Genomic DNA, 115,343 nt, shown 5'->3' with positions numbered 1-115,343 from the left:
TCACCAACATTGAAGAAGAATTTAGGCCTAGCTTTGCTCGAAAAAGACTTTACAGAGCTCGGTACTGAAGTGGAAGTACAAATTCGCCAAAAACGTTTAAAAGCAAAAGTTGTTGCTTCACCATTTTATAAACGAGGAAAATAAAGTTCTTAAGGAGGAGAAACCATGACGTTCCGCTATTTGCCAATGACAGACCAAGATAAAAAGGAAATGCTTGAAACGATTGGAATTGAAACGACAGAAGATCTTTTTCAAGATATACCAGAAGAAGTTCGCTTTAAAGGACGCTTACAAATTGAGGAAGCTTTGTCAGAGCCTGAGCTCGTGAAAGAAATGGGCCGGTTGGCAGCGTTAAACAAAAATACAAAAGAATATGCCTCATTCCTAGGGGCTGGTGTTTATGATCATTACACTCCATCGATCGTAAATCACATGCTTCTTCGCTCTGAGTTTTATACTGCATATACTCCATACCAGCCAGAGATCTCTCAAGGTGAACTACAAGCGATCTTTGAATTCCAAACCATGATCTGTGAATTAACAGGCATGGATGTAGCCAACTCTTCCATGTATGATGGCGGAACTTCACTTGCTGAAGCAGGACTTCTTTCTGCAGCTCAGACTCGCAGAAAGAAAATCGTTGTTTCGAAGTCTGTTCATCCAGAATCACGTGATGTACTAAAGACATATGCAAAAGGACAGCATCTACAAGTCGTTGAAGTTGAAATGGAAGATGGAATGACTTCAATCAACGCTTTACGTGCAGAAGTGGATGAAGAAACGGCATGTGTAATCGTACAATATCCAAACTTTTTCGGGCAGATTGAACCATTAAAAGAGATTGAAGAGATCGTTCATGAAGCGAAGGGAATGTTTGTTGTTTCATCGAATCCATTAGCATTAGGCGCCCTTACTCCTCCTGGGAAATTTGGTGCAGATATCGTTGTAGGTGACGCACAGCCATTTGGAATCGCTCAAGGCTTTGGCGGACCTCACTGCGGGTATTTTGCAGTAACAACTAAGCTTATGCGTAAAGTCCCTGGTCGACTAGTAGGTCAAACATTAGATGAAGATGGAAAGCGCGGTTTTGTATTAACGCTTCAAGCGAGAGAGCAGCATATCAGACGTGATAAAGCGACAAGTAACATCTGTTCAAACCAAGCGCTAAATGCTCTTGCTGCATCCATTGCCATGACAGCACTCGGAAAGCAAGGGGTTAAAGAAGTGGCACACCAAAATATCCAAAAAGCACACTATGCAAAAAAAGTGCTTGAAGAGAAAGGCTTTAAAACTGCTTTTACAGGACCGTTCTTTAACGAATTCGTAATTGAACTTAAGTGTTCTGCAAAAGAAGTGAATCAAAAGTTATTAGAGTCAGGAATAATTGGTGGCTATGATTTAGGTCTGTCTTATTCAGAACTAAAAAACCATATGCTTTTAGCAGTTACTGAAATGAGAACAAAAGAAGAAATCGATCAGCTTGCAAATGTATTGGAGGGATTAGCATGCGTACAGAACATCAGTCATTAATTTTCGAATTGTCAAAGCCAGGTCGAGTGGGATACAGCATTCCTGAACTTGACGTTCCAGAAGTAAATGTGGAGTCAATTATTCCATCTGATTATTTGCGTACAGAAGAAGCTGATCTTCCTGAAGTTTCTGAGCTTCAAATCGTCCGCCACTATACAGCATTATCTAATCGTAACCATGGAGTCGATTCAGGGTTTTATCCTCTTGGCTCATGTACGATGAAATACAATCCAAAGATCAATGAAGATGTTGCACGTTTCCCTGGATTCGCACATATTCATCCTCTCCAAGATGAAGAGACCGTTCAAGGTGCAATGGAAATGATGTACCGCTTGCAAACATCACTAGCTGAAATTACAGGAATGGATGAAGTAACGCTACAGCCAGCAGCTGGCGCACATGGTGAATGGACAGGTCTCATGATGATCCGTGCCTATCACGAAGCAAACGGAGACTTTAATCGAACAAAAGTTATCGTGCCAGATTCAGCACACGGTACGAATCCAGCTTCTGCTACAGTGGCAGGTTTTGAATCGATCACAGTTAAATCTGACGAACGTGGTCTTGTAGATTTAGAAGACTTAAAACGAGTAGTCGATCAAGATGTTGCTGCTCTTATGCTTACAAATCCGAATACGCTTGGTCTTTTTGAAGAACATATTTTAGAGATGGCAAAAATTGTCCATGAAGCTGGCGGAAAGCTTTACTATGACGGGGCGAATGCAAACGCGATATTAGGTTTTGCTAGACCTGGTGATATGGGCTTTGACGTTGTTCACTTGAACCTTCATAAAACGTTCACAGGACCACATGGTGGTGGCGGACCTGGATCAGGACCAGTCGGAGTGAAGGCGGATCTCATTCCTTACTTGCCAAAACCAGTACTTGTTAAAGAAAACGATGTGTACAAGTTTGAATACAATCGTCCACAATCAATCGGACGTGTAAAACCATTCTATGGAAACTTCGGGATCAACGTTCGTGCGTTTACGTACATCATGACGATGGGTCCTGACGGGTTGCACCAAGTTTCAGAAAATGCCGTGTTAAACGCAAACTATATGATGCGCCGTTTGGAGCCTCATTTTGATCTGCCGTTTACACAGCATTGTAAGCACGAATTCGTACTATCTGGACGCCGTCAGAAGAAGTTAGGTGTAAGAACACTTGATATTGCAAAACGTCTTTTAGACTTTGGCTATCACCCGCCAACGATCTACTTCCCATTAAGTGTGGAAGAAGCAATTATGATCGAGCCTACTGAAACGGAGTCAAAAGAAACGCTTGATGAATTTATTGAAAAGATGATTCAAATTTCAAAAGAAGCAGAAGAAACACCTGAAATTGTTCAAGAAGCGCCACACACAACAGTAGTCAAAAGATTGGATGAAGCGACAGCAGCTAGAAAACCAATCTTGAAGTACAGCAAACAAGTATAAAAAGTACAAAAAAAGCAGCTCATTTTTGTAAATGGGCTGCTTTTCTATGTGCTAGTTTGATTTTACACGGCCTGTCCATTTTCGAAAGCCGCCTTGTAAATGATGCAGTTGGCCATACTTCTTCTTTTTAAGGAAGTTGGCTGCACGAGCGCTTCTAAATCCGCTCTCGCAATATAAGTATACAGGCTGATCGTTGCGGACTTCCTTTAATCTTTGTCTCATCTGAGATAAGGGAATGTTGCGGGCTCCTAAGATATGTCCTTTTTTAAATTCTTCAGGTTCACGAACATCAATCAGTTGAGCCTTTCGATAGCCTGCCTTAAACTCTTCTTCGTTTAATGTCTTAAGAAATCTCTTCTGGTATAGACCCATACCAATCACATACGCTAATATTGCTACCACAATACCTGCTAAAACTATCCATCCCATAAACACTTGCACTCCTTTAAACAATCTACCACAATTATAGCGGTGCATCGCTATATAGGCAAAAGAAAAATCTGACTTTAAGCGATTGTTTTGACACATACTCCGAATTTGGTAAACTAGTTACGAAAGAGACGCAGGGAGACGAAAAACGTGGAAAAAGAAAACTGGTATTACATTGATTCAGGAAATTGCGAGCCGGCAATAAATATGGCAATGGATGAAGCGCTGCTTACATGGCACAGTGAAGGGAAGATCCCTCCTGTTATCCGCTTTTACGGATGGAATCCAGCGACACTATCCATCGGTTACTTTCAAAAAGTAGAAAAAGAGATTAACCTTGATGCGGTTAAAAAATATGATCTAGGATTTGTTAGACGCCCAACTGGAGGGCGCGGGGTTCTGCATGATCAGGAGCTGACATATAGCGTAATCGTATCTGAATCGCATAAGGATATGCCTCAAAGTGTAACAGAAGCGTACCGGGTAATCTCGGAAGGAATAAAAGAAGGGTTTCAAGGATTAGGTTTGGATGCCTATTTCGCTGTTCCCAAAACAGAAGAAGAGCGAGAAGGGTTGAAAAATCCTCGATCTGCAGTATGCTTTGATGCCCCTTCTTGGTATGAATTAGTTGTTGAAGGCAGAAAAGTAGCAGGAAGTGCTCAAACGAGGCAAAAAGGCGTGATCTTGCAGCATGGATCCATCTTGTTGGATTTAGATGAAGACAAGCTCTTTGATCTATTTAAATACTCAACCGATAGATTGCGTGAGAGAATGCAGTCTGCTTTTAAAAAGAAAGCAGTTGCCATCAATTCATTGCTTTCCGAACACGTAACGATTGAAGATGCAAAAATCGCCTTCAAAAAGGGTTTTGAAGACGGCTTGAATATTAATCTTGTTCCTTATACACTATCAAATGAACAGTGGGCAGAAGTAGAACACATTGCAAAAACGCGCTATCGAAATGATGAATGGACGTTTAGACGTTAATAACAGAAAAATCGAAACCTCCACAGAGGTCTCGATTTTTTCTTTTGGTAAACGGTGTAAAAACAATAGAAGTCAAGATATTAATTTTTTTTGCGATAAAGCAGGATTTCAAGAAAAACACGTGTTTTAAAGCTTTATGTAAATTCCAATAAATACAAATCTAAAATTCGGCCAAATTTTTAATAAAATCATAGAAAATAGTGTTCAATCTTTAGTTTTCTGTAAAATCCTCATGATTTTAAGTTTGACAATTTTTTTTCTTTGACATGAGGTTTACGTATATATAGTATAAGGGTAGAGTTTATACATACAAGATATAGATATGCATCGTATGTGAATTTAATAGAGGAGGAAAAAAATGGACACAGTCGCAACTGTTAAAAAGGGTATTGATATTGACGCTCTCAACAGTGATATAGCTCAATTTCCACAAGTGCACCCCATTACTTCTACAATGAAAACCACTCATAAAGGTGTTTCCCGATTGGTAATGCTCGATCGCTACAGCTTTAAAGACACAGAAAAGAAAACATTAAAACCGGGTGATTTTGTTGTTCTGACCGTAAAGGAAGATCCGAAATTTCCAGCACGAGGTCTAGGTTATATTCAATCTGTTAACTGGGATGACAAGAACGCAGTCGTATTGGTTGAAGATGAGTTTAAAGCCGTTCTCGAAAAACCGGAAGAAGTCGAAACCGGACTGATCACACGCTCACTTGATGTGATGGACAAGCCATTAGAAGTTTATTACGAACAGATCGCGTTAAGAAATGCAACGGGGCTGGCGTCAGTTGAAACTACTGAAGAGAAGCGCCAAGAATCATTCGAGAAGTTTTATAAAGAACTCTCTGAAATGAACTTTGTTCCTGCAGGACGCGTTTTATACGGAGCAGGTGCTGAAACAGATGTAACGTATTTCAACTGCTATGTGATGCCTTATGTAAAAGATTCACGTGAAGGCATCTCAGATCACCGTAAGCAAGTGATGGAGATCATGAGCCGAGGCGGTGGTGTTGGAACGAACGGATCGACACTCCGACCGAAAAATGCACTTGCTAGAGGCGTAAACGGAAAATCATCAGGTTCGGTATCCTGGCTGGATGATATCGCGAAGCTGACGCACTTGGTTGAGCAGGGCGGAAGTCGTTAACACCATGGCGACTTAATCTCGTGAATTGCTGGAACACCCTAAAGCTTTAGGAGCTACAACGTGGCTGGTAACAGCGGGCGTGAACGCTTGAAAATTCTAAAGATAGTACAATGGGCAATCAGCAGCGAAGCGTCTTTGGAAACAAAGATGAACGTTCAACGACTATTGAAAGTTCCTAAGGTTAATATCTATAAAAGTGGAGGTTAACGATGGAACGAGTAAACCATAATCATCGGCAACGAGGTTACGGGGCACGAGACAAAGAAGAACTTATGAACCAGATTATATCGTTACATGAAAATGGGAATAGCCAAGTTGAAATAGCCCGCAAACTAAATATTAGTAGAGGAACAATCTTGAGATGGAACAAAGAAAATAAATTCTTTATTCCAAGAAAACCTGGAGAAGCAGGGAAGTTAAAAAATAAAAAGTATTCCTACATCGAGGATTACTTCGAAATTATTAATACACCTAATAGGGCTTATGTTCTCGGTTTTATACTAGGCGATGGAACAATTGTCGATCGTGTAAAATCAAAGAGATTGGTCATAACTGTTGCAGAGCAAGATAAGGATTTGCTTAGTGATATTGCAATAGAACTTAATGCATCTCAACTTGTTAAATTTCGTTCTAATAAAAATATCAATGAACAAAATAAATGCTCGCTTACTATTAATTCAACTAAAATGTGTAATGACTTAATCAAATTAGGTGTACTTCCTAAGAAAACAGGTATTGAAAGATGGATTGTACTCGACAATTTAGATTTACAATGGGCATTTCTAAGAGGTTTTTTTGATGCTGATGGTCATATAAGAGTCTATTTCAGGAAAGGTTATCGTAAAGTAAGGGTTGGATTTACCGGTTCTTATTTTATGTTAGACGCAATATTGACTTTCCTCAAAAATCAGCATATAGGCCTCGGGGTAAATTCTTTACAAGGTAAACAAGGTTGTTTTGATTTGTATCTATCAAGTGTTTTAGATGCAAAGGAAATATATAAGCACCTATATTCCAATGGCGATATAAAATTGATTCGAAAGTATAAGAAATTCTCTTCTTTGATGATATAGTCTGATCTTACATGAAAGTGTAAGAGGGTGGCAGAAATGTCCATCCCCTCATTATGTATGAGAGTAACAATAAAGCGTGGCGCACAAATGATAATGTTGGCGGATTAATTAAATGTATAGTCCGCGTCGTTCAGAAAATGAACGACTAGAAAATCGGGTGAATTGCTGGAAACCCCTTAGAGCCAATCTGCTAAATCGGGACCGGAAACGGTGAACGTAAATGCTGGAAAAGTGATTGGATTGGGAAATCAGCAGCCAAGCCTCTAAGTCCTAAAGGATATGAGGAAGGTTCAACGACTATCGAAAGTTTGCTAAAGCGAATGAGTAGAGTAGGGAGAGATTCTTCCGAAGTGCCCGACTCCTAACAGGTTACGCTGAGGATGATGATATAGTCTAGTCCCGATAGGCTTATTGCCTTGAGAAATATCTCTAACGAGAGGGTATTAACGTGGCATCCTGACATTATTGATTTCATTATTTCAAAGATGCAAAATCCTCGTATTTTGCGTTACTTGATTGAAAATACAAACGACGAGAAGATTAAGCAAGTCGCACAAGATAAATTAAAATTCACACCGCTGACACCAGCTCAAAAAGCGATGTACGAAGGAATTCTTCGTTATAAGGATATCCCAGGTACAGGTGGATTTGACTCTGACGTATTACGAGATGCTGAAACAATGCTTCGTGATGGAGGAACTTACAGCGTTCATAATTCTGAGTTCTTAACTGGTGCAAATATCTCAGTTACAATCACGAAAGAATTTATGGAAGCAGTAGAAAATGACACTGAGTATCTATTGCGCTTTCCAAGTGTTGAAGCTTACACACCTGAAGAGATGGAAGCATACAACAACGAGTGGCATGAGGTCGGAGATGTTCGGGTTTGGGAAGAGAAAGGCTATGGTATCCGAGTATACAAACGCATTCAAGCTCGTGAACTTTGGAACCTGATCAACATTTGCGCAACATACTCAGCTGAACCAGGAATTTTCTTTATTGATAACGCAAATGACATGACAAATGCTACAGCATATGGACAAAAGGTTGTGGCAACTAACCCATGTGGGGAACAACCACTTGCACCATACAGTGTCTGCAACCTTGCAGCTGTAAATCTTGGTAACATGGCAGACAAAGAAAACAAAACGGTCGATTTTGAAAAGCTGAAACAAACGGTTGAAGTTGGCGTTCGCATGCAAGACAACGTTATTGATGCAACACCATATTTCTTGGAACCAAACCGTGTTCAAGCATTAGGTGAGCGTCGAGTAGGGCTTGGAGTAATGGGCCTTCACGACCTCCTGATCTATTGTGAAACAGTGTACGGATCAGAAGAAGGAAACAAGCTAGTTGACCAAATCTTTGAAACGATTGCTGTTACGGCTTACCGCACTTCAATCGAACTTGCAAAAGAGAAGGGTAGCTTCCCATTCTTAGAAGGTGCATCAGAAACAGAAACGGAAACCCTAAGAAACCGGTTCATTGAAACAGGCTACATGAAAAAGCTTCCTGAAGATGTACGTGAAGACATCTTAAAATATGGAATTCGAAACTCTCACTTGTTAACAGTGGCGCCAACTGGATCCACAGGAACCATGGTTGGAGTTTCAACTGGCCTTGAACCATACTTCTCATTCTCCTACTTCCGCAGCGGTCGTCTTGGGAAATTTATTGAAGTAAAAGCAGATATCGTAAAAGAATATTTGGACCGCAATCCTGAAGCAAACGAGAACGAGCTTCCTGAATGGTTTGTAGCAGCGATGGAACTTACGCCAGAAGCGCATGCAGATACACAATGTGTTATTCAGCGATGGGTAGACAGTTCGATCTCTAAAACGGTTAACGCACCAAAAGGATACACGGTTGATCAGGTTCAAAAGGTATACGAACGTCTTTATAAGGGTGGAGCAAAGGGCGGAACGGTTTACGTTGACGGAAGCCGTGATTCACAAGTTCTTACACTAAAAGCTGAAGAGACATTTGAACAGACTGAGATCGATCTTGGTATGGAAGAAGAAAAGAGCAAAGTTGTCATTTTAGACACCATTACAGATCTTCGTTCAACAGATGTAACCATCGGGAACGAAGTGGGTAATACATGTCCGGTTTGCCGAAAAGGAAAAGTAAAAGAAATCGGCGGATGTAACACATGTACAAACTGTAACGCACAATTAAAATGCGGGCTTTAATATAAGAGGGGAAGGAACTGGAAATGTTCCTTCCCTTTTCTTTTTTTCTAATTAGCACATACTAACACCATCATTTGTGTAAAAAAATTGTGGGGTGTAGTGAAATGGCAGGTGCTAATAAACCGTTTATGCCGCAGTTGATCTATTTTGAACCGCGTGCACTTGAATATCCGTTAGGAAAAGAATTGTTCGACCGATTCAGCAAGTTGGAAGTGGAGATCAGAGAAACGACTTCACATAATCAGATACGTGATCTTCCGGGGGACAATGATTTTCAAAAGTATAGAACTGCAAAATCAACACTTGTGGTTGGGATCAGAAAGACATTGAAGTTCGATTCGTCTAAGCCTTCTGCTGAATACGCGATTCCTTTAGCAACTGGATGTATGGGGCATTGCCATTATTGTTACTTACAAACAACCCTTGGCAGCAAACCTTATTTACGAACGTATGTAAATACCGACGAAATCTTTGCTCAAGCTGAAAAGTATATGAAAGAGCGAGCACCCGAAGTTACTCGATTTGAAGCATCATGTACATCAGACATCGTTGGAATTGATCATTTAACTCATAACTTAAAAAGAGCGATTGAGTTTTTTGGTGCAACTGATTTAGGAAGATTGCGTTTTACAACAAAGTACCACCATGTGGATCACTTGCTTGATGCTAATCACCAAGGAAGAACACGTTTTCGTTTTAGTGTGAATTCGCAATATGTGATCAAAAATTTTGAGCTTGGCACGAGTCCTTTGGAAGAGCGTATTAATGCAGCTATTCGAGTTGCAGAGGCAGGGTACCCGTTAGGATTTATTGTTGCTCCACTTTATCTTCATAAAGATTGGGAAGAAGGGTACAAAGAGCTTTTTGACACGTTAGAAGCAAAAATCCCTAAGCACTTAACAAAGGATCTAACATTTGAACTCATTCAGCATCGCTTTACGAAACCTGCAAAACGAGTTATTGAAAAAAACTATCCAAAGTCTAAGCTTGAAATGAATGAAGAAGAACGCAAATACAAATGGGGAAGATACGGAATCGGTAAATATGTGTATCAAGACGATCAAGCGACAAGGTTGAGGGAAACCGTTGAAAACTACATCCATACGATGTTTCCTTCAGCAAAGATCGAGTATTTTACGTGATGAAGTGGTAGATAGGTTCCCTTGTCACGCTTACCATTCTATAGTATCCTTTTTATAGAGACCAAGCTGGTTTAGTATATAGGGAGGGAACATTTTGCCGCCAACCCCAAGTATGGAAGACTATATAGAACGCATTTACGCCTTAATTGAAGAGAAAGGCTATGCCAGGGTATCAGATCTTGCTGAAAACCTAGAAGTGCATCCCTCTTCTGTGACCAAGATGATTCAGAAGCTCGACAAAGGCAAATATGTCGTTTATGAAAAATACAGAGGATTCGTTTTAACACCTAACGGCAAAAAGTTAGGTAAGCGTCTCGTTTACAGACATGAATTACTTGAAGAATTTTTAAAGGTGATCGGTGTAGACCCAGAGAATATCTATCAAGATGTTGAGGGAATTGAGCATCACTTAAGCTGGAACGCAATTGACCGAATTGGTGACCTCGTCCAGTTCTTTGAGGAAGATGAAAGCCGATTAAAGCAATTACGACAAGTACAAGCCAAGAATGAAGAACAAGAACAATCATAATTTTATATGGTTGTTTTTTTGTTTGACTTCATTGTTTAGGTGCATGTGGACAGTAAAAACTGAAAAGTGGACAGTAAATGTACAAAACTCGACAGTATTTAATAAGAGGTGGACAGTAAGTTATTTCTTCATCATTTCAAATAACAAACAAGGTATTAAAAAGCACTTTATTTGATACACAGGTTATAAAGGACATCTTCTGCTGATTAAGATAGTAGTGGAGGAGATGTTTATGAGGATTGATGGTGTTTTTTCTGGTGGTGGTATCAAGGCACTTTCTTTGATCGGAGCTGTTGAAGCAGCGGAAAATCGGGGGCTTACTTTTGAGAGGGTAGCGGGAACGAGTGCGGGTGCGTTGATGGCCGCTTTAATTAAGGCGGGTTATACGGCAGGAGAAATGAAAGAGATCATTGATCAATTAGACTTTCGAAAATTTCTTGATACGAGTAAAACCATTGTGCCGATTCCATTTATGAACTGGATAAAGTTGTATTGGAAACTTGGGTTGTTTAAAGGAGATTATTTGGAAAACTGGGTTGCATCTCTTTTAGCTGCTAGAGGAATTGTTACGTTTGCAGATATTCCTTATGGCAGCCTGAAGATTATTGCCTCTGATATTACAAGAGGCAGATTGATTGTATTGCCAGATGATCTTGAAGAATATGGGCTGCTTCCAGAACGTTTTCCCATTGCTCGTGCTGTAAGAATGAGCTGCAGTTTGCCTTATTTTTTTTATCCGATCAAGTTATTTAATCGAGTTGGACAGAAGAGCTATATTGTTGATGGAGGGGTGTTAAGCAACTTTCCAATGTGGCTGTACCAAAGAAAAGATCGTGTTCCAATCCGGCCTGTATTAGGTTTTCAGTTAAGTTCGTATATTAATGATCACATACCAACACATAATGTAAAGAATGCCGTGCAGTTGTTTAAAGCCTTATTTGAAACGATGATGCAGGCACATGATAATAGATATATTGATTCACATGATGCAAGAGATATTATTTTTATGCCTGTTAAACATGTTTCGGTCATTGATTTTCAGCTTTCATCAGATGCAAAGAATGAACTATATACGTTTGGTCATGATCGAGCAGAGAACTTTTTGCAAAACTGGATTACAGGTAAGAGATATCCTCATTTAGCGCATCCCACATACAAAAATCGAGCCTGATCCTAAAAGGAGGCTCGATTTTTTTTCTTGTTCTTTTTACCTTCGATCACGGTTAAATGATGTTCACGTGTTCTCTTTTTCTGAGCGGAACTTTTTGCAGTCTTTTTGTTTGGAAACAGCGGTGATGCTTTAGGTGGCTTTTGATTGGAGCCATACCGCTTTTGCGACTGTTTGACTGCTTTTCTGTATTTGCCGTTTACACCGGATGAGGTTCTCCGAAAGATAAAGTAAAACACGGCGACCACTGCTGCTCCGATCAGAATGGTTGTAAAGAAATCGCGAGGTGAAGTAGTGAGCTGATAAAGAATTCCTACAACAGCAAGTGAAATAACAAACCAAATGATAGGATGCAATCTTCTGCTATTCTGTTGCAACAGGTTCACCTCCTTATGATTAAACAATTTGACTAGCGTTTTTTTCACTTTCATAGGATGCGTCACGACGTAACATTTCATTAAAAGAAAGGATAGAAACTTCTATTTGTTTTTCATCAGGTTCTTTAGTTGTTAAAAGTTGTAGCCATAGTCCCGGATATCCAAGGTACCTTAGAACGGGAACATCTCTTAATTTATTCGTAAGTTGTAATACTTCAAAAGATACCCCTAAAACGACAGGTATAAGCGCAAGTCTGCATAAAATTCTTAGCCAAAGCGGATCGGATGGGAAGAAGTAATAGATAAACATACCAACGATTACGGTAAATAAGATAAAACTGCTGCCGCACCGGTAATGAAGTCTAGAATGTCTTTTCACGTTTTCAACCGTAAGTTCATCGCCGGCTTCGTAAGTATTGATGACCTTGTGTTCTGCGCCATGATACATGAATACCCTTTTGATTGCCGGTGTTAAGGAAACAAAATAAATGTAGCTTAATAAAAAGATAAACTTGAACAAACCTTCTAAAAGATTTTGACCTAAATGCCCTGGTACGATAAAGCGAAAGGCTTCTGCTAAAAATACAGGAACAAGTGTAAACACAAACTTTCCAAATAGAAAAGAGAGTACACCGATAATCGCTAGTGAAAAGAAAAAGGTGAATTTAGATGGTTTTTCTTCTTCTATTTTGTCTTCCTCACCAGGCTCTACACCAAATCGTTCAGCTGAAAAGTTAAGGTGTTGTGTTCCGTTCATGCTTGCTTCTATTATGGCTATAAATCCTCGTAAAAAAGGAATCTTCTTTAATTTAGATAAAACAGGAGAAGGTTTCTTTTTTAGCTCAAAGTACTCGATGGAATCGTCATTTCTTCGTATTGCCGTAACGTATGTGTGTTTACCGGCAAACATAACCCCTTCAAGTACGGCCTGACCGCCGTAAGCGGGCTTTTTCTCTTTTGTCATGTTGAACCCCCAGCCTAAAGTATTGTAGGTACTTTCTATTCTACAGTAAAGCTGGATATTCCTCCACAAGGGATGATTGTATTTTTCCCATTTTATACATGTTTTACACGGATTATGATTGATCAAGGTTAAGAAGTTTGGACGTGAATTTTGTGGACATACTAGAAATGTTGGAGGTGGTCGTCTATGAGCGATTCAAAATTAGAACAAGACAAACAAGAGTCTCAATCCTCGTTCATGAGCAGAGTGATAGGGGTTGGTTTTTTTGGCGGTCTGATCTGGGCTTCATTTGGTTTTATTGCCTACTACTTAAATTTTTCAAAAGTAGGTCCTGCTCTTGTTTTAGCACCATGGGCACTCGGGAAATGGAAGTCTCAGTGGCTTGGACAATTAATTAGTATTCTGATCATAGCCTTGCTATCTATTCTTGTAGCCATCGCATATCGATATGCTTTTGCAAAAATCAAGTCCATGTTAGCAGGCATTATATATGGAGTTGCGTTGTGGGCGATTGTATTCTATCTGCTTCATCCCATCTTTCCTGGATTAGAACCTATGAATACAATAGGTAAAAACACGATTACAACAACGCTTTGTATCTATATCTTATACGGCGTTTTTGTGGGATACTCGATTTCATTTGAATACAGTGAGCGGTATGGACAGGCTCAAGGGAATAAGGAATCTGCACAAAGTTCGTAACTATTCAAATGTTCAGCCCCTATGATAGAATGTTTTATGAACATTCTATTTTTTTATGCAAAGGCTAGGTGTTTCCGATGAATAACAGAAATTTTCTTATTATTAATGGACCAAATTTAAACCGATTGGGAAAACGGGAACCTGGCATTTATGGTGCTAAAACATTAGACGATCTACAGAACGAACTTGAAGCGTTATCTGCAACACTTTTAATGGGAGTTTCATTCAAGCAGAGCAATAGTGAAGGGGAAATCATTGACCTCATTCATGAAGCTGATGGTCAATTCCAGGGTATTGTCTTAAACGCAGGGGCTTATACTCATTATAGTTATGCGATAAGAGACGCGATTGCCAGTGTAGATGTCCCGGTAATCGAAGTCCATTTGTCTAATGTTCATGCTCGGGAGGAATTTCGACGTGAGTCAGTTATTGCCCCGGTGACAATCGGACAGATTTCAGGTTTTGGTTTTGATAGTTATACATTAGCGCTTTATGCTTTTAACAATCATTTTAAGGGGGATGCAATATGAGACGTGTTGAAAAAGCGAGAGAGTTATTTGAAACGTTTGATATTGATGCGTTGCTAGTCACTTCTTCTTCAAACCGGTTTTATTTAAGCGGATTTAAAGGGAGTTCAGGTGTGCTTTTAATTACAAAGGAAGAAGCGATATTGGTAACAGACTTCCGATATAAGACACAGGCTGCTGAACAGGCTAAGGGGTATCGGGTCGTTATGCATACTGCTCCGATTCCAGAAGAGGTGGCAAAGTTAACGAAAGAACTCTCGATCCAGAAGCTCGGTTTCGAACAGGATCATGTTACATATTCTTCTTATCGTACATATGAAGGCCAACTGCATTCACAGGAGACAGAATTAGTACCTGTAACGGGGCTTGTGGAAAAGTTGCGCTTGATAAAGGATGAATCAGAGATTAAGATAGTAAAGGATGCTGCAAGCATTGCCGATGCCGCTTTTTCACATATCATAGAGTATATTCGCCCAGGGCTTACTGAACGTGAAGTATCAAACGAGCTAGAATTTTTCATGAGAAAAAATGGAGCCGTTTCTTCATCATTCGATATCATTGTGGCTTCAGGCTATCGTTCCGCCCTTCCACACGGTGTTGCCTCAGATAAAAAGATTGAGACTGGTGAATTAGTAACCTTGGATTTTGGTGCATACTACAAAGGTTATTGTTCTGATATTACTCGTACGGTTGCAATCGGTAATGTTTCGGATGAGCTTAAAGAGATCTATCAAGTTGTTTATGAAGCACAAATGCTAGGCATGAAAGGCATCAAACCAGGAATGACGGGCAAGGAAGCAGATGCGTTAACACGGGATTATATTGCTTCTAAAGGGTTTGGTGACTATTTTGGGCATTCAACTGGCCACGGAATAGGCTTAGATGTTCATGAAGGACCTGCTCTATCCATGAAGTCTGATACAATTCTTGAGCCGGGGATGCTTGTTACTGTAGAACCAGGAATTTATGTTTCAGGATTAGGCGGGGTTCGCATTGAAGACGATACGCTTATCACAAAAGACGGTAACGAATCACTAACTCATTCAACAAAAACGCTTTTAACAATTAGTTAAACGATTCAGGAGGATAATAACATGATTTCAGTAAACGATTTTAAAACAGGATTAACGATTGAAGTAGATGGAGGGATTTGGCAAGTTCTTGAATTCCAACATGTAAAACCAGGAAAAGGAGCGGCATTTGTTCGTTCTAAACTTCGTAACCTTCGTACAGGCGGGATCCAGGAAAAAACGTTCCGTGGCGGAGAAAAAGTTGCAAAAGCTCATATCGAAAATCGTCGTATGCAATATCTTTATGCATCAGGGGATACTCATACGTTCATGGATAATGAATCTTATGAGCAAATCGAACTTCAAGCTTCTCAAATTGAGTACGAGCTAAAGTACTTGCTTGAGAACATGACAGTACACATCATGACGTATCAAGGTGAAACAATCGGTGTTGAACTTCCGAACACAGTAGAATTAGTAGTTGCTGAGACTGAGCCAGGAATTAAAGGTGACACAGCATCAGGCGGAACAAAACCGGCTACTCTTGAAACAGGATTGATCGTTCAAGTTCCTTTCTTTGTTAACCAAGGAGACAAGCTAGTTATTGATACAAGAAATGCAGCTTACGTTTCACGTGCATAATATTAAATCGTGAGTAAAGCCTCATCCTGATTTTTAATCGGGATGAGGCTTTTTTGTAGGAGCTGGTTTCGTAAACCCGTTCCCGATGCTCGCTTTTTGAGGGGGGCAAGTGGTGAGCCTCTTTTATTCGTTTTACTTATAAGAGTTAGGGTTATTTACGGTACGTGTTTCTTTATTTATTACACTTTTGCTCATACAGGCTGCTGTTTCGCTCAGAACCCCTTCCCTTTCGCCCAGTGTACCCTCATTTTCGCTCAAACTGTCCCTCGTTTCGCTCAGTCAGTTGAAGATGCTTACTATATCCAACTTCAAACATTCAAGAACATGCATACTATTCTAAAAAATGAAAGATCATTCCCATTTATTAATACGATTTCTGCTTTTTTAGAAGATATCAAGACATTATAGTTAGTGACTTAAGTGTGCACTGAAAAAAACGGCACCAAATGTAACTAGTAATTCATTTGATTTTGCTTTCTTCTTTAATGAACTTCTCCCTGAAACTTAACTTCAGTATTTCTAATCGTTTTACTAAACCTTCCTTTATTGGCATAAAGCATAGGGATAAGCCATACGTTTATAGTAATAGCCTTTTAAAGGAGAAACGGTTATGGAAACTATTTTCAAACTTTTTCCAGATGGAATTCAGCAGACTTTAAGAAACTTGCCGGCTCCTATCCTTCAATCTGTTGAGGAGATCAGGGTCAGAATTGGACAGCCAATAGAAATCCTATGTTCGGGTAAGCCGATCTACCCGTCAGAAAAGCCGTTTCTTGCAGAAGAATCTCAAGTATTGCTCAACCGTCTAAGTCAGCATTCCCTATACGCGTTAGAAGAAGAGCTTAAAAGGGGATACATCACGATCTCTGGAGGCCATCGTGTAGGACTAGCAGGTAAGGTGATCACGGAGCAAGGAACTGTTAAAGCGATAAAAGATATCAGTTCTTTTAATGTAAGGATAGCACGAGAAAAAATAGGAATTGCAGAACCGCTTCTTCCCTATCTATTTGAAAAAAATTGGCTCAATACGTTGCTGATCGGCCCGCCGCAGACCGGTAAAACGACTCTTTTGAGAGATATTGCAAGGTTAGTCAGTTGTGGCGCACTCAATAGAAATATTCCTTCTTATAAAGTGGGAATCGTTGATGAGCGTTCAGAAATAGCGGGTTCCATTAAAGGCATCCCTCAACATTCACTCGGAAAAAGAGTGGATGTATTAGATGCTTGTCCGAAAGCGGAAGGTATGATGATGCTAATTCGTTCAATGAGTCCGCAGGTTTTGATCGTTGATGAAATTGGAAGAAAAGAAGATGGTGAGGCTATATTAGAGGCTATGTACGCGGGGGTGCAGATGATTTTCACTGCACATGGAAGCAGTTTAGAAGATGCTCTTAAAAGACCTGTTATGAAACCTTTGGCTGGTCTTTCGTTGTTTCAAAGATATGTACTATTAAGCCGTAACAATGGACCAGGAACGATACAAAGGATATACGACGGGGCTTTTAAAGAGATCTACCGATCGACGGGTGGTGCAGCATGATGAGTTGGATTGGTGCAATCGCTATTCTTTCTGCAACAACAATATTCGGTTTTGAGTGGGCGAAGCGTGTAAGAGAGAGACCAAAAAAATTAAGAGAATTAAAAGTAACGCTTCAAGCATTAGAGGCCGAGATCATGTACGGGTCTACACCTCTTCACGAAGCTTTTCAACATATAGGAAAACCTTTAAAAGAGCCTCTATCTTCTTTTTTTCTAACAATTTCTGACTCTTTAATACAAGGTGAACAAACCGTTCAAGAAGCATGGAACAGTCAACTGGCTGTATTGGCAAAAGAAACATCCTTTAAGGTCGGAGAGATAGAAGTGCTTCGCCAGTTCGGATCAACACTAGGCAGACATGACAAAGAACATCAGCAAAAGCAGATACAGTTAACACTCGCACACCTTACACGTGAGGAAAAGGAAGCAAGAGACATACAAGAACGCTATGAAAAAATGTGCAAAAGTCTGGGCGTGTTAATGGGGCTTTTGATCGTTATTCTTTTAATGTAACAGGAGGTCTCACTGATGGGATTGGATGTAAACGCAGTATTTCAGATTGCAGGACTAGGAATAATTGTCGCAATGCTTCATACCGTTTTAAAGATGATTGGTAAAGAGGATTATGCACATTGGGTAACATTATTAGGATTTGTGGTTGCCCTTTTTATGGTCATCACACTTTTAGATGATTTGTTTCAAAAGGTAAAAGGAGTCTTTTTGTTTCAGAGTTAAGGAGGGGACCAGGTTGGAAATTATCCAAATTGTTGGTTTTGGACTGGTCGCTGCTTTCTTAGCCTTAGTCCTTAAAGAACAAAAAGCGAATTTCGCCTTTTTGGTTACACTTATGGTCGGAGCAGGAATCTTCTTGTTCTTAATCGATAAGATTGGACAGGTATTAACGATGCTTCAACGGCTCGCTATCAATGCAAACGTCAATATGGTTTATGTAGAAACGTTACTTAAGATTATTGGCATCGCTTATATTGCAGAATTTGGAGCACAGATAACACGTGATGCAGGTCAGGGAGCTATCGCTTCTAAGATCGAACTTGGTGGTAAGATCCTGATTCTTGTGATGGCTATCCCTATTTTGACGGTTATTATTGAAACCGTGCTGACGCTTATTCCCAAATAAGAAAGCAGGTTGTAAAGATGCAGACAATGTTGATGCGGACAAGTCTAATTATGCTAGTATTCTTCTCTTTTATACTATTTTGTGACTCAAAATCTGCATCTGCGAGCTCCATTACTTCAAAAATGGTAGAACATCAAGTCTCATCTATGAAGCTTGATGAAATTAAACAATATTGGGATAGCATCTCTAGTGAATATGGTGGTTTTTTGCCAGAAAGTCAAAAAGGTACGTTTCTTGAATTTGTAAAAGGAGAAAAGGATTTCTCGCTAAAAGGATATTTGCTTGGCCTTTTGAAATTTATGTTTCATGAGCTGGCCGTTCACGGGAAATTGTTAGGAACCTTAATATTGTTAACCGTTTTCAGTATGCTCTTGCAATCGATACAAAATGCATTTGATCGTTCTGCGATCTCAAAAGTGGCCTATGGCATTGTCTATATGGTTTTGATCATTTTAGCACTGAATAGTTTTCACGTTGCGATTTCTTACGCAACAGATGCAATCGATAATATGCTTAGTTTTATGATTGCGCTCATTCCGCTGCTTCTTGCTTTGATGGCAACAGTAGGAAGTCTCGCTTCAGTCGCATTCTTTCATCCAGTCATTTTATTTTTAGTCAACACAAGCGGGCTCTTGATTAAAAACTTTGTGCTCCCCCTTCTATTTTTATCGGCCTTATTAAGTATTGTTTCTACCATGTCTGAACATCACAAAGTAACCCAGCTGGCAAAATTATTAAGAAATATTAGCATGGGTGCACTTGCTTTTTTTTTCACAGTCTTCCTCGGTGTGATGAGTGTACAAGGAGCTACAGCAGCAGTAGCTGATGGAATTACGATTAAGACGGCAAAGTTTATTACAGGAAATTTCATACCGGTCGTAGGACGTATGTTTACAGATGCAACGGACACAGTGATGAGTGCATCAATCTTGCTCAAAAATTCTGTTGGTATAATTGGAGCTCTTTTATTGCTTTTATTAGCTATCTTCCCAGCCATCAAAGTACTTATTCTCGCTTTCATATACAGCATGGCAGCTGCCCTATTACAGCCTTTAGGGGGTGGGCCTATCGTAGAATCGCTTGGTATTATCGGCAAAAGTGTCATGTTTATCTTTGCAGCACTTATGACGGTCTCGATCATGTTCTTTCTAGCAATTACGATTATTATTGCAGCCGGCAATGTAACGCTGATGGTTCGATAGGAGGTGAATGATGGCATTTTTAACAGAGTGGGTCACTAATATTATTATTCTTGTCTTATTAGCGGGCGTCATTGAACTCTTATTGCCTGGCAACCAGTTTCAGAGCTACATCAAAATGGTCGTAGGACTTCTCATACTACTTGCTATGCTTTCACCCTTATTCAAACTGATAAACTCTGATTTAGATCAAGTCTTCCTTGCTATGGATGTACCGGCCGCTGCAAAAGAAAATGAAATAAAAAATTCAATAGAAGAGAATAAAAGTGAAATACAATCCGCACAACGTGCATATATATTAGAGCAAATGGCTGTCCCAATGAAAAAACAAGTTCAGGAGGAGCTGAAAAAGACGTATGAATTAGAAATTGTCGATCTTCAAATCCAAACGGAAATGGGTACAGAGCCGTTAAAACCTGAAGATATTACGGGTGCAAAAGTGGTACTGGCCAAACATCATGAACAAGCGAAAATCTCAGATGTTTCAGAAGTAGAAGTTAGTATCGCTCATTCACAAAAACAAGAAGAGCGTGAACTTAAAGTTCCTAATGAGATCGTGTATTTCTTGGCCAGCCAGTGGCAGCTAGATTCACAGCAAGTTGAGGTGCAAATGGAAGGGGGAGAGGAGTTATCCCAATGAAACATTCATTTTGGGAACAGATAAAAAAACGGCTGCAGCTTAGTGATAAAGCAGGGAATAAACAAAAGTACTTACTTGTATTACTTCTATTGGGAATTTCTCTTATGTTTATAAGTAAAATGATAGACTCCCCTGCTCAAAAAAGCGCATTAAATGGAATAGGTATGGAAACAGAACCGAAATCTCAAGCAGTTTTTAAACAAGCCAAAGAAGTGACAGATAAGAATATTAAGACATACGAAGATCGGTATTCCAACGAGCTAAAAGATTTATTAGAACAGATGCAAGGTGTAGGAAAAGTTTCTGTCTGGGTTGAGCTTTCCACAACAGAGAAAAAAGAGTTTGTAACAGATGACAGCACACAAAGTCAAACTACCTTAGAGAACGATAAAAATGGAGGCACCAGAACAATAGAAGATCAAAAGATAGATGAAAAAGTCGTTATCATTTCAAACGATGGAAGAGAAGAGCCGATAATCGTGACAACAGAAAAACCTAAGATAAAAGGAGTGGCTGTTTTAGCACAAGGTGCCGAGAGCATCCAGACAAAGGCGATGATTATCGAGCTTGTTAAAAAAATCTTTGATATTGGAAGTGACCAGATTTTTGTAGGACCAAAAAATCCTGAGGGGGAATAAACAAATGTTATTGAAAAAACAAACGGTTTGGCTTTTAACCATGCTTAGCTTGATTATTGTTTTATCTGTCTATTATATTACAGCTCCTGGTGGAACAGATGACCTAGCTTATCTAGAAGCAGGCAAGAAATCAGGTAAAGATGCGACAGTTTCAGGTGTAGCGAATGATGATTTGTTTACAGCACTTCGTCTAGAACGAGATGAAGTTCGCGATGAGATGAGTGCAGATTATGTAGCAGTTGCAGGGTCTGAGGATGCATCAGCAGAAGTCCAAGCAGATGCTTGGGCGAAAATGACAGAGCTTCAGTCACTCACTATGCAAGAATCAACAGTAGAGACTTTAATCAAGTCGATGGGCTTTGATGATGCACTTGTCAGCACGATGAACAATCAGATTAAAGTAATCGTTAAAGCTGATAAACTATCCAAAAAAGAAGTTGTAGAGATTATGAACGTAGCTAATGAACATTTAGGCAGCAGCAAGACTGTAGCCGTTGAATACCACGCATCTAAATAAACGATGAAAACGAAAAGAGAAAAAAGCCGAGAAAATCTCCGGCTTTTTTTATTTTTACTGATTTTCATGATATATTTTATAAAAACCTAAAAGTTTAACTGGTTTGCACTTGATTGTGACAGGTAATGATAGGAATAATGAACAACACATGTCGCAAACGCTTACATTATGAATAAGAATCGTGTACTATAAACTTGTACTTGATTCAAAGGTATCCATGTAATAAGAAATATGGTATATTACTTGTGTTAAGACCTAGTCACAATAGAAGGTGCTAACTAAAAATCTAAACTGGATAGGATTGTTAAAAGGAGTAGAGATCTCATGCTAAAAATACAAGAAATCCGTGAACTGATTAAGCTAATTGACAAATCAAGCATTAACGAATTTAAATACGAAAATGACGGATCTAAAATCGTCCTTAAAAAGAACGATGGAGCAGCAGTTTCTTATCAAGCAGAGGAAGTACAAGCTCAGCCTGTAGTAACTCAAGCACCACCTGTGAGAGAACAAGTTCCGGCAGCAGAACCGGTTAAACAAAATACGGAAGTAAAGCAAGAAACAAAGGCTGCTGACGATGATGCTAATCTACATAAAGTCGTTTCACCTATGGTTGGTACGTTTTATGCTGCGTCTTCACCAGATGAGGAAGCTTTTGTTAAACCAGGAGATCAAGTCTCAAAAGACAGCATTGTTTGTATTATCGAAGCGATGAAACTTTTTAACGAAATCGAATCTGAAGTGAATGGTGAGATTGTTAAAGTATTAGTTGAAAACGGACAATTAGTAGAATACGGACAACCTCTGTTCCTTGTGAAAGCAGAATAGGAGGGTATGTCTATGATTAAAAAGCTATTAGTAGCAAACCGTGGTGAAATTGCAGTACGGATTATTCGAGCGTGCAAAGAACTTGGTGTTGAAACAGTAGCCGTTTATTCAGAAGCTGACAAAGATGCCTTGCATGTCCGATTGGCAGATGAGGCTTATTGTATCGGACCGACTGCTTCAAAAGACAGCTACTTAAACTTCACAAACATTATGAGTGTTGCGACACTAACCGGTTCAGAGGCCATCCATCCTGGGTACGGATTTTTGGCTGAGAATGCTGACTTTGCAGAACTTTGCAGAGAATGCAATGTGACTTTTGTAGGTCCAAGTTCTGAAGCGATCAACAAAATGGGTATCAAAGATGTTGCCAGGGCAACAATGGCCGATGCAGGAGTTCCTATCGTACCGGGTTCTAACGGGATCATCAAGGACAAGGAAGAAGCAATTGAACTCAGCAATGAAATTGGATATCCTGTAATTATTAAAGCAACAGCAGGCGGTGGAGGCAAAGGAATCCGTGTAGCAAAAAATGAAACAGAGCTTCTAAAGGGCATCGCTATTACTCAGCAAGAAGCAGCAACTGCCTTCGGGAACCCTGGTGTTTATATTGAAAAATACATTGAAGACTTCCGTCATGTAGAAATACAGGTTCTTGCAGATAATTATGGGAATGTTATTCACTTAGGAGAAAGAGATTGCAGTATCCAAAGACGTCTTCAAAAGCTCCTTGAGGAGACGCCTTCTCCAGCCATTTCCCCATCCAAACGCCAAGAAATGGGAGATGCAGCAGTCAAAGCTGCTGAAGCTGTTCAATACTCTGGCGCAGGTACGGTTGAATTTATATTTGACCACAATACAGGTGAGTTTTATTTTATGGAGATGAATACACGCATCCAAGTAGAACACCCTGTAACAGAGATGGTTACAGGTATCGATCTTATTAAAGAGCAGATTAAAGTAGCTTCTGGTGAAAGATTAAGATACAAACAGGAAGACATCGAGTTTAATGGATGGTCGATTGAGTGCAGAATAAATGCTGAGAATCCTGAAAAGAACTTTATGCCTTCAGCCGGAAAGATCGAAATGTATCTTCCTCCAGGCGGCCTGGGTGTTAGGGTTGATTCCGCTGTATATCCTGGCTATACAATTCCACCGTTTTACGATTCTATGATCGCTAAAGTAATCACATATGGAAATACAAGACAAGAAGCGGTAGACCGCATGAAACGTGCATTAAGTGAATTTGTTATTGAAGGAGTTCATACGACCATTCCATTCCACCTGCGTCTGTTAAACCATGAGACTTTTGTGAATGGTGACTTTAATACAAAGTTTTTGGAAAATCATGATTTAACTTCAAAAAGCGAATAAGTACGGAGGTGTTAAAAGATGAATGAACTATCATTTGAAATGGAAAGTTACTCATCAGAATTAGGGAAAGTAGAGATCTCACCTGAAGTCATCGAAGTCATTGCGAGTATTGCAGCTTCAGATGTTGAAGGTGTGGCCTCCATGAGAGGAAGCTTTGCAAGCGGAGTTGTAGAGCGCCTTGGAAAGAAAACACACGGAAAAGGTGTGAAAGTTGAACTTTCTGAAACAGGTATTTCAATTGATGTCTATGTATCTATGAAATACGGCGTTGCCATTCCAGACGTTGCTCAAAAAATTCAAGACTACATCAGACAAGCTTTATTAGATATGACAGCTTTAGAAGCTACTGATATTAATGTATTTGTAGTGGGCGTTCAGTTTGATTCAAAAGAAAAACAGAATGAAGCACCAGAAGTAGATTATTAAAAAGATCAAAGGGTGAGGTGAGTAACCTTCCCTTTGATCTTTTTAATTTGGTTTTTTTCTAGGGATCGTCGTTTATTTTTTTATTCTCTTCCCATGCAAGTTGATTGGAGCGGAAGGTAGGAGACTCTCGGCTAGGACAGGCGGGCAGGTGAGACACTTAAGAGTGAAACGTACAAATGTGGCTCACCGCCTGCCCCGCGGAAAGCGAGTACCTGTAACGGAGATCAACTACTCAAGGGTTTACAAAGGGTTACTAAAAAAAAGTCTTAAGCTTCTAATCTCAATTTATTTAAAAGTCGAGTGGTGAAAAAACTGAATGTTCGGAAGGGTTTGTAAGTCCATTGTTCGGATTGTAACCACTCCTCACAATATGGTATTATGCTAGATAGAAATTGTTCGCAAATAGAAAGGAAGTCGGATTATGAAACGCAGACTTGCCAGAGAAAAGGCATTTCAATCGCTTTTTCAAATTGAAGTGAGTGACATATCAGTTAATGAAGCTATGGAGCATGTATTAGATGGAGAGCCATCTGATGAATTCTTAACAAAAATGGTTCATGGTACGGTAGAAAATAAAGAGGAAATCGAGCGTTTTCTAACGCCTTACCTTGAAAAATGGAGTTTTTCAAGAATAGCAAATGTAGAGCGTGTTGTTCTGCAAATGGCAGCGTACGAATGGCTCTATATGAAGGAAGTCCCTAAGAACGTAACGTTGAATGAAGCGATTGAAACAGCTAAGATCTTTGGCGGTGAAGAAGCTGGACGTTTCGTAAACGGTGTCCTAGGAAAAATAGTTAAAGATCTTAATAATAATTAATAACTACTTTTGAGGGGGATTTAGAATGGCTGTGTTAGACGGAAAACAAATTGCGAGAGAGATTAGAGAACAACTTGCAAAAGAGATCCAAGACCTAAAACAAGAAGGAACTACTCCAGGTTTAGCTGTTATTCTAGTAGGCGATCACCCAGCGTCTCGTTCATATGTACTTGCAAAAGAAAGAACGTGTAAAGAGCTCGGAATGCACTCTGTATTATCTGAACTTCCTGAATCTATTTCTGAAGAAGAATTATTGGAATACATTCAAACGTTTAACAATGATGAGCAAATTGACGGGATCCTTGTACAGCTCCCCCTGCCTTCACATATTAATGAATCAAAAGTAATTGAAACCATCTTGCCTGAAAAAGATGTAGACGGTTTTCATCCGATTAATATCGGCCGAATGCATGCCGGTGACGATCACGCGTTTATTCCATGTACACCACTAGGTATTTTAGAGATGGTAAAACAAACAGGAGAAGAAATTTCTGGCAAGCATGTAGTCGTTGTAGGAAGAAGCAACCTTGTTGGAAAACCTGCAGGACAACTGTTTTTACAAGAAAATGCGACTGTAACGTTTTGTCACTCAAGAACAAAAAACCTTCGTGAACAAACATTGCAAGCAGATATTTTAATCGCTGCAGTAGGAAAACCAAACCTAATTACAGAAGATATGGTAAAAGCAGGTGCGGTTGTTATTGATGTAGGCGTGAATCGCAAGGAAAATGGGAAATTGTGTGGAGATGTTGACTATGAAGCCGTTAAACCAAAAGCAAAACATATCACACCAGTTCCAGGAGGCGTCGGTCCTATGACGATCACGATGCTGATGAATAATACGGTCCTTGCTTCAAAATGGAGAAAGAAGTTAAAGGAAGTTCTTTAATGCAAAACAACAATCGGTATGTCCCAATATCGGCTGTAACCCGGTATATAAAGCGATTATTTGAAAATGACGGTAATCTGCAAGACGTTTGGGTAAAAGGTGAATTATCAAATGTTAAACTGCATAGCAGAGGGCATTTGTATTTTACGTTAAAAGATGCAAACAGCAGAGTTTCAGCGGTTATGTTTGCTGGCAATAACAGATATTTGAACTTTAGACCTGAGGAAGGCATGAGTGTTTTGATTCAAGGATCTTTCTCGGTGTATGAACCACAGGGGCAATATCAGCTTTATGTGAAAACGATGCAGCAAGACGGAGTTGGCAACTTGTTTCAAGCTTATGAGAATTTAAAATTCAAGCTCGAACAAGAAGGACTGTTTGATTCATCACAAAAAAAGCCGCTTCCTAAGTTTCCATCAGGAGTTGGTGTAATCACTTCTCCGACAGGTGCTGCTGTTAGGGATATTGCTACAACGATCAAACGCCGTTTTCCTTTAGCTGCTATTACCTTATATCCTGTTCTTGTTCAGGGTCCAGGTGCCGCTTCAGCTATTTCGCGTGCGATCGAACAAGCTAATGAGGAAAAGAAAGCGGATCTCCTCATTGTCGGACGCGGCGGCGGATCAATCGAAGAATTATGGGCTTTTAACGAAGAGATCGTTGCTCGAGCCATTTTTTCTTCTAAGTTGCCTGTCATTTCTGCAGTTGGACATGAAACGGATTTTACAATATCTGATTTCGTTGCAGATCTAAGAGCGCCTACTCCAACAGCGGCAGCTGAGATGGCCGTACCTCACTTAGATGAACTTAGTGACAGGCTTTTTCAAAGAAACGTGAGGCTTAAAAGAGTGATGAACGAATATTTGGCAGGGCATCAACAGCATTTGTCCCGCCTGCAAAAATCGTATGCATTCAAATACCCAACTCAGCTTGTAAAACAAAATGAGCAGGAACTTGATAGAAACTTGGATAAATTAAAAAGAACAGTTGAAAGTTTCGTTGATCAGCACCAAAACCAGCTGATACAAATGAAGCGTCAACTATCATTGTTTTCACCTGCAGGACAGCTTCAAAAAGCGAACGAACGAGTTGTTTCTTTACATAAGTTATTGATAAAAGAGACGAACCGCCATATTAGGCAGCACCAAAAAGAATTCACTACTAAGATATCAAGGCTATCATCTCTAAATCCACTTGCTATTATGGAGAGGGGATATAGCTTGACGTATAAACAAGGAAAGAAAGAGCTCGTTAAGTCTGTTAAACAAGTAAAAGCAGGGGATGCGTTAACGATAAAGTTAAAAGATGGGCAAATCGATTGTCACATCACGGGAACGGAGGCGTCTTTAACGAATGAGTGAAAAAGCGGGCAAACTTACATTTGAAGAAGCGATGGTACAGCTTGAAGAAATCGTTGAAAAGCTTGAACAGGGTGATGTACCGTTAGAAGAAAGCATTAATTTGTATCAGCAAGGCATGAAGCTTTCAAAGTTATGTCATACAAAGCTGAAAAATGTTGAGAAGAAAATGGATACGATCATGCATGAAGATGGAAGAGAAGAACCTTTTGTGATTCAGGAGGAAGGTCATTGATAGCGTTCGAACAATATCTTCGTGATAAAAAGAAATTGGTTGAGAACCAGATGGCCGACTATTTAAATCAGCTTCATGCTCCTGCAACCCTCAAGAAATCCATGTTATATTCTATCTCAGCTGGAGGCAAAAGGATCAGACCTATTCTGGCGCTGGCAGTCATGGAATCTTTTGAAAAAGATCCTCTTCAATTTTTAGATGCTGTATGTGCCATAGAATTTGTGCACACATATTCATTGATACACGATGATCTCCCCTCGATGGATAATGATGATTACAGAAGAGGGAAGCTCACTAGCCATAAAGTGTTTGGAGAAGCTCAAGCGATTCTTGCGGGAGATGCTCTTTTAACGGAAAGCTTCAACTTGATTACAAATAACACGGTACTGACTCCAGAACAAAAGGTGAAGATGATTTCGGTTCTTTCAAAGGCTGCAGGAGCAACTGGAATGGTTGGCGGTCAAGTTGAGGATCTCGAGGGAGAAAATAAAGATCTTACTTTACAAGAGCTGGAAAGCATCCATGAGAAAAAGACGGGTAAAATGCTAGAGTGCTCAGTTTTATTCGGCGGGATTGCGTCGGAAACTTCAGATGTTGATCTTATACACTTGCAAAGTTATGCGCGTCATATCGGAATCGCATTTCAGATTCAGGATGACATACTCGATGTAACGGGGAATCAAGATGATTTAGGTAAACCCGTCGGAAGTGATGAAGCCAATTTAAAAACAACATATCCTAAAATTCTAGGTCTTGATGGAGCCAAGAAAGAAATGGAAAAACATATACATATTTCTTTGGAACATTTAGACAAAACCAACGGAAATACAGGCATATTAGCGTCCATTGCTAACTACATTATAAAAAGAAACCACTAATAGATTGTTGAGCAATTGGAAGTGTGATATGATATTATTTGCTTTGGAGTGGTGCAGTATTCTAGTCAGCCCCCCGTTCCTGAAGGCGGGCCTAAAAATCCGCCAAAGGGCACATCGATGAAGTTCCTTGTATTGGCTTGAGGCGCCCAGCCTTGGGTCAACGCTGGGAGTTAAGGTTGAAGGGCGATCCACAATGGCATGTGGGCGATGACCCTTCTTCCGCGGAGGCCCCCATATTTGCGGTTTGTGTTCAAAAGACCTTACTGCGAAATGGGGTTTGAACCTGCTTTGCCGCTTTTCTTGATTTTCAGGAAAAGTGAAGGCGAGCAGCGTAGCCTGCCTTGAGTGGAGCTTGAGGGGATTATGGTGTGAAAAGCCTGTATCGGTTGGCCGCTGATTATGAGCTTTATACCATATGAAATCTTCTCTGCAAAAGAGGCTAGGGAATGTGCGCGAGGCTGTTGAGGAAAACTCCTAGACTGTTCTAATCTGACACCTTTTAGGGATTATAGTGCGGACTAAGTGGTAATCTAGTCTAACGTTTGGCGACAGCGTTAAGAAGAGAGTAAAGGGAAACCGCGAATATGGCGACATTTCGTACTCTTCTGGGAAAACCTACTGGACCTAAGCCGCAGTTTTTACTTAATTAGGTGACCACTCCCTATTACATAAAGTGACCAAAATGAGAGGAGTTATGCATGAAGCATTCCTTTTCTAAAACACTCAAATGGAGTACAAGCATTGCCGTTATCACTCTTGTGTTAGCGGCTATTTTTACAGTTGTATCCTCCTTTTTATTAAACGGAGTTTCTTGGGCTATCGGTATGGGAATCGTCTTTTTGATCGTTTTAACAGGCGTATTCTTTGATATCGTAGGTGTTGCTTCAACAGCAGCGAAAGAAGTTCCATTTCATGCGATGGCATCAGAAAGGGTTCCTGGTGCAAGACATGCTATAATTATTACAAGAAACGCGGATCGTGTAGCGAATTTTTGTAATGATGTAATAGGAGACATCTCCGGTATTGTAAGCGGAACAGCTTCTGCTGCAGTAGTAGTAGAACTGACACTCTCTATGGGGAATCAATCAGGGACGAACTTAGAGTATCTGATCTCGATTATCTTCACGAGTGTAGTAGCTGCTCTTACTGTCGGAGGCAAAGCTCTCGGAAAATCATATGCGATCAACCACTCAACCTTTATTATTTTTCAGGTTGGGCGTTTATTATATTTTTTAGAGGAAAAATTAAGAATTAAACTGCTATCGCCTGCAAAAAAAGAGAAGAAAAGGCGTTAATGGAAAGAGAGGCATATTCCATGAACCTGGAAGATATTCAAGATCCTCATTTTTTAAAAACTTATGAGACGGCACAATTAAATCAATTAGCTAGTGAAATCCGTTCTTTTCTGATTGAAAAACTTTCAGTTAGAGGTGGCCATTTAGGTCCTAATTTAGGTGTAGTAGAACTCACACTTGCTATGCATAAAGTTTTTGACAGTCCGAAAGACAAATTTATTTGGGATGTAGGGCACCAGGCATATGTTCATAAAATCCTTACAGGAAGAGCATCAAAATTTGATACACTTCGTCAACACAAAGGACTATGCGGATTTCCTAAAAGGATAGAGAGTGAGCATGATGTATGGGAAACTGGCCATAGCTCGACGTCACTATCAGCTGCTATGGGAATGGCAATAGCACGAGATTTGAAAAAAACGGATGATAAAGTGATAGCTGTTATCGGTGATGGCGCGTTAACAGGCGGAATGGCTTTAGAAGCGCTTAATCATATCGGTCACGAAAAGAAAGATCTAATCGTCATCCTTAACGATAACGAGATGTCTATTGCACCGAATGTAGGGGCTCTTCATAATGTTCTTGGGCGTATGAGAACTGCTAGAAAGTACAACAAAGCAAAAGATGAGTTAGAGTCACTCATTCGTAAAATTCCTGCATTTGGCGGAAAGTTAGCTGCCACTGCAGAACGTGTAAAAGACAGTTTGAAATATTTATTAGTATCTGGCATGTTCTTTGAAGAACTAGGATACACGTACTTAGGTCCTGTTGACGGTCATGATGTGGAAGACCTAATCGAGAATTTAAGTTATGCAAAGAAAACAAATGGTCCTGTAATCGTTCATGTCCTTACTAAAAAAGGCAAAGGATACGAACCTGCAGAAAGTGATAAAAAAGACAGCTGGCACGGTGTAGGTCCTTATAAGATTGAATCGGGCGAACAAATTAAACCACAGCAGCAAGGCCCATCATACAGTGGTGTAGTAAGCAAAACTTTGGAAAAATTATCTCATAAAGATGACAGAATCGCCGTGATTACCCCTGCTATGACGATCGGATCAAAGCTTGTGGATTATGGAAAAGCTTTTCCTGATCGGTTGTTTGATGTTGGAATTGCTGAACAGCATGCAACAACGATGGCAGCAGGTCTTGCTACACAAAACATGAAGCCGGTGCTTTCCATTTATTCTACTTTCCTTCAGCGTGGATATGACCAAGTGGTTCATGACGTTGCGAGACAGAACTTGAATGTTGTTTTTACAATCGATAGATCTGGATTAGTGGGTGCAGATGGAGAGACCCATCAAGGTGTGTTTGATATTGCATTTTTGCGTCATATTCCGAACATGGTATTGATGATGGGGAAAGATGAAAACGAGCTACAGCATATGGTACATTCAGCTCTTCAATATGATGACGGACCTATTGCGATCAGATTTCCTAGAGGAAACGGATCAGGAGTTCCGATGGATGAAGAGTTTGAAAATATTCCAATTGGATCATGGGAAGTTCTTAAAGAAGGAGACGATGTTGCGATCCTTACTTTCGGAACAACGATTCCTATGGCGATCGAGGCTTGGGAAATCCTTGCCAAGTCAGGAATATCTGCACGTGTAATCAACGCGCGCTTCATTAAGCCTTTAGATTCTAAAATGCTGAACGAACTTTATGCACAAAACATGCCGATTCTTACATTAGAAGAGTCAGTTCTTCAAGGCGGGTTTGGAAGTGCCGTTTTAGAACATGCCGCTGATCACCATGCTAATGTAATCGTTGACAGAATGGGGATACCGGATTGTTTTATTGAGCATGGAAGTGTTACAAAGCTTTTAGAAGAAATTGGAATCACTACACCTGACTTAGTTAACCGCGTTAAAGCGCTTGTTAAAAGAAAGGCAGAAAAGGGTCTTCTTACATGAAAAAAGAACGTGTAGATGTTTTGCTTGTTACCCGGGGACTTTGTGAAACAAGAGAAAAAGCTAAAAGATCTGTTATGGCAGGTCTTGTGTATTCAGGAACGAACCGGTTGGATAAGCCAGGAGAAAAAATTGAACAAGATGCACCCTTACAAGTTAAAGGTGATGTAATTCCATATGTCGGAAGAGGCGGACTTAAGCTTGAGAAGGCACTAAACGTTTTTTCTTTTGACGTGAAAGATAAAATAGGGATGGATATTGGTGCATCAACAGGTGGTTTTACTGATTGTGCTCTTCAAAACGGAGCAACCTATATTTATGCAATTGATGTAGGCTACAATCAGTTGGCTTGGAAGCTTAGAAATGATTCTAGAGTAGCTGTAATGGAACGAACAAATTTTCGATATGTGACTCCAGATCAACTAGAGAATGGGGTACCGGATTTTGCGACGATTGACGTATCGTTTATATCGCTGCGGATCATACTTCCTGTTCTTGTTGAATTAATGCCTGAAGGCGAAGTAATCGCATTAATTAAGCCTCAGTTTGAAGCTGGGCGAGAAGAAGTAGGAAAGAAAGGAATCGTCAGAGATTCAAATGTTCATGCAAGGGTTATCGAAGAGATCGTTGATTTTGCCCGTAAAACAGGCATAAATCCAGTGGACCTATGTTTTTCACCAATAACAGGGGGAGATGGGAACATTGAATTCTTGCTACATGGAAAAGTGAATAATACGGATTCTTTGAGCATAACTTCAAAAAAAATTAATGAGGTTGTTAAGGAAGCTCATCAAACATTAAAGAAAGAGCGGGAATGATTTTCCGCTCTTTTTTGGTTGTATTGAAAGTATCGGTCTTGAGAGTCGTCACTTATTTTCAGGTAAAACCTACGCATTTCATTCCGTAAAACATACCAATAGCCACAAAAGTAATAATCTTTTTATGAATGTCTATTTTTCTCATTCATGAAAAATTTACATCCTATCCACAATAGTATAAGATAAAGTCAGAATGTGACAGTGTAAATTGAGGTGGAATTGCCAGTGAATAAAGGACAACGACATATTAAAATACGTGAAATGATTAGCAATCATGATATTGAAACACAAGATGACTTAGTTGAACTTCTTAAAAATGCAAACTTTAATGTGACACAAGCAACGGTTTCACGTGATATCAAAGAATTGCATCTTGTGAAAGTGCCTATGAACGACGGACGTTACAAATACAGCCTTCCTGCTGATCAGAGGTTCAATCCTCTTCAAAAGTTAAAAAGAACACTTACGGACAGCTTTATAAGCATTGATTATGCAGATCATCTAATTATTATGAAGACCTTGCCGGGTAATGCAAATGCAATTGGTGCATTGATTGATAAGTTGGATTGGGAAGATTTAATGGGAACGATATGCGGGGATGATACGATCTTGATTATTTGTCGTTCTAAAGATAGCAGTGCAGATGTTTCGCAGCGCTTTTTAGATATGCTGTAATTTCTATAGTAAGGTGTGATGTAGTTGCTAGCAGAATTAAGTATACGTAATTTTGCTATTATTGATTCCTTAAGTGTTTCTTTTAAAAAAGGACTGACCGTCTTAACTGGTGAAACAGGCGCGGGCAAATCGATCATCATCGATGCAATCGGACTTTTAATTGGAGGAAGAGGCTCTACTGAGTTCGTTCGGTATGGTACTCAAAAAGCTGAGATCGAAGGATTGTTTCATATACATCCAGGACATCGTGTGTACGATAAATGCGAAGAATTCGGAATTTCAGTTTCAGAAGATGATGAAATGGTGGTTCTTAAAAGAGATATAACGGAAAACGGCAAAAGCATTTGCAGGGTTAACGGGAAGCTAGTTACACTTTCCGTCCTTAAAGAGATCGGACAGGCATTAGTAGATATCCACGGCCAGCATGAAACTCAGTATCTCATGCAGCCGGATAAACATCTTTTTCTGCTCGACAGTTTTGGAGACAAGGATTTTAGCAAAGAATTAAGTGTTTACGAAAATTCATTTAAAGAGTATAAAGACATTAACAAGCAACTGTCAGAACTATCGAGAAACGAACAAGAGATTGCTCAAAGAATCGATTTATTGCAATATCAATTTGAAGAGATATCTGGTGCTAATTTAATTCCAGATGAAGACATCAAACTTGAAGAAGAAAAGAATATGCTGTCAAACTTTGAGAAGATTCACGGTGCACTCCGTGATGCTTATCACAATCTATACGGTGAAGGAAAAGCACTCGAGTTGATTTCTAGTGCCTTGGCCGATTTTTCTCAAGTAGCAGCACTAGATGAATCGTTAAAAAGTGATGAGGAGCAATTTGGCAGCAGCTTCTATGTTCTCGAAGAACTCACTTATAAAATACGCGATATGTTTGATTCATTGGAGTATAATCCTGAAAGGCTTAACAGCATTGAATCGCGTCTGGATGAAATAAGCAGACTTAAACGCAAGTATGGATCTTCAGTGAAAGAAATTATAAGCTATGGAGAAAAGATAAAAAAAGAACTAGAACTCATTCAAAATAAAGATAATCATATTGAGGCATTAAAAAAGAAACAAGATAAGATTATTTCTAAATTAGAGATATCGGGTAAAAAGCTTACGAAAAAACGAACAGAAACGGCAAAAACCTTAAAAAATGCCATACAGCAGCAGCTAAAAGAGCTGTATATGGAAAAAACAAAGTTTGAAGTCGTTATGAAACGAACAGAAGAAAGCCAATTTCTAAAAACAGGTTTGGATTCAGTAGAATTTTATATTTCTCCGAATCCAGGTGAACCGCTTAAACCATTATCTAAAGTTGCTTCAGGCGGGGAATTGTCAAGGATCATATTAGCCCTAAAAACGATTTTCTCTGAAAACCAGGGAATCACTGCCATTATTTTTGATGAAGTGGATACAGGTGTCTCAGGACGAGTCGCCCAAGCAATAGCTGAAAAAATCTACCGTGTTTCTGTAGGTTCACAAGTGCTTTGTATCAGCCACCTTCCCCAGGTTGCTGCAATGTCAGATACTCATCTGCACATTTCAAAAGATACCTTGCAAGGAAGAACAGTTACAAAGGTGCTTACATTAAAAACAGATGAAAAAGTAAATGAAATTGGCAGAATGATATCAGGCGTAGAAATTACGGATTTGACCAAACAGCATGCTAAAGAACTTTTGGAGCTTGCAGAGTCCATTAAAAAGTCATCATAGAACTTTATTCATGAAAAAGCTATCCATTTAAGGAATAGCTTTTTCTTTTTTCTCGGTTATAAACTCATGGTCCATAGGCTAAATTAAAGGTACAGCCATGGTGAGGGTGTGAGCTAGGAGCGAGGAGAGTGTATGATGTATAAGGATTTACTGCGGCGAACGATCGGCGTTATTCTCCTTGGAAGTTTAGTGGGAATCGGTTTTTTGTCTCCTGTGCGTGAATATGTAACAATGCCTAAATCGATTACCTTTTTTGAAGGACAAAATGTATTACAAGCTCTTCCTGCGGGTACAACGATTCAACAGGAAGAAACGAATATTTATACTACTGCAATGGAAAGCCAAAAAGTCGTTGAGATACAAGCCAAAACAAACGGTGATAGCATGGCAACTCTTGAAGCAGGAAGTTTTCCTATAAAGAAGATGAATGTAAAAGTATTGTCTGATTTAAAGGTTGTACCAGGCGGACAATCCATAGGTGTTAAACTGAATACACTAGGAGTCCTTATCGTTGGGCATCATTTAGTTAATACGAATGCAGGAAAACAATCTCCCGGTGAAATTGCCGATATTCAGGTAGGAGATATTATTACCAAAATCAACGGAAAAAATATTAAGAAAATGGGTGATGTCAGCCCATTCGTCAAAGAATCTGGGGAGTCTCAAAAGCCGTTAGATGTAACGATAATAAGAGACGGCAAAACACTTCATAAATCACTTAATCCTCTGCAGGACAAAAACGATCAGTCTTATCGAATCGGATTATATATTCGAGATTCAGCAGCAGGAGTTGGAACGTTAACTTTTTATGATCCTGCATCATTCAAATATGGTGCATTAGGCCATGTTATTTCTGATATGGATACGAAAAAGCCGATAAAGGTAAATAACGGTGAAATCTTAGGATCTACGGTAACTTCAATTGAAAAAGGTTCAAACGGACATCCTGGAGAAAAATTAGCGCGTTTCTCAAATGACCAAAGAATTTTGGGGAGTATATCCAAAAACAGCCCCTTTGGTATATTTGGAAAATTAAATGACAAGTTATCCAACGGCGACTGGAACAAGCCGTTGCCAATCGCTCTTTCTGATCAAGTAAAAGAAGGTCCGGCAAAAATACTGACTGTGGTTGACGGATCTAAGGTGCGTGAATTTAACGTAGATGTTGTAAGCTCTGTTCCGCAAAAGTTTCCAGCTACTAAAGGGATGGTTATAAAGATAACAGATCCCGAGCTGTTAAAAATAACAGGGGGAATCGTTCAGGGTATGAGCGGTAGCCCGATTATCCAAAATGGCAGAATTATCGGTGCCGTAACACATGTTTTTGTAAATGACCCAACATCAGGTTATGGTGTCCATATTGAATGGATGCTTGATGAAGCAGGAATCAATATTTATAAGGAAACAAAACAGGCGAGTTAATTTTACTTGCCTGTTTTTTTAGATAATTTAGACAATCTCGTAAAAATTTTGTATAATATATTTTATAAAGAAAATTCGACATCGACACATCTTTATATACAATAACTGTCGAAATTCAAAGTAAATTGAAGAAAACAGCTTTATTTTCTACGAAAACAAAATAATTTTAAAAAATTTAAAACAAAATAAAGGGATTTAACATTTATTGTTGAAATGTTACATTGGGAAAAACAAGAAATTGTTGGATGGGGAGGAAATAATGGTGCAAAAAATTAAAGTTTGTCTAGCTGATGATAATCGTGAGTTAATTAGTCTATTGAGGGAATATCTTTCAAGTCAAGATGATATGGAGGTAATTGGGGTTGCCTATAACGGACAAGAATGTCTATCCGTTTTAGAAAATAAAAATCCTGATGTATTAGTTCTTGATATTATTATGCCGCATTTAGATGGGTTAGCTGTACTTGACAAGATCAGATCAAGTGATGACTTGCCTCAACCGAATGTAATCATGTTGACGGCATTTGGACAGGAAGATGTGACGAAAAAGGCGGTAGACTTAGGTGCATCCTACTTTATCTTAAAACCATTTGATATGGACAATCTAGCGAGTCAGATTCGACAAATTTGCGGATCTGAAAAATCAACTGTCCAACGCGCATCCAGCAATATTCGAAACAATTTCCAATCAACGGTCAATAAACCTCGCAACCTTGATGCAAGCATAACGAGCATCATTCACGAAATTGGGGTTCCTGCCCATATTAAAGGGTATATGTACTTAAGAGAAGCCATTTCAATGGTCTACAATGATATAGAGCTGTTAGGGTCTATAACAAAAGTTTTATATCCTGATATTGCAAAAAAATTCAACACCACTTCAAGCCGTGTTGAACGTGCGATCCGCCATGCAATCGAAGTAGCATGGAGCCGTGGAAACATTGACAGCATCTCTTCGCTATTCGGCTATACCGTTTCCATGTCAAAAGCGAAGCCAACAAATTCAGAGTTCATCGCGATGGTCGCGGATAAGCTTCGTATCGAACATAAAGCTATGGCCTAATACTTACCCAATTAAATAGCAATGAATGAACACCTTTACTTTTATTGTTTATCAATTAAAGTCGAAGGTGTTTTTGTTGTGAATGTGTATAGTAATAAAAAAAAACCAGCTTCCTTGTTGGACTCTGGTCATTTTTTTCTGTACTTTAGTTGAACTTTATTCCTTTTTCGATCTCTGTAGAAGATGAACCCTCCTACAAAAGCTAATCCCGTAATAAAACTTATAAACCCTGCGATAAATTGCAGCCATAAAACGGGGAAAGGCGTCTGTAGTACCCCAAATAAAGTATCTCTCATCCATTTAATGCCCATCACGGCCATGATTCCAGGGATTAAAACAATTACTAATGCTGCGTATCTACTCATGAAGATCGCCACTCCTTTTCATTACTTATTGTACATAAACTTCAAATTCTTGTCGACGTTATTAAGGTTTGCAAACCCTTTCATGCTAAGGTATGATAATAATGTGAAAAAAATTGCACATGTTACAATTTGAAGGAAAATGGAGGGATAATTGTTGCAAAGGGTTGTATTAGTGACAGAGCACGATGACGGGCTTCAGATTATTGCTCAAATGAATAAATCTCAGGTGTTCGAACTTGTAGGCGTTATGCAAGATCATCATCACCCGACGTCATCATTATTTGAGAATATCCCTGTATTTACACATTCTTCTCCGCCAGATGTGCATGTTGACCTAATCATTTATTCTCCTTCCTATAAAGAAAGCGCAAATCGTTTATTGGAGGACAAGTATACGTCCGCAGGAAAAATACCTGTAATCCAATTTGGGAGTTTGTTGACACGTTTAAACGATAATAAAACTCCTTTGAAGGATTTAAGTCATCTGCAGCAGCTTAGAAGTATTTTAGATAATACGCATGATGGCATGATTGTAATCGATCAACATTTAATGATTACCATCTTTAATAAAAGTGCTGAAAAAATGACAGGCATAACAAAAGATGATGCTGTAGGAAAGTCAGTTCTTGAAGTGATGCCTAACAGCCAGCTCCCAAGAGTAATGGATTCTGGAATAGAAGAAGTAAATCAGGAACAAATGTTAGCAAACGGAACAAAAATTTACACAACAAGAACACCGCTCCTAAGCCATGAAGGAAGAAAACTTGGCGCTTTTGCTGTTTTTAAAGATATCACTGAAATTGTGGATTTGGCAGAAGAAGTAACAAATCTAAAAAGTATACAAAGTATGCTAAGATCCATTATTCAATCTTCAGAAGAAGCGATATCCGTAGTGGATGAAGAAGGAAAAGGGATTATGATCAATCCTGCTTATACAAAACTTACAGGCTATACGGCAGAGCAAGTGATTGGCAAGCCTGCTACAACTGATATTTCTGAAGGTGAAAGTATTCATATGCAAGTCCTTAAAACAAGGAAACCTGTAAGAGGAGCTCGATTGCGAGTGGGACCAAACAGGAAAGATGTCATTGTAAATGTTGCACCCGTAATTGTTGATGGTCTTCTAAAGGGAAGCGTAGGAGTCATCCATGATGTTTCAGAAATAAAGGGGCTTACTGAAGAGCTTAATCGAGCAAGGCAGATTATTCGGACGTTAGAAGCGAAATATTCATTTGAAGATATAATTGGCGAGTCTGAAGAAATGAATTTTGCGGTGGATCAGGCAAAACTTGCAGCATCAACTCCAGCCACTGTATTGCTTCGAGGTGAATCCGGAACAGGTAAAGAACTCTTTGCTCATGCCATACATAACGCGAGCAGCAGAAAATTCAACAAGTTTGTCCGAGTAAATTGTGCAGCTCTTTCAGAATCTCTATTAGAAAGTGAACTTTTTGGCTATGAGGAAGGAGCATTTTCTGGCGCGCTTAGAGGCGGAAAGAGAGGATTGTTTGAGGAAGCGAACGGTGGAAGTATCTTTCTAGATGAAGTTGGTGAGTTATCGCAAAACACTCAAGCCAAACTGCTGCGTGTTCTGCAAGAGAACGAAATCAGGCGCGTAGGGGGAACTAAAGCCATTCCGATCAATGTCCGTGTGATTGCGGCAACAAATGTCAATCTCGAAAAAATGATCGCAGATGGTACATTCAGGCAGGATCTGTATTATAGGCTAAATAGAATGCCGATCTATATTCCGCCGCTAAGAGCGAGAAACCATGATATTATCCTGCTTGCTAATCATCTTCTGCAAAAGCTAAATCAAGATTACGGAAGAAACATAGATGTTATCAGTAGAGATGCAGAGCAATTCTTATTAGCCTATCATTGGCCGGGAAATGTTAGGGAACTGGAGAATGTGTTAGGTAGGGCCATTATCCATATGAGTCATACGGATTCCAAGATCGATAGAAGTCATATCTCCTTATTATCACTTGAGCAGACAAAGGCTAAATCTGAAGCGGCTGCAAATGAACTGTTTGTTTTGGGAGAAGAAACAAAAACACTTGCTCAACAAATTGATGAGTTTGAAAAAAATATTTTAACAGAAGCTATAAAGAGATTCCATGGCAACAAGACTAAAACCGCTAAGTCGCTTGGTATTTCTTTGCGTAACTTCTATTATAAATTAGAAAAATATGGCCTTGATGAAAAACCACGCAAATAATTTCATGCAATAAATTGCATGAACCGTGCAAGGAAATGCAAAGTTTATTCGATTGAATACTGAAATTGACTTAAAAAAGTTGGCATGAAAATTGCAATATCTATACGTGGCATACAAGGGGGGATTGCATGCGTTTGCAAAACTTGGTGAGCGAAGCCAAAAAACAGCAAGTAAAACCAATCATCGCGGTGGCAGAAGCTGGCGATCAAGAGGTTTTGGAAAGCGTACTGAAAGCATATAAAGAGGGGTTAGCCCATTTTATTTTGTTTGGAAACGGTCACATCATATCAGAATGGCTAAGTAGAAATGCGGATGAACCTTTTGATGGGATCGAAGTTGTTTCAACAGACACAGCCTCCGCCGCATTTAAAGCGGTAAAAGCTGTGCATGATGGGGATGCTGATATTCTCATGAAGGGACTTGTTTCAACCTCTGCACTCTTAAAAGCGGTCCTTAATAAAGAAATCGGTCTTAGAACAGGAAAGGTTTTATCTCATGTAGCTGCATTTGAAGTGGAAGGATTTGAAAAACTAATCTTCATTACGGACGCTGCTATGAACATTGAACCAGATCTTAATCAAAAAGCTCAAATTCTGCAAAATGCTATAGACTTTGCTATACAAACGGGTGTTAAAGAACCAAAAGCTGCAGTACTGGCAGCAGTGGAAACTGTTAATCCAGCGATGCAGGCTACTTTAGATGCTGCAAGCCTTTCTGTAATGGGCTTTAGGGAGCAAATAAGGGGCGGAATTGTTGAAGGACCATTAGCACTTGATAATGCTATTTCTAAGGAAGCAGCAGAACACAAAGGAATTACAGGCAAAGTTGCAGGAGACGCAGATATACTTCTCGTTCCAAACATTGAAACTGGAAACGTACTCTATAAGTCCCTGATCTATTTTGCTCGGGCAAAAGTTGGAGCTGTCATTTGCGGTGCAAAAGCGCCAATCGTTCTTACTTCAAGAGCAGATTCGGCTGAAAGCAAATATTATTCGATCGCTTTAGCTGTTAAATCTGTCATCACTGATAATCAACTTTAGGAGGAAAACAAAATGGAAATTTTTAAATATATGGAAACTTACGATTATGAACAAATGGTAATCTGCCAAGATAAACAATCTGGTTTAAAAGCAATCATTTGTATCCACGATACAACCCTTGGACCTGCACTGGGTGGAACAAGAATGTGGACATATGAAACAGAAGATGCAGCAATTGAAGATGCTCTAAGACTAGCAAGAGGAATGACGTATAAAAACGCAGCTGCTGGATTAAACCTTGGCGGTGGAAAAACAGTGATTATCGGTGATCCGAAAAAAGATAAGAACGAAGAAATGTTCAGAGCTTTCGGACGCTATATCCAAGGATTAAACGGACGCTATATTACAGCTGAAGACGTTGGTACAACGGTTGAAGATATGGATCTTATCTACCAAGAAACTCCATTTGTTACAGGTGTATCTCCAGCGTTCGGTTCTAGTGGCAATCCATCTCCTGTAACAGCATACGGTGTATACCGCGGTATGAAGGCAGCAGCTATGGAAGCGTTTGGTACGGATTCTTTAGAAGGAAAAGTGATTGCAGTCCAAGGTGTTGGTCACGTTGCCTACACACTTTGTAAACACCTTCACGAAGAAGGAGCTTCACTGATTGTTACAGATATTAACAAAGATGCAGTTCAGCGTGCGGTTGAAGATTTTGGTGCAAAAGCGGTAGAAATTGACGAGATCTATAGTGTGGATTGTGACATTTTTGCTCCATGTGCACTAGGTGCCATTATCAACGATGACACGATTTCTAAAATTAAAGCAAAAGTGGTAGCAGGTGCTGCAAATAACCAGCTTAAAGAAACTCGTCACGGAGATGCTCTTCACGAAATGGGTATTGTTTATGCTCCTGACTATGTTATTAACGCTGGAGGGGTAATTAACGTTGCGGATGAACTTAACGGATATAACCGTGACCGTGCGATGAAGAAAGTTGAAACGATTTATGACAACATCGCGAGTGTAATCGAAATCTCTAAACGAGATAATATTCCAACATACCTTGCAGCAGACCGTCTTGCTGAAGAGCGTATCGAACGCATGAGAAAATCAAGAAGTCAGTTTTTATTGAACGAAAGACACATTTTGTCTAACCGTACTCGCTAAGAGTTCATATCAATGGAGGTTTGAAACGTGCATCAAAAAGAATTTCGCATACTAGTGATTAATCCGGGCTCAACCTCTACCAAGATTGGTATATTCGACAACGAACGGCCTGTATTTGAAAAAACGATACGTCATGAAACAGAAACAATCCATCAGTTTGAGTCTGTCATTGATCAATATTCATTTAGAAAAGAAACCATTTTAGAAGCATTGGACTATGAAGGAATCAATATTTCAAAGTTAAGCTGTGTAGTTGGCCGCGGCGGTTTATTAAAACCAATCGAAGGTGGAACATACAGCGTTAATGAACCAATGTTAGAGGATTTAAAAACAGGTTACGCAGGTGAACATGCCTCTAATTTAGGTGGTATTCTTGCTTTTGAAATAGCAGAAGGGCTGAATATTCCTTCTTTCATCGTAGACCCGGTCGTTGTGGATGAAATGGATGAGATTGCTCGAATCTCAGGTGTTCCCGAAATAGAAAGAAAAAGTATATTTCATGCACTAAATCAGAAGGCTGTAGCAAGACGTGTTGCCAAGATGCTAGATAAATCCTATGAATCCCTCCGCCTAATCGTTGTTCACATGGGCGGAGGTATCACAGTAGGGATCCACAAAGATGGACGAGTGATCGATGTTAACAATGGACTTCATGGTGAAGGGCCTTTTTCACCAGAGCGGGCGGGTACCGTTCCAATTGGAGACCTTGTATCTTTGTGCTTCTCTGGTGAATATTACGCAGATGAGGTAATGAAAAAACTTGTTGGCCAAGGTGGACTTGTTGCCTATTTAGGAACAAACGATGCAAGAACAGTAGAAGAAAAAATTGAGAACGGTGATAAAAAAGCAGCACTCATTTATGATGCAATGGCTTACCAAGTTGCAAAAGAAATCGGTTCTGCCAGCACTGTTTTGCATGGACAAGTTGACGCGATTATTCTTACGGGTGGCCTTGCTTTTGGCAAGGAATTTGTTAAGAAGATAACAGATCGAGTTGAATGGATCTCTGACTGTATCATTCAACCAGGGGAGAATGAGCTTCAAGCGTTAGCAGAAGGTGGTCTTCGTGTATTAAGAGAAGAAGAAACAGCAAAGGTTTACCCGGGAGTAAAGACGATTGCTAGAGTGCCACTGGATTAAAAGACAGCAAAAGGAGATATGAGCGATGTCAAAAGATTTTGATTTGGTCATATTGGGCGGAGGAACAGGCGGCTATGTTGCCGCCATCCGAGCTGCTCAATTAGGAAAAACCGTAGCAGTTGTTGAAAAAGGAAAACTCGGAGGCACTTGCTTACATAGAGGGTGTATACCTAGTAAGGCATTATTAAGAAGTGCTGAAGTTTATAAAACGGCTAAAAAAGCTGCCGACTTTGGTGTGGAAATAGAAGGATTAGGTTTAAACTTTTCTAAGATGCAGGAACGCAAACAATCTATCGTAAACCAGCTTCACATGGGTGTACAAAGTTTGATGAAAAAAGGCAAGATTGAAGTTTACGAAGGTACAGGCAGAATTCTTGGACCATCGATTTTTTCTCCGATGCCTGGTACGATTTCCGTTGAGTTTAATGATGGAACAGAAAATGAAATTTTAATTCCGCAAAACGTGATCATTGCAACAGGTTCAAGACCTCGGTCACTTCCAGGTTTAGAAATTGACGGTAATTATGTTATGTCAAGTGATGAAGCGCTTGAAATGGAAGCATTACCGGCATCTATCATCATTGTTGGCGGCGGTGTTATCGGAATTGAGTGGGCATCCATGCTAAATGATCTTGGAGTCGAAGTTACCGTATTAGAATATGCAGACCGCATTGTTCCTACTGAAGACGAAGAGATCTCAAAAGAAGCGGCACGTGTTTTAAAGAAAAAAGGGATCAAACTCGTAACCAGCGCAAAAGTGCTTCCTGATTCGTTAGAAAAAGGTAACGGGGTTATGATTTCGGCCGAACATAAAGGTGAAACGAAACAATTCAGTGCTGAGAAGATGCTTGTATCTGTAGGACGTATGGCAAACACTGAAGGCATTGGAATTGAAAACACGGTCATTAAAGTTGAAAACGGATACATTCAAACGAACGAATTTTACCAGACTGCAGAAAGTCATATTTATGCAATTGGTGACGTGATTGGCGGACTTCAGCTTGCACATGTTGCTTCGCACGAAGGCATTACAGCTGTAGAGCACCTCTCTAACCTTAAACCTGAACCGATCAACTACGACAATATTTCTAAGTGCATCTATTCAAGTCCAGAGATGGCAAGTGTTGGTCTTACTGAAAAACAAGCGAAAGAACAAGGATATAATGTTAAAGTAGGAAAATTTCCATTTAAAGCAATCGGAAAAGCACTTGTGTATGGTGAAAGTGATGGATTTGTGAAGATTGTTGCTAATAAAGACAATGATGACCTTTTAGGTGTTCATATGATCGGTCCGCACGTAACAGATATGATTTCAGAAGCAGGATTAGCTAAGGTGCTTGATGCAACACCATGGGAGATCGCACACACGATTCATCCGCATCCATCACTCTCTGAAGTATATGGTGAAGCAGCATTAGCTGTTGAAGGAAAAGCGATTCATTTCTAAGGAGGTAAAACAAATGGCAGAAACACGTCACGAACAATTAGGTTTAACAAATGAAGATGTTATCCATATGTTTAAAACAATGCTTTTAGCTAGAAAAATTGACGAGCGTATGTGGCTATTAAACCGTGCAGGTAAAATTCCTTTCGTTATCTCATGTCAAGGCCAGGAAGCTGCACAAGTTGGTGCAGCTATGGCGCTAGATAATGAAAAAGACTTTGTCTTGCCATACTACCGTGATATGGGTGTTGTACTTCAATTCGGTATGACAGCAAAAGATTTGATGCTATCAGGATTTGCAAAAGCTGAAGATCCAAACAGTGGCGGCCGTCAAATGCCAGGGCACTTCGGGTCTAAGAAGCTTCGTATTGTAACTGGCTCTTCTCCGGTTACAACGCAAGTTCCTCACGCTGTAGGTATTGCTCTTGGCGGTAGAATGGAAGGGAAAGATCTTGTTACGTTTACTACGTTTGGTGAAGGTTCTTCTAACCAAGGAGATTTTCATGAGGGTGCTAACTTTGCTTCTGTTCATAAGCTGCCTGTTATCTTTATGTGCGAAAACAACAAGTATGCAATCTCCGTTCCAATCTCTAAGCAGCTGGCGTGTGTAAATGTATCTGATCGTGCCATCGGTTATGGTATGCCTGGTGTGACGGTTGATGGAAATGATCCTCTAGCTGTTTATGAAGCAGTTAAAGAAGCGGCTGATCGCGGAAGACGCGGTGAAGGCCCGACATTAATTGAAACAGTAGCTTATCGTTTGACGCCTCACTCTTCTGATGATGATGATCGTGCTTACAGAACGCGTGAAGAAGTTGAAGAAGCGAAGGCAAAAGATCCGATCCATACATTTGCAGCATACTTGAAAGAACATGGTATTTTAACTGAGGAATTAGAAAAACAGATATTTGATGACATTCAAAAAGAAGTGGATGAAGCTACAGAATATGCAGAGAACGCAAAATACGCTGATCCTGAGAGCGCACTTCTTCATGTATACGCAGAGTAAAGGGGGAAAACGAGATGCCGGTAATTTCTTATATTGATGCTGTTACTCAAGCAATCCGCGAAGAGATGCAGCGTGATAAACGAGTTTTTGTTGTAGGCGAAGATGTTGGTGTTCGCGGAGGTGTTTTCCGTGCAACGACTGGATTGATTGAAGAATTCGGAGAACAGCGAGTAATTGATGCGCCGCTTGCAGAATCTGCAATTGCTGGTGTAGGGATCGGTGCAGCTATGTATGGTATGAGGCCGATCGCTGAGATGCAGTTTGCTGATTTTATTATGCCAGCAGTAAACCAGATTGTTTCAGAGGCAGCCAAGATTCGTTATCGTTCAAACAATGATTGGTCATGTCCGATTACAATTCGTGCTCCTTATGGCGGTGGTGTACATGGTGCGTTATATCACTCTCAATCCGTTGAAGCATTGTTTGCTAATGTACCGGGATTAAAGATTGTTATGCCTTCAACTCCTTATGATGTTAAAGGACTTTTAAAGGCAGCGATCCGTGATGAAGATCCAGTACTTTTCTTTGAACATAAGCGGGCTTACCGTTTAATTAAAGGCGAAGTACCAGAAGAAGAGTATGTATTACCAATCGGAAAAGCAGATGTAAAACGTGAAGGTGATGACATAACCGTTATTACATACGGACTTTGTGTACACTTTGCTCTTCAAGCGGCTGAAAAGTTAGAGAAAGACGGTATCTCAGCTCATATACTTGATCTTCGTACGGTATATCCGCTTGATAAAGAAGCAATTATTGAAGCAGCTTCCAAAACAGGTAAAGTGCTTCTCGTTACGGAGGACAACAAAGAAGGAAGCATCATGAGTGAAGTTTCAGCAATTATTGCTGAAAATTGCTTGTTTGAATTAGATGCACCTGTTCAACGCTTAGCAGGTCCAGATGTACCGGCAATGCCTTATGCACCTACAATGGAAAAGCATTTTATGGTGAATCCTGACAAAGTAGAAAAAGCCATGAGAGATCTTGCGGCATTTTAACAATAGGAGGGGACTTTAATGGCTACAGAAAAAATTACAATGCCTCAGTTAGGGGAAAGTGTAACTGAGGGGACGATCAGTAAATGGCTTGTACAGCCTGGAGACACGGTAAAAAAATATGATCCGCTTGCTGAAGTTATGACTGATAAAGTAAACGCAGAAGTTCCATCATCTTTCAGCGGAACAATCAAAGAATTAGTAGCTGGTGAAGGCGATACACTTTCTGTTGGTGAGCTGATCTGTTATATCGATACAGAAGGAGAAGGCGGGGGAAGTGCACCTGCTGCTTCATCTTCAAACGAAGAAAAAGTTGCAGAAGCTGCTCCAGCACCTTCAGCATCTTCAAGTACGAGTGCTGCGAAGCCAGCGGCAAACGTCGATCGAGCGGCGAGAGGACGTTTTTCACCTGCAGTAGTTCGAATGGCATCTGAACATGGCATCGATCTAGACCAAGTAGAGGGATCAGGACAAAGCGGAAGAATCACTCGTAAAGATCTACAGAAAATCATTGATTCCGGTCAGATTCCTACGAAAGATAACAAGCCAGCTACAGAAGATGTTTCTGCAGCACCTGTTTCATCTGCTCCTCAAGTCACGGCTCAACCACAATCATCAGCTCCATTAAAACCGGTAGCTATTGACACTATGCCTGGTGATATTGAAATTCCGGTATCGGGTATTCGCAAAGCGATCGCTCAAAACATGGTCCGTTCAAAGCACGAAGCACCTCATGCTTGGACAATGGTAGAAGTAGATGTAACAAACTTAGTAGAATATCGTAACTCAGTAAAAGGTGATTTTAAAACAAAAGAAGGCTACAACCTTACGTTCTTGCCTTTCTTTATCAAGGCTGTTGTAGAATCACTTAAAGAATTCCCACAGATTAACTCCATGTGGGCAGGTGATAAGATTATTCAGAAAAAGGACATCAACATCTCAATTGCTGTTGCAACTGATGATGCACTATATGTTCCAGTCATCAAACATGCGGACGAAAAGTCTATCAAGGGAATCGCACGCGATGTGAAAGAACTAGCTGATAAAGTAAGAACGAATAAATTAGCTGGTGATGACATGAAAGGCGGAACGTTCACCGTAAATAACACAGGTTCTTTCGGATCTGTGATGTCTACGCCGATCATCAACTATCCGCAAGCTGCTATCCTTTCTGTAGAATCGATCGTGAAGCGCCCGGTTGTAATGAACAATGGTATGATTGCTGTACGAGATATGGTTAACCTTTGTCTTTCTCTTGATCATCGCGTTCTTGATGGTCTCGTATGCGGTCGCTTCTTAGCTGCAGTTAAAGCACGTTTAGAGAGTATGACAAAAGATAACACATCCATTTATTAAAAAAATACTTTTTTTAGGTTTATACGGGTTTTATTCGGGGTAGAGATAACTATCAACACCTCCAAACCCCATAACCCCCTAAGAAAAATGCCGTATATGTTACGGCATTTTTCTTTTTTATCTGTCCATAATTGAGTACAATAAGAAAGAAAGGAGCTGAATACAAATGAACTTTCAATTTAATCTTTTTAATGATGTAGTAGAAACGGCTCGTAAAGAAATGGTAGAGGCTGGCTATACACAACTTTTCAAACCAGAAGATGTTGAAGAAGCTTTTCGTAAAGAAGGTACAACACTTGTCATGATCAATTCCGTATGTGGCTGTGCTGGAGGAATCGCACGTCCTTCGGCTTCATATTCAGTAAAACAAGATGTACGTCCAGATCATCTCGTTACGGTATTTGCCGGACAAGATAAGGAAGCTACAGAGACAGCGCGTTCGTATTTCACTGGCTATCCGCCATCATCCCCATCATTTGCCTTATTAAAAGATGGAGAGATACAAATGATGGTCGAACGTCATGAGATTGAAGGCCACGAACCGATGGAAGTTGTTAATAAGTTAAGAAGTGCTTTTGAAACTTATTGTAAGTAGGAAAATTGTTAAGCTGGCTCAATTTTGAGCCAGCTTTTTTTTCAGAACATAAAAATGTAAGTGAATCCTGAGAATTATGAGCGTTCTCAGAGATTTATGAGCGTTCGTGAAGATTTATGAACGTTCGCGAAGATTTATGAGCGTGAGCGTTCGCGAAGACTTACGCTTGCTCAACATCTTGGCTTAATTCCTTTTTTCACAGCCCATACGTGTGACGAATGAAATAATATCTTTTCTGCCTCATCAATTTCCATCCACACAAGTTCATGATCTTCTTCTACGGGCTTTTTTACATATTCTCCAAAATTTCCTGTATAAAAATACCCCTTATTCATTATGTATTCTCCCTGACGGCTTTTAAAAAATTGCTGAGCTTCACCTATGAATCGATCAGAACTAAATGAATAACCAGTTTCCTCTATACATTCTCTTTTTAAACAAGCTATATGTTTTTCTCCAATTCTTAAGCCTCCACCAGGTAAAAAGCCCTTCCCATTCTGAACGATAATTGCTGCCTTCTCTTCTTCATCTAGGACCACTGCATAAACTGCATCTCGCTCTCTATAAACCACTCCATTTATTTTCTCGCCGAATTGCATGTGATAAGCTCCTTTTGTTTGATCCTTTGATTGAATAAAAATACATTCAGAATTATTAAAATACTTAAATCCGCTCGTTTATGTGTTAATATTCATTTTAACGAATAAATATTAATTATATATACAGGGGGATTTACAAATGAAACGTAATCTTTTAGTCATTTATTTTACCATAGTGCTTGCCATGTTAGCTGGATGTGGCGCAGTTGAAGATAAAAGTTCTTCAAATACAGGCAGTGAATCATCAGAAAAAACGTTAGTGATGGCTACTTCAGCTGATTATCCGCCATATGAGTTTGTAGAAACAGCTAAAGGCGGGGACATTGTTGGTTTTGATATTGATGTAGCTTACCACATTGCAAAACAATTAGGATACAAGATTGAAATTAAAGACATGGACTTTAACGGTTTGATTCCAGCATTAGACAGCGGAAAAGCTGACTTTGTTATTGCTGGTATGACACCAAACGAAGAACGAAAGAAAACGGTAGATTTTTCAGATGAATATTATGCAGCTCAGCAATTAATCGTTACAAAAGATAAATCCATTCAATCTGTTGAAGATCTAGAAGGTAAGAAACTTGGTGTTCAGTTAGCATCTATTCAAGAGAAAGAAGCGGACAAGCTTTTAAAGAAACACACATTTGAAGTGGTGCAAAGAAACAAAGTAACTGAGTTGGTACAAGAGATGAAGTCAAATCGTGTTGATGCCGCAATCATTGAAGATGCTGTAGCCTATGAATTTTTAAAGAAGAACAAAGAACTAACTTCATTTGCGCTGCCAGAGTCTGATGCTGCAGGTTCTGCCATCGCGTTTCCAAAGGAAAGTGAACTGACAGAGAAGTTCAACAAAGAGTTAAAGAAGATGAAAGAAGACGGAACATTGGATAAGCTTGTTGAAAAATGGTTCGGTGTGAAAAAACAGTAAGGAAAGAGAGTGGTAGGCATGAACTTGGATTTCGCCCAGCTCGTGCCTTCTATTCCGTACATTCTATACGGAATATGGGTTACGTTGCAGTTCGTGGCAGTATCGTTAGTGTTTGGATTTTTGTGGGGAACAGTGCTTTCCCTTTTTAAAATAGGTAAAATCACAATATTAAGATGGTTTGCAGATGCATACACGTCAGTGTTCAGAGGTACACCATTAATTCTGCAGATGCTGATCATTTATTATGCGATCCCGCAGCTGACAGGCGTGGATATTGGAGCATTTGCTGCAGGTGTTCTGACATTCGGACTAAATTCAGCCGCATATGTTTCAGAAATTATACGTGCTGGTATTAATGCTGTTGATAAAGGTCAAAAAGAAGCAGCGATGGCCTTAGGAGTACCGTATCGCACGATGATGTTAAAAATTATACTTCCTCAAGCGTTTAAGAATATTTTGCCAGCTCTTATGAACGAGTTTATTACACTGACGAAAGAATCAGCGATTGTTTCCGTTATCGGTGCGCTTGATATTATGAGACGAGCACAGATCGTCGGTGCAAGCAATTATCGCTTTTTTGAACCGCTTTTATTAGCTGGTATAATCTATTATCTGCTGGTTATGCTGTTGACACTCGCAGGACGTGTTATGGAGAGGAGGCTTGCAAAAAGTGATTGATGTCCAAGGATTAAGAAAAAGTTTTGGCAGCAACGAAGTTTTAAAAGGCATCTCAACAACGATAAAAAAAGGGGAAGTTATCGCTGTAATCGGTCCGTCCGGTTCAGGGAAATCTACGTTCCTCCGTTGTATCAATCTGCTCGAATCTCACGATGAAGGCTCTATTAAGTTACAAGAAAAAGACATAAGATCAATCGAACTTCATCTACGTAAAAAGGTAGGGATGGTGTTTCAGCATTTCAATCTTTTTCCGCATCTAACCGTGCTAGAGAATGTCACATTTGCTCCTCAACAAGTTTTGAAGGTATCGAAAAGTGAAAGTGAAAAAGATGCTTTAGATCTGCTTAGCACTGTAGGTCTTAGTGACAAAGCAAACAGCTATCCATCTAACCTTTCTGGCGGACAAAAGCAGCGTGTTGCTATCGCAAGAGCACTAGCTATGAAGCCAGAAGTCATGCTATTTGACGAACCCACTTCTGCACTGGATCCAGAGATGGTAAAAGAGGTACTTCAAGTTATGAAGAATTTAGTGAAGCTTGGAATGACGATGGTCATCGTTACGCATGAAATGGGGTTTGCTAAAGAAGTAGCAGATCGAGTGCTGTTCATGGACGATGGGAAGCTGGTGGAGGACGAAGAGCCAGTGGTTTTCTTTGGAAGTCCTAAAACGGAAAGGGCAAAAGCGTTTTTAGAAAAAGTATTATAATGGTTTACGAGGACTTCTTATGTGGAGTCCTTTTTTAGTTGAGAAATCCTAAGTAAAGTATGGCATAATGGGATAAAATGCGGAAAGAAAATCGAAAGAAGGCTTACTATCTTATGAAATTTACGATTGGTTACCGGACGTTAAAAACCGCTATAGGCGCTGGACTGGCGATTGCGATCGCGGAATGGCTGAAGCTCGACTTTTTTACGTCTGCGGGAATCCTAACGATTCTATGTATCAAGATTACGAAGAAACGATCCATTATCAGCTCTTGGGAACGTTTTGCGGCATGTTTGCTTGGTATCGTTTTTGCTGCCCTCATCTTCTCACTAGTCGGCTACCATTTTTACGCTTTGACCATTTTGTTACTACTGTTCATTCCAACACTCGTATCACTAAATCTAAAAGAAGGGATTATTACGTCTTCTGTTATCATTCTTCATTTATATACCCTTCAAAAGATCTCATGGGATATCGTACTTAACGAGTTTAGTCTTATTGCGATTGGAATCGGCATGGGACTTGTTATGAACTTGTATATGCCATCAATGGAAAAGACTCTGTTACATATGCAAAAAGAACTTGAGAAAAGATATAAAGTGATTTTTCGTGAGTTTCATCTTTATCTTTCTCATGATAAGCACGAGTGGGACGGGAAAGAGATTACAGAATGTGCTGATATTATCTCAAACGCTAAAAGTATCGCTTTTCGTGACGTTGAAAACCATTTTCTTCGTTATGAAAACCAATATTACCATTATTTTAAAATGAGAGAAAAACAGTTTGAAATCATACAGAGGATGCTTCCGATTATCTCTTCCATCGATAAAACCTATGTTCAATGCGAAAGATTAGGCGAGTTTTTTGAGCGGTTGGGAGCGGCAGTCCATCCTGGAAATACAGCTGTACTGTTTCTAGATGAACTCGAAAAAATGAGACAAGATTTCAGAGAGATGCATCTTCCAAAAGACCGAGAAGAATTCGAGACTCGCTCTAAGCTGTATCAGCTTCTACAGGATATTGATGATTACTTAGTGATTAAAAGTAAATTTAAAAAATAAAAGAAATCCAACTCATGACTCACCCTCCATTAACAAATACTAAGTAAAAAATGACAGGGTGATAAAGGATGGTAAAACTAAGTATTGCTTTTATCTTGTTATTTTCACCATTATGGCCAATAGGAAATGCAGAAAAACTTGGAGACCCTTATGTGATTGTTAACAAAACATCGAACCGTCTTGCTTTAATTGAAGAAGGAAAAATAAAAGAAGTTTATAAAGTGGCAACAGGAAAGTCCAAAGAGCTAACACCAGAAGGAGAGTTTACGGTAACCGTAAAAGCGATAGATCCTTACTATCGCAAAAAAGACATTCCTGGTGGCGATAAGACGAATCCGCTCGGATCGCGATGGATCGGCTTTGATGCTCAAAATACAGACGGACGTACTTTCGGAGTTCATGGAAATAACAATCCAGCAGCCATTGGAAGATTTGTTACAGCGGGATGCATAAGGATGTATGAAAAAGATGTTCAGGAACTTTATAGACTATTAAAGATAGGTACGAAGATAAAAGTGATTCAATCTCATAAAAGCTTTGAAGACTTGATTAATTAAATAAGGAACGTAAAACCCCCGGCCTGGTGACTGGGGGTTTTCATGTTTTTTATAAAAAGAAAGCGACCCCTGTTAAAAGACTGCTTACAACTAACGAGATAATCATAATATAAACCACAGTTTTCATCATTTTTTGAGACACATTCATTACCTCCTATAACTTTTCCACCATAATTGTAACGTGTTTAAGTAAGAGAAACAAGAATGGCCAGAATGTCTTTCCGCATTTTTCGTCGAAAATTTGCTTATTCAAGCAGGAAAAAGCGCTTACAAAACGAAAGATGTTATGTTGAGAATATTTTTCTTTGTTAACAGGAGGCCTCTAATGGATAAACAACAGCGAATAAAAGACTGGCAAGAAAAAACAGAGCAATCAATGAATAGATTTCCAGAGCGAAAAGAAAGATTTCATACCTCATCAGATATAGAAATAGAAAGACTATATGGTCCAGAAGAAGAGCGTTATCAGATGGATACGTTAGGATTGCCAGGAGAGTATCCATTTACGCGAGGATCTCAATCAACGATGTATCGTTCTAAATTTTGGACGATGAGACAATACGCTGGGTTTGGTTCTGCTGAAGAGACGAATAAGCGTTTTCGTTATTTGCTAGATCAAGGACAGACGGGTCTTTCAGTTGCATTCGATCTTCCTACTCAGATCGGATATGACTCTGATCATCTAATGGCTCGCGGTGAAGTAGGAAAAGTAGGAGTGGCTATCGATTCGATTGAAGACATGGAGGCGCTCTTAAAGGACATTCCGCTAGATAAAGTAAGTACATCTATGACAATTAACGCACCTGCTTCTGTCTTACTTGCTATGTATATTGCTGTTGCGGAAAAGCAAGGCGTGAGTTCTGATAAACTTTCAGGCACGATACAGAATGATATTTTAAAAGAGTACATTGCACGAGGTACATACATTTTTCCTCCAAAGCCATCCATGCGTTTAATTACCGATATCTTTGGCTATTGCCAGGAAAATGTTCCGAAATGGAACACGATCAGTATCTCTGGTTACCACATACGAGAAGCGGGTTCTAACGCGGCGCAAGAGCTTGCATTTACGATTGCTAACGGACTGGCATATGTAGATGCAGCGATAGATGCTGGATTGAACATTGATGACTTTGCACCGCGTTTAGCGTTTTTCTTTAATGCTCATAATCAATTCTTTGAGGAAGTCGCAAAATTTCGAGCAGCAAGAAGAATGTGGGCGAAGCTTATGAAAGAACAGTACGGTGCAAAAAATCCAAAATCATGGCAGCTCCGTTTTCATACGCAGACAGGGGGATCAACCCTGACTGCACAGCAGCCGGATAATAATATCGTACGTGTTACAACTCAAGCTCTTTCTGCTGTTCTAGGAGGAACGCAAAGTCTTCACACCAATTCCAGAGATGAAGCACTCGCACTCCCAACGGAAGATTCTGCAAGAATTGCACTTCGTACTCAGCAGATTCTCGCTCATGAAACGGGTGTGGCTGATACAGTAGATCCTCTTGCTGGGTCCTATTATGTAGAACATTTAACGGATGAATTGGAACGAAAAGCAAATGAATATATAGATAAGATTAAACAGATGGGTGGAGCTGTTTCTGCGGTTGAACAAGGCTACATGCAGCGTGAAATTCATCATACGTCTTATGAAACACAAAAGAAGATTGAAAATGGTCAAGAAATCATCGTGGGGATGAATAAGTTTACGATTGAGAACGAACCACAGCCAGAACTATTGAGAGTAGATCCTGCGCTAGGTGAAAAACAGAAAGAAAAGCTGCAAAAATTAAAAGCTAAGAGAGATCAAAACCGAGTGAGCGCTCAGTTGGAAATGCTGCGTTCTGCTGCAAAAGGTAAAGATAACTTAATGCCGATCATCGTTGAGTGTGTTAAATCATACTGTACGATTGGTGAGATTTGCGGTGTTTTGAGAGAAGAATTTGGAGAGTACACAGGCGCCTAAGACGAAAGAGGAGTGGAGAGAGATGACGAAAACAATACGTGTTCTTATAGCAAAACCAGGATTGGATGGCCATGATCGAGGAGCTCTAGTCATTTCACAAGCCTTAAGGGATTATGGTATGGAAGTGATTTACACAGGGTTAAGACAGACACCTGAACAGATTGCAGCAGCTGCTGTTCAAGAAGATGTGGATGCGATCGGTCTGTCTTGCCTTTCAGGAGCTCATAATGAACTGTTTCCAGAAGTAATGCGCCTTCTTCATGAAAAAGGCGCTGATGATATTATTGTAGTTGGTGGTGGAGTCATTCCTTGGGAGGATATTCCGTTCCTAGAATCGAAGGGCATTCAAAAAGTGTTTACACCTGGAACGCCAACGATTGAAACAGCTAAATTTATCGAGCAAGCTGTTTTTGAACGTGATGGTATCACTGAAAAAGCAGCAGCGGTTGCACCTGAGCGTATTGACCATATAGGGATTGCAGTTCAATCTCTGGATGAGACTCTGCCTTTTTATGTGAATGTTCTCGGTCTGACACTTGAGGCTGTAGAAGAGGTGCCTTCTCAAAAAGTAAAAGTGGCTTTTATTAAAATTGGAGAAACAAGGCTTGAGCTGCTAGAACCTTTGTCTCCTGATAGTCCTGTAGCACAATTTATTGAAAAGAGAGGACAAGGGGTACACCACGTTGCGTTAGGTGTGACAAATATTCAAGAACGTATTCATGATATGAAAGCAAACGGACTTAAGATGATTCATGATACAGCCGTTCCGGGAGCTGGCGGAGCTTCCGTTGCTTTTATTCATCCTTCTTCCACCCATAAAGTGCTATTTGAGCTTTGTGAAAAGACAAAAAATAAGGAGGAAGCGCAATAAATGGACATCTATGACAAAATTAATGAGCTATATGAAAAGAAGACAGAGATCGAGCTAGGCGGTGGAGATGACCGAATTGATAAACAGCATGAGAGAGGGAAATTGACTGCAAGAGAGCGGATAGATCTTCTATTAGACGAAGGAACGTTCGTAGAACTAAATCCTTTTATGGAACATCGCTCTCACGATTTCGGTCTTTCCGGAATGAAAGCTCCTGGAGAGGGTGTAGTGACGGGATACGGCAAGATCCATGGGCGTCCTGTTTACCTGTTTGCACAAGATTTCACCGTATTCGGCGGTGCACTGGGTGAGATGCATGCAAAGAAAATTGCATCTGTTATGGATTTGGCTGCTAAGAACGGAACACCCTTTATCGGTCTAAACGATTCAGGCGGAGCACGTATTCAAGAAGGTGTTATGTCGTTGGATGGCTATGGTCACATCTTTTATAGAAACAGCATCTATTCGGGTGTGATTCCCCAAATATCCGTAATTATGGGACCGTGTGCAGGTGGAGCGGTCTACTCACCAGCTATTACGGATTTTGTTTTCATGGTTGAAAAAACGAGCCAGATGTTTATAACTGGGCCAAAAGTGATCGAAACCGTTACGGGTGAGAAGATTTCATCAGAAGATTTAGGTGGTGCAGAAGTTCATGCTTCGCGAAGTGGTAATGCACATTTCACAGCGCCAACTGAATCTGAAGTTTTAGAAGAAGTTAGAAGGTTAATCTCTTACCTTCCGCAGAATAATAAAGAGAAGACACCTGTACTTCCATGGGGAGATGAAAAAGACGACCGTCCAGACCTTACGGAGATTATTCCCTTTGATTCAACAAGACCTTATGACGTTAGAACAGTTATAAATGAAGTTGTAGATAAAGATTCCTTTATGGAAGTTCATGCTCAATTTGCAAGAAATATCGTTGTAGGTTTTGCAAGAATTAAGGGTGAAGTGATAGGATTAGTATGTAATCAGCCTAAAGTCATGGCTGGGGGACTGGATATTGATTCTTCGGATAAAGCATCTCGGTTTATCCGTCTATGTGATTCGTTTAATATTCCGATCATAACATTTGAAGATGTAACTGGATTTTTCCCTGGGGTCAAACAAGAGCACGGTGGAATTATCCGTCATGGAGCAAAAATTCTTTATGCTTATTCGGAAGCAACTGTTCCCAAAATAACAATTATTCTTCGTAAAGCCTATGGTGGTGCTTATGTAGCGCTCAACAGTAAATCGATTGGTGCTGATTTAGTGTTTGCATGGCCGAACGCAGAAATTGCTGTGATGGGACCTCAAGGTGCTGCTAATATTATCTTTGCGAAGGAGATTGAACGAAGCGAAGATCCTGAAGCGACTAGAGCAGCAAAAATAGAAGAGTACCGCACGAAATTTGCAAATCCTTACATCGCTGCTGCAAATGGCATGGTCGATGATGTGATTGATCCACGAGAAACAAGAATCAAGTGTATTCAAGCGCTAGACATGCTGCGCAACAAGAATGAAGACAGACCTTACAAAAAGCATGGAAATATACCACTATAAGAAGCGAGGGAATACATAATGGTAAATGCAGACCGCTTGTTAAACGAATTTTTAGAGCTCGTTCAGATTGATTCTGAAACAAGAAATGAAAAGGAAATATCAATCGTACTTAAAAAGAAATTTGAAGAGCTTGGTGTCGAAGTGTATGAAGACGATGCAGAACAAAAGACAGACCACGCTGCAGGAAACTTGATCTGTACACTAAAAGGAAACAAAGAAGATGTAGATACAATCTATTTCACCTCTCATATGGATACGGTTACTCCTGGTAATGGGGTTAAACCATCCATTAAAGATGGTTATGTTGTGACAGATGGAACCACTATTTTAGGTGCTGATGATAAAGCGGGACTAGCAGCAATGTTTGAAGCGATTAAAGTACTGAAGGAACAAAACCTAAACCATGGTGATATTCAGTTTATTATTACAGTTGGTGAAGAGTCGGGCTTAGTTGGCGCGAAGGCTATGGATGCGTCTAAGATTACAGCAAAGTACGGTTTTGCCTTAGATAGTGACGGACCTGTAGGAGATATCATCGTTGCCGCTCCAACACAAGCAAAAGTTCGAGCGACAATCTATGGAAAGTCAGCTCATGCAGGTGTAGCTCCTGAAAAAGGTGTGTCAGCTATTACGATCGCGGCTAAAGCGATTGCTCGAATGCCTCTTGGCAGAATTGATGAGGAAACAACGGCAAACATCGGACATTTCCATGGCGGAGGAACGGGTGAGCAAACAAACATCGTTTGTGATACGGTATTTGTATTAGCTGAAGCTCGTTCATTAATTCATGAAAAAATGGAAGCTCAAACAGCTAAAATGAAAGAAGCCTATGAATCCGCAGCGGCTGAACTTGGCGGGCGTGCTGATGTTAAAATTGAAGTGATGTACCCTGGATTTAAATTTGGTGATGGAGATCACGTTGTTGAGATCGCGAAGAAGGCAGCGGAAAAAATCGGACGTCCACACAGACTTCTCCATAGCGGTGGCGGAAGTGATGCGAATATTATCGCAGGTCATGGTATTCCAACAGTTAATTTAGCTGTAGGTTATGAAGAGATTCATACAACAAACGAAAGAATGCCTATAGAAGAGCTGACGAAAACAGCAGAGATGGTACTTGCTGTTATAGATGTGGCAGCTAGCGAATGATCATTTATGACGAAACTTGGCGAAATTTCGCCAAGTTTTTTGTGCTTATCTAGGACATGTTGCCTGTTTTCGTTGCTCATATTAATAAATTTTCACATAAAAGTTGACATGGCATTTATGATTTATGTAAGATGTTTTTATCATGTAAAAGAAAATATTGGTAATTTAAGAAATCTTATTTCGGGGGAGGAAATGGGATGAGTCAATTATCGGACATGCATATGATGGTTAATTATATGCGTGGTGTGTATAAAGTCTTAGAGGAAGATTGGCAGAAATCAGCAAAAGCGATTGGATTAACCCAAGCAGAACAGCATATTTTATGGATTGTATCTCTCGAAGAAGATATTACGATCTCTAAGATCGCTTACTATGGTTTGTGGGATGTATCAACCGTTATGCAGGTAATAAAACGGTTAAAGGACAAAGGTTTAGTCAGATTAGAGAAAAAGAATGAAGACCGTCGTATATCCTATGTGTACTTAACTGAAGAAGGCTGGAAAAAACATAAAGAGTCTACAAGTTTTAACTGCCAAATATACGGATTCCTTCAAAAATGGTTGGAAGACGGAGACAAGCGAGAATTTTATCGTGAGCTTATTCAATTACATAAAGATTTAAATAAACATTTTCATGGTGAAGAATTTGTAGATTGGGTAGAAGATACTGGGAAGAGGCTTCATGAGGCAAGGTAGATACCTTGTCTTTTTCTTTTGTTTTTAAAGCTTGTTCGCTAACATATACTAATAGGAATAGTCTATTTAAAAGGAGTGTTCATGTGTATCAGTCACCTGTGACTAAAAGAAAAATCATCTTTCATGTTGACATGAACAGCTTCTATGCTTCTGTAGAAATGGCCGAGAACCCTGAACTTCAAGGAAAGCCCGTTGCTGTAGCCGGAAACGTGGAAGAACGTAAAGGTATAATTGTAACTTGCAGCTATGAAGCGAGGGAGAGAGGAGTAAGAACCACGATGCCTCTTTGGCAAGCGAGAAAGCTTTGCCCAAATCTTGTTGTCGTTCCACCTGACTTTGAAACATACAAATTATATTCATCACGCATGTTTCATCTTTTACAAGAATATACAGAATGGGTGGAGCCTGTTTCCATCGATGAAGGCTATATGGACGTGACAGACTGCAAAAATCCGCTGGAAATGGCAAAAGAGATTCAGACAAGATTGCTGAACGAGCTGCACTTACCTTGCTCCATAGGTATTGGACCTAATAAATTTTTAGCAAAGACAGCCTCAGATATGAAAAAACCACTTGGTATTACTGTTCTCCGAAAAAGAGATCTTGCGGAGAAGCTATGGCCTCTGCAAGTAGGTGAAATGCACGGAATCGGAAAGAAAACAGAGGAAAAGTTGAATAAATACGGAATTTTTACGGTTAAAGATTTAGCAGAAGCGATTGATTATGAGTTAAAGCACCGTTTTGGTATCAATGGAATCAAAATGAAAGAAAGAGCAAATGGCATCGATTCCCGTCCTGTAGACCCTAGTTCTGCTAGTGATTATCGCTCGATTGGGAGTTCTACAACATTAAGTGAAGATCTTATTTCTGTAACAGAAGCAGATGCTGTATTTAAAAGATTAGCAGCTAAAGTATCAACCCGGTTAAAAACAAAGGGGTATGTAGCGTTAACGCTAGCAATCACCATTCGATACAGTGACAGAAAAACGATCACAAGAAGTCAGATGCTTCCGAATGCTACCCAACATACAGCTGACATACAAAAAACAGCTCTCGATCTCTTTCGCCGTCACTGGAATCATGATCCAGTACGTCTTTTGGGTATTACTGCTACAGAAGTAGTCGAAAAGGAACATGCCACCTATCAGCTTGATCTATTTTCTGTAGAAAAGAACGAAAAAGATGCATTGCTTCATGACGTTTTATCATCGATCGAAAGAAAACATGGCGAAGGGATTATTAAACGGGGAAATAAGTAAGTAGCAGGAGCTGAAAATACCATGATTGCTAATAGAAGCGTGATTAAAACAGTTATTGTAACTGCTGTTTGTCTTAGCCTTTTCATTATGTTTGCCCTTATTTATAAACAGTCCATAGTCGAAATCGTTGATGTTTGGGTGATGAAAAACATTTCTGATATCCACAAACCTGTTTTCATTAACATTTTTACCTTTTTCACAACTGTTGCTTCAAGGCCTTATCAGTTTGCGATCTTTATTTTTTTTACTGTAATCTGGCTTTTTGGCGAAAAAAAATGGATAGAGCCACTTGTTTTAGGTATCTGCCTATTTGGAATACGATACGAAAATCATTTGTTTAAGAATTGGTTTGAGAGAGATAGACCTTTATATGATCGTGTCATTGAAATTACGGGGTATAGTTTTCCGAGTGGCCATGCTATGATTTCTATCGCATTTTTTGGCTTGCTTTCTTATCTGTTAGTTCAAAACTATGCATTTCTTCGCTCATATAGAAAGTATATTTATTTACTTACCGCTCTTTTTGTTGGATCAGTTGGCTTTAGCAGAGTTTATTTAGGTGTTCACTATCCAACAGATGTTCTTGGCGGATTTGCCGCTGGAGGAACATGGCTTCTTTTATGTGTTTTGCTGTATAAGTGGCTCGTTGGCATTGTTGAAAGAAGAGCTTATTGATAGGATATTCATTCGAGGAAGATCAACCACAATCACATAAAAACTGCACCTCATCACATAAAAAATAAACCCCATCACATAAAAAACGAACTACATCACATAAAAAATGAATATCATCACATAAAAATAGTCAATCACCCCTATATAAAACAAAAACTGGCTCTATCAGAAGAGCCAGTTTCCTCTATGCGCGTTACCAGCCGCGCTCATATTGTTTTGGACTTTGAATGTCTGTTCCAAGGTCTTGTGCCGCTGATCTTGGCCAGTACGGGTTCTTTAGGAACTCTCTTCCGATAAAAATAAGGTCAGCACGATTATTCTGCAGAATCTCTTCTGCTTGGATGCCTGTCGTTATCAAACCTACAGCAGCAGTAGCCATGTCTGCTTCGTTTTTAATTTTGTCCGCAAAAGGAACTTGATAGCCAGGGAACGTGTTAATCTTTGCAGGCACAACAGCTCCTGAACTGCAGTCAACAAGGTCAACGCCATCTTCCTTCATCCACTTCGCATAGGTTACGAAATCTTCTGGGGTATTTCCTTCTGGGTGATAATCATTTGCAGATATCCGAACAAATAATGGACCATCCCACTCTAGTCTCATTGCAGCGATGATTTCTTGTAGAAACCGATAACGATTTTCCTGATTGCCTCCATAAGAATCGTTTCTTTTATTCGATAGAGGTGAAAGGAATTCATTAATCAGGTAGCCGTGCGCCCCGTGGATCTCGAGGACATCAAAGCCTGCTGTTTTCGCTCTTTTTGCAGCATCTCTAAATTGATTCACTGTTTCCTCAATCTGCTGCAGTGTCATTTCTTCAGGTGTTTTCATTTTATCTGAAAAAGCTATGGCAGATGGGGCGATGATCGTTCCATCAATCATTGCCTTGCGTCCAGCATGTGCTATTTGAATAGCGGCTTTTGAACCATTGTCATGAATCGATTTCACGAGCTGAGACAAGCCTTCTACATGGCTGTCATCCCAGATCCCTAAGTCTTCCGGGCTTATTCGCCCTTGAGGACTTACTGATGTTGCTTCTGTCATGATCAATCCTGTTTGGCCGATCGCTCTTGATGTGTAATGAGTAATATGCCATGGCGTTACGATCCCATCTTGATCGAAACAAGAATACATACACATAGGAGACATAACGATACGGTTTTTTAACGTAACATTTCGAATCGTTAACGGTTGAAACAATAACGGTTGAATAATAAACAACTCCTTTTATCCTTTTAGCGCAGTAATAATTAATCGCCTTTTCACGTTCATTGTAATTCGTTTTACCACCAATTTTGAAGAAATCTGCTCTTCGGTTTTGGTGATGGATTGTTTAACAATTGTTTTGCAATGAGCGGATAGTCGGTAATAATGGTTTGCGTTCCCCATTCAAAAAAATAGTTCATCCATTTTTGACTGTTAACGGTATAAGGGCGTACCGGTATATTATTTTGTTTAAAGCCTTCCATGATGTATGGATGCAAGGATTTGTAGTGAGGGTGAGCACTTTGTGACCAGACTGCTTTTACATATTCCCATGGTTCATATAAACCAGAAGAATAGAGGGGTGCCGTCTCGATATATGCGTTCATCTTTCTGATCTTGACTAAACTGTAGTGGTTAAACGATGAGATAACCGTGCGTTCTTCCATTCCATAATGATGCAATAGCTGTAACACTTTTTCTTCCAGACCGTTATACTCGATAATGTTATTCTTCAATTCAATATTTAACAGCATGGGAAGGGGAGCGATCCACTCTAAAAATAGCTGCAGGGAAGGGACCTGTTCACCGCTAAATGATTTTGATAACCAACTGCCTGCATCAAACTTTGTTAACTCTTCATATGTATAATCAGTAACATAGCCTTTTTTATTTGTGGTCCGATCCAACTTTTCATCATGAATGATAACAGGAATACCGTCTTTAGAAAGCTGTACATCTAGTTCGATTCCGTCTGCTCCATCTTCATATGCTTTTTTGAAAGCGGCCATCGTGTTCTCAGGACAATCTTTACAAGAACCTCTATGAGCAAAAATATAAGTCATGATTTTTAGACTCCTCTTAGAAAATTTTAAGATTATACACAGTATAGGTGATAATGAAACACATTGGAAATGAAAGAAACCCTTCCTATATCAGGAAGGGTAAGTTATTTTCGTCGTTTGGAACGCTTTTTCTTTTCTTCTGCTTTATGTTCTTCGACACTGGCCCCTTTTTCTGTCAGCCAATGGATAAAAACAAGCTCTTTTTCAGTAAGAGATCGTTTTGTGAACTTTTCAAACTGAACGCGCAATTCAAGGTATCTTTGGGAAATTTCTACTTCTGCCACATAAATCCCTCCCTAAATCTAGCTCTCTAAACTAAATGATAAAGACCAGGGTAAGGGCTTGTCAATTTTTTCTAATCGTCAATTTTCGCAGAAGAATTAAAAAAAATGGAGCAAAATAATAAAAAAGGAGTGTTTTACTTTTGAAAATTTTCTTCAAATTATGTACCTTGGTATTGGCAAGCTTTCTTTTGTTTACCTCAATTCCAGTTGCGGTTTCCGCTGCATATCCTGGCACACAGGAACCGGCTTATGCCAAATGGGGCAGGCTTGCTGTCTTTGAAACAGGTAAGCGCTACCCCGATTACGATATTGTAGATTATTTATACGTTGGTCGAACGTTAGCACAAAATGGAGAAAATATTGAAAGGTTTAAGCTGTGGATCAGAAAAGGCACTTCTGAAAAAGGTGTTTTCGTTACGATAACGTTAACCCCAAATCGTGTTTTTAAGAGTATTTCCTTTCAGGAAACAGACCGTTAAGACCATCAATTCATCTTTCCTAATTCTTCTGAGCGTTTGACCGCTTTTTTGATACAAGCTAAAAAAGCATCTTGAACATGATATTGATCAAGCTTGCCAATCCCTGCCTCTGTTGTGCCGCCAGGACTGGTGACTTTTCTTCTAAGCTCGATTGGGGATTCTGTTGTTTCTTTAAGCATAAGCGAAGCACCTAGCAAGGTTTGAGAAATGAGTGTTTTTGCTTCTTCCCGAGAAAGATTTAATTCTTCAGCCGCTTTTTGCATAGCTTCGGCAATATAATACACATAGGCAGGACCGCTTCCTGAAAGTCCTGTCACAATATGAAGTTTTTCTTCAGGTACGAGTGTAACCGTCCCGATTGTTTCAAACAGTTCAAGAGCTTTTTCAATATGTGCTTGAGTGGCATATTTACCTGCTGATAGAGCGGTTGCTGAATATCCGATCGATGCAGAAGTATTCGGCATGGCTCTGATTACAGGATTCTCTTGATCTGTCCATTCTGTGAGGATTTCGGAAGCGATGCCGGCCATTACGGAAATAATCAGCTGATGCTTCTGAACAAACGGTTTGATGCTTTCAACCGCATTGTAAGCGTCTTTTGGCTTTACCGCAAGAATGATGATATCTGCGTTTTCTACGGCTTCTTGTATCGTAGAAGCGGGCATCACCCCATACTTATCTTTAAGTTTCGCAACTCGTTCTGTGTTGTGGCGGTTTTTTATTGTAATTAAATCAGCTCGCCATTTTTTTGTCTTAATTAATCCTTCCATTATGGCCTCAGCCATCGCACCAGCACCAATAAAAGCCATTTTTTCTTTTCCCACGATCGATCCCTCCTCAATTTTTGAGTATAAAAAAACTCCCAGTCCTAAAGTTAAAGGACGGATGGGAGTGATCCGTGGTACCACCTTTGTTGGCATTATTGCTTGCCCGCTCAGAATGTCTTTATCGCAGAACTGCGCCAGATTTCTCCAGACTGCTCCAGGGCAGGTTCGGCAATTCCTTTCCGGTGAAATCTTGCAGCCTATGGATCTCACTCTCTGTAAACGGGGGACGTTGCTTACTGATCCCTTTCAACGCATTTATTTATTGGCCATAATTGGCATTTATTTTTTATATTTTAAAAAACATTATGCTATGATTTCTATATGTATGTCAACTAGTTATTTTATTTGGAGGAAAAGATGACGAAAAAAACAACCATTATTCCAATCACTCTGCCCACACCATTTGATGTAGGGCCTGTCAATTGTGTCCTCCTAAAAGGTGATGCAGTTACACTTGTTGATTCAGGTGCAAAAACAGAAGAAAGCAGAAGTATCCTTATTTCATCTCTAAAGGAATACGGACTAACTTTTAAAGATCTAGATCAATATATTTGTACACACTATCACCCGGATCATGCGGGACTGTCAAAAGAAATTCAGGACTTCGGTATTCCGGTACTCATGCTTCAAGAAGCTGTTCCTTATGTCAGTGTTGACCGTGAATTTACGGAATGGACTGAATCGTTTTATATGAACCTTTATGATGCCTTTGGTGTACCGAGTTCACTGGGAAGAATTGAATTGTTAAAGCTTCGTAAATACCGAACGTTTTCAAATCCATTTACTCCTGATATCCTTCCTGCACCAGGAGATGCTGTTTCTGGTCATGATGGATTTGTCTTTTTAAAAACGCCTGGTCACGCGCCCGACCATCTGTCTCTTTACAGTGAAGGTGAAGGTATCCTGATCGGCGGGGACGTTCTTTTGCCGCATATTTCATCCAATGCACTCTTAGAACCGCCTTCAATGCATAGAGCTGATCGCCCTAAGACGCTGCTGCAATATCGTGAGACGCTTCAATATCTTTTAACATTAAATTTGGAAAAGGTTTATCCCGGTCATGGCGAAGCCTTTACAAACGCTCACGATTTAATCAGGAAAAGACTTCATGATCATAATGATCGGGCAAAAGCTCTTGAACATCTGTTAAGTGATCAGCCTTTAACCGTATTTGAGCTGTGTGCACGTCTTTTTCCTAAATTATATGAAAAGCAGCTGGCTTTGGTCGTCTCGGAAGTTGTTGGCCATCTTGACCTTCTTGAATCTGAAGGAAGAGTATCAGTAGATGAAAAGAAAGAAACCTTTTATTATCGCAGAACAGGAGTTGTAAGATGAGTACACTGAACGGGAAAGTAGTTTTGATCACAGGAGCATCCGGGGGACTTGGTGCCCGGCTTGCTTTGGATGTTGCTAAAAAAGGGGCGATTCCTATCCTGACTGCAAGAAGAGAAGACCAGTTAAAAGCAGTTCAGGAAATGATTCTGCAAGAAACCCGCATCACTGCACCATACTATATCCTGGATGTTTCAAACCAAGAAAGCGTTGAGACGGTGTTCTCGCAAATCCTAAAGGAACATCCACACATACATATTTTAGTGAACAACGCAGGTTTTGGCATCTTTGAAGAGTTTGCTGAGTCACCTTGGAAGAATATCGAGGGAATGTTTTCAACGAACGTTCTAGGTTTAATGGCATGTACGAGGGCACTTCTGCCTCACATGCTCCAAAGAGGAAGCGGGCATATCATAAATATCGCTTCACAAGCCGGTAAGATCTCAACACCAAAATCAAGCGTGTATGCAGCGACTAAACATGCTGTTTTAGGTTTCTCAAACGGGTTACGCCTTGAAGTTGCTCATAAAGGAGTTGATGTGACAACCATCAATCCGGGACCAATCGCGACAGATTTCTTTACACTTGCGGATCAATCAGGAAACTACGTAAAGAATGTTCAAAAAATGATGCTCAAGCCTTCCCATGTTTCTGAAAAAATCGTAAAAGCGATGGAACGGCCTGTGCGTGAGATCAATCTGCCGTGGTGGATGAATGTCGGGAGCACGATGTACCAAGTGATGCCTAAATTGATTGAAACATTAGGCGGCAAATCGTTTCGCCAAAAATAAATGACCATAATAATATTATGTTAACTGATTGATGTGATAGCATAACATTATATTATGGAAATGAAGAGCACTCGTGGATTGGAGGCCAAGCCTCGTGGATAGGCAACCGAAACTTACGGATTACAGCTCAAAACTCGTCGCTGATTTTTTATATTAGTTTTGCTAACTTTAGCTCAGGTTCTGTTTACATACAGAACCTGTTTATTTATTTGTGAAATATTCATATACAACGTCTTGAATAATGGTATAAACTGCCTCTTCCTGATTCTCTTCGCTTATCTGCTTCAGAATCTTCTCCTCAAGCTCATTCCACTCAGTATCTGTTAACAGGCAATCTTCTTCTTCCCATAAGTAGTTTTTCAACGACTTTACGATCATTTTTCTTAACAAAGAGCGCTCCATTTTTTCACCTGTCTTTCCTTATAAATCCTAGACCTTGGAGTAAAAAACGTCAATCTGCAAAATTTGCTGAAAAAATTACCATTGTTATAAGAACATATATTCGGTTAAAATGGGTATAAATATAAGGAACAGATGTTCGTAGATGGCGAAGGAGTTGTGACAAATGAACTATGATGAAATGCCGAAGCGCACCATCTTATGTATGGATATGAAAAGTTTTTATGCGAGCTGTGCCGCTGTGCGCTTAGGATTAAATCCGCTGACGTGTCATTTGGCAGTGGTGGGGGATACAGAACGGCAAGGCAGTGTTGTGCTTGCTGCTTCTCCACGATTAAAAGCCGATTTTGGTATCCGAACAGGAAGCAGGCTTTTTGAAATTCCCAAAAATAAAGACATCATCATTGTAAACGCACAGATGGCTTTTTTTCTAGAGAGATCAATGGAGATCACGAAACTGCTGCACCGTTATGTTCCGCCTGAATCCATCCACACATACAGCGTAGATGAAAGTTTTCTTCAAGCTGATGGCACAGAAAAATTATGGGGAAGCGCACAGGAACTCGCAGAAAGAATTCGGCGCGACATCTGGCGAGAGTTTGGGTTACCGTGCGCGATTGGAATCGGTCCAAACATGCTCATGTCAAAGCTTTGTCTAGATCTAGAGGCAAAGAAAAAAGGCGTAGCCGAATGGCAATACGAAGATGTAAAAACGAAGCTATGGCCTTTAGCTCCACTAAGTCAGATGTGGGGCATCGGGTCGCGAGTAGAACGTACGTTAAACAGAATGGGAATTGTAACAGTAGGTGATCTGGCACACTATCCTCTGGAACTTTTAGAGAAAAAGTTCGGTGTGATGGGAAATCAGCTCTACTATCATGCTTGGGGAGTGGATCTGTCTGAGATTGGTGCTCCTATTCTTCAAGGACAGATCAGCTATGGAAAGAGCCAGATTTTACTGCGAGACTATACAGATTTAAATGAGATAAAACATGTCATTTTAGAGATGTGCGAAGAGGTGGCAAGGCGTGCTAGACGGGCAAGAAAAGCAGGGAGGACCATCAGCTTTGGACTAGGATACAGCAAAGATGAAGGTGGAGGCGGCTTTTACCGTTCCAAATCGATTGATCAGCCAACTAATATTACGATGGAGCTCTATGAAGTTTGTCTTGATTTGCTTCAGACTTTTTATCAGGGAGAGACGGTGCGCAAGATTTCAATAGCCCTTTCCAACGTCTCTGAAGATACAGAAACACAGCTTACTTTATTTTCTTTAGATCATCCGCAAAAAAGAAAAATTGGCTATGTGATGGACGATATTCGGCAAAAATACGGATCCAACTCTCTTTTGCGGGCTGTTTCCTATACAAAAGGAGGAACAGCTTTATACAGAAGCCGGCTTTTAGGCGGACATAAGGCGTAAGGAGGAGGGTAAACTGTGATTCGTGACAGAGGAACTATTAAGTGGACGGCGATGATGCTGCCCGAACACGTGAAAATGTTAAGAGATCATCAGGACGGTCTGGATTACGGGCGAAAACCTGAACTAGATGAACAAAAGTACGAAGAATTTAATGAGACGATCTGTGTCGCGATGGAGGAGAATCAAACATTAATGTTTACGTATTTTGAAAAAGGAAGAAGCGCTGAGCTTAAGGGACAGGTTCATTACGTAGATGAATTCAAAAAGGAATTACGCGTGATGGATGAGGCGGATAAGATGCACATCTTAAGAGTGACAGACATTATGGATATTGTTTACGCATAAAACCAAGTAAAAAACAGGTCCTATAAAAGTACAGGACCTGTTTTTAATTTTGCCATTTAAAAAGTCTCTTAACTGCCTTTCGTTATCCTCCGAAAATTTGTGTTAAGTAGATCATGATTAATAGCCCCGCAATAAATGATAATGTAGCAGAGCGTGCGTGGCCGTCTCCATGGCTTTCCGGTATAAGCTCTTTGTATACGATAAAGAGCATAGCACCGGCTGCAAAAGAAAGACCGTATGGCACAAGGTTCTCCACATACGAAGTTAGAAGAAACCCAAGAATCGCGGTGACGATTTCAACGGCACCTGTTAATGTTGCAATAAAAAACGCTTTTATCCTGCTCATCTTTTGATGAATCAAGAAAAGTGCCACAAGGAGTCCTTCAGGTGCGTTCTGAAGACCGATCGCAAACGCAATTAAACCGCCTAGTCCTGTATTATCACTCGCATAGCTGACACCAACAGAAAGTCCCTCTGGTAAATTGTGCAGTGTTATAGCAGCAATAACGAGAAAAGCCTTTGAGTCTATGCCTTTAAAAATTTTAGAATGATCGAGATCAACATGCGGAACGAATCTTTCTAAAAGTAATAGGGTTAGCGTACCCAGGGTAATACCAATTGTCAGTACCGTTAAGTTTGATAATTTTAAAGCTTGAGGAATCAAGCTGAAAGTCGATGCAGCAACCATGATACCTGCTGTAAGGGCAAGCAAGATGTCACGGAACCGATGTGTTACCTGAGACCAGAAGAGAACAGGCAAAGCACCAAATCCGGTTGCTAATGCAGATAAAACACTTCCTATTAAAGCTGCTTCCATTCTGTATCCACCTTAGTCGAAAATCTATTTTTATAAAAATAGTCATCTGTCTCTTTCAGTATACCGTCATTTCGTTTTTAATAGAAGTAAGCGTATTTTTAAATAGCGTATTTGGTTGATGGAATAAGAAGGTGACAACTTGAAAGTCATAATTGACCCGGGCCATGGTGGTACTGATTCAGGTGCCGTGAATAAAGATGATTTTGAAAAAATATATAATCTGACGATCGCAAAGAAAGTCCAATCCTACCTACAAAACAATTATGAAGTAAATGTAATCATGACACGAAGCAGTGATGAGACAATCTCACTCGAAGAAAGAACCAATTTAGCAAACAGCAAAAATGCAGATCTGTATGTGTCTATACACCAGAATAGCGGTGGTGGAGAAGGCTTCGAGAGCTATATATATCCAAGTGCAGGAGCTGAAACAAAAAGCATACATAACGCCATTCATGTACCTGCAGCAACGGTCATGAATAAATATGGTGCTCGAGATAGAGGACAAAAGCAGGCCAATTTTCATGTGCTGAGAGAAACGAAAATGCCTGCAATTTTATTAGAGATTCTGTTTTTAGATAACGCTCAAAATCTCGCTTTACTAAAAAGAGAAGATTTTCAAAATGAAGTATCATCAGCAATTGCATCAGGTATAGCTGAAAGTCTTTCACTTTCAAAGAAACAACCAAAACCAACACCCAATCTTATCGTTATAGCTGGTGCATTTGAACAAAAGCAGAATGCGGATGAGCGGATTTCATTCCTAAAAAAACAAGGGCTTTCCGCCTTTATCGACGAGATAAAAGCGGGAAATAAAACCTACAACAGAGTACAAGCTGGAGCTTTTCAAGACAGAGGAAACGCTGAAAATTTAGTTAAGAAAATCCGTTCCCTAGGTGTAGCCGATGCATATGTGATTGACAAAAATCAAACTCCACTGGATTTTAAAAGCTCCGAAACCGAATCCTAAAATCTCCGTAATCACCCCCTAAAGGACTGACGATACTAGGACCATGATCGGGCAAGTGTATGGGTAGATCCTAGATTTCAATTCGTTAAAAGAGGAAGTGCTGTAACATGGGCAGAGCTAAATGGGAAATGAGCTGTTCTAGGAACAACATACAGTACTATGATATTGGAAATATACAAAAAAATGCTAAATGAAACGAAAGCGCCTCTTTAATTAAGAATCGATTCAATAAATGAAAGTATGAATGAATGATAAAAAGCCGGAATCCCGGCTTTTTATTTTTATTCAGATTGCTGCTGGTGGGCGAGTTATCAATATAGGGAAATTAGCCAAAAGAGAAAGGTTTGTTATAAAATGAAATGGTAAATCTTATGAATTACAGCTTGCAAAAAGTCCAGAAGAAAGTATTTTTTCTTTAAGTTGAGTACTTGGTGGATCACAAATAATTTCAATGGAATCGTCTGGATAGATAGATAGTGCAATAATGCCTAAAAAACTTTTTCCATCAGCGGTGCGATCCCCTTTTTTTATATAGATAGATTCCGTAAAGCTGCCTGTTAGCTCTACAAGTTTGGCAGCACGCTCCGCATAAATAGGTGCAGTTGCTTTAACAATCACAATAAATAACCTCCTTTGCCCAATCACAATATGTATGTATGGATATGTGCAGAAGAAGGAAAAATGCATATTAAATGAAATCTTTATATGGAGGGAATATGAAATTAACAAAAAAATGGTTATACATTGTTCTGTTTGCTGGAGCGGTGATGATGTTTATTTTCTGGCTGCAAAAAAATTATAAGGGATTCAGTCCTGAAGAATTTAGAAATTGGATCATGCATTGGGGATGGATTGCTCCATTTATCTTCGTTGTCCTTTATTCGGTGCGGCCATTTGTGTTATTTCCATCTTCCATTTTTGCTATAACAAGCGGTCTATCATTCGGTTTTTATTGGGGATGTCTATATACTTATCTAGGATCGCTTGGAGGGGGACTCCTAACTTATTACGCGATCAACCGCCTGGGTCGCTTTAAGAAAAGTAAACAATGGAAAAATGAAAAATATGAAAAAGTCCGCAGCAAGATAGAAAGAGAAGGGATTCGCTATGTTCTATTATTAAGATTGCTGCCGGTTTTAAATTATGACCTTGTCAGCTATTTAACATCGCTGACAAAGGTGAAGTTTAAAGACTATGCGATTGCGACAGCTATTGGGATCATTCCAGGTACAATCGCTTATACGTATCTAGGGACATCAATGACATCAGGAAGCAAGGAAGTGGTGTGGATCGGAACAACCTTGCTGTTTGTCATTGTAGGTTTACCTCTAATCTTCAAAAAGAGAATGAAGGCCAAAGTAGGCTTATAGTTATTGAGATACAGTTTCTTGCGGTGAGATTAGGCTCATGGCAGACTCAGCATCAGCCCCTTCAACGATATATAGAAATGAGTCTCCTTCTTTTAATGTTAAGAAGAATGAAACAAGCTGTGATAATCCAGAGGCGTGGACAGTTATACCGTCTTTGCTTAAAAAAAGTTGACTGTTAATCTTTTTAGCAGATTGCATAATTTCTATCGCTTTATTGACCGTGTATTTTGCAGTTACTTTTACTTTTCTTGAGCAAATTTGTTTCATGTTTTTCAGCCTCCTGAATTCGATATTGCTGATATATTTCCCATTCCTCAGAAAGGCAAAACAGGGTCTTTAGTCCTAATGTGCAAAAATCAAGAATGAGAGAAGGTATTTTGTTTAAAAAGGTATTCTGTGCATCTTAATATGTAAGTTCTAAATTTCTCGTATTCATGAGAATCTTTACGGTAACTACTTTCTAAAGGCACTTTTTTAAACGCTCTTTGCTAAAAGATTTGAGCTTTCAAGTATTATCTTCTATGAAAGTTGATTGGAGTGTAGGGTGGGAGACTCCTCGAAAATTGAACTTCGAATTTTCTTCGTGCGACGCTGCCGAAGCCTTCCTTGTCCTGCGGGACAGGCGGGCAGGTGAGACACTTGAAAGTGAAACGTTACGAATATGGCTCACCGCTTGCCCCGCGGAAAGCGAGCACCTGAAACGGAAATGAACCACTTCCAAGAGCAACAAGGTTATAAAACATCAAAAAAGAGTACCGCTGCCTCGAGAAGAGGTACAGTACTCTTTTTTTGATTTATGAAGTGGTCTTTGCTTTTTCGCGCTTCGCCTGTCTTGTAAAGAATAACTCATAAAGGACAGGCACAATAATCAATGTTAACAGTGTAGAAGTAGTTAATCCTCCGATTACAACAATCGCTAATCCTTTGGAAATCAGTGTTCCAGAGGATGTTGTCAATGCAAGCGGAATCAATGCTGCAATGGTCGCAAATGCTGTCATTAATATCGGACGTAAGCGGGTTTTTCCTGCTTCTAAAAGTGCCTCGCGTACTGGCATTCCTTTAAGTTCACGGTTCTGGCCGATACGGTCTACTAATACGATTGCATTTGTTGTAACGATACCGATCAGCATGAGTATTCCGATCATCGCACTTACTGAAAGTGGTTCATTGATTAAATAAAGTCCTCCGATTGCTCCGACAGGAACAAATAGAAGAGAAGAAAGGATAATAAATGGTATACGAGCACGGCCGAAGGTAATCAGCATCGTTAAGTAAACGAGGCCGATAGCAACAAGCATCGCAAGGCCTAAATCTTTAAACGTATCCATCGTTTCTTCACTTCCTCCGCCTCCTTCCGTTGAAACAGAAGCAGGAAGATCTACATGATCTTCAACGCCTTTAATAACGTCTTGGGTAACTTTTTGAACGTTGTCTCCTTTAACTTGTGCAGAAACTTGAGCATATATCTTACCATCTAGTTTCTGGATGCCTGTTACGGTTTCTTTTTCAGAAACATCAGCAACGTCTGAAATTTTTACAGGACCAGATGTGCCGAACACAGTAAGATCTTTGATTTCATTTAGAGATTTTACAGATTCATCATACTCAACTTTTACATTCTTTTGGTTTCCATCTAACGTAAGTTCACCGACTTCAACAGGCTTCGTTACATCAGAAACAGCTCCTAAAACTGCAAAGCCTGACACACCTTTTTCAGCTGCTTTTTCTGTATCGATCGAAACAGCCCATTGTTTTTGCGTATCCTTAAAATTGTTCGAGACATATTTGATCGAATCGAGAGTCTTCATGTACTCTTCAACTTGGCTTGCAGCTTTTTGTAAATCGTCTAAGTCGTTTGAATATAGATCAATGTTGACTTCGTTATTAGAAGGTGGTCCGCCGCTTGAAACTTCCTGCAAGCTGATAACGGTTCCTTCTGCTTTTTCATCTGTAATCGCTTTTATATCTTTTTCAAGTTCTTTTAATTCGGTTTCAACGTTTGCTTCTTTTTTAAGGTTTACAAAATAGTTAGCAACATTTTGACGTTTGAGACCGGTTTGGAAATCACGTGACCCAATACCAGCCGTAACATCTTTGATCGAGTCTCTTTTAGCCAGATAATCTTCAACCTCAAGAGAGATCTCATTTGTTTTTGTCACATTGGTGCTTGCAGGCAATTCAACGTTAACGGTTAACGTTTTCTGCTCTTCGTTCGGTAAGAATACCATTCCCAATTTCGTTGCCAGGAAGAAAGATCCACCTAGTAGAATAAAGGAAGTGAAGAGTACTAGAATTTTGTGATTAAGAGAAGCTTTAATTAATTTTTCATAACCGCGCTGCAACGGACCATCATTTTTCTCAGGTTTAACTTTTTTAAATGCATATTTTGCAAGAATCGGTACGATGGTAACAGCGACGATGAGTGACGCCAACAATGCAAAAACAACGGTTAAAGCAAACGGTAAGAAAAACTCACCTGTAACGCCGCCAACTAATCCAAGCGGCAAGAATACGACAACAGTTGTAATCGTTGAAGATACGATCGCCTTTAAGATCTCTCGTGTTGAGTCGATAATGAGCTCATCACGGTCATAGTCTCCATCGGTTTTTCTGATCCTTCTGAAGATATTCTCGATAACAACGATGCTGTCATCTACTACACGCCCGACCGCAACAGCCATTCCACCGAGTGTCATAATATTTAGCGTAATATCAAGGCGGTCCAAGAAAATAGCTGAAACGAGCAGTGAGAGCGGGATAGAGATAATGGCGATAATCGTTGCTCTAAAGTTCCTAAGGAAGATCAAAACGGCTAGGGAAGCGAATAGAGCTCCGAACAATCCTTCTTTAATAAGTGTGTTTACGGAATCTTTAATGCCTTCCGCCTGACCGAATCCAATCGCATAGTTTAACTTATCATCGTATTTCTTTTTGTTAAGAACTTCGATTACTTTTTCAGCGACTTCAACCGTGTTTGCATCTTGCTTTTTCGTAACGGCCATAGAAAGAGAAGCCTTTTGGTTATATCTTGTGATCTCACTTATATCATCAGTTTCTTTTACTTCGGCAATCTCACCAAGCTTTAAGCTAGACGGTGTCTGAGGAGCTTGTGTTTGAACTGGTGCTCCTTGCCCTGAAGGTGCTCCGCCACTAGAAGCAGGTCCGCCAGCTCCACTAGGAGGTTGTGCAGGTGCTCCTTGGCTGTTAGAGATTGTAATTTCCTTTAGCTCAGCCACCGTGTCTACGGCTTCTTCAACCCGAACGGGAACTGTAATCGAGTCGTCTGTTACTGTACCTGCCGGGAATGAAATAGCACGGCTGTTGATCGCTTCTTTCACTGAATTTAATGTGACGTCAGCTTCTTTGGCTTTCTCTTTGTCTAATGTAATAGAAACGAATGTTTCCTTTACACCGCCTACTGAAACGTTGTTAACACCTTGGATCTTTTTAAGTTCTGGCACCAATTCACCGTTTACAAATGCTTGAATGTTTTCTCCTTCTTTTTCAGGGAATAAAGAAATATTGTAGATAGGTATGGTTCCAAATGAAAAACGGCTTACTTCTGGTTCAACATCATCTGGAAGATCTGTTTCTGAAATGATGGACTTTACTTGATCTTCTACATCATCCATATTGGCTGTAAAAGGAAAGTCCATACTAATGATCGAAACACTTTCAAGTGAAGAGCTTTTTACCGTTTTTACATCTTCTACTTGCTTCAATTGCGTTTCAAGTTTGTCTGTTACTTGTTTGTTTACATCTTCAGGCGAAGCACCTGGATAGACAGTTTGAACCGTCAATTGCGGGAACTCAACATTTGGAAGCAGGTCCACTTTTAAATTCGTGAACGAGAAGACCCCTCCAACAATGAGCAAAAATGAAAAGATAAATATCGCTACTGGGTTTTTTAAACTGAATTTCGTTAGCCAGTTCATTGATTCCTCTCCTACGTAAGTTTTTATATGTGTATTTTCACATATGTTTATCTATAATATAAGGTGTGTATAAGAAATATATCAAGTAATAAGAATAAATAATTTGTGAAAAATATGTTACAATGCAAAAACAGTACAGTATGAAAGAAAGAAGGGTAAGAAATGGCGTTAAGGTATGCGCTGTTAGGTTTATTGGCAAAAAATGAAGCGACAGGATATGAGCTTACACAGCAATTTAAAGAAACGGTTATTCATTTTTGGACAGCCCACCACACCCAGATCTATCGTGAACTATTGAAAATGGAAGAAGAGGGTCTTACTCACTCTAAAACGGTTCAGCAGAGTGATTATCCAGATAAAAAAATATATACGATTACAGATAAAGGGTTTGCACAGCTTCTAGAATGGATGCTGAACAAGCCTGTGAATGTGCCAAAGCTGAAAGACGATCTGTTATTAAGAGTTTCCATGTTTCACTTTATTCCTACAGAAAGAGCGATTGATTTTTTAGAGAAGAGTAAAGAGCATCATCAGATGGGTCTTATGATGACGAAAAAATGGCAAGAAGAGAACTTTCCAAAAGGAACATATGGAGAAAATGAACTTGGCGAGTATTTAACGAGTGAATTTGGCATTCGGTATATGGAAAGCTGGTTATCATGGTGTAACTGGGCAATCAAAGTTTTAAAAAAGAAAGGTGAGTCTTAAAATAGCATGGAAATTGTATTTACAGATGCAGCATTAACACGGTTAGAAAAGATTATGCAAGGAAAAAAAGGGTACTTAAAACTCAAGCATGATACAGAAGGTTGTGGGTGTGTAGTGAGTGGGGTACCTGCTCTCTGGCTCGTTGATCAAACAGAGGGAAACGACACGAAGATTGAGACGAACGGTCCCGACCTTTATATGGAATACAACAAAGCGGTTTTCTTTGATGAGAAGATGACGATCGATGCAACAGCTGGTAACCACTTTGTGTTAAAGAGCCCTTCAGAAATGTTAAATCCTTCGATGAAGTATTATGATAAAACGAAACAAAACACGGGTGTGTAAGCCCGTGTTTTTTTTAATGCTGAGGAACGTTCCTCACTAAGTTAAATTGTTTGCTTGCTACTGGCTTTGAAAGAAGAGGGGATATGTAGGCAGCAGCTTCAAGAAGTTTTTCAAGATGAATACCTGTTGAGATGCCCATTTGTGAAAGCATATAGACAACATCTTCAGAAGCAACGTTTCCAGAAGCGCCTGGTGCAAACGGACAGCCGCCTAGACCTCCTGCTGAAGTATCAAACCGGTCGATCCCAGCTTGCAGACTTGCAAAAATATTAGCAAGAGCCATTCCTCGTGTATCATGAAAATGAGCGGTAAGAAGTGTTGTTGCACGAAGATGATGTTTCAGTAACGTAAACAATTCATAGCATTCCGACGGATTAGCCATCCCGATCGTGTCGGCTACACTAAGCTCATCAACACCCATTTCTTCAAATTCGAGACAAACTTTTAATACATCCTGTTCATCAATTTTTCCTTCAAAAGGACAATAAAAACTCGTAGAGATACAAGCCCTTACGAAGTACCCTTTGCGTTTTAATTCGTCGATGAGAGGTCTTAATTCATTCAAACTTTCTTCGGTTGTTTTGTTGATATTTTTCTTATTGAATGTGTCACTTACACCTACAAATACAGCGATATGTTTCACGCCAGATTCAGTAGCTAAGTCGATTCCTTTTTTATTAGGAGCTAAGACAAAGTTTCGCAGGTCATCTAAACAGTTTTCAATGACAACGGCGGCATCTTGCATTTGAGGCACCCATTTTGGTGAAACAAATGAAGTGAGCTCCATTTCTTGAAACCCCGCATTCTTCAATAAAGAAATGAATTCAATCTTGTTCTTTACAGGGATCAGATTCTTTTCATTTTGAAGTCCATCCCGTGGTCCAACTTCAATAAGTGTGACTCGTTCAGGTAAGTCCACTAATGTAAAACCCCTTTCTAGAAAGCGTTTCCTTTCCTTATATTTTAACTAAAAAAAATCATCTGTTGCAACACATTTCAAATGTTATGGTATGATAAAAGGGAATTTTCAGAAATTTTATTGCGTTTAATAAGGAGGAGACTAGGAATGGTTTCAAGAGAGAGAGAAGCTGTTATTGTAAGCGCTGTCAGGACACCTATCGGAAGTTTTATGGGAAGCTTGAAAACGGTACCCGCAACTGATCTGGGATCGATTGCAATTAAAGACGCACTAAAAAAAGCGGGCATTCCACATGATTCTGTAGATGAAGTTATTATGGGAAATGTTCTGCAGGCAGGACTTGGACAAAATCCTGCTCGACAAGCAGCTATTAAAGCTGGATTGCCGAATGAGGTTTCTAGTATGACGATCAATAAAGTATGCGGTTCAGGCTTAAAAGCCATTCATTTGGCTTGCCAAGCCATTTGGCTGAACGAAGCAGATATCATTGTTTGCGGTGGAATGGAAAACATGAGCCAAGCTCCTTATCTATTAAATGGAGCGAGAGATGGTCTGCGTATGGGCAACGCTCCGATGGTTGATTCCATGATCCAAGATGGGCTTTGGTGTGCTTTTGGTGATTATCATATGGGAATTACAGCAGAAAATTTATGTGAGACCCATTCACTCTCACGTGAAGAATTGGACGAATTTGCAGCCGAAAGCCAAAGAAAATGTGCCGAAGCACAAGAACAAGGAAAGTTTGATGATGAGATCACACCAGTGGAGATTCCTCAGCGCAAGGGGGATCCTGTGATTATAGATAAAGATGAATATCCAAAACCAAGCTCTACGGCGGAAAAGTTAAGCAAGTTAAGGCCAGCATTTAAAAAAGATGGAATGGTAACAGCGGGGAATGCTTCTGGCATCAATGACGGTGCAGCGGCACTTGTTGTAATGAGCAGAAAGAAGGCAGAGGAGTTAGGTCTAAAACCGCTGGCAGTCGTTAAAGCGAATGCTAGTGCAGGTGTTGCACCTGAAGTGATGGGAATCGGCCCAGTAGAGGCTGTGAGGAAAGTATTGAAGAAAACAGAATTGAGCATGAATGACCTCGATCTTATTGAAGCAAATGAAGCATTTGCAAGCCAATCTCTCGCTGTTGGTAAAGATCTTGAATTTGATAAAGAAAAGCTGAATGTAAACGGCGGAGCGATTGCACTCGGTCATCCGATCGGAGCGAGCGGTGCAAGAATTGTTGTAACGCTGCTTCATGAGATGAAACGCAGGAATTCAAAGAGAGGCCTTGCAACACTCTGTATCGGCGGGGGTCAAGGTGTAGCGTCGATCTTTGAAAATGAAGAAACGAATTAATAGAGATACAACAGATTTATAAAGTATTTTACGAGGAGAGATGAATATGAAACCGATTGAGAACTCAGCACTTGAAGCTGTAGCTGATATAAAAGACGGATCTACACTTTTAGTAGGAGGTTTTGGATTAGTTGGAATTCCTGAAAACCTAATTCTCGCATTAGTTGAAAAAGGAACTAAAGACTTAACAGTAATCTCAAACAATTGCGGTGTCGATGATTGGGGACTGGGACTTTTACTTAAGAATAAACAGATTAAAAAGATGGTAGGTTCTTATGTGGGTGAGAACAAAGAGTTTGAAAGACAAGTTTTATCGGGTGAAATCGAAGTAGACTTGATTCCACAAGGAACACTCGCAGAAAGAATAAGAGCAGGCGGAGCAGGCATTCCGGCATTCTACACACCGGCAGGAGTAGGAACACCGATTGCCGAGGGAAAAGAAACACGGACCTTCAACGGAAAAGAATATTTGCTCGAAGAAGGCATCGTAGCGGACTTCAGTTTGATTCGAGCTGCTAAAGGAGATAAAGCGGGGAACCTGATCTATAACAAAACAGCCCGCAACTTCAATCCGATGATCGCAGCAGCGGGAAGAGTTACGATCGCTGAAGTAGAAGAGCTTGTAGAAATTGGCGAATTGCACCCCGACTACATACATACACCTGGTGTATATGTGCAGAAGATGATTGTTGGAACACAAGAAAAACGCATTGAGCGCCTAACAGTAAAACAAGGATAAGAGGAGGGGAACCATATGAACATTAGAGAAAGAATTGCGAAAAGAGCGGAGAAAGAAATCGAATCGGGGTTTTATGTAAACTTAGGAATCGGAATGCCGACGATGGTGGCCAACTTCATTTCAGATAACAAAGAGGTTGTTCTGCAATCTGAAAATGGATTACTAGGGATTGGGCCATATCCTCTTGAAAGTGAAGTAGATCCTGACCTGATTAACGCAGGAAAAGAGACGGTAACGGCCATAAAAGGAGCTTCTTACTTTGACAGTTCAGAGTCCTTCGCGATGATCCGCGGCGGTCATATTGATATCGCGATATTAGGCGGAATGGAAGTTTCAGAGACTGGAGATCTTGCAAACTGGATGATTCCAGGAAAGATGATAAAAGGTATGGGCGGTGCAATGGATCTAGTGCATGGTGCAAAAAAAATCATCGTAATCATGGAACATGTCAATAAAGCAGGAGAAAGCAAAATTTTAAAACAATGTCAGCTTCCATTAACGGGTAAAGGCGTAGTGGAACGAATTATAACAGACCGTGCTGTAATGGATGTTTCTGAAAAGGGTCTTGTCCTAAGAGAAGTGGCTGAAGGGTATTCAGTAGAAGACGTGCTGAACTCAACTGAAGCAAAGCTTACTGTCAGTGATAATGTAAAACTTAACGCGTATTGATAAAAAGGAGGGTGTTCTATGTTTGGAGCAATGACCCGCGCCTCTAATAAATTGATGCAGCGGTTTTTACCTGATCCTTTTATATTCGTCATCCTGCTTACAGGAGTAGTCTTTTTACTCGGGCTGATGGTTACAGGTCAGTCCCCTGTACAAATGGTGTCATTTTGGGGAGACGGCTTCTGGAAACTACTCGAGTTTTCGATGCAGATGGTACTCATATTAGTTACTGGGTATGTGCTTGCGAGCTCGCCATTTTTTAAAAAGATGCTAAGAAAACTCGCATCATACGCTAAAACACCAGGTCAAGCCATCATAAGTGTTACGCTTGTGGCGCTAATAGCAAGCTGGATAAACTGGGGATTCGGATTAGTTATCGGTGCTATTTTTTCTAAAGAACTAGCACGTCAAGTGAAAAAAACAGATTACCGTTTGTTGATCGCAAGTGCTTATAGCGGATTTGTTGTTTGGCACGGCGGACTATCAGGTTCCATTCCCTTAACGATAGCTACCCCTGGCCATTTTATGGAGAAAACAATGGGAGTCATCTCAACGAATGAAACGTTGTTTGCCCCATTTAATCTATTTATTATAGGCGCCCTTTTTATTCTGCTACCTTTAACAAACCGTCTTATGATGAATAAAGATCAATCTTACCAAATCGATGCTTCACTTCTAGAAGACGGAGTTGAAGCAGCTGCTCTATCAGAAGCAGACACTCCAGCCGAAAAGCTTGAAAACAGCATGTGGCTGTCCATGATCATTGGAATTCTTGGACTTGGTTACATGGTCTACTTTTTTGCATCGAACGGCTTCAACTTAAACATCAATTTTGTAAATTTCATTTTTTTGTTTTTAGGTATTCTGCTTCACAGAACACCAAGAAACTATATTAACTCTGTCGCAGAAGCTGTCAAAGGGGCTAGCGGCATCATCATTCAGTTTCCTTTCTATGCAGGAATAATGGGTATGATGGTTGGTTCAGGCTTGGTAACAGAAATGTCAGAATGGTTTGTAGCGATATCAAATGAAACTACTCTTCCATTGTTTACGTTCTTAAGTGCGGGAATTGTTAACGTATTCGTTCCATCTGGCGGCGGACAATGGGCTGTGCAGGCTCATGTTGTATTGGATGCTGCTAAGGCACTTGATGTATCACAAGCGAAAACGGCGATGGCAGTAGCGTGGGGTGACGCATGGACGAATCTGATCCAGCCATTTTGGGCGCTTCCGGCATTAGCGATCGCAGGACTTAAAGCAAAAGATATTATGGGATTCTGTTTGATCGTTCTTTTTGTTAGTGGAATTATCATCAGTGCTGGCTTTTTACTTTTCTAAAATGTGAGGTGAAAAAAATGGGGATCTATGTAATAGAGGGTGCTAGAACACCGTTTGGTTCATATGGGAAATCTTTAACCGATGTAAATCCGACACAACTTGGCGAAATAACGGCACTTGAGGCAATTAAACGAGCGAACATCACGAGTAAAGACATTACAGATGTGGTTTACGGAAATGTGATTCATTCTAGTAAAAATGCAGCTTATGTCGCACGCCATACTGCCTTAAAAGCAGGAGTACCTTCAGATGTTCCTGCAATGCTCGTTAACCGTTTATGCGGATCTGGATTGCAGGCGATGGTATCGGCGATGCAGAACCTGCGTGATCAGGGAGAAGGAATTGCGCTTTCTGGAGGCATAGAAAACATGTCACAGTCCCCTCACGTCTCTTTTCATCATAGATTTCATAATCAAAAGTTTGGCTCGATCTCATTTGATGATATGCTCCTTCAAACCTTAAGTGATGAGTATATTGGCTGTGGAATGGGAATAACAGCCGAAAACCTTGCAGATCAATATAACATTACGAGAGAAGAACAAGATGAATATGCGAGCTTAAGCCATCGTAAAGCAGCAGACGCCAGAGAAAAGGGCAGATTTCAAGAAGAGATCGTCCCTGTACCGTTAAAAAGCGGCTCTCTTTTTACAGAAGATGAAGGCATAAAACCCGAGACTTCTGTATCTCTGCTCAGTCAGCTCAGACCTTCTTTTCAAAAAGACGGAACGGTTACAGCAGGTAACTCATCGTCTATCAACGATGGTGCAGTGTCATTAATTCTTGCCCATGAAAAATCTGTAAAAGCAAAAAACTTGAAGCCCCTTGTTGAAATTGTTTCATGGTCAGTAACAGGAGTAGATCCATCTGTCATGGGAATCGGACCGGTTCCGGCTATTAAGAAACTCCTTCAAAAAGCAGACCTTTCGATGGATGAAATAGGCTTATTTGAGATTAATGAAGCATTTAGTTCTCAGTACTTAGCAGTTGAAAAAGAACTGAAGCTAGATCGTGAACGTACGAATGTGAACGGCGGTGCGATTGCACTAGGCCACCCAGTGGGAGCGAGTGGTGCTAGACTATTATTAACTCTCGCTTATGAGATGAAACACCGCAACGAAAAATACGGAGTGGCAAGCCTTTGTATTGGAGGCGGCCAAGGCATCGCGATGCTTTTAAAATTAGTTTAGAGTGCAAGTTGCTAGACGACTGACGCGCAAAAACGAGCGTCTGGAAAAGATAGCAACCACTTCCAATAACAACTAAGTATACGAAACCACCCAAATAGAAAAGTCCCGTCAGCATATGCTTAATGGGACTTTTTGGCTTTTATGCACGATGTGTTTCGTATATCTCAGCAGGAAAGAGTGCGCTTAAATGAGCGATCTCTTCTTCGGTGATAGGTGACTGGTTGAAAGTCTCAATGTTTTCTAGCAGCTGTTTCACTGAGCTTGCTCCAGCAGTAGCGGTTGCGACAACTTGTTGACTAAGAACATATTGAAGGGCTGCATGTGTAATGTTTTTGTCATGCAAAAAATGCTTCGATTTCTTTACTTTTTGTTGAATTTCAGATCCATTATGGTTTAGATAATTGGCCTCTGGATTCTTAATAAATGATTTTTCACTAAGCCATCCTTTAGCGACAGGCCCTCTTGCGATTACACTTATATTTTTTTCCTTTAAATAGGGAAAAAGCTCTTCTGGGCGTCGATCTAATAAACTGTATTGCATCATAACACTTTGAATGTTTGAGTGCTCAGCATAATACTTAATCGTATTTGGACGTATTGAAGAAATACCATAATAACGAACGTGCCCTTCAGCTACTAGCTCTTCAAAAGCATCGATTGTTTCATCCATAGGGTCATCAGTCGTGCCTCCGTGAAGCTGATAAAGATCAATATAGTCTGTTTGCAGACGTTTAAGACTGTCTTTAAATGCGGACTTAATGTACTTTTTAGATGGATTCCAGTTCCATTCATCTTTAGATTGATTCCATTCGTTTCCACCCTTGGTAGCAAGAATGATATCATGTCTTACTTCCTTTAAAGTCGTGCCTACAAACTCTTCATTCCACCCATAACCATATAAATCGGCCGTGTCAAAATAATTAATTCCTTGCTCAAGTGCCGTTTTAAGAATCTTTTCGTTTTCACTCCCAAGTTCAGGAGCGAGGGACATGCAGCCGAATCCAAGTTCACTTACATAAAGGTCAGATGAACCCAATTGTCTTTTATTCAAAATCCTCACCTCAACATCATTTCTTTGTGCTAGGAAACTACAGTAAACGTAACATATTGAACATTAAAAAGAAAAAAGTCAGCACTTGAAAATAACGAAGAAACCTTTTTTGATGGAATGTTATCATTGGCCTCCCTCGACTGCTTTCTAAGAGCACAATGAATAAACAAAAAAACGATGCGAGAGAACCCATTCGCACCGGTTTAGTTCGTACGTGAAACAAGCTTTATTTTTTTGGAGTGGAAGCATTGATCCAGTCTTGAACGAGCTCATGCTGTTTCATATAATTCCGTAACATGTATTTAATCTGCCACGCTTTTCCCACTAACGTAATCCCTTTTGGCTGAAGGTAGATCTTCACATACAGTACCTCCTCTTTTTCCTAGTAAATGCAGTATTCCAAAGTATGATAGACTTTATGTGAAAAGAAGTTAAATAGACCATCGGAGTGTGAATAATGGAAAATCTATATGAGAAGACACTGAGCAAAGAACAAATTTATAGCGGCAAAATAATTGATTTATATGTTGAAGAAGTAGAGCTTCCAAATAAAAAGACAGGAAAAAGAGAGATTGTAAAACACCCTGGTGCTGTGGCTGTTCTTGCTGTTACGAATGAAGGGAAAATACTAATGGTCGAGCAATTTCGTAAACCACTTGAAAAGACAATCATCGAGATTCCTGCTGGAAAACTAGAAAAAGGGGAAGATCCATTAGCGTGTGCTAAACGCGAATTAATGGAAGAGACGGGCTATAGCTGTGAGTCAATGGTTTCAATCGGTTCGTTCTACACATCTCCAGGATTTGCAGATGAATTAATCTATCTGTATTTCACAGACACACTAGTAAAGCAAGGGGAGCAAATGACAGATGAAGATGAGTTTATAAATGTTCTTGAAGTCAGCGTTAATGAAGCAAAAGAAATGATGCAAGATGAAAGAATTCACGATGCAAAAACCGCTTACAGTGTTATGTATATGGAGTTAAAGCATGCAGTTGAAAAATAACTTATCCCCTTTTTTTGCGGATATGCACATTCATATAGGGGCATCAGGCACTGGAAAGCCGGTTAAGATTACAGGTTCACGCTCGTTAACGCTTTTAAACATTTTATATGAGGCAAAGAATAAAAAAGGTTTAAATATGGTAGGAATCATTGATTGCCATGCGCCAGAAATACTAGAAGAGTTAAAACAGTTACGAAGAGAGGGAATCCTTAAGACATTGGATGGCGGAGGATTGGATATTGATGGACTGACTCTCATACCCGGCTCCGAGATAGAAATTAACGACGAATATTGCCACGGACCCATTCATGTTCTCGTATACATGCCGAGCATTGAGAAGATGGAACAATTAAGTCACTGGCTATCTTTGAGAATGAAAAATATTAACTTAAGCTCCCAGCGAATGTATGGAAGTGCAAAAGAACTGCAGGAATTTGTGAAGTCTCTAGGAGGATTGTTCATTCCAGCACACATCTTTACCCCTTTTAAGAGTTTATATGGAAAAGGAGTAAAAACCTCATTAAACGAAGTGTTTGAGCCGACCATGATTGATGCGGTCGAGCTGGGGTTAAGTTCAAACACGGAAATGGCATCTAAACTTGATGAGCTTGCAATATATACGTTTTTAACCAACTCAGACGCTCATTCACTAGAGAAGATAGCGCGTGAATATCAGATGCTGTCTTTACAAGAAGCAACGTTTGAAGAATTTAAGCGAGCACTTCATGAAAAAGAAGGCAGAGAAATTATTGCGAATTACGGTCTGAATCCTTATCTTGGAAAATACTATAATTCGGTTTGTGAAAATTGTTTACATGTTTATCAACCAAACACTGAAGCTTGCGATAAGTGTGGAAGTACTAGGTTTATTAAGGGAGTAAACGACCGAATAAACGAACTTAAAGGTACTAAAGGTGCTAAGGCTGTCCAAAGAAAACGGCCACCCTATATCCACCAGATCCCGCTTGAATTTATTCCTGGACTTGGTCCAAAGACCTTGGCAAAACTGCGTGATGCATTTGGAACAGACATGGATATCATCCACGCTGCCTCACGTGAACAATTACATCAGGTTGTAAAACCAGCAATAGCAGACCACATTCTTTCTGCAAGAAGCGGCGAGCTGTCAATTCAGATTGGCGGTGGCGGTACCTATGGAAAAATCATCTAAAAATTCATCCTATTAAATCAAAAAATGAGACATACCTTCTCCCCCAATTCATAGAATAGAATTAAGAGTTTCGGTGGAGGAGGCCATACATAATGGAGAGTGTGCGCTATTATATGCATCGTCACCTGGAAGAAAATAAAACGTTATACGCGTTTGTGGGTGTTTTATTTTTAATGGGTGTTATTTTTGGAGCAATTATTGTTAATTCATTGAGTTTAAATCAGAAACAAGACCTCTATACGTATTTATCCCGCTTTTTTATTCAAGCAGCTGAAGGTGGTTTTACTAGTAAAACAGATATGTTTTTTCAAAGTTTCGGCCACTATTTAAAATATATGGGTCTGATGTGGGTTCTCGGGTTATCTGTTATTGGGCTGCCTGTCATTTTAGTAATGCTGTTCTTAAAAGGAGTAGTGATCGGATTTACGGTAGGATTTCTCGTGAATCAAATGGGCTGGTACGGATTTATGCTGTCTTTTGTATCTGTTCTGCCACAAAACGTACTTTTAATACCTGCATTTATTATCGTCACAGTAGCTGCTGTTGCCTTTTCGATTAAGATGATTCGCCAGCTAGCTTTTAAACGACATCATATGCCATTTTTGCCACAGTTAATAAGATATTCACTTTTAGTAGCAGGAGTTGGGATATTGGTGCTTTTTGCCTCCACAATGGAAGCCTTTTTTACACCTGCATTAATGGAGCAAGTTATCAAATGGTCGATTCAATAATTAATAATAAGTATTTTTTGATAATAAGTTTAAATCGTTATTTAAAATGACTTTAAATTGACAACTTTTTTCTCCATGCTTATAATTGTCTTGTGTATACATAAGGAGGAAAAGGGTATGGAAAGCAGAATCGACCGTATCAAAAAACAGCTTCATTCACAAAGTTATAAGCTGACTCCACAGCGTGAGGCGACCGTGAGAGTCCTCCTCGAAAACGAAGAAGATCATTTAAGTGCGGAAGATGTATATCTGCTCGTAAAAGAAAAGGCGCCTGAAATCGGTTTGGCGACCGTTTACCGTACTCTGGAACTCTTAACCGAACTTAAAGTAGTAGATAAAATTAACTTTGGTGATGGGGTATCCCGTTACGATCTTAGAACAGAAGGTGCCGATCACTTTCATCATCACCTTGTTTGTATCGAGTGTGGAGCGGTTGATGAAATACAAGAAGACCTTCTTGGCGATGTGGAAAAAGTGGTTGAAGAAGGCTGGAATTTTAAAATTAAAGATCACAGACTGACATTTCACGGAATCTGTCACAGATGTCATCCAAAAGAAGATAAAGAGAGTGAAGGAAGCGGAGAGTAGCGCTTCCTTTTGTTTTGTCTCATTTTTTATACTCTTCAATGACAAGGGGATCGAAAACTCGCACCGCGGAAAGCGAGCATCTGGAACGGAAATCAATCACTTTCAAAATCAACTATGAATACCAAACAGCCTTTAATTCAAATGTATTTAAAATTATAAAGCAAAGATTATTTACAAAATCTTGAGAATCGGGTAACGTATGATTTGTAGATTTAACTTTTATGTATAATCAGGGAACATATGGGCATAACCTGTACTATATGAGGACAGGGGTGGACATGATGATTTCCTGGATGAAAATCGTTTGGAATACAACAAAGGTGTTCTTTGCTTTTTCGATTTGCACACTTGTTTTTTATTTTGGTTTATTGTGGATTAACCAGGAATACGAAAACTATCATAGATATGACGAACCAAAAGGGAAAGCAGTTAAAGTCTTCAATCTGAGTTCTGACACAGATTCAAACGTTGTAAAAAGGCTTTTCTATTTTTACCAAACAGGTGAGTAAGGAGGGGTATAGTGAACGGTCATGTTCAAGATTTTCTTCAATATATTATTGTAGAACGAGCCCTCTCAAAAAACACAATTGATTCTTATAAAAGAGATCTGACACAGTATGTACGTTATTTAGAAAAAGTGGAATCTCTTGAAACCATTCATGAGATCGACCGTAATCATATTATGGGTTATCTTTTATTTTTAAAAGAAAATGGTAAGGCTTCCACGACGCTCGCTCGTAATATAGCTTCTATCCGTTCGTTTCACCAATTTCTTTTAAGAGAGAAGGTATCAACCCAGGATCCTTCTGTACATATTGAAACACCAAAGACAGAAAGAAAACTGCCAAAAGTTTTATCGACAGAAGAAGTCGAAGCTCTTCTGGACACACCCGCTTCTAATGACCCATTTTCAAAACGTGACAAAGCCGTGTTAGAACTTCTCTATGCGACTGGTATTCGTGTTTCAGAACTCGTTCATCTTAATTTAGGAGATGTTCATCTAGATATGGGTTTCATCCGCTGTATAGGTAAAGGGAATAAAGAAAGAATCATCCCGCTTGGTAAGATGGCTCAGGCAGCGATTGAACAATATTTACATAATGGGCGTTCAATCATGTTAAAGGGTAAGAAAACAGAAGCTCTATTTTTAAATCACCATGGTAATCGTTTATCACGTCAAGGGTTTTGGAAGATTCTAAAACTGCTTGCAAGGAAAGCTCATATTGAGAAGGAACTGACACCTCATACGCTTCGTCATTCCTTTGCTACACACCTTTTAGAAAATGGAGCTGACTTGCGTGCTGTACAAGAAATGTTAGGACATGCTGATATTTCAACAACGCAAATCTATACACATGTTACGAAAACAAGATTAAAAGATGTATACTCCGCCTTCCATCCGAGGGCGTGAGCTTTATTTTTAAAATAAGATGTCAGACTTCTGACATCACAGAAGTTTTGTTTGTTGTTTCTATTAAAAGGAAATAGTAAATAAAGTGTATCTATGAAATTCAGGAGGAAAAAATGAAACAATCACGCTTTAAGAGAACTTTTTTAATCGTAATGGATTCTGTAGGGATCGGCGAAGCGCCAGACGCTGAAAAATTCGGTGATAGAGGTGCTCACACTTTAGGGCATATTGCAGAAAAAATGAACGGGTTAAGTGTTCCTAACTTGGAAAAACTGGGACTCGGAAATATTGATTCAACAATGAAAGGGATTCAGCAGGCAGAGGATCCACTTGCTCATTATGCGAAACTTCCTGAACTCTCAAATGGTAAAGATACAATGACGGGACATTGGGAGATCATGGGTCTTCATATAAAAGAACCTTTTCAAACGTTCCCTGACGGTTTTCCAGAGGAACTGATTGAAATGCTTACTGAAAAATGGGGCAGAGGGATATTAGGAAATAAAGCAGCTTCGGGCACCGAGATCATTTCAGAGCTTGGGGAAGAACATGTAAACACGGGTAAATTAATTGTGTATACATCTGCAGATTCTGTATTGCAGATTGCAGCTCATGAAGATGTTGTGCCGTTAGAAGAATTATATAAGATTTGTGAAACAGCTAGAGAAATGACTCGAGAAGGCAAGTATATGTTAGGCCGAATCATAGCCCGTCCGTTTAAAGGTGAGCCGGGATCTTTTGAGAGAACGTCCAACCGTCATGACTATGCACTGAAACCTTTTGGAAGAACGGTTATGAATGAGCTAGAAGATAAAGGCTACGAGAGCATTGCTCTAGGTAAGATTTCCGATATATTTGATGGAGAAGGGGTAACGAAAGCGATTCGTACGAAATCTAACATGGACGGGATGGATAAGCTTGTTGAGTCTATGGATGAGGATTTCACTGGACTAAATTTCTTGAATCTGGTTGATTTTGATGCCCTGTTTGGCCATAGAAGAGATCCAATTGGCTATGGAGAGGCATTGGAGGAATTTGATGCACGTTTACCAGAAGTTCTTGAGAAGCTAAAAGAAGATGACCTTCTCATCATTACAGCGGACCATGGTAATGATCCTGTTCATCACGGAACAGATCATACACGTGAATATGTGCCATTGATGGTTTATCACAAAAACATCAAAGAAGCCAAGAAGCTGAATGTAGGCAACACGTTTGCTGACATTGGAGCAACAATCGCTGAGATTTACGATGTGAAGAAACCAGAAATCGGACAAAGTTTTTTAAATCAGCTATAAGTAAAGGGGAAAATAACATGTCAAAACAATTGCAGACATCTGCTGAATTCATTCAATCTAAACTAACTTCTTCGCCAAAAATTGGTCTGATCCTCGGTTCAGGTCTTGGAATCCTTGCTGAAGAAATTGAAAATCCAGTTATTATTCCGTACTCAGATATCCCTGAATTCCCAGTATCAACAGTAGAAGGACATGCTGGGCAGCTTGTTATTGGTGAACTTGCAGGTAAACAAGTTGTTGCGATGCAAGGCCGTTTCCATTATTACGAAGGGTACTCAATGGATAAAGTAACATTCCCGGTTCGTGTGATGAAACTCATCGGAGTAGAAACAATCGTAGTAACAAATGCAGCAGGGGGTGTGAACCAGGACTTTGAAGCTGGTGACCTTATGCTGATTACAGATCATATTAATAATTTCGGTGTCAATCCGCTGATTGGCGCGAATGATAACACATTCGGAGTACGTTTCCCTGATATGAGTGAAGCATATACGGCATCACTTCAAGATGTGGCTCGCAGCGTAGCAAAAGAATTGAATGTCCCATTAAAAGAAGGCGTGTATGTCGGTAACACAGGACCTTCTTATGAAACACCTGCTGAAGTGAGAATGCTTCGTGTTCTAGGGGCAGATGCTGTAGGTATGTCTACGGTCCCAGAAGTAATCATCGCACGTCATGCGGGCATGAAAGTGCTTGGAATCTCATGTATTTCAAATATGGCTGCCGGTATCCTAGATCAGCCTTTAACTCACGATGAAGTTATGGAAACAACTGAAATGGTAAAAGCTAATTTTCTTTCTTTAGTTAAAGGGATCGTAAAAGAAATTTAAGGTTAAAAAATCAACGTTTAGCCAGCTAGTAAGACTAATTATTTTAGATGGATCGTTATCAGAAAGTGGTGTTGTTAATGAGAATGGTTGATTTAATACAAAAAAAGCGTGACGGTAAAGAACTAACAAAAGTCGAAATAGATTATATTATTCAAAACTATACGAATGGCGAGATCCCAGATTATCAGATGTCTGCCTTTGCGATGGCTGTCTATTTTAAAGACATGACAACTGAGGAACGAGCTAATTTTACAATGGCGATGGTTGAGTCAGGTGACCAAATCGACCTTTCTGCAATTGAAGGTATAAAAGTTGATAAACATTCAACAGGCGGTGTTGGTGATACAACAACCCTTGTTCTTGCACCACTTGTTGCTGCTCTTGGTGTTCCTGTAGCTAAAATGTCTGGAAGAGGTCTCGGGCATACTGGGGGGACAATTGACAAGTTGGAAGCTGTTCCTGGTTTCCACGTTGAAATTGATAACCAGCAGTTTATCGACTTAGTAAACAAAAATAAACTTGCAGTTATAGGTCAGAGTGGAAACCTTACACCTGCGGATAAAAAATTATATGGCCTTCGTGATGTTACAGCGACGGTTAACTCAATCCCACTTATTGCAAGCTCAATCATGAGTAAGAAGATTGCGGCTGGTGCAGATGCAATCGTATTGGATGTAAAAACAGGTGCTGGAGCATTTATGAAAACACCAGAAGAAGCAGAAGAGCTTGCGAACGCAATGGTAAAAATCGGGAACGCAGTTGGCCGCAACACTATGGCAGTTATTTCGGATATGAGTCAGCCATTGGGGTTTGCGATCGGTAACGCGCTTGAGATTAAGGAAGCCATCGATACACTTAACGGGAAAGGCCCTAAGGATCTTGAAGAGCTATGCTTAACACTAGGATCTCACATGGTATATCTCGCGAAAAAAGCAGATTCACTTGAACAAGCCCGTGAGATGCTGCAAGAAGTGATTGCTTCCGGAAAAGCTCTGGAAACATTAAAAGTCTTCTTAAAAGCACAAGGCGGAGATGAATCAGTTGTCGACCATCCTGAAAACCTTCCACAAGCAGCTCACACATTTGAACTAGCTGCTGAAGAAGACGGATATGTATCTGAAATCATTGCCGATGAGATCGGAACTGCTGCAATGATTCTAGGTGCAGGACGAGCAACAAAAGAATCAGAGATCGACCTGGCAGTTGGTCTGATGCTTAATAAAAAAGTTGGAGATTCCGTAGCAAAAGGGGATTCACTCGTGACAATCTACAGCAACACAGAAAATGTAGAGGATGTTAAAAAGAGAATTCGTGATGCCTATACGATCTCAAAGGATGCTGTTGAAGCTCCACCGCTTGTATATAAAGAAATCAAACAATAATTTTAATTTTAAATTCTATGGGTGACTCAAGAGGACAAAAAACTTTTGAGTCATCTTTTTTTTGTTTGGAAGCCCTCTCCGATAGGCTAAATGATGAAGTTGGATGAAAATCCAGCTTCTTTTTTGGATGAAGAGATAGGAAATTTTGCTCCTTAAAATGGAGGCATGAAAGAAGGGGGCTTGTCGAGAAATAGCGAATCGTCTTTATTAAATGGATAATCGCCTTATTATCGCTAAAAATCGCTTAATTATTTCTAAAATGAACTTAATACTTCTCAAAATCGCTCAATTCAGTAAAAAGAACTCACTATTAGCCATCTTTTATTCATATACAGAAAGACAAATCAAAACTTCAGCCGATTTTAAGTGGAGATAAAATGGTGGAGCAAGCTTTTTTAGATGGAAGATACGGTATAAAGTGAAAAATTATGGAAAAAATAAAGCTATATGAATGGAGGGAACTGTATGAAAGGCGTAATTTCAGGTCTACTTAGTATTTGCTTGCTAGCTGCTTTTTCTATCCCTAAAGCAGAGGCGGCGGAGAAAGAAAAGATGAAGCTTGCTGAACAGAGCCACTCGGCCATTTTGATGGAACAAGATAGCGGCAGTGTTCTGTTTGAAAAAAATAGCCATGAAAAGCTGCCGCCAGCAAGTATGACTAAAATCATGACGATGATTCTTATCATGGAAGCAATTGATAAAGGTAAGATCAGCTGGAACGATAAGATTCGGGTGTCTGAGTATGCGGCAAGTATGGGTGGGTCACAAATATTCCTTGAGCCAGGCGAAGAGATGCGTGTGGAAGATATGGTAAAAGGAATTGCGATCGGCAGCGCGAATGACGCATCTGTTGCAATGGCAGAACATATCGCTGGATCTGCAGAGTCTTTTGTTAACATGATGAATAATAAAGCAAAAGAACTTGGTTTGAATGATACGTTTTTTAAGAACCCAACAGGGCTTCCTGCAGCTGGACATTATACCTCGGCGCACGACATGGCAATCATGAGTAAGGAACTTCTCAAACATGAAGAAGTTACGAAGTTCACAGGACTTTATGAAGATTATTTAAGAGAAGAATCAGAAAAGAAGTTTTGGCTCGTTAACACGAACAGACTCGTTAAGTTTTATCCTGGTGTCGATGGGTTGAAAACTGGATTTACGAATGAAGCGAAATATTGTTTAACTGCAACAGCAAATAAGAATGGCATGAGGGTCATCGCCGTCGTTATGGGCGCTCCTTCACCAAAAGAAAGAAATGCTCAAGTAACTTCGATGCTCGATTATGCGTTTACCCAATTTTCTACTAAGAAGCTGTACGACAGGCATGAAATCGTAAAAGAAGTTAAGGTTCAAAAAGCAGAAAAATCCAAACTTCCTGTAGTTACTTCAGAAAATATCTCCCTTTTACTAAAAAAAGGTGAAACAGCGAAAAAAGTGAAAACTGAAGTAAATGTGGATAAAGATCTGAAATTACCTGTAAAAAAAGGACAGCAGATTGGTTCTTTAAAAATATATAACGGGGATAAACTGATCACGGAAAGTCCAGTTTTGGCTTCAGAGACAGTGAAAAAAGCATCATGGTGGAAACTATTCAAACGAACAGCAGGACAAATGTCAAAATCCTCCTGATTATGAAGTAATCTTGACAGTTATAGGCGAATTCCCACTAGTTTTGTCAAGAGTGAAGGAATTCGTCTATTTTTATAGAAACTTCACGTTATCCAAAAAAGAAGGAGAGGATAGCGTGGGATTAGCTGTCAATCTGGAACTTAAACATACCGTGTTATGTATCCGCTTAGACGGAGAACTTGATCACCATACAGCAGACATGCTTCGGTCACAAGTTGAAGAATATTTGAGAAAACATACGGTAAATCATATTGTGTTGAATTTAGAAGGTTTAAGTTTCATGGATAGTTCGGGTTTAGGTGTAATTCTAGGACGCTATAAGCAAATCAAGAGTCAAAATGGAGAGATGGTAGTATGTGCCATATCACCAGCGGTAAAGAGACTTTTTGAGATGTCAGGATTGTTTAAGATTATCAGGCTTGAAGAAGATGAAGAGCTTGCCCTTCAGGCTTTGGGGGTGGCTTAAAAATGAGAAATGAAATGAAGATTCAATTTTCAGCGTTAAGTCAAAATGAATCCTTTGCACGTGTGACAGTTGCTGCATTTATCGCTCAGATCGATCCGACTGTTGATGAACTGACAGAGATCAAGACAGTTGTATCTGAAGCTGTGACGAATGCGATCATTCACGGATACGAAAACAAAGCAACGGGTATGGTGTATATTGAAGCCGCTATTGAAGAGGATACGATCCACCTTACAATTCGTGACGAGGGTATGGGGATCCGTGATCTTGATCAAGCAAGGCAACCCCTTTATACGTCTAAGCCTGAATTAGAACGCTCAGGTATGGGCTTTACGATCATGGAAAACTTTATGGACAGTGTAGAAGTCATCTCAGAACCTTCATACGGAACTACGATTCACTTGACAAAATACTTAACTAAAAATAAAGCATTGTGTAATTAAGGGAGTATGTCTATGGATGTCGAGGTGAAAGGCAGCAAAAGTGAACCGTTTCTTAAGGATGAAGAGATTAAGTTATTGATCAAACAGAGTCAGGAAGGAGATCAGTCAGCTCGTGATACGATTGTAGAAAAAAACATGAGGCTTGTCTGGTCTGTGGTTCAACGCTTTTTAAACAGAGGTTATGAAGCTGATGACCTTTTTCAAATCGGCAGTATCGGATTGTTAAAATCAGTAGATAAATTTGATCTTTCCTATGATGTACGGTTCTCAACCTATGCCGTACCGATGATCATCGGGGAAATTCAGCGTTTCATACGGGACGACGGAACCGTGAAAGTTAGCCGTTCTTTAAAAGAGACGGGTAACAAAGTAAGAAAAGCAAAAGACGAGTTATCTAAATCATTAGGGCGTACACCAACCATTTCAGAAGTAGCGGAGCATCTTGATGTTGCAGTAGAAGATGTGATCATGGCACAAGACGCAGTAAGAGCGCCACAATCCATTCATGAAACGGTTTATGAAAATGATGGAGATCCAATCACACTGCTCGATCAAATCTCAGACCACTCAGAAAACAAATGGTTTGATAAGATCGCTCTAAAAGATATCATGGATAAGCTCGATGAAAGAGAACGACTAATCGTTTATTTGAGGTATTTTAAAGATCAAACGCAATCCGAGGTTGCTGACCGTCTTGCAATTTCTCAAGTACAAGTGTCGAGACTCGAAAAGAAAATACTATTATTTATGAAAAACCAGATGGAGACTTAAACGTCCTATCTGGTTTTTTGTTTTGAATTTCTTCATTTAGGCTGTTTTCGTATTCATGGTTGCTTTTGAAAGTAGTTGATCTCCGTTTCAGATGCTCGCTTTCCGCGGGGCAGGCGGTGAGCCACATTCGTACGTTACACTCTTAAGTGTCTCACCTGCCCGCCTGTCCCGCAGGAGTCTCGCATCCTACACTCCAATCAATTAATTATAGATGACAAAATGTAAAAGCAACAATCTTTTAGAAAAGAGCGTTCATTTAAGACATTTTCTAAAAGATTGATTCTGTTGAACAATTAAGGTGCCTCCAAAATTTTATCTTCAACTACTAAATACCTTGATAACATTTCCAATAATTATTCTCTTGAACACACAAATGATGACTTAAGAAGAATTTCAAGTTCTTTCTTTAACTTAAAATCTTCGTTGATATGGTTGATTGGAGTGGAAGGTACGAGACTCCTGCGGGACGAGCGGTCAGGTGGAGACTCCTAATGGCGCAAAGCGGCAGGAGGCTCACCGTACGCCCCGCGGAAAGGGAGTACCTGGAACGGAAATCAACCACTTTCGACATTTTTTATCTATTTTTGTGGTAGTTTTTGGATGGTGTTCGATGAGAGGCATGATAAGAATTGCGGTATCGCATACTAAACACAAATGCGCTTAGAAAGAGGTGAAGTGAACTTGGATAAAACGGTATACCTGCGTATGCGTCAACGTGTACAGGTCCTTTTACATCAGAAAGTCACGATCGGTGATGTTGCACAGATTGTTGCATCTGATGAGCTAGAAAGAGACATCAAGGGATATGTTATCCATGAAGTAACCCCTGAAGATAAGCATTTGATTGTTATAGATGTTATGCGTGTGATCGGAACGATCCAACAGAAAAGACCAGTTTTAGATGTTCAGACGATCGGCCCTGCACAATCGATTCTAGAGATTCAGATGAAACAAAAAAAGTTAGCACCTGTTTATTTTGTACTCGTGTGGCTATTGCTTTTTACTGGCTCTGCGCTTGCGATAATGAATTTTCATGAGGATGTCAGCATGCAGCTTGTTCATCAAAAAATCTATTTTATGATAACGGGGCACTATAAAGAGCAACCATTATTGCTGCAGATTCCTTATTCATTTGGTCTTGGTCTCGGAATGATTCTGTTCTTTAACCACCTGTTCCGTAAAAGGCTTAACGAAGAACCAAGTCCTTTAGAAGTAGAGATGTTCAATTATCAACAAGACCTTGATCAGTATGTGATCGTTCATGAAAACAAAGAAACCGAGAAAAAGATCAATGGGAATTAAAGTCTTGCTGATTGCTTTTATTGGATTTGGAGGAGGAATAACGGTTGGTTCTGGGCTCGTTGCGCTGATCACAGTTTTAGGGATTGTGCCAAGACTGATGCAGCTTTCAAAAACATATCGGTACATCAGGGGTTATGAATTAAGCATTATATTGGGGGCAGTAATCGGCGGCTGGATGAACTTAAGAAACGCTTCCATTTCGTTTCCAGCATTCTTTCTGGTCCCGATTGGACTACTAGCAGGAATCTTTGTAGGGATGCTTGCAGCTGCACTGACTGAAGTCTTGAACGTGCTACCGATTCTTGCAAAAAGAGTAGGGTTCGGTGAGAAGATCATCATCATATTAATGGCGATTGTATTAGGTAAGATTTCAGGATCTTTGTTTCATTGGATGTATTACATTAATCACTAAGGATGTGAGTGTTTTATGGCAACAAAAGAAGAACAGCAAGCATATGCAAAAAAAATCAAACCGATTCAGCCTAAACCTCCTTATGTTTTAAATTGTTTAAAAGCATTTTTAGTAGGCGGCTTAATCTGTGTGATCGGTCAAGCGATTCAAAACTTTTATATGGAATTCTTTAATTTTTCACAAGAGACGGCTGGAAACCCAACTGTTGCAACTCTCATACTAATTGCAGCTCTATTAACAGGATTAGGTGTTTATGATAAGATCGGCCAGTTTGCTGGGGCGGGTTCAGTAGTTCCCGTAACAGGTTTTGCAAACGCAGTAACGAGTGCTGCTTTAGAACATAAGAGCGAAGGGCTCGTTCTTGGAGTGGCTACAAATCTGTTTAAGTTAGCAGGAGCTGTAATCGTATTTGGTGCAGTAGCCGCTTATGTTTTTGGGATGATTCGGTATATCTTTCAGCATGTGATATAAGGAGTGGGAAACATGAATTTATTAGGAAGACAGACGTGGAAGTTTGCGAATAATGTGTATCTAAATGCAGCAGGAACTGCCGTTGGTCCGATGGAAAGTGAAGGTCCATTAGGCAGTTACTTCGATAAAACATATAACAACCTTCATTGTGGTCAAAAGAACTGGGAGCTTGCTGAAAGGCAGCTGATGGAAGATGCGATCAATGCATGTTTACAAAAAGTAAAGATGAAGCCTGAGGATATCAATTTTTTATTGGCGGGAGATCTGCTTAACCAGATCGTATCGGCTAACTATACAGCGCGAGGGAACGGTATCCCCTACTTAGGGGTATTCGGGGCTTGTTCAACTTCTATGGAATCTTTAGCGTTAGGCGCAGCATTGGTAGATGGCGGTTACGCTAACAGGGTTGTGGCAGCCGTTAGTTCACACAATGCAACAGCCGAAAGACAGTTTAGATACCCAACAGAATATGGCGGACAAAAACCAGATACAGCTACATTTACCGTAACAGGTGCAGGTGCAGCGCTTGTGAGCAAAGAGGTCTCTGATATTAAGATTACATCAGCAACAGTTGGAAAAGTTGTTGACTTAGGGATAAAAGATCCTTTTGATATGGGTTCTGCGATGGCACCGGCAGCGGCTGACACGATTGCTGCTCATTTTAAAGAAATGAATGTTGAACCAAATGAGTATGACTTAATCGCTACAGGAGATCTTTCAGGTGTCGGTGCACCGATTGTAAAAATGCTGCTAAAAGAACAGGGCTATGATGTTTCAGATAACCATCGGGATTGCGGGCTGATGATCTATCGCTCGGATCAGCAGGTGTTCGCTGGCGGAAGCGGCTGTGCATGCTCTGCTGTTGTCACGTATGGATATATCCTGGATGAGATCCGAAAAGGGAATCTAAAAAAAGTTCTAATGGTCGCAACAGGAGCACTATTAAACCCGGTGATGGTTCAACAAAAAGAAAGCATTCCAACGGTTGCTCACGGAGTTGTTCTAGAGCGGGCGGAAGGAGGACAATAACATGGAATTTTTCTGGGCATTTGTAATAGGAGGCGCCATTTGCGTTGTTGGTCAGCTGATGATGGATATATTGAAATTAACACCGGCACATGTAACCACTTCATTTGTTGTAATCGGCGCTCTTCTTGACGCATTTGGCATCTATGATAATTTAATCAAGTTTGCAGGAGCGGGTGCTACCGTTCCAATTACAAGCTTTGGTCATTCTCTTCTTCATGGTGCGATGGCAGCAGCTGACGAACATGGTTTCATAGGAATTGCGATGGGGATCTTTGAGCTAACATCTGCAGGTATTTCTTCGGCCATCTTGTTTGGATTTTTAGTAGCAGTCATTTTTGAACCAAAGGGGTGATTCTATGGTGAAAAAACGGGTCATTTTTATAACAGATGGAGATCTCTATGCATTGCGGGTTGTTGAATATGCTGCAGAACAAGTTGGCGGTCGTTGTATTTCGCAATCATGGGGAAATCCATCCAAAAAGAGCGGTGAAGAACTTGTTGAAATGATCCGAACAACACCGAATGATCCTGTACTCGTCATGTTTGATGACTGTGGTTTTAAAGGAGAGGGACCCGGAGAACATGCCATGAGATTCATTCATAAGCAAAAAGACATTGATGTGATCGGTGCGGTAGCTGTCGCTTCAAAGACTCATTTTGCTGAGTGGACGAAAGTGCATTGCTCGATAGATAGATATGGTGAACTCACAGAGTTTGGCATTGATAAGAGCGGGCTGCCAGATTTAGAAACAGGAAGAATAAATGGGGATACCGTGTACATACTCGATGAACTGAATCTGCCATTAGTAGTAGGAATCGGGGACATCGGTAAAATGTCAGGTTTTGATGCTGTGGAAAAAGGTGCTCCGATCACGGTTAAAGCCATTAAACTAATTTTAGAAAGGAGCGAATCAAGTGGGAAACGACAAAAATAAGACGCCAATCAGTAAAAATATTCATGATACGGAAAAGTTCTTAAAAGACCGTCTTGGGATCGGCGTAAGTTTTGACGTTGGGGTCAGAAAGATATTTGTACTAAAAAAAGAACTGCAGCTTTATTATTGTACAGGTCTTTGTGACAGTGAATTTATTATTATGATCTATCGTGAGCTAATGGATATGGATCACGGTCATAGATCACCTAGCAAAGTTAAAGATCTTGTACATAATCATCTGGCTCATCAGCAAGTGGAGCTCACAAAATCTTTAGATGAAGCCGTAGACCGCATGCTTTCAGGATTGATCGTTATCTTTGTTGACGGTGAAGAAGAAGCATTTGTTGTAGACGTAAGGAGTTACCCGGGACGATCACCAGAAGAACCGGATATCGAGAAGGTTGTCAGAGGTGCTCGTGACGGTTATACGGAGAACATTATCATTAACACAGCTCTTACGAGAAGACGTATTCGCGATGAGCGTTTAAGACACGAAATTATGCAAGTTGGAGAACGTTCTAAAACGGATGTATGTCTATCCTATATTCAGGACGTTGCAGATCCGGGGCTCGTTGATCTGATCAGACAAGAACTCAGTTCAATAGATATCGACGGAATACCGATGGCAGACAAAACGATCGAAGAATTTATTGTGAAACAAGGCTGGAATCCGTTTCCTTTAGTCCGATATACAGAGCGGCCAGACGTTGCAGCTCAGCATCTTATGGAAGGGCATGTATTGATCATCACAGATACATCACCGAGTGTTATTATTACCCCTACTACACTCTTCCATCATGTTCAGCATGCAGAAGAGTATAGACAGACCCCTTTTATTGGTGCTTTTTTAAGGTGGACACGTTTCACGGGAATGCTCGCTTCTGTTTTTCTAGTTCCTATGTGGCTATTGTTTTCGATGGAAAAAGAGCTGCTGCCGCCTTTTATTGATTTTATTGGGCCAAATAAAACAACCAACATTCCCTTGTTTTTACAGATCATTTTTGCAGAGATTGGAATTGATATCTTGCGGCTCGCTGCCATCCATACACCAAGTGCCCTCTCCACCGCCATGGGTCTGATCGCTGCAGTGTTGATCGGCCAGATTGCGATCGATGTTGGTTTGTTCGTGCCAGAAGTTATATTATATGTAGCGATAGCAGCGATTGGATCATTCTCAACACCAAGCTATGAGCTCAGTATCGCAAACAAAGTTCTGAGGCTCTTCTTAATTGTAATGGTGATGCTCTTTAAAGTTCCGGGGTTTATCATTGGATTTACAATCATGATTCTATACATGTCAACGATCAAGAATTTGAACACACCTTATTTATGGCCGCTCATTCCTTTTAACCCAAAGGCCTTTATGCAAATTGTTATTCGGATCGCTGTTCCATTATCTAAAGTGCGGCCGAGCATTGTTCATCCGCAAAACACCAAAAAACAGCCGACTAATTAATCTGTCCCTTGCTGATTGTTGAAAATTGTGTTAAATTCATAACTAATTATATATGCCTCATATGAGGTAGAGGCGCAAAACGAATGAGTAGCATATGGAGTTTGTGGATGACGATGAAATATGTTGAAAGGTCAATTTGCCGAAGTGTAAAAAGAGATCCATCACTTTTTATGCTGGGCCGCTGCTTAAGAAGCAACGGACTGTCACTACAACAGTAGTGGAGAGCTATTCCGACATGAGGGTACGGTTATGACAGCCTGCCTTAGTTGCGGCTGTCTTTTGTATTTGTCGGGATTGAATTCTCTATCAACAACGAGAGGGGATTTTTTGTGAATTTACACGGTACAGCACAAATTGGACAAAATCATCATCTATGGATAGGTGGTACAGATACGGTTGAACTTGCAAAGAAATACGGCACACCACTATATCTGTATGACGTATCTCTAATTAAAAATAGAGCAAGAGGTTTTAAGAGAGCATTCCAAGAAAAAGGGGTGGGCTTCCAAGTCGCTTACGCCTCAAAAGCGTTCTCTTCCATTGCCATGTTTCAACTGATCGAACAAGAAGGATTAAGTCTAGACGTGGTTTCAGGAGGAGAGCTCTTTACGGCCCTTCAAGCAGAGTTTCCAGCAGAACGAATCCATTTTCATGGAAACAATAAGAGCTATGAAGAGTTAGAGTTTGCTCTTAATGCTGGAGTGGGATGTATTGTCGTTGATAACTTTTTTGAGATTTCACTGCTAAAAATGATAAGCAGTAAACTCGATAAAAAAGTAAACATTTTATTACGACTTACTCCAGGTATTGAAGCACATACACATGATTACATCATTACCGGCCAGGAAGATTCTAAATTTGGTTTTGACTTAGGCAACGGCCAGGCTGATAAGGCGCTAGAGGATGTTCTTGCTTTTGAAGGATTTCGTGTCCTAGGCATTCATTGCCATATCGGCTCGCAAATTTTTGAAACAGAGGGTTTTACACTCGCGATTGAAAAGCTATTTAGCCACTTTAAAAAATGGGAAGAGAGCTTCAAGTATTTTCCAGAAGTTGTAAACCTTGGTGGAGGTTTTGGTATCCAATATACTTCTGAAGATACACCGCTCGCACCAGAACAGTATGTAACGGCTATGATTGATGAAGTGGGAAAACAGATGCGTCGTTTTGAAGGAAGAGATTTACCGGAGTTGTGGATTGAACCAGGCCGGTCGCTTGTAGGTGACGCAGGAACGACGATTTACTCAATCGGTTCGCAAAAAGAGATTGAAGGCGTCAGGCATTATGTTTCTGTTGACGGTGGAATGACCGATAACATTCGTCCAGCACTCTATCAAGCAAAATACGAAGCATATGTTGCCAATAAAATGAACGAAAAGCCTGCACAAACCGTATCCATTGCAGGGAAATGCTGTGAGAGCGGAGATATGCTGATTTGGGATATTGATCTGCCTATAGTAACAGATAACGATTACTTAGCGGTATCATGTACAGGAGCATACGGATATAGCATGGCAAGCAATTATAACCGTATTCAACGGCCTGCTGTTGTGTTTGTTGAGAACGGCGAGGAACAACTTGTCGTCAAGCGTGAAACTTATGAAGATCTTATTAAGAATGATATCCCGTTAAAAACAAATGTTTTTGTGTAAATTAGTTTACGGAGCAATCATTTAACCGTACAATGGTAGTTGTAATGAAGTTAGAAGGAGGCCTGTTTTTTATGAAAAAAGGTTCAATTGAATTTGAAAACGGCGAAAAAATACTTTTTGAATTGTTCCAAGAAGAAGCACCAGGAACAGTAGAAAACTTTGAAAAACTTGCAAACGAAGGATTTTATAATGGTGTAACATTCCACCGTGTAATTCCTGGTTTTGTAGCTCAAGGTGGAGATCCAACAGGAACAGGAGCTGGCGGCCCTGGTTATTCTATTCCTTGTGAAACAGAAGGAAACCCGCATAAGCACGTAGCTGGTTCTCTTTCTATGGCACATGCTGGCCGCGATACAGGTGGAAGCCAATTCTTTATCGTTCACGAGCCACAGCCTCACTTAAACGGTGTGCACACTGTGTTCGGACAAGTTACCGAAGGCATGGAAACAGTACTTCGTATTAAACAAGGCGATGTAATGAAAGAAGTTAAAGTTTGGGAAGAATAATTCCAATATGAAGAAAAAGCTCCGGGAGAATATTTCCGGAGCTTTTTCTGTATAGAAGGATTCACAGATAAATGAGAATTGATGAATATTGTCGACTCGTCGATATATCATTAAAATTGGTCAAAATAATCATGATATTAGTCAAATTAATCATGAGATTGGCTGAATTACAGCTGAAACTTGGCAAATTAATAAAGAGCTTCTTTATAAAATCCTATTTTTCATTATTTTTTGTCTGTTTCGTTCATCAATAACAGAGGTGCGATCTCTTAAGGAATGCTTATGAACGATGCTCGTATCTGTCAGAGTATGTGTGAACCAATTTTCTTCCGTTGCATTTGCTTCAAATAAGCATTTTTGTAATAATTCCGTAGTCAGGGGCAGTGTAATTGGTTCGAAAGGTTGCTCTAGCTCGATTTTTTCTTTTCTATCTCTTATCAGTTCAAAAAATGGCTGTGTTTGTATTCCAAGTTCTTTTAATTCTAATTCTTCTTTTTGAAGTTTTTGTAATCCGCTCGTAATCATTCTTCTTGCTCCGTTCATATTACCTCGCCTTTGATGATAGAGTGCAACAGCCAGTTGAATGAGTCCTGGCCACAGATTACCTTTCATTCCTTCGTTCTTCCAATGCTCTTCAAGTACTTCATGGCATTCAAAGTAATCTTGATCTCTATGAAAATGTATTAAGTATTCAATCCAAGGTTTTGGGTAAGTCACAATCGTTCACGCCCCTTATTAAGCTCGATTTTAAGTTTACCACATGCATCATGTGAATAAAAACAAACCTCGATAAGAACAAAATATGATATAATTTTATAATACAAAAATGCTGAAAAAACTGGGGAAATGTTATGCAATATAGTGTGAAGCTTGATGGATTTGAAGGTCCGCTAGATTTACTGCTTCATTTAATACAAACCTACGAAGTGGATATTTATGATATTCCAGTAGCTATTATCACTGAGCAATACCTTCAATATATACATACGATGAAAGAATTAAAACTTGATGTGGCAAGTGAATTTTTAGTAATGGCAGCCACTCTTTTAGCAATTAAAAGCAAAATGTTGCTGCCAAAGCATGAAGAAGAATTGTTTGAGAACCAGATGGAACTTGAGATGGAAGAAGATCCGAGAGATGAACTTGTTAGAAGGCTTGTAGAGTATAGAAAGTATAAACACGCTGCAGATGAACTTAAAGAAAGGGAATCTCAAAGAAGTTTGGTTTATACAAGACAGCCGCTGGACCTGAGTCAGTTTGAAAAAGAAGAAACGGCCAAACAAGTAACGAATGTAACCCTTTATGATATGTTGCAGGCCATGCAAAAAGTCTTTCAAGAAAAGGTTACGCGTGCACCGCGAACGACGATTGAGCGACAAGAGATCCCTATTGAAACAAGGATGGAACAAATAAAAAGTTCCCTTCAATCAGTTGGAGGACGAAAAAAGTTTACAGAGCTGTTCGATAAAAACACAAAAGAGCACGTGGTTGTCACATTTCTTGCGATATTAGAACTAATGAAAGTAAAATCCATCAATTGTGAACAACAAGATCATTTTAGTGAAATATATATAACAATGTTAGAGGAGTAATACGATTTGGAACGAAATGAAATAAAAGCAGTTATCGAAGGATTGCTTTTTGTCAGTGGAGACGAAGGAATTGATAGAAAGCAGATCGCCCAAGTACTGGAGATCGATAGCAAAGAATTAAATCTTATCATTGATGATTTAAAGGAGAGTTATGCAAAACCAGACAGAGGGATGGCTATTGTGGAATATGCGGGATCCCTACAATTTGTAACAAAGCCTGATCATGCGGTCTATTATGAACGTCTTGTTGAGACACCGGGACATTCCACTCTATCACAGGCTGCACTTGAAACGCTTGCAATAATTGCATATAAACAGCCGATTACGAGGTCTGAGATCGAAGAAGTAAGAGGTGTGAAAACAGAAAAACCCCTGCATACCTTATCTGCAAAAGGACTTGTAAAAGAAGTTGGCAGGGCTGAGGGTACGGGAAGAGCGATCCTCTACGGAACTACGAAAGCATTTTTAGAACACTTTGGTCTGCAGAACATTAAGGAATTGCCGCCGCTGCCGGAAAACATTAAAGAAGAAAGTGTTGAACAAGAAGCGGATTTGTTCTTTTCAAAGTTTCAAGAATCACTATCTACGGATGATAGGTAAGGAGGAGTTATGCATTGTTGATTCAGCATATTGATGGTATAGAGTTAGAAAAAGAAAAGCCGAATACATCAGAGGATTTTTTCAACCGTTCAGAAGCTACTTATGAGTCGAACGGAATTACTCAAACTTTTCACCTGCTTTATGTTCGATATTTTGAAGAAAAACTTCAAGAGGAATTAACACAGCATGACTTTTGGAAAGGTTACTTGGATACTTACAAGATACGAGAGATTGCTGCGCTTGTTGCGTTAACCAGCAATGATGCTTATTTAAAGCGCAAACGAAGCTATATAAACAACTATGAGGAATTTCGAAATTTATTTTTGAATCCAAACAAAGATGTTCTGAGATCTCATCTAAATACTTTAAAGAAAATAGTTAAGTAAAACAGCCATTTTTTTGGCTGTTTTTTTGTTTTTAGACGTGTTGCTTTCGGTTTCAAGGTGATCACTCTCTGTTGAGCAAGCGCTGTTGCAGTGACTTTTAGCATTGCATCTCCCGAATTGAGTCTGTTACAAATTTATTGAGTCTTACATGAATTTATTGAGTCTAAATAAAAATTATTGAGTCTAATCGCAATTTATTGGGTCTAATTTAAAGTTACCCGAGCTGTGCAGTAGGTGAGAAACCTATAACTGAGAACTACAATTCATCTAGAGACGGATTAATAAGCTCCCCGTTTTAAAAGGCTGTTTAAGGGTAAATTACTAAAAAAGGAAATGCAGCAGAAGGAGAGAGATCATTGCCAAGAATAGCAGCAGTAGAAACAATTAATCCGCCGCACAAGCTTTCCCAAAATGAAACGATGGCGTTTGCGAGAAACTTATTTCAAGATGCATTCTCAGATATCGAGCGTTTACTAAAAGTATTTCAAAATGGTGAGATCGAGTCTCGGTATTTTGCGATGCCTATCGATTGGTTTAAGAAAAAAAGAAGCTTTCAAGAGAAAAACGATTTATACATAGATTTTGCCACTAATTTAGGAGCAGCGTGCATCGAAAATTGTATATCAGATCAGAAACTTAACATATCATACGATAATATTGATGCTATTTTTTTTATATCGAGCTCTGGCCTATCGACACCAAGCATAGAAGCAAGAATAATGAATATCCTCCCTTTTTCTCCCCATACAAAAAGGATTCCTATTTGGGGGTTGGGCTGTGCTGGCGGAGCATCTGGTTTCTCAAGAGCTTATGATTATTGCAAAGCTTATCCGAAGTCAAATGTACTTGTTCTAAGTGTTGAGTTATGCTCATTAACGTTTCAACACGAAGATCTATCAAAGAGCAACTTAGTTGGAACATCTTTGTTTGCGGATGGTGTTGCGTGCGCATTGATCTGTGGTGATGAATCCGATACGGCTATGACGTCAGAAATACATCCATATATAAAAGATACGATGTCTACTTTAAAGCCACATTCTGAAGACGTGATGGGGTGGGAAGTAAAAGATACGGGGTTGTATGTTGTTTTTTCAAGAGATATTCCGAATGTGATCCGAACATGGCTAAAACCCAATGTAGACGAGTTTTTGGAGAGAAATCAACTTGTCGGAGAACAAATTAAACATTTTATTGCTCATCCTGGCGGAAAGAAAGTACTTGAAGCTTATGTTGAAGCTCTAGGGATCCCATTATCTAAGACAGATATTTCAAGAGATGTGTTAATGTCAAATGGAAATATGTCATCTGCAACTGTGTTCTATGTTCTAAAGAAGTTTATGGAAACAGAAAAAGAAGATGGAGACCTGGGAGTAATGGCTGCTCTCGGTCCTGGTTTTTCATCTGAACTTCTATTAGTGGAATGGAGGAAGTAAACGTGTGGTTCCTTCTTTTTTGGAGTTTTCTCGTGATTCAAAGACTGGCTGAAGTAAGGATTGCAAAATCAAATGAAAAGAAACTTCGAGAGAAAGGCGCTGTGGAAGCAGGTAAAGACCATTATAAGTGGATGGTGTTCATGCATGTTTCCTTTTTTGCCGTTTTCTTTTTAGAAGTATATGTCCTAAGCGCAACACCGCCTAGTTGGTGGCTGGTTCCTTTTGTATTATTTCTAATCGCTCAAGTGATTCGGGTTTGGGCAATCTCTTCACTCGGCGTGTACTGGAATACGAAAATATTGCTGCTTCCCGGAGCGACAGTAGTAGCGAAAGGCCCATATCGATTTATGAGACATCCGAATTATACGGTAGTCTCTCTTGAGCTTTTGGTCATTCCTCTAATTTTTGGTGCTTATTATACAGCCATTCTGTTTACGTTGTTAAATATTTTAATGTTACGAGTACGAATACCAGCTGAAGAAAAAGCACTTATGGAACTGACAGACTACGAAAAAAGCCACGGTCACAAACAGCGTTTCTTCCCTAGTCAATAACAGCGGAAGTAAATCCCATTCATAACCTGTCCTTGTTTGCATAAACTTTTACAAAACACCTAAAGGGCGGGATTATAAATGAAACAAACTATAAAACCATTACTTCTCGTTATCATTTGTACGCTGATCTTTGCTGTATTCCCGCAAGAAGCTAAAGCTGAACCTGGGGTATCAGCAAAAGCTGCTGTATTGATGGAACAGTCATCAGGAAGAGTTCTGTATGGACGAAATGAACACCGTCCGATGAGAATAGCTAGTATAACAAAGATCATGACTGCAATCATCGCGATAGAATCAGGTAAAATGCATGACACAGTAACGATCACAGAACATGCAGCACGAACAGAAGGTTCTTCTCTTTATTTAAAGCCTGGTGAAAAAATCCCTCTAGAAGACTTAGTTTATGGGTTGATGCTTCGGTCCGGAAATGACTCTGCAGTTGCAATCGCTGAACATGTCGGCGGAAGTTTAGAAGGCTTTTCATATATGATGAACCAAAAAGCCGAAGAGATAGGGATGAAGCATACTCGTTTTAGAAATCCTCATGGCCTTGATACACATGAAGATCATTATTCAACCGCATATGATATGGCACTCCTGACAAAGTATGCGATGAACAATGATACCTTTAAAGACGTTTCTTCTACGAAAGTTTACCGGTCAGAGCAAACCGGTGAAAAATGGGACAGAGTATGGAGAAACAAAAATAAAATGCTGAAGCTCTACAGCAATTCAACTGGCGGCAAAACGGGATACACAAAGCGAGCCAAAAGAACATTAGTTTCAACAGCTGAGAAAGACGGCATGGAACTGATTGCCGTAACACTTAATGATCCTGATGATTGGGAAGATCACCGGAACTTATTTGAGTGGGGGTTCCATTCATTTAAAATGACAGAGCTTATCAAGGAAGGTAAGATCTCAAGCATTAAAGAGAAAGGTTATAAAGGCAAAGTAGAAGCTGCCAGAACGTTTTCATATCCTTTGTTAAAAGAAGAGATGAAAGAAATCTCTTCTTCCATCGATTTGTATAAGCTTCCGAAATCAGGGAAATGGGAAGATGAAAAGGTTCCTAAGCCTGTAGGGCGCTATTTCATAGACTTAAAGGACACGAGAATTGCTGATCTTCCGCTCTATTATGATGGCAAAACGCTTATTAAACCAGCTCAAGAAAGTTTATGGACGTCCTTTAAAAACATGCTGAACAAGCTTTTCTTTGTTGCCAAGGAAGAGACGCGCCTATGGTGAATTATATTTGGGTTGGTATGATGGTGATCGGTTTTATCGTTGCTGGAATTAACGGAACAATGGATAAAGTGAACGAAGCCATCTTCACGAGTGCCAAAGAAGCAGTTACGCTCAGTTTTGGCATGATAAGCATCCTCGTATTTTGGCTGGGAATAATGAAAATCGCTGAAAAAGGCGGTTTGCTTGAAGTGCTGGCTATTCTTTTTCGACCTATCGTTAAAAGGCTTTTTCCCGATATTCCAAAAGATCATCCCGCACAAGGCTATATTCTGTCCAATATGGCAGCGAACCTTCTTGGACTCGGAAACGCTGCAACACCGATGGGCATAAAAGCGATGGAACAGTTAAAGATTCTAAACGGTGGAAAAAATGAAGCTAGCCGGTCTATGATTACACTTCTTGCGATCAATACATCAAGCATTACACTTATTCCTACAACGATTATCGCAATAAGAATGAGCTACAACTCACAGTCCCCAACGGATATTGTAGCTCCAACTTTAATTGCAACGGCGATTTCTACTGTTGGTGCTATATTAATAGATAGATATTATTATTACCGCTCCTTGCCAAAAGGAGGTAAATAAATGGCGATCGTTCAATCGTTTTCGATCTGGTTTATTCCGCTTTTAATCGGTTTTATATTATTGTATGGCACGTATAAGAAAGTACCAACATATGAAACGTTTGTAGAAGGCGGTAAAGAAGGCTTTTCAATCGCCATCAACATCATTCCTTTTTTAGTCGGTATGCTTGTAGCCATTTCGGTGTTCAGAGCATCTGGAGCCCTGGATTATGTGATGATGGCAATGCGTCCTTTGTTTTCATTGTTTCATATTCCGGCAGAAGTAGTACCGCTTGGGCTTATGAGAACGATATCTGGAACAGGAGCACTTGGCATGACATCTGATCTAATCGCTACGCATGGTCCTGATTCATTTATAGGAAGGCTAGCTTCAACTATCCAAGGAAGCACAGATACGACCTTTTATGTGCTTACCGTTTATTTTGGAGCAGTAGGAATTAAAAAGATGAAGTATGCGCTAAAAGTAGGTTTATTAGCAGATCTAATCGGTTTTTTAGCATCAATCGCTGTGATCTCTCTCTTGTTTTACGCATAAATTGACAAAAAAGAGCCTCCTGAGGTTCTTTTTTACGTTTACCGAGGTTGAGAATTACGAATAATGAAGGTATGATGAGACATGAGGTGAAATCATGGAACGATTGCAAAAAGTGATTGCTCAAAGCGGCATTACTTCCAGAAGAAAAGCTGAGGAGCTAATTCGTGAGGGCAAAGTGAAAGTGAACGGAAATGTAGTGACCGAGCTCGGCACAAAAGTAGGTACAAAAGATAAAATTGAAGTGAATGAAATTCAAATTCAACGGGAGCAGCCCGTTTATTTTTTGATGTATAAACCTTCTGGTGTAATTACAGCCGTTTCTGACGACAAAGGAAGAAAAGTAGTGGCTGATTATTTTAGAGACATCATCGAACAACGAGTTTTCCCTGTTGGAAGATTAGACTATGATACAACGGGTGCAATTATTATGACGAATGACGGAGAATTTGCAAACGTTCTAATGCATCCGCGCTACCAGCTTGATAAAGTGTATATCGCAAAGGTAAAAGGCATTCCACCAAGAGAGAAGATCAAGCAGCTTGAAAGAGGTATTCGCTTAGAAGATGGAATGACTGCTCCAGCAAAAGTTAAGGTAACGTCGATTGATAAGAAAAAGGGAACGGCTATTGTTGAACTGATCATACATGAAGGGAAAAACCGTCAAGTTAAGCGTATGTTAGAAGCAATAGGCACTCCAGTCATGAAATTGAAACGTGAAAGGTACGGCTTTTTAGATCTTAAAGGGCTGAATCCAGGCGAGTTTCGAGAATTAACACCACATGAAATAAAGCAGCTAAGAAATCTCGCTGTCACACAAACGTCAAAAAAAAGCCGTAGATAGGCTTTTTTTTCAAGTTATAGTAAAATGGAAGCGGCTTAAAGGAGCGGATGGGTCTTGAAAAAAAATAGGTTATGGTTTCGTTCTGCTTTGCTTGCCATTTTAGTTGTTGCAATCGGTTATACCATTTACAACAGTATGAATGAAGAGTCAGGTACATACATAAGCAAAGGGGATTCGGCTCCTAATTTTGTACTTACCGATCTAGATGGCAAACGGGTAGAACTGGAAGATTACCGTGGAAAAGGTGTTTTCTTAAATTTCTGGGGAACTTGGTGCAAACCTTGTGAACGTGAAATGCCTTATATGCAAAGGCAATATGAAAAGTACAAAGATCAAGGTGTAGAAATACTCGCTGTTAATGTAAGTGAGACAAACGTTTCTGTCCAAAATTTTGCAGATCGATATCGCTTATCATTTCCTATTCCAATGGATAAAGAGAGAGAAGTAACGAAAGCATACGGGATTGGACCGATTCCAACCACCATTCTTGTAGATAAGAATGGTAAAGTGGTCGACCGGACAAGTGAGTCATTGTCAGAGAAAAAGATTATTTCCTTTATGGAAAAAATAAAGCCGTAACGGGGTGATAAGATGCAATCGATAACATGTGAATGCGGCCACTCCAACCCATACGGAACAAGTCTTTGCCAAGCCTGCGGAAAACCGCTGCAGCAGGACGTTGAAGTTTTATCAAGCATGAGGTATGAAGGAAGCGCCAGACGATCTCAAACGTATAAACAAACGTTTGTTGACCGGGTTTGGAACTTCTTTTCGTCTGTAAAAGTAGGGGTTTGGTTAATTGTTATCATTTTAGTAGCTGCAGCAATCGGAACGATCTTTCCGCAAGAAACGTTTATTCCTCCAAATGTTGATCCTGCAGCCCATTATGAAAGCGAATACGGAACATTAGGTCTGATCTATTATCTGCTAGGTTTTCATAATCTTTATGGTTCTTGGTGGTTTATTCTTTTGCTGGGAATGTTAGGACTCTCAATAATCATTGCTAGCCTTGATCGTGGAATTCCGCTTTATAAAGCGTTGAAGACACAAAGAGTCACAAGACATGACCAATTCATGAAGAAGCAGCGTTTGTTTTCAAAAAGCCATGATGTTGAACTTGAAGAGATTAAATACACGCTTGAATCTCTTCGTTATAAAGTGCGTGAAGAAAATGGTAACTTATTTGCTGAAAAAGGGCGATTCTCACGTTGGGGAGCTTACGTAAACCATGTGGGCTTAATTATCTTCTTAACTGGTGCGATGCTTCGATTCTTTCCAGGTATGTATGTTGACGACATCTTATGGGTGAGAGAAGGAGAAAAAGCGTCCATCCCAGGAACTGCTAGTGACGAAGGGCAGTATTACCTCGAGAACAATAAATTTATTCTTGAGATGTATGATAAACAAGAAAAGAAGTTTAATAGTGCACTAAGTTCTGTAGGCGGTGAAGTTGCCAAGAACTATCAAAGCAACGTAACGCTTTATAAGACAAAAGAAAATCATACGGCGGGGGCTGACCCTGAACTTGTAAAAGTGAAAGACGGTGAAATACGAGTAAATGAACCGTTTAAATTCGATTCTTTCGCACTCTATCAAACTGATTTTAAACTGAATGAGTTTTATAAGATGAGTTTTGAACTTGAGGAAAAGGCAACGGGAAAAAAGTTTGGCAAGCTAACAGTTGATCTTCATGATCCAGAAACCGAGTATGACTTGGGAAATGGATATAAAGTGAAAATTGAGGAATACTTTCCGAATTTTATCTTAAATGAGCATAAACAGCCTTCTACGGTCAATAACTTGCCGGATAATCCTGCATTTGTTTTTTCTATGTACTCTCCAAAGGTACCTCAAGGTGAAAAAGCGTTTGTAGGAATTCAAAAAAATATTGATTCTGGTGATAACCAGTTCAAGATGTCGTTTGCTGGTATCGAAACGAAAAATTTAACGGCACTAACGGTAAGAAAAGACCACACACTATGGATCATTGCACTTGGCGGCATTATTTTTATGATTGGTGTTACGCAAGGATTGTATTGGAACTATAGAAGAATATGGATCAAACAGAATCATGGGGAAGTTTGGGCAGCAGCTCATACAAATAAGAATTGGTATGGATTAAAAAAAGATGTGGAGTTCTTGTCTAACAAGACAAACCTTACACCACTCGAAGAAAAAGAATCTGATTCTAAGTAATGCCGTTCAAGCGGGAGGGTTAATGATGGCTGAAATCAGCAGCACGCTTTTATATAGTGCATTTATTATTTATTTGTTCTCTACTCTATTTTTTGCAATGTCTATTTCAGACAAAAAGAATAAAGACGCAGATCACACAAAAAAATGGGGTAAAATCGGTTTTATCAGTTCATGTATTGGTTTTACAGCTCAACTAGGCTATTTCATAACAAGATGGATGGCAAGTGGACATGCACCTGTAAGTAACTTGTTTGAGTTTACAACCTTTTTTGGCATGATGATGGTGCTTGCATTCATTATTCTATATGCAATCTATCGAACTAATGGCTTAGGGGTTTTTGCTATGCCTGTCGCATTACTGGTTATTGCATATGCTAGTATGTTTCCGAGGGATATTTCACCACTTATTCCTGCACTTCAAAGTGACTGGCTAAAGATTCATGTTACAACTGCAGCTTTAGGAGAAGGAATTCTAGCCATTTCGTTCGTATCAGGTCTACTTTATTTAATCCGTACGGTTGACCAAACGGTAGCGTCTAAGAAGACGCTGTGGCTGGAAATTATCCTTTATAGCTTAATTGCTGTCGTTGGATTCATTGTTGTTTCACTCGGATTTAAAGGTGCAGGCTATCAAACAGCATTTGAGATGATGAACGAGCAGAACCAGCCTGTTAAGGTCGTTTATGACATGCCTGCAATAGCAGGTCCGAGTAATGGGGAACAGCTGGACAACTCATTTGGACCTCTATTTTCAACACCGTCTTGGATGAACGGGGTAGACGCTTCTATTAAACTAAACACGTTCATATGGTCATTGATAGCGGGTGCTGTCCTATACGGATTGCTTCGGTTAATTTTAAGAAAAAGAATTGCGGCAGCGCTTCAGTCAAAAGTGAATATGAAACCGGATCTTCTTGATGAGATCAGCTATAGAGCGGTTGCCATCGGATTCCCGATCTTTACGCTTGGTGCACTTATTTTTGCGATGATCTGGGCGCAGCAGGCTTGGTCGAGATTCTGGGGATGGGATCCTAAAGAAGTATGGGCATTAATCACGTTCTTGTTCTACGCAGCATTTCTTCACTTAAGACTTTCAAGAGGATGGCACGGTGAAAAGTCGGCATGGCTTTGCGTTTTAGGTTTTTGGATTATCACGTTTAACTTGATTGCCGTAAACCTTGTACTTGTCGGTTTGCATTCGTATGCATAAAGGTCAAAATAGAGTCTCTCTTTCATAAGAGGGGCTTTTTTGTAGGAATGATAGGTTTTATGGAAGGTGAAAGTAGATAAACAATATGTCCTGTTTGTTTGCAGCGCTTTGTTTCATGTATGATAGAAGCAGGA

General features: G+C 39.9%; 123 protein-coding genes, 2 pseudogenes and 1 riboswitch (1 of these 126 only partly in view). Of the genes and pseudogenes, 106 read left to right on the top strand and 19 right to left on the bottom strand.

Annotated features, from left to right (window positions below; all coding sequences use genetic code 11):
- The 3 genes in view from gcvT to gcvPB are tightly spaced (at most 21 nt apart) and all read left to right on the top strand, a layout consistent with a single transcriptional unit that may run on beyond the window.
- On the top strand, nt 1-144 hold the 3' portion of the coding sequence (gcvT, locus tag AWM68_RS12945; RefSeq protein WP_066242276.1) for a glycine cleavage system aminomethyltransferase GcvT. Its footprint begins 957 nt before the window's first position; only the last 144 of its 1,101 coding nucleotides appear in the window; its start codon lies off the left edge, out of view; it ends in the stop codon at nt 142-144.
- Nucleotides 145-165: 21 nt separating this feature from the next.
- Nucleotides 166-1,530 carry an aminomethyl-transferring glycine dehydrogenase subunit GcvPA gene (gene gcvPA, locus AWM68_RS12940; protein ID WP_066242273.1) on the top strand — a complete coding sequence of 455 codons (1,365 nt, stop codon included), beginning with the start codon at nt 166-168 and terminating at the stop codon, nt 1,528-1,530.
- Nucleotides 1,506-2,969, top strand: coding sequence for an aminomethyl-transferring glycine dehydrogenase subunit GcvPB (gcvPB, locus tag AWM68_RS12935; protein ID WP_066242271.1), 1,464 nt, complete (start codon nt 1,506-1,508; stop codon nt 2,967-2,969). The genes gcvPA and gcvPB overlap by 25 nt, the downstream gene beginning before the upstream one ends.
- A 51-nt stretch (nt 2,970-3,020) precedes the next feature.
- Here gcvPB and AWM68_RS12930 read toward each other — a convergent pair whose 3' ends face one another.
- A complete protein-coding gene (locus tag AWM68_RS12930) occupies nt 3,021-3,398 on the bottom strand; it encodes a rhodanese-like domain-containing protein (RefSeq protein WP_066242270.1) in 378 nt (125 codons plus the stop codon).
- Between the two features lie 150 nt (nt 3,399-3,548).
- Between AWM68_RS12930 and AWM68_RS12925 the strand changes: the two genes are divergently transcribed.
- From AWM68_RS12925 to AWM68_RS12895, 7 genes and pseudogenes are all read left to right on the top strand, one after another.
- Nucleotides 3,549-4,385 (top strand): lipoate--protein ligase family protein, encoded by an 837-nt coding sequence (locus tag AWM68_RS12925; RefSeq protein ID WP_066242268.1) that lies wholly within the window; start codon nt 3,549-3,551, stop codon nt 4,383-4,385.
- Between the two features lie 358 nt (nt 4,386-4,743).
- Nucleotides 4,744-5,532, top strand: a pseudogene (locus AWM68_RS12920) (ribonucleotide reductase N-terminal alpha domain-containing protein); the annotation flags it as partial.
- A gap of 212 nt (nt 5,533-5,744) precedes the next feature.
- Entirely contained in the window at nt 5,745-6,608 is an 864-nt protein-coding gene (locus AWM68_RS12915) for an LAGLIDADG family homing endonuclease (RefSeq protein ID WP_066242266.1), read from the top strand.
- Nucleotides 6,609-7,057: 449 nt separating this feature from the next.
- A pseudogene (locus tag AWM68_RS12910) lies at nt 7,058-8,800 on the top strand (vitamin B12-dependent ribonucleotide reductase); the annotation flags it as partial.
- Nucleotides 8,801-8,904: 104 nt separating this feature from the next.
- Nucleotides 8,905-9,942 carry a spore photoproduct lyase gene (splB, locus tag AWM68_RS12905; protein ID WP_066242263.1) on the top strand — a complete coding sequence of 346 codons (1,038 nt, stop codon included), beginning with the start codon at nt 8,905-8,907 and terminating at the stop codon, nt 9,940-9,942.
- A gap of 112 nt (nt 9,943-10,054) precedes the next feature.
- Nucleotides 10,055-10,471 carry a transcriptional regulator MntR gene (mntR, locus tag AWM68_RS12900; RefSeq protein ID WP_066242521.1) on the top strand — a complete coding sequence of 139 codons (417 nt, stop codon included), beginning with the start codon at nt 10,055-10,057 and terminating at the stop codon, nt 10,469-10,471.
- 232 nt (nt 10,472-10,703) lie between these two features.
- Nucleotides 10,704-11,642, top strand: coding sequence for a patatin-like phospholipase family protein (locus tag AWM68_RS12895; RefSeq protein ID WP_066242262.1), 939 nt, complete (start codon nt 10,704-10,706; stop codon nt 11,640-11,642).
- A gap of 2 nt (nt 11,643-11,644) precedes the next feature.
- On the opposite strand, the gene AWM68_RS12890 is transcribed toward AWM68_RS12895, so the two are convergent.
- Nucleotides 11,645-12,016: an SA1362 family protein gene (locus AWM68_RS12890; protein WP_066242259.1), complete on the bottom strand. Its 372-nt coding sequence runs from the start codon at nt 12,014-12,016 to the stop codon at nt 11,645-11,647.
- Nucleotides 12,017-12,035: 19 nt separating this feature from the next.
- Nucleotides 12,036-12,980: a DUF1385 domain-containing protein gene (locus AWM68_RS12885; RefSeq protein WP_066242257.1), complete on the bottom strand. Its 945-nt coding sequence runs from the start codon at nt 12,978-12,980 to the stop codon at nt 12,036-12,038.
- A 186-nt stretch (nt 12,981-13,166) separates the two neighbouring features.
- Here AWM68_RS12885 and AWM68_RS12880 point away from each other — a divergent pair, with 186 nt between their 5' ends.
- The 27 genes from AWM68_RS12880 (at nt 13,167) to spo0A (ending at nt 37,245) form a co-directional block, all read left to right on the top strand.
- Nucleotides 13,167-13,682 (top strand): YqhR family membrane protein, encoded by a 516-nt coding sequence (locus AWM68_RS12880; RefSeq protein ID WP_066242254.1) that lies wholly within the window; start codon nt 13,167-13,169, stop codon nt 13,680-13,682.
- 77 nt (nt 13,683-13,759) lie between these two features.
- Nucleotides 13,760-14,212 (top strand): type II 3-dehydroquinate dehydratase, encoded by a 453-nt coding sequence (aroQ, locus tag AWM68_RS12875; RefSeq protein ID WP_066242251.1) that lies wholly within the window; start codon nt 13,760-13,762, stop codon nt 14,210-14,212.
- Nucleotides 14,209-15,282: a M24 family metallopeptidase gene (locus AWM68_RS12870; RefSeq protein ID WP_066242249.1), complete on the top strand. Its 1,074-nt coding sequence runs from the start codon at nt 14,209-14,211 to the stop codon at nt 15,280-15,282. Before aroQ ends, AWM68_RS12870 begins: the two co-directional genes overlap by 4 nt.
- A gap of 21 nt (nt 15,283-15,303) precedes the next feature.
- Nucleotides 15,304-15,861, top strand: a complete 558-nt coding sequence (gene efp, locus AWM68_RS12865; RefSeq protein WP_066242246.1) for an elongation factor P — start codon at nt 15,304-15,306, stop codon at nt 15,859-15,861.
- A gap of 610 nt (nt 15,862-16,471) precedes the next feature.
- On the top strand, nt 16,472-17,401 hold the full coding sequence (gene spoIIIAA / locus AWM68_RS12860) for a stage III sporulation protein AA (RefSeq protein WP_066242243.1): 930 nt from the start codon (nt 16,472-16,474) through the stop codon (nt 17,399-17,401).
- Nucleotides 17,398-17,913, top strand: coding sequence for a stage III sporulation protein SpoIIIAB (spoIIIAB, locus tag AWM68_RS12855; RefSeq protein WP_066242240.1), 516 nt, complete (start codon nt 17,398-17,400; stop codon nt 17,911-17,913). The genes spoIIIAA and spoIIIAB overlap by 4 nt, the downstream gene beginning before the upstream one ends.
- A gap of 15 nt (nt 17,914-17,928) precedes the next feature.
- Nucleotides 17,929-18,135 carry a stage III sporulation protein AC gene (gene spoIIIAC / locus AWM68_RS12850; RefSeq protein WP_066242237.1) on the top strand — a complete coding sequence of 69 codons (207 nt, stop codon included), beginning with the start codon at nt 17,929-17,931 and terminating at the stop codon, nt 18,133-18,135.
- A 13-nt stretch (nt 18,136-18,148) separates the two neighbouring features.
- The gene (gene spoIIIAD, locus AWM68_RS12845; RefSeq protein ID WP_066242234.1) at nt 18,149-18,538 is read left to right on the top strand and encodes a stage III sporulation protein AD; all 390 of its coding nucleotides are present in this window, start codon (nt 18,149-18,151) and stop codon (nt 18,536-18,538) included.
- A gap of 26 nt (nt 18,539-18,564) precedes the next feature.
- Nucleotides 18,565-19,740, top strand: a complete 1,176-nt coding sequence (gene spoIIIAE / locus AWM68_RS12840) for a stage III sporulation protein AE (protein ID WP_419865587.1) — start codon at nt 18,565-18,567, stop codon at nt 19,738-19,740.
- Between the two features lie 10 nt (nt 19,741-19,750).
- The gene (spoIIIAF, locus tag AWM68_RS12835) at nt 19,751-20,377 is read left to right on the top strand and encodes a stage III sporulation protein AF (protein WP_066242228.1); all 627 of its coding nucleotides are present in this window, start codon (nt 19,751-19,753) and stop codon (nt 20,375-20,377) included.
- A complete protein-coding gene (gene spoIIIAG, locus AWM68_RS12830; RefSeq protein ID WP_066242225.1) occupies nt 20,374-21,015 on the top strand; it encodes a stage III sporulation protein AG in 642 nt (213 codons plus the stop codon). Before spoIIIAF ends, spoIIIAG begins: the two co-directional genes overlap by 4 nt.
- Before the next feature lie 4 nt (nt 21,016-21,019).
- The gene (locus AWM68_RS12825) at nt 21,020-21,532 is read left to right on the top strand and encodes a SpoIIIAH-like family protein (RefSeq protein ID WP_066242222.1); all 513 of its coding nucleotides are present in this window, start codon (nt 21,020-21,022) and stop codon (nt 21,530-21,532) included.
- A 324-nt stretch (nt 21,533-21,856) separates the two neighbouring features.
- Entirely contained in the window at nt 21,857-22,360 is a 504-nt protein-coding gene (gene accB, locus AWM68_RS12820) for an acetyl-CoA carboxylase biotin carboxyl carrier protein (RefSeq protein WP_066242219.1), read from the top strand.
- 12 nt (nt 22,361-22,372) lie between these two features.
- Entirely contained in the window at nt 22,373-23,731 is a 1,359-nt protein-coding gene (gene accC, locus AWM68_RS12815) for an acetyl-CoA carboxylase biotin carboxylase subunit (RefSeq protein ID WP_066242216.1), read from the top strand.
- Between the two features lie 18 nt (nt 23,732-23,749).
- Nucleotides 23,750-24,157 (top strand): Asp23/Gls24 family envelope stress response protein, encoded by a 408-nt coding sequence (locus AWM68_RS12810; RefSeq protein ID WP_066242213.1) that lies wholly within the window; start codon nt 23,750-23,752, stop codon nt 24,155-24,157.
- Nucleotides 24,158-24,578: 421 nt separating this feature from the next.
- Nucleotides 24,579-24,974, top strand: a complete 396-nt coding sequence (gene nusB, locus AWM68_RS12805; protein WP_066242210.1) for a transcription antitermination factor NusB — start codon at nt 24,579-24,581, stop codon at nt 24,972-24,974.
- Nucleotides 24,975-24,999: 25 nt separating this feature from the next.
- Nucleotides 25,000-25,863, top strand: coding sequence for a bifunctional methylenetetrahydrofolate dehydrogenase/methenyltetrahydrofolate cyclohydrolase FolD (folD, locus tag AWM68_RS12800; RefSeq protein WP_066242207.1), 864 nt, complete (start codon nt 25,000-25,002; stop codon nt 25,861-25,863).
- On the top strand, nt 25,863-27,224 hold the full coding sequence (gene xseA / locus AWM68_RS12795; protein ID WP_066242202.1) for an exodeoxyribonuclease VII large subunit: 1,362 nt from the start codon (nt 25,863-25,865) through the stop codon (nt 27,222-27,224). Before folD ends, xseA begins: the two co-directional genes overlap by 1 nt.
- Nucleotides 27,217-27,456 (top strand): exodeoxyribonuclease VII small subunit, encoded by a 240-nt coding sequence (locus AWM68_RS12790; protein WP_066242200.1) that lies wholly within the window; start codon nt 27,217-27,219, stop codon nt 27,454-27,456. The genes xseA and AWM68_RS12790 overlap by 8 nt, the downstream gene beginning before the upstream one ends.
- The gene (locus tag AWM68_RS12785; RefSeq protein WP_231868421.1) at nt 27,453-28,334 is read left to right on the top strand and encodes a polyprenyl synthetase family protein; all 882 of its coding nucleotides are present in this window, start codon (nt 27,453-27,455) and stop codon (nt 28,332-28,334) included. Before AWM68_RS12790 ends, AWM68_RS12785 begins: the two co-directional genes overlap by 4 nt.
- A 698-nt stretch (nt 28,335-29,032) precedes the next feature.
- The gene (locus tag AWM68_RS12780; RefSeq protein ID WP_066242198.1) at nt 29,033-29,629 is read left to right on the top strand and encodes a hypothetical protein; all 597 of its coding nucleotides are present in this window, start codon (nt 29,033-29,035) and stop codon (nt 29,627-29,629) included.
- A 20-nt stretch (nt 29,630-29,649) separates the two neighbouring features.
- Nucleotides 29,650-31,548 carry a 1-deoxy-D-xylulose-5-phosphate synthase gene (gene dxs / locus AWM68_RS12775; RefSeq protein ID WP_066242516.1) on the top strand — a complete coding sequence of 633 codons (1,899 nt, stop codon included), beginning with the start codon at nt 29,650-29,652 and terminating at the stop codon, nt 31,546-31,548.
- A complete protein-coding gene (locus AWM68_RS12770; RefSeq protein WP_066242195.1) occupies nt 31,545-32,363 on the top strand; it encodes a TlyA family RNA methyltransferase in 819 nt (272 codons plus the stop codon). Before dxs ends, AWM68_RS12770 begins: the two co-directional genes overlap by 4 nt.
- A 225-nt stretch (nt 32,364-32,588) precedes the next feature.
- Entirely contained in the window at nt 32,589-33,038 is a 450-nt protein-coding gene (gene ahrC / locus AWM68_RS12765) for a transcriptional regulator AhrC/ArgR (protein WP_066242193.1), read from the top strand.
- 24 nt (nt 33,039-33,062) lie between these two features.
- Entirely contained in the window at nt 33,063-34,760 is a 1,698-nt protein-coding gene (gene recN, locus AWM68_RS12760) for a DNA repair protein RecN (RefSeq protein WP_066242191.1), read from the top strand.
- 135 nt (nt 34,761-34,895) lie between these two features.
- The gene (gene spoIVB / locus AWM68_RS12755; protein ID WP_066242188.1) at nt 34,896-36,182 is read left to right on the top strand and encodes a SpoIVB peptidase; all 1,287 of its coding nucleotides are present in this window, start codon (nt 34,896-34,898) and stop codon (nt 36,180-36,182) included.
- A gap of 262 nt (nt 36,183-36,444) precedes the next feature.
- On the top strand, nt 36,445-37,245 hold the full coding sequence (gene spo0A, locus AWM68_RS12750) for a sporulation transcription factor Spo0A (protein ID WP_066242513.1): 801 nt from the start codon (nt 36,445-36,447) through the stop codon (nt 37,243-37,245).
- Between the two features lie 128 nt (nt 37,246-37,373).
- On the opposite strand, the gene AWM68_RS12745 is transcribed toward spo0A, so the two are convergent.
- A complete protein-coding gene (locus AWM68_RS12745; RefSeq protein WP_066242187.1) occupies nt 37,374-37,610 on the bottom strand; it encodes a DUF2627 domain-containing protein in 237 nt (78 codons plus the stop codon).
- Between the two features lie 154 nt (nt 37,611-37,764).
- On the opposite strand from AWM68_RS12745, the gene AWM68_RS12740 reads away from it, so the two are divergent.
- The 9 genes from AWM68_RS12740 to AWM68_RS12700 all read left to right on the top strand — a co-directional run bounded on the left by AWM68_RS12740 (nt 37,765) and on the right by AWM68_RS12700 (nt 48,523).
- Nucleotides 37,765-39,831, top strand: coding sequence for a sigma-54 interaction domain-containing protein (locus AWM68_RS12740; RefSeq protein ID WP_066242184.1), 2,067 nt, complete (start codon nt 37,765-37,767; stop codon nt 39,829-39,831).
- Between the two features lie 128 nt (nt 39,832-39,959).
- Entirely contained in the window at nt 39,960-40,871 is a 912-nt protein-coding gene (yqiS, locus tag AWM68_RS12735; RefSeq protein WP_066242181.1) for a phosphate butyryltransferase, read from the top strand.
- 12 nt (nt 40,872-40,883) lie between these two features.
- Entirely contained in the window at nt 40,884-41,984 is a 1,101-nt protein-coding gene (bcd, locus tag AWM68_RS12730; protein ID WP_066242179.1) for a branched-chain amino acid dehydrogenase, read from the top strand.
- Between the two features lie 27 nt (nt 41,985-42,011).
- Nucleotides 42,012-43,124 (top strand): butyrate kinase, encoded by a 1,113-nt coding sequence (gene buk, locus AWM68_RS12725; protein WP_066242176.1) that lies wholly within the window; start codon nt 42,012-42,014, stop codon nt 43,122-43,124.
- A gap of 25 nt (nt 43,125-43,149) precedes the next feature.
- Nucleotides 43,150-44,571, top strand: coding sequence for a dihydrolipoyl dehydrogenase (gene lpdA / locus AWM68_RS12720; RefSeq protein ID WP_066242173.1), 1,422 nt, complete (start codon nt 43,150-43,152; stop codon nt 44,569-44,571).
- Nucleotides 44,572-44,584: 13 nt separating this feature from the next.
- Nucleotides 44,585-45,577 carry a thiamine pyrophosphate-dependent dehydrogenase E1 component subunit alpha gene (locus tag AWM68_RS12715; RefSeq protein WP_066242171.1) on the top strand — a complete coding sequence of 331 codons (993 nt, stop codon included), beginning with the start codon at nt 44,585-44,587 and terminating at the stop codon, nt 45,575-45,577.
- Nucleotides 45,578-45,591: 14 nt separating this feature from the next.
- Nucleotides 45,592-46,575 (top strand): alpha-ketoacid dehydrogenase subunit beta, encoded by a 984-nt coding sequence (locus AWM68_RS12710; RefSeq protein WP_066242168.1) that lies wholly within the window; start codon nt 45,592-45,594, stop codon nt 46,573-46,575.
- 18 nt (nt 46,576-46,593) lie between these two features.
- Complete coding sequence (locus AWM68_RS12705; protein WP_066242166.1) at nt 46,594-47,928, top strand: dihydrolipoamide acetyltransferase family protein; 1,335 nt, start codon at nt 46,594-46,596, stop codon at nt 47,926-47,928.
- A 166-nt stretch (nt 47,929-48,094) separates the two neighbouring features.
- Nucleotides 48,095-48,523, top strand: coding sequence for a BrxA/BrxB family bacilliredoxin (locus tag AWM68_RS12700; RefSeq protein WP_066242164.1), 429 nt, complete (start codon nt 48,095-48,097; stop codon nt 48,521-48,523).
- A gap of 170 nt (nt 48,524-48,693) precedes the next feature.
- Here AWM68_RS12700 and AWM68_RS12695 read toward each other — a convergent pair whose 3' ends face one another.
- The gene (locus AWM68_RS12695) at nt 48,694-49,122 is read right to left on the bottom strand and encodes an NUDIX domain-containing protein (RefSeq protein WP_066242161.1); all 429 of its coding nucleotides are present in this window, start codon (nt 49,120-49,122) and stop codon (nt 48,694-48,696) included.
- A gap of 139 nt (nt 49,123-49,261) precedes the next feature.
- Here AWM68_RS12695 and AWM68_RS12690 point away from each other — a divergent pair, with 139 nt between their 5' ends.
- From AWM68_RS12690 to AWM68_RS12670, 5 genes are all read left to right on the top strand, one after another.
- Nucleotides 49,262-50,050 (top strand): transporter substrate-binding domain-containing protein, encoded by a 789-nt coding sequence (locus tag AWM68_RS12690; RefSeq protein WP_066242159.1) that lies wholly within the window; start codon nt 49,262-49,264, stop codon nt 50,048-50,050.
- 18 nt (nt 50,051-50,068) lie between these two features.
- The gene (locus AWM68_RS12685; protein ID WP_066242157.1) at nt 50,069-50,728 is read left to right on the top strand and encodes an amino acid ABC transporter permease; all 660 of its coding nucleotides are present in this window, start codon (nt 50,069-50,071) and stop codon (nt 50,726-50,728) included.
- Nucleotides 50,721-51,434 (top strand): amino acid ABC transporter ATP-binding protein, encoded by a 714-nt coding sequence (locus AWM68_RS12680; RefSeq protein ID WP_066242154.1) that lies wholly within the window; start codon nt 50,721-50,723, stop codon nt 51,432-51,434. The genes AWM68_RS12685 and AWM68_RS12680 overlap by 8 nt, the downstream gene beginning before the upstream one ends.
- 113 nt (nt 51,435-51,547) lie before the next feature.
- Complete coding sequence (locus AWM68_RS12675; protein ID WP_066242149.1) at nt 51,548-52,495, top strand: aromatic acid exporter family protein; 948 nt, start codon at nt 51,548-51,550, stop codon at nt 52,493-52,495.
- Between the two features lie 68 nt (nt 52,496-52,563).
- A complete protein-coding gene (locus AWM68_RS12670; RefSeq protein ID WP_066242144.1) occupies nt 52,564-53,052 on the top strand; it encodes a L,D-transpeptidase in 489 nt (162 codons plus the stop codon).
- Nucleotides 53,053-53,101: 49 nt separating this feature from the next.
- Here the strand turns inward: AWM68_RS12670 and prli42 are convergent, their stop codons facing one another.
- On the bottom strand, nt 53,102-53,194 hold the full coding sequence (gene prli42, locus AWM68_RS21465) for a stressosome-associated protein Prli42 (protein ID WP_156488399.1): 93 nt from the start codon (nt 53,192-53,194) through the stop codon (nt 53,102-53,104).
- Nucleotides 53,195-53,377: 183 nt separating this feature from the next.
- On the opposite strand from prli42, the gene AWM68_RS12665 reads away from it, so the two are divergent.
- The 7 genes from AWM68_RS12665 to AWM68_RS12635 all read left to right on the top strand — a co-directional run bounded on the left by AWM68_RS12665 (nt 53,378) and on the right by AWM68_RS12635 (nt 61,215).
- Nucleotides 53,378-55,018 carry an acyl-CoA mutase large subunit family protein gene (locus tag AWM68_RS12665; RefSeq protein ID WP_066242140.1) on the top strand — a complete coding sequence of 547 codons (1,641 nt, stop codon included), beginning with the start codon at nt 53,378-53,380 and terminating at the stop codon, nt 55,016-55,018.
- Between the two features lie 22 nt (nt 55,019-55,040).
- Nucleotides 55,041-55,889: a methylmalonyl-CoA epimerase gene (gene mce / locus AWM68_RS12660; RefSeq protein ID WP_066242137.1), complete on the top strand. Its 849-nt coding sequence runs from the start codon at nt 55,041-55,043 to the stop codon at nt 55,887-55,889.
- Nucleotides 55,890-57,437: an acyl-CoA carboxylase subunit beta gene (locus AWM68_RS12655; protein WP_066242134.1), complete on the top strand. Its 1,548-nt coding sequence runs from the start codon at nt 55,890-55,892 to the stop codon at nt 57,435-57,437.
- An 18-nt stretch (nt 57,438-57,455) separates the two neighbouring features.
- Nucleotides 57,456-58,586, top strand: a complete 1,131-nt coding sequence (locus AWM68_RS12650; protein ID WP_066242132.1) for a M20/M25/M40 family metallo-hydrolase — start codon at nt 57,456-57,458, stop codon at nt 58,584-58,586.
- Nucleotides 58,587-58,783: 197 nt separating this feature from the next.
- On the top strand, nt 58,784-59,281 hold the full coding sequence (locus AWM68_RS12645) for a MarR family transcriptional regulator (RefSeq protein ID WP_066242129.1): 498 nt from the start codon (nt 58,784-58,786) through the stop codon (nt 59,279-59,281).
- Between the two features lie 83 nt (nt 59,282-59,364).
- The gene (locus AWM68_RS12640; protein ID WP_066242127.1) at nt 59,365-60,540 is read left to right on the top strand and encodes a DNA polymerase IV; all 1,176 of its coding nucleotides are present in this window, start codon (nt 59,365-59,367) and stop codon (nt 60,538-60,540) included.
- A 21-nt stretch (nt 60,541-60,561) separates the two neighbouring features.
- Nucleotides 60,562-61,215 carry a phosphatase PAP2 family protein gene (locus tag AWM68_RS12635; RefSeq protein WP_066242124.1) on the top strand — a complete coding sequence of 218 codons (654 nt, stop codon included), beginning with the start codon at nt 60,562-60,564 and terminating at the stop codon, nt 61,213-61,215.
- A 193-nt stretch (nt 61,216-61,408) separates the two neighbouring features.
- Here the strand turns inward: AWM68_RS12635 and namA are convergent, their stop codons facing one another.
- The 3 genes from namA to AWM68_RS12620 form a co-directional block, all read right to left on the bottom strand.
- On the bottom strand, nt 61,409-62,425 hold the full coding sequence (gene namA, locus AWM68_RS12630; protein WP_066242510.1) for an NADPH dehydrogenase NamA: 1,017 nt from the start codon (nt 62,423-62,425) through the stop codon (nt 61,409-61,411).
- 71 nt (nt 62,426-62,496) lie between these two features.
- Nucleotides 62,497-63,261 (bottom strand): glycerophosphodiester phosphodiesterase, encoded by a 765-nt coding sequence (locus tag AWM68_RS12625; RefSeq protein WP_066242121.1) that lies wholly within the window; start codon nt 63,259-63,261, stop codon nt 62,497-62,499.
- 104 nt (nt 63,262-63,365) lie between these two features.
- On the bottom strand, nt 63,366-63,545 hold the full coding sequence (locus tag AWM68_RS12620) for a hypothetical protein (RefSeq protein ID WP_066242118.1): 180 nt from the start codon (nt 63,543-63,545) through the stop codon (nt 63,366-63,368).
- Between the two features lie 140 nt (nt 63,546-63,685).
- Here AWM68_RS12620 and AWM68_RS12615 point away from each other — a divergent pair, with 140 nt between their 5' ends.
- Nucleotides 63,686-64,024 carry a DUF3889 domain-containing protein gene (locus AWM68_RS12615; protein WP_066242115.1) on the top strand — a complete coding sequence of 113 codons (339 nt, stop codon included), beginning with the start codon at nt 63,686-63,688 and terminating at the stop codon, nt 64,022-64,024.
- 5 nt (nt 64,025-64,029) lie between these two features.
- Here AWM68_RS12615 and proC read toward each other — a convergent pair whose 3' ends face one another.
- Nucleotides 64,030-64,851 (bottom strand): pyrroline-5-carboxylate reductase, encoded by an 822-nt coding sequence (gene proC, locus AWM68_RS12610; protein ID WP_419865586.1) that lies wholly within the window; start codon nt 64,849-64,851, stop codon nt 64,030-64,032.
- A 357-nt stretch (nt 64,852-65,208) separates the two neighbouring features.
- Between proC and AWM68_RS12605 the strand changes: the two genes are divergently transcribed.
- Together AWM68_RS12605 and AWM68_RS12600 are read left to right on the top strand one after the other, a co-directional pair.
- Nucleotides 65,209-66,186, top strand: a complete 978-nt coding sequence (locus AWM68_RS12605) for an MBL fold metallo-hydrolase (RefSeq protein ID WP_066242112.1) — start codon at nt 65,209-65,211, stop codon at nt 66,184-66,186.
- The gene (locus AWM68_RS12600; protein ID WP_066242110.1) at nt 66,183-66,974 is read left to right on the top strand and encodes an SDR family NAD(P)-dependent oxidoreductase; all 792 of its coding nucleotides are present in this window, start codon (nt 66,183-66,185) and stop codon (nt 66,972-66,974) included. Before AWM68_RS12605 ends, AWM68_RS12600 begins: the two co-directional genes overlap by 4 nt.
- 201 nt (nt 66,975-67,175) lie before the next feature.
- Here the strand turns inward: AWM68_RS12600 and AWM68_RS12595 are convergent, their stop codons facing one another.
- Nucleotides 67,176-67,376: a YqzH family protein gene (locus AWM68_RS12595; protein WP_066242107.1), complete on the bottom strand. Its 201-nt coding sequence runs from the start codon at nt 67,374-67,376 to the stop codon at nt 67,176-67,178.
- Between the two features lie 163 nt (nt 67,377-67,539).
- On the opposite strand from AWM68_RS12595, the gene AWM68_RS12590 reads away from it, so the two are divergent.
- Nucleotides 67,540-68,796, top strand: a complete 1,257-nt coding sequence (locus AWM68_RS12590; protein ID WP_066242104.1) for a DNA polymerase thumb domain-containing protein — start codon at nt 67,540-67,542, stop codon at nt 68,794-68,796.
- A gap of 15 nt (nt 68,797-68,811) precedes the next feature.
- The gene (locus AWM68_RS12585; protein WP_066242102.1) at nt 68,812-69,141 is read left to right on the top strand and encodes a YolD-like family protein; all 330 of its coding nucleotides are present in this window, start codon (nt 68,812-68,814) and stop codon (nt 69,139-69,141) included.
- An 82-nt stretch (nt 69,142-69,223) separates the two neighbouring features.
- Here AWM68_RS12585 and AWM68_RS12580 read toward each other — a convergent pair whose 3' ends face one another.
- Complete coding sequence (locus AWM68_RS12580) at nt 69,224-69,958, bottom strand: ZIP family metal transporter (protein WP_066242100.1); 735 nt, start codon at nt 69,956-69,958, stop codon at nt 69,224-69,226.
- A gap of 139 nt (nt 69,959-70,097) precedes the next feature.
- Here AWM68_RS12580 and AWM68_RS12575 point away from each other — a divergent pair, with 139 nt between their 5' ends.
- Entirely contained in the window at nt 70,098-70,928 is an 831-nt protein-coding gene (locus AWM68_RS12575) for an N-acetylmuramoyl-L-alanine amidase (protein WP_066242097.1), read from the top strand.
- Nucleotides 70,929-71,297: 369 nt separating this feature from the next.
- Here the strand turns inward: AWM68_RS12575 and AWM68_RS12570 are convergent, their stop codons facing one another.
- Nucleotides 71,298-71,546, bottom strand: coding sequence for an HPr family phosphocarrier protein (locus tag AWM68_RS12570; protein WP_066242093.1), 249 nt, complete (start codon nt 71,544-71,546; stop codon nt 71,298-71,300).
- A gap of 98 nt (nt 71,547-71,644) precedes the next feature.
- Between AWM68_RS12570 and AWM68_RS12565 the strand changes: the two genes are divergently transcribed.
- A complete protein-coding gene (locus AWM68_RS12565; protein WP_066242090.1) occupies nt 71,645-72,298 on the top strand; it encodes a TVP38/TMEM64 family protein in 654 nt (217 codons plus the stop codon).
- Here AWM68_RS12565 and AWM68_RS12560 read toward each other — a convergent pair whose 3' ends face one another.
- Together AWM68_RS12560 and AWM68_RS12555 are read right to left on the bottom strand one after the other, a co-directional pair.
- A complete protein-coding gene (locus AWM68_RS12560; RefSeq protein WP_066242087.1) occupies nt 72,299-72,565 on the bottom strand; it encodes an HPr family phosphocarrier protein in 267 nt (88 codons plus the stop codon). It lies immediately after the preceding gene.
- A gap of 527 nt (nt 72,566-73,092) precedes the next feature.
- The gene (locus AWM68_RS12555; protein WP_066242083.1) at nt 73,093-76,233 is read right to left on the bottom strand and encodes an efflux RND transporter permease subunit; all 3,141 of its coding nucleotides are present in this window, start codon (nt 76,231-76,233) and stop codon (nt 73,093-73,095) included.
- A 162-nt stretch (nt 76,234-76,395) separates the two neighbouring features.
- Here AWM68_RS12555 and AWM68_RS12550 point away from each other — a divergent pair, with 162 nt between their 5' ends.
- Nucleotides 76,396-76,941: a PadR family transcriptional regulator gene (locus tag AWM68_RS12550; RefSeq protein ID WP_066242082.1), complete on the top strand. Its 546-nt coding sequence runs from the start codon at nt 76,396-76,398 to the stop codon at nt 76,939-76,941.
- A 6-nt stretch (nt 76,942-76,947) separates the two neighbouring features.
- Nucleotides 76,948-77,286, top strand: a complete 339-nt coding sequence (locus tag AWM68_RS12545) for an iron-sulfur cluster biosynthesis family protein (RefSeq protein ID WP_066242079.1) — start codon at nt 76,948-76,950, stop codon at nt 77,284-77,286.
- 13 nt (nt 77,287-77,299) lie between these two features.
- On the opposite strand, the gene AWM68_RS12540 is transcribed toward AWM68_RS12545, so the two are convergent.
- Nucleotides 77,300-78,205, bottom strand: coding sequence for a hydroxymethylglutaryl-CoA lyase (locus AWM68_RS12540; RefSeq protein ID WP_066242078.1), 906 nt, complete (start codon nt 78,203-78,205; stop codon nt 77,300-77,302).
- Between the two features lie 147 nt (nt 78,206-78,352).
- On the opposite strand from AWM68_RS12540, the gene AWM68_RS12535 reads away from it, so the two are divergent.
- Genes AWM68_RS12535 through AWM68_RS12515 form a run of 5 tightly spaced genes read left to right on the top strand, consistent with a single transcriptional unit; the run spans nt 78,353 to nt 83,485 of the window.
- On the top strand, nt 78,353-79,555 hold the full coding sequence (locus AWM68_RS12535; protein WP_066242074.1) for an acetyl-CoA C-acetyltransferase: 1,203 nt from the start codon (nt 78,353-78,355) through the stop codon (nt 79,553-79,555).
- 46 nt (nt 79,556-79,601) lie between these two features.
- Complete coding sequence (locus AWM68_RS12530; RefSeq protein WP_066242071.1) at nt 79,602-80,294, top strand: CoA transferase subunit A; 693 nt, start codon at nt 79,602-79,604, stop codon at nt 80,292-80,294.
- A gap of 15 nt (nt 80,295-80,309) precedes the next feature.
- A complete protein-coding gene (locus AWM68_RS12525) occupies nt 80,310-80,963 on the top strand; it encodes a CoA transferase subunit B (RefSeq protein WP_066242069.1) in 654 nt (217 codons plus the stop codon).
- 18 nt (nt 80,964-80,981) lie between these two features.
- Complete coding sequence (locus AWM68_RS12520) at nt 80,982-82,298, top strand: short-chain fatty acid transporter (protein ID WP_156488398.1); 1,317 nt, start codon at nt 80,982-80,984, stop codon at nt 82,296-82,298.
- Nucleotides 82,299-82,315: 17 nt separating this feature from the next.
- Nucleotides 82,316-83,485 (top strand): thiolase family protein, encoded by a 1,170-nt coding sequence (locus tag AWM68_RS12515; protein WP_066242064.1) that lies wholly within the window; start codon nt 82,316-82,318, stop codon nt 83,483-83,485.
- Nucleotides 83,486-83,624: 139 nt separating this feature from the next.
- Here the strand turns inward: AWM68_RS12515 and AWM68_RS12510 are convergent, their stop codons facing one another.
- The gene (locus AWM68_RS12510; RefSeq protein ID WP_066242059.1) at nt 83,625-84,536 is read right to left on the bottom strand and encodes an aldo/keto reductase; all 912 of its coding nucleotides are present in this window, start codon (nt 84,534-84,536) and stop codon (nt 83,625-83,627) included.
- A gap of 226 nt (nt 84,537-84,762) precedes the next feature.
- The gene (gene mciZ / locus AWM68_RS12505) at nt 84,763-84,897 is read right to left on the bottom strand and encodes a Z-ring formation inhibitor MciZ (protein ID WP_066242056.1); all 135 of its coding nucleotides are present in this window, start codon (nt 84,895-84,897) and stop codon (nt 84,763-84,765) included.
- Nucleotides 84,898-84,993: 96 nt separating this feature from the next.
- Between mciZ and AWM68_RS12500 the strand changes: the two genes are divergently transcribed.
- From AWM68_RS12500 to AWM68_RS12395, 22 genes are all read left to right on the top strand, one after another.
- On the top strand, nt 84,994-85,542 hold the full coding sequence (locus AWM68_RS12500; RefSeq protein WP_066242054.1) for an NUDIX hydrolase: 549 nt from the start codon (nt 84,994-84,996) through the stop codon (nt 85,540-85,542).
- Complete coding sequence (locus AWM68_RS12495) at nt 85,526-86,713, top strand: endonuclease Q family protein (protein ID WP_066242051.1); 1,188 nt, start codon at nt 85,526-85,528, stop codon at nt 86,711-86,713. Before AWM68_RS12500 ends, AWM68_RS12495 begins: the two co-directional genes overlap by 17 nt.
- A gap of 92 nt (nt 86,714-86,805) precedes the next feature.
- Nucleotides 86,806-87,444 carry a stage II sporulation protein M gene (gene spoIIM / locus AWM68_RS12490; RefSeq protein ID WP_066242049.1) on the top strand — a complete coding sequence of 213 codons (639 nt, stop codon included), beginning with the start codon at nt 86,806-86,808 and terminating at the stop codon, nt 87,442-87,444.
- A 117-nt stretch (nt 87,445-87,561) separates the two neighbouring features.
- A complete protein-coding gene (locus AWM68_RS12485) occupies nt 87,562-88,032 on the top strand; it encodes a Fur family transcriptional regulator (RefSeq protein WP_066242044.1) in 471 nt (156 codons plus the stop codon).
- 278 nt (nt 88,033-88,310) lie between these two features.
- Nucleotides 88,311-88,541: a YqzK family protein gene (locus AWM68_RS12480; RefSeq protein ID WP_331710048.1), complete on the top strand. Its 231-nt coding sequence runs from the start codon at nt 88,311-88,313 to the stop codon at nt 88,539-88,541.
- 11 nt (nt 88,542-88,552) lie between these two features.
- On the top strand, nt 88,553-89,443 hold the full coding sequence (xerD, locus tag AWM68_RS12475; RefSeq protein ID WP_066242038.1) for a site-specific tyrosine recombinase XerD: 891 nt from the start codon (nt 88,553-88,555) through the stop codon (nt 89,441-89,443).
- A 113-nt stretch (nt 89,444-89,556) separates the two neighbouring features.
- Entirely contained in the window at nt 89,557-90,741 is a 1,185-nt protein-coding gene (gene deoB / locus AWM68_RS12470) for a phosphopentomutase (protein WP_066242035.1), read from the top strand.
- Between the two features lie 17 nt (nt 90,742-90,758).
- A complete protein-coding gene (locus AWM68_RS12465; protein WP_066242033.1) occupies nt 90,759-91,571 on the top strand; it encodes a purine-nucleoside phosphorylase in 813 nt (270 codons plus the stop codon).
- A 77-nt stretch (nt 91,572-91,648) separates the two neighbouring features.
- Nucleotides 91,649-92,953, top strand: coding sequence for a pyrimidine-nucleoside phosphorylase (locus tag AWM68_RS12460; RefSeq protein ID WP_066242030.1), 1,305 nt, complete (start codon nt 91,649-91,651; stop codon nt 92,951-92,953).
- Between the two features lie 465 nt (nt 92,954-93,418).
- Nucleotides 93,419-94,585 carry a D-alanyl-D-alanine carboxypeptidase family protein gene (locus AWM68_RS12455; RefSeq protein ID WP_066242027.1) on the top strand — a complete coding sequence of 389 codons (1,167 nt, stop codon included), beginning with the start codon at nt 93,419-93,421 and terminating at the stop codon, nt 94,583-94,585.
- Between the two features lie 115 nt (nt 94,586-94,700).
- Nucleotides 94,701-95,051, top strand: coding sequence for an anti-sigma F factor antagonist (spoIIAA, locus tag AWM68_RS12450; RefSeq protein WP_066242024.1), 351 nt, complete (start codon nt 94,701-94,703; stop codon nt 95,049-95,051).
- 2 nt (nt 95,052-95,053) lie between these two features.
- Complete coding sequence (gene spoIIAB, locus AWM68_RS12445) at nt 95,054-95,494, top strand: anti-sigma F factor (RefSeq protein ID WP_066242022.1); 441 nt, start codon at nt 95,054-95,056, stop codon at nt 95,492-95,494.
- A gap of 12 nt (nt 95,495-95,506) precedes the next feature.
- Nucleotides 95,507-96,265, top strand: coding sequence for an RNA polymerase sporulation sigma factor SigF (gene sigF / locus AWM68_RS12440; RefSeq protein ID WP_066242019.1), 759 nt, complete (start codon nt 95,507-95,509; stop codon nt 96,263-96,265).
- Nucleotides 96,266-96,946: 681 nt separating this feature from the next.
- Nucleotides 96,947-97,567: a stage V sporulation protein AA gene (locus tag AWM68_RS12435; RefSeq protein ID WP_066242016.1), complete on the top strand. Its 621-nt coding sequence runs from the start codon at nt 96,947-96,949 to the stop codon at nt 97,565-97,567.
- On the top strand, nt 97,557-97,979 hold the full coding sequence (locus AWM68_RS12430; protein ID WP_066242502.1) for a stage V sporulation protein AB: 423 nt from the start codon (nt 97,557-97,559) through the stop codon (nt 97,977-97,979). Before AWM68_RS12435 ends, AWM68_RS12430 begins: the two co-directional genes overlap by 11 nt.
- A gap of 15 nt (nt 97,980-97,994) precedes the next feature.
- Nucleotides 97,995-98,450: a stage V sporulation protein AC gene (gene spoVAC / locus AWM68_RS12425; protein WP_066242013.1), complete on the top strand. Its 456-nt coding sequence runs from the start codon at nt 97,995-97,997 to the stop codon at nt 98,448-98,450.
- A 12-nt stretch (nt 98,451-98,462) separates the two neighbouring features.
- Nucleotides 98,463-99,479 (top strand): stage V sporulation protein AD, encoded by a 1,017-nt coding sequence (gene spoVAD / locus AWM68_RS12420; RefSeq protein WP_066242010.1) that lies wholly within the window; start codon nt 98,463-98,465, stop codon nt 99,477-99,479.
- A gap of 1 nt (nt 99,480) precedes the next feature.
- Nucleotides 99,481-99,831 carry a stage V sporulation protein AE gene (gene spoVAE / locus AWM68_RS12415; RefSeq protein ID WP_066242007.1) on the top strand — a complete coding sequence of 117 codons (351 nt, stop codon included), beginning with the start codon at nt 99,481-99,483 and terminating at the stop codon, nt 99,829-99,831.
- A 4-nt stretch (nt 99,832-99,835) separates the two neighbouring features.
- Nucleotides 99,836-100,414 (top strand): stage V sporulation protein AE, encoded by a 579-nt coding sequence (locus AWM68_RS12410; RefSeq protein ID WP_066242005.1) that lies wholly within the window; start codon nt 99,836-99,838, stop codon nt 100,412-100,414.
- Entirely contained in the window at nt 100,395-101,870 is a 1,476-nt protein-coding gene (locus tag AWM68_RS12405; RefSeq protein ID WP_066242002.1) for a spore germination protein, read from the top strand. The genes AWM68_RS12410 and AWM68_RS12405 overlap by 20 nt, the downstream gene beginning before the upstream one ends.
- A gap of 59 nt (nt 101,871-101,929) precedes the next feature.
- Nucleotides 101,930-102,106: riboswitch (Lysine riboswitch) on the top strand.
- A gap of 93 nt (nt 102,107-102,199) precedes the next feature.
- Nucleotides 102,200-103,522 (top strand): diaminopimelate decarboxylase, encoded by a 1,323-nt coding sequence (gene lysA, locus AWM68_RS12400; protein ID WP_066241999.1) that lies wholly within the window; start codon nt 102,200-102,202, stop codon nt 103,520-103,522.
- A gap of 71 nt (nt 103,523-103,593) precedes the next feature.
- Entirely contained in the window at nt 103,594-104,028 is a 435-nt protein-coding gene (locus tag AWM68_RS12395) for a peptidylprolyl isomerase (RefSeq protein WP_066241997.1), read from the top strand.
- 204 nt (nt 104,029-104,232) lie between these two features.
- Here AWM68_RS12395 and AWM68_RS12390 read toward each other — a convergent pair whose 3' ends face one another.
- Entirely contained in the window at nt 104,233-104,745 is a 513-nt protein-coding gene (locus tag AWM68_RS12390) for a DUF309 domain-containing protein (protein ID WP_066241995.1), read from the bottom strand.
- 134 nt (nt 104,746-104,879) lie between these two features.
- Between AWM68_RS12390 and AWM68_RS12385 the strand changes: the two genes are divergently transcribed.
- The 12 genes from AWM68_RS12385 to ccsB all read left to right on the top strand — a co-directional run bounded on the left by AWM68_RS12385 (nt 104,880) and on the right by ccsB (nt 115,209).
- Complete coding sequence (locus AWM68_RS12385; protein WP_066241992.1) at nt 104,880-105,620, top strand: segregation/condensation protein A; 741 nt, start codon at nt 104,880-104,882, stop codon at nt 105,618-105,620.
- Nucleotides 105,621-105,626: 6 nt separating this feature from the next.
- Nucleotides 105,627-106,220 (top strand): SMC-Scp complex subunit ScpB, encoded by a 594-nt coding sequence (gene scpB / locus AWM68_RS12380; RefSeq protein WP_066241988.1) that lies wholly within the window; start codon nt 105,627-105,629, stop codon nt 106,218-106,220.
- Nucleotides 106,221-106,234: 14 nt separating this feature from the next.
- Nucleotides 106,235-106,606, top strand: coding sequence for a hypothetical protein (locus AWM68_RS12375; protein WP_066241986.1), 372 nt, complete (start codon nt 106,235-106,237; stop codon nt 106,604-106,606).
- 356 nt (nt 106,607-106,962) lie between these two features.
- Complete coding sequence (locus tag AWM68_RS12370) at nt 106,963-108,039, top strand: type III polyketide synthase (RefSeq protein ID WP_066241983.1); 1,077 nt, start codon at nt 106,963-106,965, stop codon at nt 108,037-108,039.
- A gap of 32 nt (nt 108,040-108,071) precedes the next feature.
- A complete protein-coding gene (locus AWM68_RS12365; protein ID WP_331710047.1) occupies nt 108,072-108,593 on the top strand; it encodes an isoprenylcysteine carboxyl methyltransferase family protein in 522 nt (173 codons plus the stop codon).
- A 78-nt stretch (nt 108,594-108,671) separates the two neighbouring features.
- Nucleotides 108,672-109,841 (top strand): D-alanyl-D-alanine carboxypeptidase family protein, encoded by a 1,170-nt coding sequence (locus tag AWM68_RS12360; RefSeq protein ID WP_066241978.1) that lies wholly within the window; start codon nt 108,672-108,674, stop codon nt 109,839-109,841.
- The gene (locus AWM68_RS12355) at nt 109,835-110,428 is read left to right on the top strand and encodes a nucleoside recognition domain-containing protein (protein WP_066241975.1); all 594 of its coding nucleotides are present in this window, start codon (nt 109,835-109,837) and stop codon (nt 110,426-110,428) included. The genes AWM68_RS12360 and AWM68_RS12355 overlap by 7 nt, the downstream gene beginning before the upstream one ends.
- On the top strand, nt 110,429-110,962 hold the full coding sequence (locus AWM68_RS12350; RefSeq protein WP_066241972.1) for a spore maturation protein: 534 nt from the start codon (nt 110,429-110,431) through the stop codon (nt 110,960-110,962).
- Between the two features lie 94 nt (nt 110,963-111,056).
- Nucleotides 111,057-111,803 (top strand): pseudouridine synthase, encoded by a 747-nt coding sequence (locus AWM68_RS12345; protein ID WP_066241970.1) that lies wholly within the window; start codon nt 111,057-111,059, stop codon nt 111,801-111,803.
- A 54-nt stretch (nt 111,804-111,857) separates the two neighbouring features.
- The gene (gene resA / locus AWM68_RS12340; protein WP_066241966.1) at nt 111,858-112,382 is read left to right on the top strand and encodes a thiol-disulfide oxidoreductase ResA; all 525 of its coding nucleotides are present in this window, start codon (nt 111,858-111,860) and stop codon (nt 112,380-112,382) included.
- A 12-nt stretch (nt 112,383-112,394) separates the two neighbouring features.
- Nucleotides 112,395-113,999, top strand: a complete 1,605-nt coding sequence (gene resB, locus AWM68_RS12335; RefSeq protein ID WP_066241963.1) for a cytochrome c biogenesis protein ResB — start codon at nt 112,395-112,397, stop codon at nt 113,997-113,999.
- Between the two features lie 25 nt (nt 114,000-114,024).
- The gene (gene ccsB, locus AWM68_RS12330; protein WP_066241961.1) at nt 114,025-115,209 is read left to right on the top strand and encodes a c-type cytochrome biogenesis protein CcsB; all 1,185 of its coding nucleotides are present in this window, start codon (nt 114,025-114,027) and stop codon (nt 115,207-115,209) included.
- Nucleotides 115,210-115,343: the final 134 nt, after the last annotated feature.

Origin of the sequence: Fictibacillus phosphorivorans, assembly GCF_001619875.1 — a bacterium.
In the GTDB taxonomy this organism is placed as follows: domain Bacteria; phylum Bacillota; class Bacilli; order Bacillales; family Fictibacillaceae; genus Fictibacillus; species Fictibacillus phosphorivorans_B.
Note: the sequence above shows the minus strand (reverse complement) of the source record. Positions and strands in the feature narration are given on the sequence as shown.

Bases quoted from the DNA above. Each gene is read 5' to 3' on its own strand.
- AWM68_RS12655 (WP_066242134.1), top strand. From the start codon at position 55,890: ATGGACATCTATGACAAAATTAATGAGCTATATGAAAAGAAGACAGAG.
- AWM68_RS12355 (WP_066241975.1), top strand. From the start codon at position 109,835: ATGGTGAATTATATTTGGGTTGGTATGATGGTGATCGGTTTTATCGTT.
- AWM68_RS12555 (WP_066242083.1), bottom strand. From the start codon at position 76,233: ATGAACTGGCTAACGAAATTCAGTTTAAAAAACCCAGTAGCGATATTT.
- AWM68_RS12410 (WP_066242005.1), top strand. From the start codon at position 99,836: ATGGTGAAAAAACGGGTCATTTTTATAACAGATGGAGATCTCTATGCA.
- AWM68_RS12710 (WP_066242168.1), top strand. From the start codon at position 45,592: ATGCCGGTAATTTCTTATATTGATGCTGTTACTCAAGCAATCCGCGAA.
- spoIIIAE (WP_419865587.1), top strand. From the start codon at position 18,565: ATGTTGATGCGGACAAGTCTAATTATGCTAGTATTCTTCTCTTTTATA.
- AWM68_RS12430 (WP_066242502.1), top strand. From the start codon at position 97,557: ATGGGAATTAAAGTCTTGCTGATTGCTTTTATTGGATTTGGAGGAGGA.
- bcd (WP_066242179.1), top strand. From the start codon at position 40,884: ATGGAAATTTTTAAATATATGGAAACTTACGATTATGAACAAATGGTA.
- AWM68_RS12770 (WP_066242195.1), top strand. From the start codon at position 31,545: ATGAAAAAAGAACGTGTAGATGTTTTGCTTGTTACCCGGGGACTTTGT.
- folD (WP_066242207.1), top strand. From the start codon at position 25,000: ATGGCTGTGTTAGACGGAAAACAAATTGCGAGAGAGATTAGAGAACAA.
- AWM68_RS12455 (WP_066242027.1), top strand. From the start codon at position 93,419: ATGAAAGGCGTAATTTCAGGTCTACTTAGTATTTGCTTGCTAGCTGCT.
- spoIIIAF (WP_066242228.1), top strand. From the start codon at position 19,751: ATGGCATTTTTAACAGAGTGGGTCACTAATATTATTATTCTTGTCTTA.
- AWM68_RS12885 (WP_066242257.1), bottom strand. From the start codon at position 12,980: ATGACAAAAGAGAAAAAGCCCGCTTACGGCGGTCAGGCCGTACTTGAA.
- aroQ (WP_066242251.1), top strand. From the start codon at position 13,760: ATGAATAACAGAAATTTTCTTATTATTAATGGACCAAATTTAAACCGA.
- splB (WP_066242263.1), top strand. From the start codon at position 8,905: ATGGCAGGTGCTAATAAACCGTTTATGCCGCAGTTGATCTATTTTGAA.
- AWM68_RS12480 (WP_331710048.1), top strand. From the start codon at position 88,311: ATGATGATTTCCTGGATGAAAATCGTTTGGAATACAACAAAGGTGTTC.
- gcvPB (WP_066242271.1), top strand. From the start codon at position 1,506: ATGCGTACAGAACATCAGTCATTAATTTTCGAATTGTCAAAGCCAGGT.
- AWM68_RS12665 (WP_066242140.1), top strand. From the start codon at position 53,378: ATGGATAAACAACAGCGAATAAAAGACTGGCAAGAAAAAACAGAGCAA.
- AWM68_RS12535 (WP_066242074.1), top strand. From the start codon at position 78,353: ATGGTTTCAAGAGAGAGAGAAGCTGTTATTGTAAGCGCTGTCAGGACA.
- AWM68_RS12545 (WP_066242079.1), top strand. From the start codon at position 76,948: ATGGAAATTGTATTTACAGATGCAGCATTAACACGGTTAGAAAAGATT.
- accC (WP_066242216.1), top strand. From the start codon at position 22,373: ATGATTAAAAAGCTATTAGTAGCAAACCGTGGTGAAATTGCAGTACGG.
- spoIIIAC (WP_066242237.1), top strand. From the start codon at position 17,929: ATGGGATTGGATGTAAACGCAGTATTTCAGATTGCAGGACTAGGAATA.
- AWM68_RS12520 (WP_156488398.1), top strand. From the start codon at position 80,982: ATGTTTGGAGCAATGACCCGCGCCTCTAATAAATTGATGCAGCGGTTT.
- AWM68_RS12600 (WP_066242110.1), top strand. From the start codon at position 66,183: ATGAGTACACTGAACGGGAAAGTAGTTTTGATCACAGGAGCATCCGGG.
- AWM68_RS12695 (WP_066242161.1), bottom strand. From the start codon at position 49,122: ATGCAATTCGGCGAGAAAATAAATGGAGTGGTTTATAGAGAGCGAGAT.
- AWM68_RS12790 (WP_066242200.1), top strand. From the start codon at position 27,217: ATGAGTGAAAAAGCGGGCAAACTTACATTTGAAGAAGCGATGGTACAG.
- AWM68_RS12485 (WP_066242044.1), top strand. From the start codon at position 87,562: ATGGAAAGCAGAATCGACCGTATCAAAAAACAGCTTCATTCACAAAGT.
- AWM68_RS12530 (WP_066242071.1), top strand. From the start codon at position 79,602: ATGAAACCGATTGAGAACTCAGCACTTGAAGCTGTAGCTGATATAAAA.
- dxs (WP_066242516.1), top strand. From the start codon at position 29,650: ATGAACCTGGAAGATATTCAAGATCCTCATTTTTTAAAAACTTATGAG.
- ccsB (WP_066241961.1), top strand. From the start codon at position 114,025: ATGGCTGAAATCAGCAGCACGCTTTTATATAGTGCATTTATTATTTAT.
- AWM68_RS12650 (WP_066242132.1), top strand. From the start codon at position 57,456: ATGGTAAATGCAGACCGCTTGTTAAACGAATTTTTAGAGCTCGTTCAG.
- AWM68_RS12595 (WP_066242107.1), bottom strand. From the start codon at position 67,376: ATGGAGCGCTCTTTGTTAAGAAAAATGATCGTAAAGTCGTTGAAAAAC.
- lpdA (WP_066242173.1), top strand. From the start codon at position 43,150: ATGTCAAAAGATTTTGATTTGGTCATATTGGGCGGAGGAACAGGCGGC.
- AWM68_RS12870 (WP_066242249.1), top strand. From the start codon at position 14,209: ATGAGACGTGTTGAAAAAGCGAGAGAGTTATTTGAAACGTTTGATATT.
- AWM68_RS12915 (WP_066242266.1), top strand. From the start codon at position 5,745: ATGGAACGAGTAAACCATAATCATCGGCAACGAGGTTACGGGGCACGA.
- spoIIAB (WP_066242022.1), top strand. From the start codon at position 95,054: ATGAGAAATGAAATGAAGATTCAATTTTCAGCGTTAAGTCAAAATGAA.
- nusB (WP_066242210.1), top strand. From the start codon at position 24,579: ATGAAACGCAGACTTGCCAGAGAAAAGGCATTTCAATCGCTTTTTCAA.
- yqiS (WP_066242181.1), top strand. From the start codon at position 39,960: ATGCGTTTGCAAAACTTGGTGAGCGAAGCCAAAAAACAGCAAGTAAAA.
- spoIVB (WP_066242188.1), top strand. From the start codon at position 34,896: ATGTATAAGGATTTACTGCGGCGAACGATCGGCGTTATTCTCCTTGGA.
- AWM68_RS12605 (WP_066242112.1), top strand. From the start codon at position 65,209: ATGACGAAAAAAACAACCATTATTCCAATCACTCTGCCCACACCATTT.
- sigF (WP_066242019.1), top strand. From the start codon at position 95,507: ATGGATGTCGAGGTGAAAGGCAGCAAAAGTGAACCGTTTCTTAAGGAT.
- AWM68_RS12350 (WP_066241972.1), top strand. From the start codon at position 110,429: ATGGCGATCGTTCAATCGTTTTCGATCTGGTTTATTCCGCTTTTAATC.
- AWM68_RS12635 (WP_066242124.1), top strand. From the start codon at position 60,562: ATGATTGCTAATAGAAGCGTGATTAAAACAGTTATTGTAACTGCTGTT.
- mntR (WP_066242521.1), top strand. From the start codon at position 10,055: ATGGAAGACTATATAGAACGCATTTACGCCTTAATTGAAGAGAAAGGC.
- AWM68_RS12670 (WP_066242144.1), top strand. From the start codon at position 52,564: ATGGTAAAACTAAGTATTGCTTTTATCTTGTTATTTTCACCATTATGG.
- AWM68_RS12895 (WP_066242262.1), top strand. From the start codon at position 10,704: ATGAGGATTGATGGTGTTTTTTCTGGTGGTGGTATCAAGGCACTTTCT.
- AWM68_RS12685 (WP_066242157.1), top strand. From the start codon at position 50,069: ATGAACTTGGATTTCGCCCAGCTCGTGCCTTCTATTCCGTACATTCTA.
- AWM68_RS12465 (WP_066242033.1), top strand. From the start codon at position 90,759: ATGTCAAAACAATTGCAGACATCTGCTGAATTCATTCAATCTAAACTA.
- AWM68_RS12780 (WP_066242198.1), top strand. From the start codon at position 29,033: ATGAAGCATTCCTTTTCTAAAACACTCAAATGGAGTACAAGCATTGCC.
- AWM68_RS12590 (WP_066242104.1), top strand. From the start codon at position 67,540: ATGAACTATGATGAAATGCCGAAGCGCACCATCTTATGTATGGATATG.
- AWM68_RS12705 (WP_066242166.1), top strand. From the start codon at position 46,594: ATGGCTACAGAAAAAATTACAATGCCTCAGTTAGGGGAAAGTGTAACT.
- AWM68_RS12700 (WP_066242164.1), top strand. From the start codon at position 48,095: ATGAACTTTCAATTTAATCTTTTTAATGATGTAGTAGAAACGGCTCGT.
- AWM68_RS12395 (WP_066241997.1), top strand. From the start codon at position 103,594: ATGAAAAAAGGTTCAATTGAATTTGAAAACGGCGAAAAAATACTTTTT.
- spoVAE (WP_066242007.1), top strand. From the start codon at position 99,481: ATGGAATTTTTCTGGGCATTTGTAATAGGAGGCGCCATTTGCGTTGTT.
- AWM68_RS12495 (WP_066242051.1), top strand. From the start codon at position 85,526: ATGCAGTTGAAAAATAACTTATCCCCTTTTTTTGCGGATATGCACATT.
- spoIIM (WP_066242049.1), top strand. From the start codon at position 86,806: ATGGAGAGTGTGCGCTATTATATGCATCGTCACCTGGAAGAAAATAAA.
- AWM68_RS12810 (WP_066242213.1), top strand. From the start codon at position 23,750: ATGAATGAACTATCATTTGAAATGGAAAGTTACTCATCAGAATTAGGG.
- AWM68_RS12565 (WP_066242090.1), top strand. From the start codon at position 71,645: ATGAAATTAACAAAAAAATGGTTATACATTGTTCTGTTTGCTGGAGCG.
- AWM68_RS12675 (WP_066242149.1), top strand. From the start codon at position 51,548: ATGAAATTTACGATTGGTTACCGGACGTTAAAAACCGCTATAGGCGCT.
- mce (WP_066242137.1), top strand. From the start codon at position 55,041: ATGACGAAAACAATACGTGTTCTTATAGCAAAACCAGGATTGGATGGC.
- AWM68_RS12460 (WP_066242030.1), top strand. From the start codon at position 91,649: ATGAGAATGGTTGATTTAATACAAAAAAAGCGTGACGGTAAAGAACTA.
- AWM68_RS12880 (WP_066242254.1), top strand. From the start codon at position 13,167: ATGAGCGATTCAAAATTAGAACAAGACAAACAAGAGTCTCAATCCTCG.
- AWM68_RS12385 (WP_066241992.1), top strand. From the start codon at position 104,880: ATGCAATATAGTGTGAAGCTTGATGGATTTGAAGGTCCGCTAGATTTA.
- spoVAC (WP_066242013.1), top strand. From the start codon at position 97,995: ATGGCAACAAAAGAAGAACAGCAAGCATATGCAAAAAAAATCAAACCG.
- AWM68_RS12625 (WP_066242121.1), bottom strand. From the start codon at position 63,261: ATGACTTATATTTTTGCTCATAGAGGTTCTTGTAAAGATTGTCCTGAG.
- resB (WP_066241963.1), top strand. From the start codon at position 112,395: ATGCAATCGATAACATGTGAATGCGGCCACTCCAACCCATACGGAACA.
- deoB (WP_066242035.1), top strand. From the start codon at position 89,557: ATGAAACAATCACGCTTTAAGAGAACTTTTTTAATCGTAATGGATTCT.
- AWM68_RS12930 (WP_066242270.1), bottom strand. From the start codon at position 3,398: ATGGGATGGATAGTTTTAGCAGGTATTGTGGTAGCAATATTAGCGTAT.
- AWM68_RS12345 (WP_066241970.1), top strand. From the start codon at position 111,057: ATGGAACGATTGCAAAAAGTGATTGCTCAAAGCGGCATTACTTCCAGA.
- accB (WP_066242219.1), top strand. From the start codon at position 21,857: ATGCTAAAAATACAAGAAATCCGTGAACTGATTAAGCTAATTGACAAA.
- AWM68_RS12360 (WP_066241978.1), top strand. From the start codon at position 108,672: ATGAAACAAACTATAAAACCATTACTTCTCGTTATCATTTGTACGCTG.
- spoIIIAA (WP_066242243.1), top strand. From the start codon at position 16,472: ATGGAAACTATTTTCAAACTTTTTCCAGATGGAATTCAGCAGACTTTA.
- xseA (WP_066242202.1), top strand. From the start codon at position 25,863: ATGCAAAACAACAATCGGTATGTCCCAATATCGGCTGTAACCCGGTAT.
- spoIIIAB (WP_066242240.1), top strand. From the start codon at position 17,398: ATGATGAGTTGGATTGGTGCAATCGCTATTCTTTCTGCAACAACAATA.
- gcvPA (WP_066242273.1), top strand. From the start codon at position 166: ATGACGTTCCGCTATTTGCCAATGACAGACCAAGATAAAAAGGAAATG.
- AWM68_RS12745 (WP_066242187.1), bottom strand. From the start codon at position 37,610: ATGAGTAGATACGCAGCATTAGTAATTGTTTTAATCCCTGGAATCATG.
- spoVAD (WP_066242010.1), top strand. From the start codon at position 98,463: ATGAATTTATTAGGAAGACAGACGTGGAAGTTTGCGAATAATGTGTAT.
- AWM68_RS12580 (WP_066242100.1), bottom strand. From the start codon at position 69,958: ATGGAAGCAGCTTTAATAGGAAGTGTTTTATCTGCATTAGCAACCGGA.
- AWM68_RS12525 (WP_066242069.1), top strand. From the start codon at position 80,310: ATGAACATTAGAGAAAGAATTGCGAAAAGAGCGGAGAAAGAAATCGAA.
- AWM68_RS12645 (WP_066242129.1), top strand. From the start codon at position 58,784: ATGAGTCAATTATCGGACATGCATATGATGGTTAATTATATGCGTGGT.
- AWM68_RS12515 (WP_066242064.1), top strand. From the start codon at position 82,316: ATGGGGATCTATGTAATAGAGGGTGCTAGAACACCGTTTGGTTCATAT.
- AWM68_RS12560 (WP_066242087.1), bottom strand. From the start codon at position 72,565: ATGAAACAAATTTGCTCAAGAAAAGTAAAAGTAACTGCAAAATACACG.
- AWM68_RS12825 (WP_066242222.1), top strand. From the start codon at position 21,020: ATGTTATTGAAAAAACAAACGGTTTGGCTTTTAACCATGCTTAGCTTG.
- efp (WP_066242246.1), top strand. From the start codon at position 15,304: ATGATTTCAGTAAACGATTTTAAAACAGGATTAACGATTGAAGTAGAT.
- AWM68_RS12690 (WP_066242159.1), top strand. From the start codon at position 49,262: ATGAAACGTAATCTTTTAGTCATTTATTTTACCATAGTGCTTGCCATG.
- AWM68_RS12550 (WP_066242082.1), top strand. From the start codon at position 76,396: ATGGCGTTAAGGTATGCGCTGTTAGGTTTATTGGCAAAAAATGAAGCG.
- AWM68_RS12500 (WP_066242054.1), top strand. From the start codon at position 84,994: ATGGAAAATCTATATGAGAAGACACTGAGCAAAGAACAAATTTATAGC.
- spoIIIAG (WP_066242225.1), top strand. From the start codon at position 20,374: ATGAAACATTCATTTTGGGAACAGATAAAAAAACGGCTGCAGCTTAGT.
- AWM68_RS12715 (WP_066242171.1), top strand. From the start codon at position 44,585: ATGGCAGAAACACGTCACGAACAATTAGGTTTAACAAATGAAGATGTT.